The 115,343-nt window shown below is 39.7% G+C and carries 104 protein-coding genes and 3 tRNA genes (1 of these 107 running past the window's edge); 43 read left to right on the top strand and 64 right to left on the bottom strand.

Translation table 11 applies throughout. From position 1 onward, the window contains the following. From OWEHO_RS00530 to OWEHO_RS00495, 8 genes are all read right to left on the bottom strand, one after another. Positions 1–939: the 5' portion of an ABC transporter substrate-binding protein gene (locus tag OWEHO_RS00530; protein ID WP_014200490.1), read on the bottom strand. It extends 672 nt beyond the left edge of the window; the window shows 939 of its 1,611 coding nt (coding positions 1–939); it begins with the start codon at positions 937–939; the stop codon falls past the left edge of the window. Between the two features lie 31 nt (positions 940–970). Further along, the gene (locus tag OWEHO_RS00525; RefSeq protein ID WP_014200489.1) at positions 971–1,264 is read right to left on the bottom strand and encodes a GNAT family N-acetyltransferase; all 294 of its coding nucleotides are present in this window, start codon (positions 1,262–1,264) and stop codon (positions 971–973) included. After that, positions 1,264–2,238: a 2-hydroxyacid dehydrogenase gene (locus OWEHO_RS00520; protein ID WP_014200488.1), complete on the bottom strand. Its 975-nt coding sequence runs from the start codon at positions 2,236–2,238 to the stop codon at positions 1,264–1,266. Before OWEHO_RS00520 ends, OWEHO_RS00525 begins: the two co-directional genes overlap by 1 nt. A 31-nt stretch (positions 2,239–2,269) precedes the next feature. Further along, entirely contained in the window at positions 2,270–3,964 is a 1,695-nt protein-coding gene (locus OWEHO_RS00515) for a mechanosensitive ion channel family protein (protein WP_014200487.1), read from the bottom strand. 8 nt (positions 3,965–3,972) lie between these two features. Beyond that, the gene (locus tag OWEHO_RS00510) at positions 3,973–4,848 is read right to left on the bottom strand and encodes a transporter (protein WP_014200486.1); all 876 of its coding nucleotides are present in this window, start codon (positions 4,846–4,848) and stop codon (positions 3,973–3,975) included. Between the two features lie 48 nt (positions 4,849–4,896). Beyond that, on the bottom strand, positions 4,897–6,249 hold the full coding sequence (mgtE, locus tag OWEHO_RS00505) for a magnesium transporter (RefSeq protein WP_014200485.1): 1,353 nt from the start codon (positions 6,247–6,249) through the stop codon (positions 4,897–4,899). Further along, on the bottom strand, positions 6,246–7,010 hold the full coding sequence (rsmA, locus tag OWEHO_RS00500) for a 16S rRNA (adenine(1518)-N(6)/adenine(1519)-N(6))-dimethyltransferase RsmA (RefSeq protein ID WP_014200484.1): 765 nt from the start codon (positions 7,008–7,010) through the stop codon (positions 6,246–6,248). Before rsmA ends, mgtE begins: the two co-directional genes overlap by 4 nt. 90 nt (positions 7,011–7,100) lie before the next feature. Next, complete coding sequence (locus OWEHO_RS00495) at positions 7,101–9,143, bottom strand: M3 family metallopeptidase (protein WP_014200483.1); 2,043 nt, start codon at positions 9,141–9,143, stop codon at positions 7,101–7,103. Positions 9,144–9,327: 184 nt separating this feature from the next. Between OWEHO_RS00495 and OWEHO_RS00490 the strand changes: the two genes are divergently transcribed. Both OWEHO_RS00490 and OWEHO_RS00485 read left to right on the top strand, forming a co-directional pair. Beyond that, positions 9,328–9,891, top strand: a complete 564-nt coding sequence (locus OWEHO_RS00490) for a DinB family protein (RefSeq protein ID WP_014200482.1) — start codon at positions 9,328–9,330, stop codon at positions 9,889–9,891. 186 nt (positions 9,892–10,077) lie between these two features. Continuing rightward, the gene (locus tag OWEHO_RS00485) at positions 10,078–10,680 is read left to right on the top strand and encodes a hypothetical protein (RefSeq protein ID WP_014200481.1); all 603 of its coding nucleotides are present in this window, start codon (positions 10,078–10,080) and stop codon (positions 10,678–10,680) included. A gap of 93 nt (positions 10,681–10,773) precedes the next feature. Here the strand turns inward: OWEHO_RS00485 and OWEHO_RS00480 are convergent, their stop codons facing one another. Together OWEHO_RS00480 and OWEHO_RS00475 are read right to left on the bottom strand one after the other, a co-directional pair. Further along, a complete protein-coding gene (locus OWEHO_RS00480; protein ID WP_014200480.1) occupies positions 10,774–12,270 on the bottom strand; it encodes a PorP/SprF family type IX secretion system membrane protein in 1,497 nt (498 codons plus the stop codon). Positions 12,271–12,295: 25 nt separating this feature from the next. Beyond that, a complete protein-coding gene (locus OWEHO_RS00475; protein ID WP_014200479.1) occupies positions 12,296–15,187 on the bottom strand; it encodes a gliding motility-associated C-terminal domain-containing protein in 2,892 nt (963 codons plus the stop codon). 171 nt (positions 15,188–15,358) lie between these two features. Between OWEHO_RS00475 and OWEHO_RS00470 the strand changes: the two genes are divergently transcribed. Further along, the gene (locus OWEHO_RS00470) at positions 15,359–15,727 is read left to right on the top strand and encodes a diacylglycerol kinase family protein (protein WP_014200478.1); all 369 of its coding nucleotides are present in this window, start codon (positions 15,359–15,361) and stop codon (positions 15,725–15,727) included. Beyond that, the gene (locus tag OWEHO_RS00465) at positions 15,724–16,233 is read left to right on the top strand and encodes a GAF domain-containing protein (RefSeq protein ID WP_014200477.1); all 510 of its coding nucleotides are present in this window, start codon (positions 15,724–15,726) and stop codon (positions 16,231–16,233) included. Before OWEHO_RS00470 ends, OWEHO_RS00465 begins: the two co-directional genes overlap by 4 nt. 175 nt (positions 16,234–16,408) lie before the next feature. On the opposite strand, the gene OWEHO_RS00460 is transcribed toward OWEHO_RS00465, so the two are convergent. Then, positions 16,409–17,656, bottom strand: coding sequence for an ABC transporter permease (locus OWEHO_RS00460; RefSeq protein WP_014200476.1), 1,248 nt, complete (start codon positions 17,654–17,656; stop codon positions 16,409–16,411). A gap of 96 nt (positions 17,657–17,752) precedes the next feature. Here OWEHO_RS00460 and purH point away from each other — a divergent pair, with 96 nt between their 5' ends. Genes purH through rodA form a run of 6 tightly spaced genes read left to right on the top strand, consistent with a single transcriptional unit; the run spans position 17,753 to position 24,774 of the window. Further along, on the top strand, positions 17,753–19,270 hold the full coding sequence (gene purH / locus OWEHO_RS00455) for a bifunctional phosphoribosylaminoimidazolecarboxamide formyltransferase/IMP cyclohydrolase (protein ID WP_014200475.1): 1,518 nt from the start codon (positions 17,753–17,755) through the stop codon (positions 19,268–19,270). Positions 19,271–19,279: 9 nt separating this feature from the next. Beyond that, complete coding sequence (locus OWEHO_RS00450; protein ID WP_014200474.1) at positions 19,280–20,305, top strand: rod shape-determining protein; 1,026 nt, start codon at positions 19,280–19,282, stop codon at positions 20,303–20,305. A 13-nt stretch (positions 20,306–20,318) separates the two neighbouring features. Beyond that, a complete protein-coding gene (gene mreC, locus OWEHO_RS00445) occupies positions 20,319–21,149 on the top strand; it encodes a rod shape-determining protein MreC (protein WP_014200473.1) in 831 nt (276 codons plus the stop codon). After that, complete coding sequence (gene mreD, locus OWEHO_RS00440) at positions 21,146–21,655, top strand: rod shape-determining protein MreD (protein ID WP_014200472.1); 510 nt, start codon at positions 21,146–21,148, stop codon at positions 21,653–21,655. The genes mreC and mreD overlap by 4 nt, the downstream gene beginning before the upstream one ends. Positions 21,656–21,658: 3 nt before the next feature. Continuing rightward, complete coding sequence (mrdA, locus tag OWEHO_RS00435; protein WP_014200471.1) at positions 21,659–23,515, top strand: penicillin-binding protein 2; 1,857 nt, start codon at positions 21,659–21,661, stop codon at positions 23,513–23,515. Beyond that, positions 23,515–24,774 (top strand): rod shape-determining protein RodA, encoded by a 1,260-nt coding sequence (rodA, locus tag OWEHO_RS00430; RefSeq protein ID WP_014200470.1) that lies wholly within the window; start codon positions 23,515–23,517, stop codon positions 24,772–24,774. Before mrdA ends, rodA begins: the two co-directional genes overlap by 1 nt. 335 nt (positions 24,775–25,109) lie before the next feature. Here rodA and OWEHO_RS00425 read toward each other — a convergent pair whose 3' ends face one another. The 7 genes from OWEHO_RS00425 to OWEHO_RS00395 form a co-directional block, all read right to left on the bottom strand. Continuing rightward, a complete protein-coding gene (locus OWEHO_RS00425; RefSeq protein ID WP_014200469.1) occupies positions 25,110–27,263 on the bottom strand; it encodes a peptidylprolyl isomerase in 2,154 nt (717 codons plus the stop codon). Positions 27,264–27,385: 122 nt separating this feature from the next. After that, positions 27,386–28,642: a hemolysin family protein gene (locus OWEHO_RS00420; RefSeq protein WP_041627289.1), complete on the bottom strand. Its 1,257-nt coding sequence runs from the start codon at positions 28,640–28,642 to the stop codon at positions 27,386–27,388. A 32-nt stretch (positions 28,643–28,674) separates the two neighbouring features. Next, a complete protein-coding gene (locus OWEHO_RS00415; RefSeq protein ID WP_014200467.1) occupies positions 28,675–28,872 on the bottom strand; it encodes a hypothetical protein in 198 nt (65 codons plus the stop codon). Further along, positions 28,865–29,422 (bottom strand): LPS export ABC transporter periplasmic protein LptC, encoded by a 558-nt coding sequence (gene lptC / locus OWEHO_RS00410; protein WP_014200466.1) that lies wholly within the window; start codon positions 29,420–29,422, stop codon positions 28,865–28,867. Before lptC ends, OWEHO_RS00415 begins: the two co-directional genes overlap by 8 nt. Further along, the gene (locus OWEHO_RS00405) at positions 29,419–30,828 is read right to left on the bottom strand and encodes a hypothetical protein (protein WP_014200465.1); all 1,410 of its coding nucleotides are present in this window, start codon (positions 30,826–30,828) and stop codon (positions 29,419–29,421) included. Before OWEHO_RS00405 ends, lptC begins: the two co-directional genes overlap by 4 nt. A 16-nt stretch (positions 30,829–30,844) precedes the next feature. Next, complete coding sequence (locus OWEHO_RS00400; protein WP_014200464.1) at positions 30,845–32,164, bottom strand: PorV/PorQ family protein; 1,320 nt, start codon at positions 32,162–32,164, stop codon at positions 30,845–30,847. After that, positions 32,148–32,873, bottom strand: a complete 726-nt coding sequence (locus OWEHO_RS00395; RefSeq protein WP_014200463.1) for a type III pantothenate kinase — start codon at positions 32,871–32,873, stop codon at positions 32,148–32,150. The genes OWEHO_RS00400 and OWEHO_RS00395 overlap by 17 nt, the downstream gene beginning before the upstream one ends. A 128-nt stretch (positions 32,874–33,001) precedes the next feature. Between OWEHO_RS00395 and OWEHO_RS00390 the strand changes: the two genes are divergently transcribed. Continuing rightward, positions 33,002–33,074, top strand: a tRNA-Phe gene (locus OWEHO_RS00390). Positions 33,075–33,681: 607 nt separating this feature from the next. On the opposite strand, the gene OWEHO_RS00385 is transcribed toward OWEHO_RS00390, so the two are convergent. Together OWEHO_RS00385 and OWEHO_RS00380 are read right to left on the bottom strand one after the other, a co-directional pair. Beyond that, positions 33,682–34,104 (bottom strand): ASCH domain-containing protein, encoded by a 423-nt coding sequence (locus tag OWEHO_RS00385; protein ID WP_014200462.1) that lies wholly within the window; start codon positions 34,102–34,104, stop codon positions 33,682–33,684. Between the two features lie 3 nt (positions 34,105–34,107). Continuing rightward, the gene (locus OWEHO_RS00380; protein WP_014200461.1) at positions 34,108–36,171 is read right to left on the bottom strand and encodes a GNAT family N-acetyltransferase; all 2,064 of its coding nucleotides are present in this window, start codon (positions 36,169–36,171) and stop codon (positions 34,108–34,110) included. A gap of 513 nt (positions 36,172–36,684) precedes the next feature. Here OWEHO_RS00380 and OWEHO_RS18565 point away from each other — a divergent pair. The 8 genes from OWEHO_RS18565 to OWEHO_RS00350 all read left to right on the top strand — a co-directional run bounded on the left by OWEHO_RS18565 (position 36,685) and on the right by OWEHO_RS00350 (position 41,854). Further along, positions 36,685–37,110, top strand: coding sequence for a helix-turn-helix domain-containing protein (locus tag OWEHO_RS18565; protein WP_014201344.1), 426 nt, complete (start codon positions 36,685–36,687; stop codon positions 37,108–37,110). Positions 37,111–37,212: 102 nt separating this feature from the next. Next, positions 37,213–37,620, top strand: coding sequence for a hypothetical protein (locus OWEHO_RS18560; RefSeq protein ID WP_223252703.1), 408 nt, complete (start codon positions 37,213–37,215; stop codon positions 37,618–37,620). Beyond that, on the top strand, positions 37,565–37,702 hold the full coding sequence (locus OWEHO_RS18750) for a hypothetical protein (protein WP_407635935.1): 138 nt from the start codon (positions 37,565–37,567) through the stop codon (positions 37,700–37,702). Before OWEHO_RS18560 ends, OWEHO_RS18750 begins: the two co-directional genes overlap by 56 nt. After that, complete coding sequence (locus tag OWEHO_RS18555; protein WP_316928308.1) at positions 37,684–37,977, top strand: integrase core domain-containing protein; 294 nt, start codon at positions 37,684–37,686, stop codon at positions 37,975–37,977. The genes OWEHO_RS18750 and OWEHO_RS18555 overlap by 19 nt, the downstream gene beginning before the upstream one ends. Positions 37,978–38,128: 151 nt before the next feature. Continuing rightward, complete coding sequence (locus OWEHO_RS00365) at positions 38,129–38,641, top strand: hypothetical protein (RefSeq protein WP_014200460.1); 513 nt, start codon at positions 38,129–38,131, stop codon at positions 38,639–38,641. Positions 38,642–38,675: 34 nt separating this feature from the next. Beyond that, positions 38,676–39,188, top strand: a complete 513-nt coding sequence (locus OWEHO_RS00360) for a hypothetical protein (RefSeq protein WP_014200459.1) — start codon at positions 38,676–38,678, stop codon at positions 39,186–39,188. A 274-nt stretch (positions 39,189–39,462) separates the two neighbouring features. Next, positions 39,463–40,869 (top strand): DUF5723 family protein, encoded by a 1,407-nt coding sequence (locus tag OWEHO_RS00355; RefSeq protein ID WP_014200458.1) that lies wholly within the window; start codon positions 39,463–39,465, stop codon positions 40,867–40,869. Positions 40,870–41,122: 253 nt separating this feature from the next. Continuing rightward, positions 41,123–41,854 (top strand): SDR family oxidoreductase, encoded by a 732-nt coding sequence (locus tag OWEHO_RS00350; RefSeq protein WP_014200457.1) that lies wholly within the window; start codon positions 41,123–41,125, stop codon positions 41,852–41,854. 795 nt (positions 41,855–42,649) lie between these two features. Here the strand turns inward: OWEHO_RS00350 and OWEHO_RS00340 are convergent. After that, positions 42,650–42,982: a hypothetical protein gene (locus tag OWEHO_RS00340; protein WP_169312744.1), complete on the bottom strand. Its 333-nt coding sequence runs from the start codon at positions 42,980–42,982 to the stop codon at positions 42,650–42,652. A gap of 158 nt (positions 42,983–43,140) precedes the next feature. Further along, positions 43,141–44,340, bottom strand: coding sequence for a lipoprotein N-acyltransferase Lnb domain-containing protein (locus OWEHO_RS00335; protein ID WP_223252701.1), 1,200 nt, complete (start codon positions 44,338–44,340; stop codon positions 43,141–43,143). 180 nt (positions 44,341–44,520) lie between these two features. Here OWEHO_RS00335 and OWEHO_RS00330 point away from each other — a divergent pair, with 180 nt between their 5' ends. Beyond that, positions 44,521–46,728, top strand: a complete 2,208-nt coding sequence (locus tag OWEHO_RS00330; RefSeq protein ID WP_014200454.1) for a heavy metal translocating P-type ATPase — start codon at positions 44,521–44,523, stop codon at positions 46,726–46,728. A gap of 139 nt (positions 46,729–46,867) precedes the next feature. On the opposite strand, the gene OWEHO_RS00325 is transcribed toward OWEHO_RS00330, so the two are convergent. The 4 genes from OWEHO_RS00325 to OWEHO_RS00310 form a co-directional block, all read right to left on the bottom strand. Then, positions 46,868–48,412: a T9SS type A sorting domain-containing protein gene (locus tag OWEHO_RS00325; RefSeq protein WP_014200453.1), complete on the bottom strand. Its 1,545-nt coding sequence runs from the start codon at positions 48,410–48,412 to the stop codon at positions 46,868–46,870. A gap of 11 nt (positions 48,413–48,423) precedes the next feature. Next, complete coding sequence (locus OWEHO_RS00320) at positions 48,424–50,250, bottom strand: thiol-activated cytolysin family protein (RefSeq protein WP_014200452.1); 1,827 nt, start codon at positions 50,248–50,250, stop codon at positions 48,424–48,426. A 111-nt stretch (positions 50,251–50,361) separates the two neighbouring features. Continuing rightward, complete coding sequence (locus OWEHO_RS00315) at positions 50,362–52,224, bottom strand: tetratricopeptide repeat protein (protein ID WP_014200451.1); 1,863 nt, start codon at positions 52,222–52,224, stop codon at positions 50,362–50,364. 84 nt (positions 52,225–52,308) lie between these two features. Continuing rightward, positions 52,309–52,713: a hypothetical protein gene (locus OWEHO_RS00310; RefSeq protein WP_014200450.1), complete on the bottom strand. Its 405-nt coding sequence runs from the start codon at positions 52,711–52,713 to the stop codon at positions 52,309–52,311. Between the two features lie 191 nt (positions 52,714–52,904). Between OWEHO_RS00310 and OWEHO_RS00305 the strand changes: the two genes are divergently transcribed. Beyond that, on the top strand, positions 52,905–54,131 hold the full coding sequence (locus OWEHO_RS00305) for a BaiN/RdsA family NAD(P)/FAD-dependent oxidoreductase (protein WP_014200449.1): 1,227 nt from the start codon (positions 52,905–52,907) through the stop codon (positions 54,129–54,131). Here the strand turns inward: OWEHO_RS00305 and OWEHO_RS00300 are convergent. Genes OWEHO_RS00300 through OWEHO_RS00290 form a run of 3 tightly spaced genes read right to left on the bottom strand, consistent with a single transcriptional unit; the run spans position 54,114 to position 55,292 of the window. After that, the gene (locus OWEHO_RS00300; RefSeq protein ID WP_014200448.1) at positions 54,114–54,419 is read right to left on the bottom strand and encodes a hypothetical protein; all 306 of its coding nucleotides are present in this window, start codon (positions 54,417–54,419) and stop codon (positions 54,114–54,116) included. The two genes, OWEHO_RS00305 and OWEHO_RS00300, sit on opposite strands and share 18 nt — an antisense overlap. An 8-nt stretch (positions 54,420–54,427) precedes the next feature. Beyond that, positions 54,428–54,841 carry a hypothetical protein gene (locus OWEHO_RS00295; protein ID WP_014200447.1) on the bottom strand — a complete coding sequence of 138 codons (414 nt, stop codon included), beginning with the start codon at positions 54,839–54,841 and terminating at the stop codon, positions 54,428–54,430. A gap of 37 nt (positions 54,842–54,878) precedes the next feature. Next, a complete protein-coding gene (locus OWEHO_RS00290) occupies positions 54,879–55,292 on the bottom strand; it encodes a hypothetical protein (RefSeq protein ID WP_014200446.1) in 414 nt (137 codons plus the stop codon). Between the two features lie 121 nt (positions 55,293–55,413). Here OWEHO_RS00290 and OWEHO_RS00285 point away from each other — a divergent pair, with 121 nt between their 5' ends. The 4 genes from OWEHO_RS00285 to OWEHO_RS00270 all read left to right on the top strand — a co-directional run bounded on the left by OWEHO_RS00285 (position 55,414) and on the right by OWEHO_RS00270 (position 58,805). Then, positions 55,414–56,544: a M14 family metallopeptidase gene (locus OWEHO_RS00285; protein WP_014200445.1), complete on the top strand. Its 1,131-nt coding sequence runs from the start codon at positions 55,414–55,416 to the stop codon at positions 56,542–56,544. A gap of 152 nt (positions 56,545–56,696) precedes the next feature. Next, entirely contained in the window at positions 56,697–57,320 is a 624-nt protein-coding gene (locus tag OWEHO_RS00280; protein ID WP_014200444.1) for a DEAD/DEAH box helicase family protein, read from the top strand. A 165-nt stretch (positions 57,321–57,485) separates the two neighbouring features. Next, positions 57,486–58,052 carry an HD domain-containing protein gene (locus OWEHO_RS00275; RefSeq protein WP_169312743.1) on the top strand — a complete coding sequence of 189 codons (567 nt, stop codon included), beginning with the start codon at positions 57,486–57,488 and terminating at the stop codon, positions 58,050–58,052. 12 nt (positions 58,053–58,064) lie between these two features. Continuing rightward, positions 58,065–58,805, top strand: coding sequence for a porin family protein (locus tag OWEHO_RS00270; RefSeq protein ID WP_083827954.1), 741 nt, complete (start codon positions 58,065–58,067; stop codon positions 58,803–58,805). A gap of 7 nt (positions 58,806–58,812) precedes the next feature. Here the strand turns inward: OWEHO_RS00270 and OWEHO_RS00265 are convergent, their stop codons facing one another. Both OWEHO_RS00265 and OWEHO_RS00260 read right to left on the bottom strand, forming a co-directional pair. Next, positions 58,813–59,424, bottom strand: coding sequence for a DUF502 domain-containing protein (locus OWEHO_RS00265; RefSeq protein ID WP_014200441.1), 612 nt, complete (start codon positions 59,422–59,424; stop codon positions 58,813–58,815). A 12-nt stretch (positions 59,425–59,436) separates the two neighbouring features. Next, complete coding sequence (locus tag OWEHO_RS00260) at positions 59,437–60,252, bottom strand: universal stress protein (RefSeq protein WP_014200440.1); 816 nt, start codon at positions 60,250–60,252, stop codon at positions 59,437–59,439. A 225-nt stretch (positions 60,253–60,477) separates the two neighbouring features. On the opposite strand from OWEHO_RS00260, the gene OWEHO_RS00255 reads away from it, so the two are divergent. Then, positions 60,478–60,852 carry a hypothetical protein gene (locus OWEHO_RS00255; protein ID WP_014200439.1) on the top strand — a complete coding sequence of 125 codons (375 nt, stop codon included), beginning with the start codon at positions 60,478–60,480 and terminating at the stop codon, positions 60,850–60,852. A gap of 28 nt (positions 60,853–60,880) precedes the next feature. Here the strand turns inward: OWEHO_RS00255 and OWEHO_RS00250 are convergent, their stop codons facing one another. The 15 genes from OWEHO_RS00250 to OWEHO_RS00180 form a co-directional block, all read right to left on the bottom strand. Continuing rightward, positions 60,881–62,101, bottom strand: a complete 1,221-nt coding sequence (locus OWEHO_RS00250; RefSeq protein ID WP_014200438.1) for an OprO/OprP family phosphate-selective porin — start codon at positions 62,099–62,101, stop codon at positions 60,881–60,883. A 232-nt stretch (positions 62,102–62,333) separates the two neighbouring features. Then, positions 62,334–63,476, bottom strand: coding sequence for a BamA/TamA family outer membrane protein (locus OWEHO_RS00245; protein ID WP_014200437.1), 1,143 nt, complete (start codon positions 63,474–63,476; stop codon positions 62,334–62,336). A gap of 304 nt (positions 63,477–63,780) precedes the next feature. Next, positions 63,781–64,248 (bottom strand): hypothetical protein, encoded by a 468-nt coding sequence (locus OWEHO_RS00240; RefSeq protein ID WP_014200435.1) that lies wholly within the window; start codon positions 64,246–64,248, stop codon positions 63,781–63,783. A gap of 92 nt (positions 64,249–64,340) precedes the next feature. Next, a complete protein-coding gene (locus tag OWEHO_RS00235; RefSeq protein WP_014200434.1) occupies positions 64,341–65,687 on the bottom strand; it encodes a BatD family protein in 1,347 nt (448 codons plus the stop codon). Continuing rightward, positions 65,671–67,416 (bottom strand): VWA domain-containing protein, encoded by a 1,746-nt coding sequence (locus OWEHO_RS00230; RefSeq protein ID WP_014200433.1) that lies wholly within the window; start codon positions 67,414–67,416, stop codon positions 65,671–65,673. The genes OWEHO_RS00235 and OWEHO_RS00230 overlap by 17 nt, the downstream gene beginning before the upstream one ends. Beyond that, complete coding sequence (locus tag OWEHO_RS00225; RefSeq protein ID WP_014200432.1) at positions 67,413–68,411, bottom strand: VWA domain-containing protein; 999 nt, start codon at positions 68,409–68,411, stop codon at positions 67,413–67,415. Before OWEHO_RS00225 ends, OWEHO_RS00230 begins: the two co-directional genes overlap by 4 nt. Further along, a complete protein-coding gene (locus OWEHO_RS00220; RefSeq protein WP_014200431.1) occupies positions 68,398–68,895 on the bottom strand; it encodes a DUF4381 domain-containing protein in 498 nt (165 codons plus the stop codon). The genes OWEHO_RS00225 and OWEHO_RS00220 overlap by 14 nt, the downstream gene beginning before the upstream one ends. Continuing rightward, entirely contained in the window at positions 68,892–69,830 is a 939-nt protein-coding gene (locus tag OWEHO_RS00215; protein WP_014200430.1) for a DUF58 domain-containing protein, read from the bottom strand. The genes OWEHO_RS00220 and OWEHO_RS00215 overlap by 4 nt, the downstream gene beginning before the upstream one ends. Positions 69,831–69,835: 5 nt before the next feature. Continuing rightward, positions 69,836–70,801 (bottom strand): AAA family ATPase, encoded by a 966-nt coding sequence (locus tag OWEHO_RS00210; protein WP_041627729.1) that lies wholly within the window; start codon positions 70,799–70,801, stop codon positions 69,836–69,838. A gap of 125 nt (positions 70,802–70,926) precedes the next feature. Continuing rightward, a complete protein-coding gene (locus tag OWEHO_RS00205; protein WP_014200428.1) occupies positions 70,927–72,459 on the bottom strand; it encodes an arylsulfatase in 1,533 nt (510 codons plus the stop codon). Between the two features lie 130 nt (positions 72,460–72,589). Continuing rightward, the gene (locus OWEHO_RS00200; RefSeq protein ID WP_014200427.1) at positions 72,590–73,630 is read right to left on the bottom strand and encodes an HAD family hydrolase; all 1,041 of its coding nucleotides are present in this window, start codon (positions 73,628–73,630) and stop codon (positions 72,590–72,592) included. 107 nt (positions 73,631–73,737) lie between these two features. Further along, the gene (locus tag OWEHO_RS00195; RefSeq protein WP_014200426.1) at positions 73,738–75,246 is read right to left on the bottom strand and encodes an arylsulfatase; all 1,509 of its coding nucleotides are present in this window, start codon (positions 75,244–75,246) and stop codon (positions 73,738–73,740) included. 126 nt (positions 75,247–75,372) lie between these two features. After that, complete coding sequence (locus OWEHO_RS00190) at positions 75,373–75,927, bottom strand: hypothetical protein (protein WP_014200425.1); 555 nt, start codon at positions 75,925–75,927, stop codon at positions 75,373–75,375. An 89-nt stretch (positions 75,928–76,016) separates the two neighbouring features. Continuing rightward, on the bottom strand, positions 76,017–77,108 hold the full coding sequence (locus tag OWEHO_RS00185) for a formylglycine-generating enzyme family protein (protein WP_014200424.1): 1,092 nt from the start codon (positions 77,106–77,108) through the stop codon (positions 76,017–76,019). 441 nt (positions 77,109–77,549) lie between these two features. Next, positions 77,550–78,794 carry a BamA/TamA family outer membrane protein gene (locus tag OWEHO_RS00180; RefSeq protein WP_014200423.1) on the bottom strand — a complete coding sequence of 415 codons (1,245 nt, stop codon included), beginning with the start codon at positions 78,792–78,794 and terminating at the stop codon, positions 77,550–77,552. Between the two features lie 445 nt (positions 78,795–79,239). On the opposite strand from OWEHO_RS00180, the gene OWEHO_RS00175 reads away from it, so the two are divergent. Then, positions 79,240–80,001: a DUF2490 domain-containing protein gene (locus OWEHO_RS00175; protein WP_014200422.1), complete on the top strand. Its 762-nt coding sequence runs from the start codon at positions 79,240–79,242 to the stop codon at positions 79,999–80,001. 39 nt (positions 80,002–80,040) lie between these two features. On the opposite strand, the gene OWEHO_RS00170 is transcribed toward OWEHO_RS00175, so the two are convergent. Next, complete coding sequence (locus tag OWEHO_RS00170; protein ID WP_014200421.1) at positions 80,041–81,036, bottom strand: DUF6515 family protein; 996 nt, start codon at positions 81,034–81,036, stop codon at positions 80,041–80,043. Between the two features lie 3 nt (positions 81,037–81,039). Further along, positions 81,040–81,783 (bottom strand): DUF2092 domain-containing protein, encoded by a 744-nt coding sequence (locus OWEHO_RS00165; protein ID WP_014200420.1) that lies wholly within the window; start codon positions 81,781–81,783, stop codon positions 81,040–81,042. Positions 81,784–82,024: 241 nt separating this feature from the next. Between OWEHO_RS00165 and OWEHO_RS00160 the strand changes: the two genes are divergently transcribed. Further along, positions 82,025–84,244, top strand: coding sequence for a hypothetical protein (locus OWEHO_RS00160; RefSeq protein WP_014200419.1), 2,220 nt, complete (start codon positions 82,025–82,027; stop codon positions 84,242–84,244). 20 nt (positions 84,245–84,264) lie between these two features. Beyond that, positions 84,265–84,441: a hypothetical protein gene (locus OWEHO_RS18430; protein ID WP_014200418.1), complete on the top strand. Its 177-nt coding sequence runs from the start codon at positions 84,265–84,267 to the stop codon at positions 84,439–84,441. Between the two features lie 96 nt (positions 84,442–84,537). Here OWEHO_RS18430 and OWEHO_RS00155 read toward each other — a convergent pair whose 3' ends face one another. Continuing rightward, positions 84,538–85,602 carry a DUF481 domain-containing protein gene (locus OWEHO_RS00155; protein ID WP_014200417.1) on the bottom strand — a complete coding sequence of 355 codons (1,065 nt, stop codon included), beginning with the start codon at positions 85,600–85,602 and terminating at the stop codon, positions 84,538–84,540. Between the two features lie 205 nt (positions 85,603–85,807). Here OWEHO_RS00155 and OWEHO_RS00150 point away from each other — a divergent pair, with 205 nt between their 5' ends. The 4 genes from OWEHO_RS00150 to OWEHO_RS00135 are packed head-to-tail and all read left to right on the top strand — an operon-like array spanning position 85,808 to position 88,398. Next, a complete protein-coding gene (locus tag OWEHO_RS00150; RefSeq protein WP_014200416.1) occupies positions 85,808–86,476 on the top strand; it encodes a DUF4136 domain-containing protein in 669 nt (222 codons plus the stop codon). Positions 86,477–86,479: 3 nt separating this feature from the next. Further along, complete coding sequence (locus OWEHO_RS00145) at positions 86,480–87,097, top strand: outer membrane beta-barrel protein (RefSeq protein ID WP_014200415.1); 618 nt, start codon at positions 86,480–86,482, stop codon at positions 87,095–87,097. 47 nt (positions 87,098–87,144) lie between these two features. Beyond that, positions 87,145–87,765, top strand: coding sequence for a hypothetical protein (locus tag OWEHO_RS00140; protein ID WP_014200414.1), 621 nt, complete (start codon positions 87,145–87,147; stop codon positions 87,763–87,765). Between the two features lie 3 nt (positions 87,766–87,768). Beyond that, positions 87,769–88,398, top strand: a complete 630-nt coding sequence (locus OWEHO_RS00135) for a hypothetical protein (protein ID WP_014200413.1) — start codon at positions 87,769–87,771, stop codon at positions 88,396–88,398. Positions 88,399–88,465: 67 nt separating this feature from the next. Here the strand turns inward: OWEHO_RS00135 and OWEHO_RS00130 are convergent, their stop codons facing one another. From OWEHO_RS00130 to OWEHO_RS00120, 3 genes are all read right to left on the bottom strand, one after another. After that, positions 88,466–88,996: a DUF5655 domain-containing protein gene (locus OWEHO_RS00130; RefSeq protein ID WP_014200412.1), complete on the bottom strand. Its 531-nt coding sequence runs from the start codon at positions 88,994–88,996 to the stop codon at positions 88,466–88,468. Positions 88,997–89,116: 120 nt separating this feature from the next. After that, positions 89,117–90,118 (bottom strand): T9SS type A sorting domain-containing protein, encoded by a 1,002-nt coding sequence (locus OWEHO_RS00125; RefSeq protein ID WP_014200411.1) that lies wholly within the window; start codon positions 90,116–90,118, stop codon positions 89,117–89,119. Beyond that, positions 90,115–90,636, bottom strand: coding sequence for an ankyrin repeat domain-containing protein (locus OWEHO_RS00120; protein ID WP_014200410.1), 522 nt, complete (start codon positions 90,634–90,636; stop codon positions 90,115–90,117). Before OWEHO_RS00120 ends, OWEHO_RS00125 begins: the two co-directional genes overlap by 4 nt. Positions 90,637–90,869: 233 nt before the next feature. Here OWEHO_RS00120 and OWEHO_RS00115 point away from each other — a divergent pair, with 233 nt between their 5' ends. Continuing rightward, complete coding sequence (locus OWEHO_RS00115; RefSeq protein WP_169312742.1) at positions 90,870–91,160, top strand: T9SS type A sorting domain-containing protein; 291 nt, start codon at positions 90,870–90,872, stop codon at positions 91,158–91,160. Here OWEHO_RS00115 and OWEHO_RS00110 read toward each other — a convergent pair. The 3 genes from OWEHO_RS00110 to OWEHO_RS00100 all read right to left on the bottom strand — a co-directional run bounded on the left by OWEHO_RS00110 (position 91,157) and on the right by OWEHO_RS00100 (position 95,628). Then, entirely contained in the window at positions 91,157–93,136 is a 1,980-nt protein-coding gene (locus tag OWEHO_RS00110) for a monovalent cation:proton antiporter family protein (RefSeq protein ID WP_014200409.1), read from the bottom strand. The two genes, OWEHO_RS00115 and OWEHO_RS00110, sit on opposite strands and share 4 nt — an antisense overlap. An 81-nt stretch (positions 93,137–93,217) precedes the next feature. Further along, complete coding sequence (locus OWEHO_RS00105; RefSeq protein ID WP_014200408.1) at positions 93,218–93,811, bottom strand: hypothetical protein; 594 nt, start codon at positions 93,809–93,811, stop codon at positions 93,218–93,220. Positions 93,812–93,849: 38 nt separating this feature from the next. Continuing rightward, positions 93,850–95,628 carry a MutS-related protein gene (locus OWEHO_RS00100; RefSeq protein WP_014200407.1) on the bottom strand — a complete coding sequence of 593 codons (1,779 nt, stop codon included), beginning with the start codon at positions 95,626–95,628 and terminating at the stop codon, positions 93,850–93,852. Between the two features lie 120 nt (positions 95,629–95,748). Between OWEHO_RS00100 and OWEHO_RS00095 the strand changes: the two genes are divergently transcribed. The 4 genes from OWEHO_RS00095 to OWEHO_RS18130 all read left to right on the top strand — a co-directional run bounded on the left by OWEHO_RS00095 (position 95,749) and on the right by OWEHO_RS18130 (position 98,853). Next, positions 95,749–97,074, top strand: a complete 1,326-nt coding sequence (locus OWEHO_RS00095; protein ID WP_014200406.1) for a DUF2254 domain-containing protein — start codon at positions 95,749–95,751, stop codon at positions 97,072–97,074. A 166-nt stretch (positions 97,075–97,240) separates the two neighbouring features. Beyond that, a tRNA-Ser gene (locus OWEHO_RS00090) sits at positions 97,241–97,327 on the top strand. Positions 97,328–97,372: 45 nt separating this feature from the next. Next, positions 97,373–97,450 (top strand) — tRNA-Pro (locus OWEHO_RS00085). Between the two features lie 107 nt (positions 97,451–97,557). Further along, positions 97,558–98,853 carry a tyrosine-type recombinase/integrase gene (locus tag OWEHO_RS18130; RefSeq protein ID WP_014200405.1) on the top strand — a complete coding sequence of 432 codons (1,296 nt, stop codon included), beginning with the start codon at positions 97,558–97,560 and terminating at the stop codon, positions 98,851–98,853. A 107-nt stretch (positions 98,854–98,960) separates the two neighbouring features. Here the strand turns inward: OWEHO_RS18130 and OWEHO_RS00075 are convergent, their stop codons facing one another. Continuing rightward, positions 98,961–99,368, bottom strand: a complete 408-nt coding sequence (locus OWEHO_RS00075) for a helix-turn-helix domain-containing protein (protein ID WP_014200404.1) — start codon at positions 99,366–99,368, stop codon at positions 98,961–98,963. Between the two features lie 624 nt (positions 99,369–99,992). Here OWEHO_RS00075 and OWEHO_RS00065 point away from each other — a divergent pair. Beyond that, entirely contained in the window at positions 99,993–100,841 is an 849-nt protein-coding gene (locus OWEHO_RS00065; RefSeq protein WP_041627265.1) for a hypothetical protein, read from the top strand. 32 nt (positions 100,842–100,873) lie between these two features. After that, positions 100,874–101,611: a hypothetical protein gene (locus tag OWEHO_RS17625; protein ID WP_143764421.1), complete on the top strand. Its 738-nt coding sequence runs from the start codon at positions 100,874–100,876 to the stop codon at positions 101,609–101,611. A gap of 13 nt (positions 101,612–101,624) precedes the next feature. Here the strand turns inward: OWEHO_RS17625 and OWEHO_RS00055 are convergent, their stop codons facing one another. From OWEHO_RS00055 to dinB, 3 genes are all read right to left on the bottom strand, one after another. Beyond that, positions 101,625–102,410, bottom strand: coding sequence for an SOS response-associated peptidase family protein (locus tag OWEHO_RS00055; RefSeq protein ID WP_014200400.1), 786 nt, complete (start codon positions 102,408–102,410; stop codon positions 101,625–101,627). Between the two features lie 256 nt (positions 102,411–102,666). Beyond that, entirely contained in the window at positions 102,667–105,702 is a 3,036-nt protein-coding gene (locus OWEHO_RS00050; RefSeq protein ID WP_014200398.1) for a DNA polymerase III subunit alpha, read from the bottom strand. Further along, positions 105,703–106,863, bottom strand: coding sequence for a DNA polymerase IV (gene dinB / locus OWEHO_RS00045; RefSeq protein ID WP_014200397.1), 1,161 nt, complete (start codon positions 106,861–106,863; stop codon positions 105,703–105,705). A 68-nt stretch (positions 106,864–106,931) separates the two neighbouring features. Here dinB and OWEHO_RS00040 point away from each other — a divergent pair, with 68 nt between their 5' ends. Further along, the gene (locus OWEHO_RS00040; protein WP_014200396.1) at positions 106,932–107,690 is read left to right on the top strand and encodes a LexA family transcriptional regulator; all 759 of its coding nucleotides are present in this window, start codon (positions 106,932–106,934) and stop codon (positions 107,688–107,690) included. Between the two features lie 16 nt (positions 107,691–107,706). Here OWEHO_RS00040 and OWEHO_RS00035 read toward each other — a convergent pair whose 3' ends face one another. The 5 genes from OWEHO_RS00035 to OWEHO_RS00015 all read right to left on the bottom strand — a co-directional run bounded on the left by OWEHO_RS00035 (position 107,707) and on the right by OWEHO_RS00015 (position 112,232). Then, a complete protein-coding gene (locus OWEHO_RS00035) occupies positions 107,707–108,093 on the bottom strand; it encodes a hypothetical protein (protein WP_014200395.1) in 387 nt (128 codons plus the stop codon). Between the two features lie 3 nt (positions 108,094–108,096). Next, the gene (locus tag OWEHO_RS00030) at positions 108,097–108,738 is read right to left on the bottom strand and encodes a hypothetical protein (protein WP_014200394.1); all 642 of its coding nucleotides are present in this window, start codon (positions 108,736–108,738) and stop codon (positions 108,097–108,099) included. 6 nt (positions 108,739–108,744) lie between these two features. Continuing rightward, positions 108,745–110,484: a hypothetical protein gene (locus OWEHO_RS00025; protein WP_014200393.1), complete on the bottom strand. Its 1,740-nt coding sequence runs from the start codon at positions 110,482–110,484 to the stop codon at positions 108,745–108,747. Positions 110,485–110,574: 90 nt separating this feature from the next. After that, positions 110,575–111,882, bottom strand: a complete 1,308-nt coding sequence (locus OWEHO_RS00020) for a hypothetical protein (RefSeq protein WP_014200392.1) — start codon at positions 111,880–111,882, stop codon at positions 110,575–110,577. After that, the gene (locus OWEHO_RS00015; protein ID WP_014200391.1) at positions 111,879–112,232 is read right to left on the bottom strand and encodes a hypothetical protein; all 354 of its coding nucleotides are present in this window, start codon (positions 112,230–112,232) and stop codon (positions 111,879–111,881) included. The genes OWEHO_RS00020 and OWEHO_RS00015 overlap by 4 nt, the downstream gene beginning before the upstream one ends. Before the next feature lie 248 nt (positions 112,233–112,480). Here OWEHO_RS00015 and OWEHO_RS00010 point away from each other — a divergent pair, with 248 nt between their 5' ends. Then, entirely contained in the window at positions 112,481–114,052 is a 1,572-nt protein-coding gene (locus tag OWEHO_RS00010; protein ID WP_014200390.1) for a class I SAM-dependent DNA methyltransferase, read from the top strand. After that, positions 114,045–115,313, top strand: a complete 1,269-nt coding sequence (locus OWEHO_RS17620; RefSeq protein WP_014200389.1) for a restriction endonuclease subunit S — start codon at positions 114,045–114,047, stop codon at positions 115,311–115,313. The genes OWEHO_RS00010 and OWEHO_RS17620 overlap by 8 nt, the downstream gene beginning before the upstream one ends. The last annotated feature ends 30 nt before the right edge of the window (positions 115,314–115,343 follow it).

The raw sequence follows: 115,343 nt of genomic DNA, 5'->3' as shown, positions 1-115,343 counted from the left end.
TTGGCGAATACGCACGTCCAAAATGGGGGAACCTTCCATGATAGTTTGTGAACTATCCACCAAAAAGGCTAAATACTCGGTATTCAAATACGGCTGACGGTAAAGGTTGAAACTCTCTGCATATCGCTCTTGCAACTCTCCTGTATGGGTAAGCAGCTCGTCTTTGTAGCTGGCATCAATTCCTGAAATCAAATCCAGATTTCCTTTTATAAATTCCAAAAAGGCCGACTGCTTATCCGGAATAAAAGAAATAGCCACTGACTCCAGGTAAGGCAAGTTGTTTCCCTCCTCATCTTTTTCAAAATATTCCGCATTCTTGCGGAGAACCAATTTTTCATTTTCAGCCCAAATCTTAAAGTAAAATGGCCCCGTGCCCACTGGCTTTTCGCGAAAACTATTGCCATAATAATTCACCGCTTCTTCAGGCACTACCGAACAATATTTCATGGAGAGAATTCCCAAAAAAGGTGGAAATGGCTGCTTCATGTAAATGACAAAGGTGGAGTCATCAGGTGCGTCAAAAGTGAGAACATTGGCGAACACCCAACTACCGGGAGCAGCAAGGTAGGTGGACTGCACACGCTCAAAACTGTATTTAAAATCTTCGGCTACAACTCTGCGTTGCTCATCATTTTCAAAACATTCATTGGCATGAAAAAGCACATCATCACGCAAGTGAAAAGTATAGGCCATACCGCTATCGCTTATTTCCCAACTTTTGGCAATACATGGCTGCACTTTAAGGTCATCATCCATTTGTACCAATCCATTAAACAGCTGATTAACCGCCCAAATGTTAGCCTGATTACGGGAAAAAGCAGGGTCTAAAGAAGTGATACCTGCAGCTTCGTTGTAACGAAAAATAAGGGAGTCATCATATTGCTTTTGAGGGGAGCAAGCCAGCAAGAGGAATAGAATGGAAAACAGGGTGTATCGCATGGGGCAAACTTATAGAAAAGAAAGGTGCGCTTTAAGCCAGAACATCACCGAATTTGTCTCGATTTGTGGTCATATATTTTTTGGCAAAAGGACATAGGGGCACAATCTTCATCCCTTTTTTACGGGCATGTTCGGCCGCGGCATCTACCAATTTTGAAGCCGCTCCTTTGCCTTGCAACTCTTTCCCAACTTCTGTATGTTGAATCACCAGCCGCCCAGAACCAAAAAGAATATAATCAAGCTTGCCTACACGTTCCTCACCTTGGCCAGCAATAAAAAGCTCTCCGGCATTTGACTTTTGCTCGTGCTGTATTTCGATTTCCATTAGATAAGTTTTAGTGCCTTTACTTTATCGACAATAGTTTGCGCCATCTTCTCATTACTCTCTACTGTCCAGCCCGCAATGTGTGGACTTAAAATTACGTTTTCAGCTTCAATTAAATATTGGAAGGCGGCCGGCAAGTCCACCCCCACCCTTCGGGCACCCCCGCCAGCGGGGGACAGAAACATATCTTCAAAGGATGCTTTTTCGTATTCTAATACATCAAGGCAAGCACCAAGTACTTTTCCGCTTTTTAAGGCATCTACTAAATCTGCTGTTTTTACCGATTTACCACGGGCTGTGTTTATCAAGTAAAAGGGTTTTGCAAAAGCATTGATAAACTCAGAATCCACCATACCCAGCGTTTCCTCTGACTGTGGAATATGAAGGCTCACTATGTCCGCATGCTTTTGCAAATCGGTCAAGCTTGTTTCTTCCACATACACGTTGCCAAAACCTGATTTGTACTTATCATACGCCAATACTTTGCATCCAAAGCCCTGTAGCTTTTCCGCGAAAGCGGAGCCCATATAGCCATAGCCGATAATGCCTACCGTTTTTCCTTGAATCTCCAATCCTCGATTAGCCTCACGTCTCCATTGGCCGTTCCGCACTTCTGCATCAGCTCTTTTCAAATTATTAAAAAGCATGAGCAACATTCCTATCGCATGTTCGCCCAACGCATCTCGGTTTCCTTCGGGTGCCTTTATCAGGTGTATGTTTTTGCTTTCCGCTAAAGGAATATCAATATTTTCCATCCCCGCTCCCACTCTGGCAATAAACTTCAGCGAGGTTCCACATTCGATAAAGGTCTTGTCCACAGGAAAACGACTACGAATAACCATCCCTTGATAATTAGGAAGCTTGGCCATTATTTCCGCTTTTGAAGACTTATAATCTTCTTCCAGCTCAAAACCCAAATCGTGCAAACCATCTGTAAGAATGGGGTCTACTGTATCAATAATTAAAACTTTCATTTTCGTGGTTTAGAATAAAATGAGCTCATGATTACTCACTTTCAGTAGGTGCGCCATCATCTGGCTTCTGCTCATTAGTTTTTGCTGCCTCTGCTCGTTCTTTTGCAGCCTCTTCTTGCTGCTTTACGGCTTCCGTTTTTATACTCCCGTTTACCGGAGGAGTGGTGTCCGGCCCTTCGCGCATGGCTCGGTAATGAGGCGACATTATTTCAACACCATTCTTGGCAAATATGTCTTGAATAAGGGCGTGCAAATCCGAATAAATCATGGCCTGAGATGATGGGACATTTGTGTAGGCATTTATTTGGTAAGCCACGTAAAAATCATCCAGACTGGTTTGTAATACAAAGGGTGCTGGGGTCTGTTCTATATGTGGTGTTTTTGAAGCCGCTTCTATCAGCATTTCATGCACTTTTCGCCAAGGCACATCGTAGCCAATGGTAATACCCGTATGAATAATAAGACCCGCAGACTGCTCGCTAGATACACTATAATTGATAGTACTGCCCGTAAGTATGTTGCTATTGGGTACAGTGATAATTTCATTTTTGATGGTTCGTATCCTAGTTACCAGTAGGGTTTTCTCCATAATATCACCAGATACTTCACCAATACGAACCCTATCGCCCACCTTAAAAGGACGCATGTAGGTAATCACTAAACCAGACACAATATTAGAGATAGCAGAAGTAGAACCCATTGAAATTAAAAGCCCTAAAAACACCGATACTCCCTGAAAAATAGCACTATCAGATCCTGGTAGGTATGGCCAAACGAGTACCAGCATAAACACATATAAAATAAAGTTTATGAGTCGTGAAGTTGGCACAGCCCAGTCAGGATAAAAACCGCTTATCTTAAGTTTTCCCTGCTGCACCTCGTTGGCCATAAAACTTACTCCCTTGGTGATATACCTCATAATAACCACGATTACCAAAATGGTAAACAGGTTAGGGATATAATCAATAAACGCATGCATAATGGCGCGTACCGGATCCAATACAAACCCAAACAATTTATCCGCTAAGCCCTCCGTCCATGGGAATATTTTTAAGATAATGGGAAGGGTGAAGTAAAGAACAATAAGGAGGAGCAATATGCGCATTGCCTTTAGGGCAATCTGCAAGATGGACAAGGAGCGATTTTCGTCCATTATCTCGTAGTCCTTTATTTTAAAAGCTTTTACCTTTTTACCTTTTTGATCATGAAGTTTTACAGCCAACCAGCGAAAAAGACGGTTAACATATTTTACTATAAAGATGGCAATAACAAGCACCAAAAGTGAAAGGCCGATCTGTATCAGTAAGTCCTTTAATGATCTTTGTGAATTAACTTCACCACATTTTGAAACAAGTTTTTCATGATAATCAGCAGCTGTTTTGGAAGGAGGGGATCCATACCATTTGGCATCATTCACGGTAATATTTACCAGTAACTCGCGCTTGTAGGTGATTCGGGAATAATCCAATAAATCCTCCACCATGATGCTATCCGCCACAAATGTGGGAGACGCTATGATGTTTTGCAGACGCTGGTTTACAAGTGTGGCTCTCTCTCTGGCCGATATTCCATTAATCTTGTCATATAAATAGAAAAGGGTGTCTTTTGAAATAATTACAGCGCTCCGACTGCGATACTGAGTGGAATCAAACACAGTTTCATTCTCCTGACCCTTTGCAGCCAACACCGAAAAAAGCCCTATTAGGCCAATTAAAATTATTCGCATAAACACCATTATTTAGCAGTTAAAATACGCCAAGAAATACCAGCTGAAACAAAGTAACTTTCAATAGGTGTTCCTACCAAAGGCCTGTTATAGCCATAACCTCCGAGAATATCTAGCTGAACATTATTTGAAATCAAATACGAAAAACCCCCGTCAAAATACGTGCGAAAGTCCTCATACGATCCATTGTTCACATCTGATTCCAGAAAAATAGTTCCGTAGTTTTCAATAAAAACCCCGAGTTTATCAGTAATTGCATAACTGTAAGCAAGGGTATAGTTAATTTTTGATGATTCAAATCCGGCAATATCTATAATCGGAATAATGTTTACAGTAAGCCCATTTCTTTCAGTGAGCTGCCAGGCAAAAGCTCCTGTTATCTTCACATCTTTTACTTCAAATTCACCATTCTGAAAATACTGCCCCATACCTAATCTCGCTTGTACGGCAATATCCGGAACTCCCTTGTTCTGACCTACCAAATGCATACGTGCCCCAATATCAAAGGTGCTTAAATAGTTAGATTGAATGTCCTCATCCGGTAAATTTGAATAATATCTCCAGTTTTCCCATTTGTAATCAACAGCTGCGTTAATTTCTATATTTTCAGCAATACCATATCGGATGACATTCTCAAAAGTGCTGTTTTTAGCAATACCATCTCTGTCCAAAGAAAGTGTGTTTGGGTCTATATCAGCCTTTTCCTGATCATAAACATACCCTTGCTGAAACTGTAAAATTCCCTTTCCAGTTGTAAAAGGATTGATACTTTGCCCTGGGCGGCCAGTACGGATAGTTTCATTGTATTGTGCTTGGATAATTCCCGAAAAGGCAAACACAAATAGCAGGACAAGTCTCGAGCGGTTGAGAAACTTATTAATCATCTAGGAAAATTTGGTGTTGAATAAATATACACCATTTGGGCACATTTGCTAAGCTCCAAGCAAAAGACTACCTATGGTAAAGTATATAAACAAGCCTAATATATCATTGGTGGTGGTTATAAACGGCCCTGTTGCCAAGGCTGGATCTATTTTGTACTTATCCAATAATAAAGGTACAAAAGTACCGATAAGAGCTGCTACCACTACCACTGAAATAAGTGCTACCGCAACGGTAATAGCCAATTTGGTTTCATATCCTAAAAAGAGGCTGGCGCCAACAATAATAAGAGAACAAATCAATCCATTGAGCAATCCTACCCCAAGTTCTTTAAACAACCTTTTCAGTAAACTCCCCATAGGAGATTTACTAGCCAAAGCCTGCACTATAATTGCAGAAGACTGAACCCCTACATTACCACCCATTGCAGCTATAAGTGGAATGAAAAAGGCCATCTTTGGAACATGCGAAAGCTCTAGCTCAAAACGACCAATAACAGAGGCCGCTCCTAAACCTCCTACGAGGCCAATCAGCAACCACGGCAAACGTGCGCGAGTAGTAGTCCAAACGGAATCATCCGATTCTACATCCTCTACAAGTCCAGATGCAAAATTGTAGTCTTCTTTCGCTTCATCACGAATTACGTCTACAACGTCATCTATTGTAATTCGACCTATAAGGTGATTCAATGAATCTACCACGGGCATTACGATAAGGTCATATTTTTCCATCGCTCGAGCTACATCTTCCGCATCATCCATAGCTTCTACGCTTTGTGCGTTTTTTGTAAAAACCTCACCAATTGGTGTTTTGGTAGAAGTAGTCAAAAGCTTTTTTAGCGAAAGCGTACCCAGCAATTTATTGGCATCATCTACCACATATACGCTGTGTACGTGCTCAATATCTTCAGCCTGTCTGCGCATTTCCTTTACGCATTGCAGCACCCTCCAATTGTGATTTACCTTTACAAGCTCAGTACCCATCAAAGCTCCAGCAGTATTTTCTGGATAAATAAGTAGGTCAGCCAAACCTTTTGCCTGGATAGGGTCTTCAATACTATTTAATACCTCACGCTGTCTTTCTTCAGAAAGTTCATTGATAAGGTCAGCCGCATCATCAGAATCCAGATTATCAACAAGCTCCGTGGCGATTTCAAGACCAGAATAATCTTCAAGAATTTTTGCACGTAAATCTTCATCCAGCTCTATCAGTACATCTGCAGCCTTTTCATCTTCCAAGTCATGAAGTAGAAGTTTACCCGCCTCAAGAGACATCTGGTCCACCACCTCCGCAATATCGGCAGCGTGTGTATCATTAAGTTCCTCAAGGTGCAATTCAGCGTTTCCCGCAATTACATCTTCCTCAAGTTGGTTTATATATTCTGATGTTACCTCAAATTTCATGGCTGCTGCAAAGTCTTAGTTATGTAAATAAAGTCTTCCAGATGTAATTGTTCAGCACGCTTTGCCATTAGTTCACTTTGTTGAAGCTCTTCTGGCAAATTCAATTGTTTCAAGGCATTTCTCAAAGTCTTTCGTCTTTGATTGAAAGCCGTTTTCACTACAGTTTTAAACAGCGACTCATCGCAAGGCAAAGTATAGCCTTCTTTTCGCACCAAGCGGATTACTCCACTTTGCACTTTGGGCGGAGGATTAAACTCCTCCTTTTCTACAGTAAAAAGATACTCTGTATCGTAATAAGCAGCAGTAAGCACACTAATGATACCGTACGTTTTACTGCCTGGCCCGGCAGCAATTCGCTCAGCCACTTCCTTTTGAAACATGCCCGCCATTTGCGGTATCATGTGCCTGTTTTCTATAATCTTAAAAACTATCTGACTGGAAATATTATACGGGAAATTACCAATCACAGCGATGTTTCCATCAAAAACCTTATCGAGTTTAAGCTTCAAAAAATCACCTTCGATGATGTGGTCATAGCGCATATTAAAATGCCCTTTGAGGTATTCCACAGATTCATCATCCAGCTCCACCACATATAAATCCTTGTCACCTTTTACCAAAAACTGGGTAAGCACCCCCATCCCCGGACCAATTTCTACCACAGTATTGTAATCCCCCTCTACAAGCGAATTTGCAATATCAGCAGCTATAGCTTCATTTTTCAAAAAATGCTGGCCGAGATGTTTCTTAGGTCTTATCATGCGTGTAATTCAGACTTCAAAGTAATTCAAATTTGATGGAAGATTTCTTTCCATCACTAGAAAAGAAATTAGACGGCTATAAATTAAAAACTAAGCCTCAGCATTCTCGGATAAAAGACCTGCTCTTCTTAGCAAAGCTTTTGGGTCAGCATCTCTACCTCTAAACTCGCGATATAATTTTGCAGGGTGTACAGTTCCTCCCGCTGAAATCAACTTTTTAAATCGCGTAGCCACATTTTCGTTAAAAATACCTTCTTCTAAAAAGTACTCAAAAGCATCCGCATCAAGCACTTCTGCCCATTTATAGCTGTAATATCCTGCTGAATATCCACCCTGAAAAATATGGCTAAACGCTGTAGATGTGTTACTTCCTTCTACTCTAGGCAATAATTCCGTGTCTTTCAACACTTCATTTTCATAAGCATTCACATCCTTCACATTTTCCGGGTTGGTAGCATGCCAGGCCATATCCAGAGTGGCCAAACCTACTTGACGAACGGTTGCGTAACCTTCCATAAAACTTGCACTGGCCTTGAGGCGTTCCACCATCTCTGCTGGTATTTTCTCTCCAGTTTCATAGTGGCGGGCAAACAGGTCCAGACATTCTTTTTCATAACACCAGTTTTCCATTACTTGTGAAGGAAGCTCCACAAAATCCCAGAATACATTGGTACCACTCAAACTTGCATAAGTTCCACTGGCCATAATTCCGTGAAGGGCGTGACCAAACTCGTGAAACAAAGTAGTTACCTCCTGAAAAGTAAGTAGCGAAGGTTTTGTTTTAGTAGGCTTGGTAAAGTTGCAAACTATGCTAATGTGCGGGCGAATATCCACACCCGCCACATTCTTTTGGCTACGATAGCTCGTCATCCATGCACCATTGCGTTTTCCTTCTCGTGGAAAAAAGTCAGCATAAAACACGGCAAGGTGATTATCCTGAGCATCTTTCACCTCATAGGTGATTACATCTTTATGATATTTCTGAATGTCTTTGCGCTCATGAAAAGTAATTCCATAAAGAAGCTCAGCAACTTTAAATGAGCCATCAATCACATCCTCCAACTTGAAATATGGTTTCAGCATATCATCATCAATCTGAAACTTTTCTTGCTTCAGCTTTTCACTGTAAAAGGAAAAATCCCACTTTTTGATTTCTGATGGTCCTCCATTCTTTCTGGCATAAGCCGTAAGCTCCTCTACCTCCCTTATTCCTGCAGGTTTCCCGGCTTCTAAGATATCGCTCAAAAAGCTTTTCACCTTATCCGGATGCTCAGCCATGCGCTCTTGCAAAGTATACTCAGCATGATTTTCAAAACCTAAAAGCTGAGCACGCTGGTAGCGAAGCGTTGCAATCCGTTTTAAAATTTCTGTGTTGTTATAATCATTGACTTTGTTGGCGCGGCTACCAAAAGCCTTAGTCATTTTTTCACGCAGCTCACGCTTTTGCGAATAGGTAACAAAAGGAATGTAGCTTGGATATTGAAGGGTGAAAACCCACTTTCCTTCCTTGCCTTTTTCAGCAGCTGTTTCAGCAGCGGCTTCTATTATGCCTTCCGGCAATCCTTCAAGGTCTGCTTCATTGTCTATCACCAATTCAAAGTCATTGGTTTCGGCCAACACATTTTCACCAAAGTGCAAAGAAAGGCCAGATAGTTCATTGTCAATAGCCCGAAGCTTGTCTTTGTCTTCATCGCTAAGATTGGCACCATTGCGCATAAAGCCGCGATATGTTTTCTGAAGAAGCATTTTTTGCTCTTCATTCAAAGCTGACTGATCGGCTTCATACACAGCTTTTACCCTTTCAAAAAGAGCTGCATTTAGCATTATATCATTACCATACTCGGTAAGCTGAGGCGAAAAGTCACGTGCTATTTTCTGAATTTCATCATTAGTTTCAGCACTATTGAGGTTATAAAAAACCTCTGCCACGCGGGATACCATTTCACCACTTGCTTCCAGTGCTTCAATAGTATTTTCAAAAGTTGGCTCAGCCTGATTTGTGCTAATATCTTCCACTTCTTTCTTTCCCTGAGATATGGCCTCTTTAAGGGCGGGTAAAAAGTGTTCTTCCTTTATTTCTTCAAAAGGAGCAGTTTCAAAAACCGTGTTATATGCTTGTAAAAAGGGATTCATGATGTTGTATATGTTAAACCTGTATAAGTAAAACAGGCTAAGATTGTTTTCAATTTAGAACGGACAAAAATCATTATAAAGCTTTGCAATTACAACAAATCACAAGATCGTTTATTACTAAGTTTTAAATATTTTAGGTGTGTCAAGATTCTTAAGTAATTTTACACGGACTAAACAACAATGCATGATTCGTTCTGAGTATTTAAGCGACCTACGGCACACTGCGCGTGAAATAAGGAATGATGTTCAAAAAGAGTTTTACTTTTTAGAAAGTGAAGATCTTCGCAGGCGCCCTGCTCCTGACAAGTGGAGTATCATTGAGGTATTTGCTCACATTAATATTTTTCAAGCATTTTATATAAAAGAAATTTCTAAGGCATTGGAAGCAGCTCCTGATATGGATGCTGATGAAACTCATATCTCATGGCTAGGTAAGCAATTCATAAAATCAATGAAGCCAAGTGAGGAGGGAGTAATCGCTATGAAGATGCCCACTTTTGCGAAAGCCGACCCTATAAAACGTGCTAAAAAAGGGATTGTAATCAATGAAAAGGTCGTTTTTAGTGATTTTATAAGCGACATTGAAGAGATGGAAGATCTAATAATAAAGAGCTACGACAAAGACATCACGGCTGTAAAGGTTCCTACCTTTTTACCATTTGTAAAAATTACCATTGCAGATGCTTTGGGCTTTAATATGGCTCATGTAGAAAGGCACATATTGCAAGCCAAGAATATACTTGAGTAATCTCCTCTTTCTTAAATACATCCATTTATTTTAGACTCAAGTTCCTCTCTTTAAGGAAAAACCCTCTGGATATCAGACGTTTTTTCTTAAATCATTCAGGGAATCTCCTCTTACACACGCTACGCATAAGCTGCAATTTTGAGTAAAGATTTTAATAATCACATTTTAACTCAAAACCCAATTATTATGAAAACTTATGTAAAGATTCCAATGTTGGCAACTCTACTAGCTGTTGCCATATCTTCTTGCAACAAGGAAGATAAAAATGAAGTTATTCAACAACCACTTTCTCAAACCGTTGATGCTTCTGACCCAGATGCAATGAGTGCGGCTCTGGTAATAAGTGGTGCAATACGTCATCAAGGAGAACTGCCTACCCCTACATCCATGAGCACTCAGAATCCAAAAATCAAAAATGGAAAAGGTTTGCAATTCAGCCAAGAAGGTGGAATAGTGAAATTAAAGTTTGCATTTGAACCTGGTGCTGACAATCACGAGTATGGTGGCTGTTTCATTCAAGTAAGAGGTGCTGCTGATTATTTTAAAGTAAAAGCCACCAATCCCTCAAGCGCACAAGCTATTGCTATTGAGCTCCCTAAAAAATTGGTAGGTGCTAACTTTATTATTGACTTTAGAGCTTATGATGTAAATGATGTAATCAGCGAAGTTTCATCATCAAGTGTAGTGCTAGGAAGCATCCACTCATCTCCTTCAGTATTAATTCCAGAACCTCATCTACAGGAAGCGTACTTAGAAAAAAGAGACTCAAAAAAAATTCTCAACAACTAAACTCTTCAGCAGTACATTTTGAATAGATAAAATCAAAAAATCCTCTTTAAGTGTTATCACCTAAAGAGGATTTTTAAATTTTATGAAATGAAATTACTTGATAATCTTAATCCAAAGATCACCATTGTAACTTCCGTTCATATTGCCATTTTTGGCATTTTCCGCATCTTGATAAGTATCAAATTTAAGCAGATACACATAGTAATAAGAGTTTCCTGGATCTTGGAATGAACGAGCATCCTTCCCTTCATTTTCCAATTTACGCTGTAGCCTGTCTGCATTAGCCTTGTTGCTAAATACTCCTGCCACAACATAATATCCACTAGACCCTGGAGCTACGTTGCTGGCCGTATTTGCGGGATTATAGCCCCCATTGTTTCCAGCTTCACCATTATTTCCTGCATTGCCTTGTTGATTATTATTTCCGGCATTACCTTGGGCATTGTTGTTGCCAGCATTGCTTTGGGCATTCCTGTTGTCATTATTACCACTTGTAGATGTGCCACTTTTTGCAGCTTCAGCAGCAGCTTTTTCTGCGGCCTCACCAGCAGCTTGCTTCATTTCAGTTTCGAGTTCGCGCTTGTACTCATCTTTAAACTCTTCAAGCTTCTCATCTACAATTTCCTCTGTCTCTTCTTTCTGCTTACGCTGATTTTGCTTCAATTTCTTGATTTCGTTTTCCAAACGCTCGTTACGCTTGTTGCTACCAAAACGATAGGTAAGCATAAACTCATGAGAAGTGCCCAAGTCGGGACCGTAATCATTCAGAGAAAAATCATAGGCATAACCTACTGTAAGTTGCTCAGTAAGGTTCAAGCCAATATTAGCTGTAACTGCATAATCAGATCGAAACATGGCTCCTACATAACCATACTTTGTCATATTATACATAAGTCCGGCATCTATCTGAATTGGCACATTATCATCCGCAGCACGCAACATCACCATTGGTGAAAGTATATTTTTGTCTCCTGAAAATTTGAAGTCATACTGAGCATTAATAACATAGTGACGCAGCAATGTGTATGTAACATCATCACTCGCCACATCTCCTAAATACTTGATTGGCTGACCTATCAATTGTGGTACCGAGGCTCCTAATTGAAAATCTGCGATTTTAAGATTGAAACCAAAATTCAAATCGAACGTTCCACGATCACCATTTATCACGGTATATACATCGCCTTGATCTTGAGCACGAATTGCTGATAGGTCAATATTATTTGCCAAATAGCCAGCTCCCAGTCCAAGGGACAAAGTTGCACTCTCTGACATACGAATGTGATAGGCATAGTTTCCATACACACCAATTCGTCTAATGATGTCTGTTTGATCATTAAAGGCGTAACCACTCCAGCCCACTTTTTCTTCGTTAAGCGACCCATTTATTGCAAGTGCCGAAGTTTCTGGTGCTCCCTGAATACCCGACCATTGTCTACGGTGAAGTACGCTCAACTCAGTGTATCCCTCAGTTCCAGAACGAGCCGGATTGTACATAAAGGGGGTGAAAAAATAATTACTATAAAGCGGTATTTGCTGCGCTTGCGATGAAAGAAGCGTAATTAGAAACACAGCAAGGGTTAATCTCATCTTGTTAATTTTCATAGCGCAGTTATTATTGGTTACGGATTATGGTTACAGCATTCTTGAGGACTATCTCTCCATCACAACTAAGAATGTAATAATAGGTGCCATCCGGCATCGGATTTCCACCATTATTTGTTCCATCCCACACTCCATTAAAGCTTTCATCAACAAAAATAACAGAACCCCAACGATTCATTATATCTATTCTACATCCAGTGTAATCCTCGGTTATTCCAGAAATATCCCATACATCAGATTTTCCGTTTCCGTCAGGCGTAAATACATTCCAGGCTTGATCAATAAGTGCAGTTCCAGCACTTTCATCGCTTATCACAAACAAATTAAGAGTATCGTAAGCGAAACAGCCATTGCTACTTGATACTTTTACATAAACTTGAATTGTGTCTTCTTTCACACCTTCAGGTAAAGTATAACTTACTGAGGTATTTGCAGAAAGAATATTACCCCAAGCGATTGGCTTGCTGGCGCCCCATTGGTAATCTATACCACCTGTTGCAGCAAGCTGAGCTGTCCCGCCTGAGAAAATAGTAACATCCGGCCCAGCATTTGCCACGGTCACTAAGTCATATATTTTAATTTCTCTTGTAGAAGTACAGTTGTTAATACCTGTGCCAGTTACAGTATATGTTCCTGCTCCACTTAGCCAATTATCAGCAGTAACAGCTCCATCACTCCATACATACCTAAATGAATTTCCTTGAGCAATAACAAGAACGGAGTCTCCCGGACACACACCGATAGAGTCACTCGGGAAAAAATTAATGGTGGGAGGATCAAAGAAGTGAACGCTAAATCTTGCCGTAGTATCCGGGCATATTTCTAGGCCAAATTGATTTTCATAATAAGTAAGCAAACTAAACCAAACTGTATCAACACCTGATGGACGATAAGCTGTATCAATTACCAAGTGAGGCAAGGTATCATTCATCAATGGAGCCCAACCCGAACCAAAATCTGTAACCCATTGATACTTCCATCGACCGGACAAACCAAAGACCGAGTCTGTTGCCGACACCACCACTGAATCTGTTAAGCAAAGGTTTCTGTCAGATGTAGTAGGGACATTAACAATTGTGGTTGTAGGTATAGAGTCTACAAATACCGTGTAAGGTCTTACTGTGTCACCACAAATACCATCATCGATATATACATAATACTTACCGCTCTCATTAACTACCAGTGTCCTGGCAGTTTCTCCAATGATTGGCACTTTTACCATCACATTTAGTGCTGTATCAAGTGAGTCTCTCATCCATTGGTATGAATAGCTATAGCCGTTGTTCGACATAATATTTGGCACCAATGAAGCTATTAATGTTGCGGAATCTCTTGCACAGAAATTGATTTGCTCTTTCCCTACAGGAAATACCCATGGGTCTGGCTGATGCAGCAAGCTATCAACTGGCTTCCACCTCACTATTACACTATCTGTATAATAGTCACAAATAGCTGATTTAGTAAATGGACTAAGAGTTGTAATTCTTAGTCTAAAGAAACTCAAAGCACGTATTGGCTTCATCGCGGTATCAACCTTGAGTGTCCATCTATCTCCAAAACGATCATAGTTTGTCTTATTTATATCTGTCCAAACTGGAGGTGAATTAGAGGTATTCAGTCGTTGCCATTGGAAATCAAGCAAGGTATCGCCTGTTTGTGCATTTGGTATTAGGGGAAGATCTGGAACCGAAAGCAATACAGAATCTGTCATACATATCTCAAGAGACTGAATGTGCGGATCAAGAAGCCCATTCGTCCAAGTTTGATAATTAATCAATGGATCAGGAATAGTGTCTTCATAAGCGAAATATGGAGCAGACGTATCTGTACAAAAACCATCATACACTACTAAATAATACCTTCCAGTAGTATCAATGTTTTGAGTTTGGAGAGTGTCCCCAGCATTCAATTGATAAAAAACAGTATCACCAAACGAAGTGATCGAATCGGTGAGCCAAGAATATTTGTAAGTAAGACCTAAAGACGCTGCGGGTGCGGGGCCACGAATTACAGCTGTCTCGTTTTCACAAAATTGAATTGAATCAATTGGGTTGTTAAATAATGTTCTTGGGTTGTCAATTTGTCGACCAGGCGAGGTTGGAGAAAAAGTAATATTAGTTTGTGGTTTTGAAATCACAATGGTGGTATCCTTAGAATCTCTTTCACAAAATCCAAAGTCCATTCTAATAGCATAGTTACCAGCTACCTTTACTACTAAACTGTCATCAGTATATGGAAAGCCTGTATTGCTGTTAATATAAGGTTGCCCATTAAGCAACCAAGTAATATTAGGACCTCCTGTTTGAACTTTAGCATAAAGCGTTACGGAATCCTTAGCACAAAACGCCCAATTTTCACCCTGTGGAGGATAAATATTAGGGAAACCACCAGCAATAGAATCTATTTCTGGCTTGTTTGGCATTTGGTTAATATTGAAATATACAGTGTCACTAGGAGGAGCTCCCACTGTAGAGTTCACAATACGCAAAGCGGCTACTCCTACCGGGGCGTTACAAGGTATTACCAAGTGAGCCCATTTTGCTCCAATACCAAATGTATCTACCGGGTTGCTTTGGTTTGGGGCCGCAGGTGTTAATTCATACAGCTCCAAAGAATCGTCTGGTGCTGATGGTAAGCCAGTGTAATTGTAAATGACTTCATAATAAAAGTCAGAACTCGGGTTAAACGGAGCGTTACCTATAAAATATTTAAGCGGCTGACTTTTAGGAACACCCGAAACCAAATCCAAAGAAGTTCCTATAGTATCACACTGACAAACGCTTACCGGGTTGGACGTGGTATTATTAGGAAACGTAATATCAATTGTTGATTGTGCATGCACCTGGGACCACCCCAGTAATAGGACGAGTAAAAAGCTAAATAGGATAGAGCCTTTTTTCATATTAAGTTAGTTTAGGTAATTCTATTAATTTGCGCAATATATATATTATATCCGTGTCCAAAATCGTCAAATACTCTACTTATGAACATCAGTTAGTTAAAGGTATATACGAGCTTAACGAACAATTTAGGACAAGGGTTAGGTACTTTCGTAAAATTATTAGCTAATCGCATGAACTATTTAAAAAAACGAAAAAGCGCTTTTGGCTACGCTCTTAAGGGTTTAAAAGCTTTTTTCAGAGACGAAGACCACCCCAAATTCCACGCTATTGCTGGAATACTGGCAGTTATACTAGGTTTTTCATTTAACCTTAATTCAATAGAGTGGATAGCTGTTATTTTTTGCGTAGCTCTGGTGCTAAGTTTTGAAGCTATTAACTCTGCTTTGGAGCAACTTACAGATATTGCCTCCCCTAGCTACCTTGAGTCTGCGGGAAAAGTAAAAGATATTGCAGCAGGGGCAGTTTTAATTTCATCCGTTGCTGCCGGCATTATCGGACTGATTATTTTTGTGCCTAAATTTTTGGAAATCCTACCATGAAGCAACACGAGGAATCACTGGCCGCCATAAGGCAAATTTTAAATTCTGACGCCAACACAGAAAGTAAGCTTACGCAAATAGTAAGCATGGTGAATTCAAATTACCCAAAATGTATTTGGGTAGGGTTTTACTTTATGAATCATGAAACACAGATGCTACATCTTGGACCATACATAGGTACTACTACCGAGCACACCATTATACCTTTCGGTAAAGGCATTTGTGGACAAGTAGCCGTTTCTGGTGAAACGTATGTAGCGGACAACGTTCAAGAGGAAAGTAATTACATAGCCTGCAGCCTTGGCGTACAAGCAGAAATCGTGGTTCCTATATATGACAAAGAAGTTTTGGTGGCGCAACTGGATATTGACAGCAATACACTTAGTGCCTTTACAGATGTTGACCGTATGTTTTTGGAAGAAGTATGTCGCGAAATAGGAAACACTATTGGTAATGAAATGCACTTACCGAGCTTTGTAGCGCAGGAACGCTCTAACTCTGTTTAGTTTTCACGCAAAGCCGCGAAGTCGCAAATAAACTAAAAGCTTTAACGCTCACTCTATGAAACTCTGCATCCTCAGTGGTTAAAAATAGGAGCGCTGATGAAATTGCACATTTTGTTTTTCACTCAAAGCCGTGCTGCACCTTTATAACATTTAACCTTATAACCTTCAAACCAATCTACCCCCCACTCCGTATGGCTTCCACAGGATCTAACCTTGAAGCAATATAAGCCGGAATAAAGCCGGATATTACTCCAATAACTGCGGAAATCGACAATCCTTGAATCACATTTTTTGGCGAAAGCATAATATCGAAATCAATAGACGGCCCAAAAATTAAAAGGAGTAGATAAACTATCAGAATACCAAGACTTCCACCAATAAGGCATAGCACAATAGATTCTAGTAAAAACTGAAGGAGAATAAAGTAGTTTTTAGCTCCAAGGCTTTTTTGTATTCCAATTTGATTGGTACGCTCGCGTACACTTACAAACATAATATTGGCAATACCAAAACCTCCTACCAAAATACTGAAACCGCCAATTACAGCACCCGCTGCGCCTACTATTCCGAATAAAACATCCAAACCTCCGGAAATCAATGACATTTCATTCAGTGCAAAATTATCATCAGCTTTTGGTTTCAGCTTTCTGATGGAGCGCATAAGCCCGCGGAGTTCATCTTTCATAGCAACTAGCTCCACATTGTCTTTGGTCATAGCCATAATGAAAGCACCATTCTGGTCTTCCACATTCATAATGGCACGTGCAAAATTCATCGGAACTACCATAAATTCGTCAATATTCTGCCCCACCAAACTTTGACCTTGTTTTTCAAAAACACCAATTACCCGCATCTTACGTCCCATCATTTTCACATCCTTCCCAATAGGGTTTTGTGAACCAAATAGCCCTTCCGCAAGGGCTGAACCTATTACAGCAACAGGCGCTCCAGACTTAGACTCTTGAGGACTAAAATATCTACCCTCACCTAAATCATAATTCCAAATTTCATAGTAGTCGTGTGTAGTTGGCAGTACGGTTGCGTTTTCAATACTATTAAGGCCGTTCTTCAAAGTCTTGTTCATGGCAAACGCATAGCACAAAGCTTTGGTGGTAGTGGTTCTATTTTCTAGCTTTTCAAAATCAGAATAGGAAGGCTCAGGTCGCTGAAAGTATTGCCACCACTTGTATTCACCACCGCCACCGCCCCAGGGCATTTTTTGGATATATACCACATTGCTACCAAGCTCAGAAACACTGCTACGGATGCTTCGCTCCAAAGAATCAACAATGGTGAACACTGAAATGATGGTAAAAATACCAATGGTGACGCCCAGCAAACTGAGTATTGTCCGTAGTTTATTTACCGTAAGGGCATGGATTGCAAAATTGAAACTCTCCTTAAGGATTCTAAAAAATATCATATTTAAACAGAAAGTGTAAATATAGTTGAAAAAGCAGGCCGAAGGATAGGGATTCCGCGCTGATTTTGGCTAAATTCGCGGCTTCAATTTTTTTTCATGTCACATACATCAAATAATCCAACAGCCCTTATTTCAGTATTTTATAAGGACGGTTTAGAAGAATTAGTTAACTCATTGGTAAAGAGAGGTTATACTCTACTTTCAACTGGTGGAACACGCAAGTTTATTGAAGACTTGGGCCACCCTGTGCAAGCCGTGGAAGACCTTACCAGCTACCCATCTATTTTGGGAGGTCGTGTAAAAACTCTTCACCCAAAAGTTTTTGGAGGAATCCTTGGCCGTAGAGATTTAGAATCTGACCGTGAGGAAATGAGTCAATATGAAATTCCAAATATTGATGTAATCGTTGTTGACCTTTATCCATTTGAAGAAACCGTAAAGAGCGGGGCTTCTCATGAAGATATTATCGAAAAGATTGACATCGGTGGTATTTCGCTTCTACGCGCTGCCGCTAAAAATTATAAGCATACCCTTATTGTTCCTTCACGTGACCTGTACGCTGATGCGATTGAGGTATTTGAAAAAGGTGAGCCTACTTTAGAAGACCGCAAGCGTTTTGCAACAGCTGCTTTTGGAGTTTCATCACATTATGACACCGCTATTCATGGCTACCTTATGGGTAATGATGAAGATTCAAACACGCTTACTCTAGGTACCAAAAATCCACTTCGCTATGGCGAAAACCCTCATCAGGAAGGTGCTTTTTATGGTAACATGAATGAGGTATTTGAAAAACTTCACGGAAAGGATTTATCATACAACAACCTGCTTGACGCTGATGCAGCAGTAAGTTTGATAAAAGAATTTGACGACACTACTGTAGCTGTAATGAAGCACAATAATGCTTGTGGTATTGCTAGCCGCAGCAATGTGCTTGATGCCTGGACTGATGCCCTTGCCGGTGATTCTGTTTCAGCTTTTGGAGGCGTAATCATTTCAAATACTGAAATTGATAAAGCTACCGCTGAAGAAATTCACAAAATTTTCTTCGAAATCATTATCGCTCCTTCCTACACTGCCGAAGCGCTGGAAATCCTTCAGCAAAAGAAGAATCGAATTATCTTGATACTAAAAGATTTTGAGATGCCTAAAAAACAGTATCGCTCTCTTTTAAACGGTATCTTGGTACAGGATAAGGATAACATTACAGACACTCGTGAGATGATGGAGGCCAAAACAAAAGCCCAACCATCAGAAAACGAATATAATGACCTGGTTTTTGCGTCTAAAATTTGCAAGCATACTAAGAGCAATACCATTGTGTTAGCTAAAAACGGACAGCTTTTAGCAAGTGGCACAGGGCAAACTTCTAGAGTAGATGCACTAAAGCAGGCTATAACCAAAGCCAAAAATTTTAAATTTGACCTGCAAGGAGCTGTTATGGCATCTGATGCTTTCTTCCCTTTTCCTGACTGTGTGGAGATAGCCGACAATGCCGGAATAACAGCCGTAATACAACCAGGGGGTTCTGTAAAAGATCAGCTATCTATTGATTATTGCGATAACCACGGCATGTCCATGGTATTTACAGGTACTCGCCACTTTAAACACTAAAAACGCCCAATGGGATTATTTGATTTATTTAGGGAAGACATTGCCATTGACTTGGGAACAGCCAACACGCTGATTATTCACAATGACAAAGTGGTAGTGGATGCTCCGAGTATTGTGGCACGTGACCGCACTACCGGAAAAATTATTGCTGTAGGTCAGCAGGCCCGTCAGATGCATGGAAAAACACATGAAAACATCAAAACCATTCGCCCATTGAAAGATGGTGTGATTGCCGATTTTGAAGCTTCAGAAGCCATGATCAGGGAAATGATAAAAAGCATTCCTTCCTTAAAAAAGAGATTAATCCCCCCTGCCCTTCGCATGGTAATTTGTATTCCTTCCGGTATTACCGAAGTGGAAAAACGAGCTGTAAGAGATTCAGCTCAGCATGCTGGTGCCCGTGAAGTATATCTTATTCACGAACCTATGGCTGCGGCTATTGGTACTGGTGTAGATGTGCAAGAGCCAAAGGGAAACATGATAATTGATATAGGTGGTGGTACTACCGAAATTGCCGTTTTGGCTTTGGGTGGTATCGTTGCCGATAAATCTATAAAAGTAGCTGGTGACGTTTTTACTAATGACATCAGCTACTATATGCGCACCCAGCATAACCTTTATGTTGGTGAGCGTACTGCCGAAGAAATCAAAATTCAAATTGGTTCTGCCCTTGATGATTTGGAAAACGGACCGGAAGATATGGCTGTTCAAGGCCGTGACCTCCTTACCGGGAAGCCAAAGCAAATTATGGTAACCTACAAGGAAATTGCAAAGGCATTGGACAAATCCATCATGCGTATTGAAGATGCCATTATGGAAGCACTTTCCATGACTCCTCCAGAGCTTGCCGCTGATATTTACAACAGTGGAATATATATGGCCGGTGGTGGTTCTATGCTTCGTGGACTGGACAAGCGTGTTTCTATGAAAACAGATTTACCTGTTTACGTTGCCGAAGATCCGCTTAGAGCTGTAGTTCGTGGTACGGGTATCGCCTTGAAAAATATCGGCAAGTTTAACTTCCTGATGTCATAAACCTATTCTGTAAATGCGCAACTTACTGGCCTATCTTTATAGAATCCGGATACTCATACTTTTTGTGTTTCTGGAGGCCATCGCATTTACATGGATTAGTGCCAGCCGCAGTTATCAAAGATCTGTATTTATAAACTCTGCGAATTCCGTTACAGGTGGTATGCTACAGCGCACTAATGATGTAGAGGAATACCTTGACTTGGTAGATCAAAATGAAAAGCTGGCTGAGGAAAATGCAAAACTTCGCAACCAAAGTGAAGGTTCCTTCTTCCCTCTAAGCACCGACACCACTACCGTTATAGATAGCTCAAATGCTATTCGCTACACTTATATTGATGCTGAAATTGTAAGCGGCAGCTACCGCAAAGCCCGCAATTACATGACTATAAACAGAGGTAGCGTGCATGGTGTAGAAAAAGGTATGGGCGTAATTGGAAGCAAAGGAATTGTGGGGGTAGTAAAAGATGTCAGCAAACATTTCTCTACGGTTATTCCACTTATCAATCCTTCATTTTCAGTAAGCGGACGAATCAAAAACTCTGGCTATTTTGGCCCTGTTCTATGGAATAACAATAATTATCAATACGCCTACCTAACGGATATTCCCCGCTACGCAAAGATCACAAAAGGCGATACGATCGTTACTGATTCACGAAGCCTTTTATTCCCAATGGGACTTACCATCGGCTATATTGATTCTTATAACCTTCAGGAAGATCAAAACTTCTTTGCTGTAAAAATCAACTTGGCAACTGATTTCGCATCTATCCATCACGTATATGTGATTGAAGACAAAATGAAACTTGAGGTCCAAAACCTTCAAAGCCAACAGGACCCAAAATGATAACCGCACGCAACATATTGTCCTTTTTGGTGCTGGTACTATTTCAGGTTTTCATCTTGAATAATATTGATTATTCCGGCTATCTAAATCCTTACGTGTACATATTATTTGTAATGATGCTGCCCGTAAAAGTACCGCGGAGTACAGTGTTGATACTTGCATTCCTTATGGGCTTGTGCATTGACATGTTTGAAAACAGCGGTGGTGTACACATAGCTGCTACCGTATTTTTGGCATACATTAGAATTCCACTATTAAAAGTGGCTACGCAAAAGCGAGGTGAAGATTTTCTTAGCGTAAAACCAAACAAATTAGGACTGGGTAACCTCATTGTTTACGCTCTACTTTGTATCCTGATTCATCATTTCTTACTATTCCTAATAGAAAGTTATAGCTTCCGCGACATCGGCACAGTATTAGTGCGTACTATGATGAGCAGTATCTTTACCTTTGTATTTGTTCTTCTGGTGCAGCTCTGGAACTTTAGAAAGAAGGATCGAATTTAATTCATGGAACGTAAGTACTTATTCTATTTCTTTTTCATTGGCCTAGCCCTCATCTTTATCGCCCGCCTGTTTTACATTCAGGTTATTCGCACTGATTTTCGCCTTTCGGCAGAAAATAATGTGATTCGAAAAGAGATGGTGTATCCTGGTCGTGGGTTGATTTTTGATCGTCAAGGAAAACTCCTTGTAGGCAATCAATCTGCTTATGATATTATGGTGGTACCACTTCAAGTGGAAAGCCTTGACACGCTTGAGTTTTGCGGTCTACTGGGAATCACCAAAGAGCTTTTTATCAGTAAAATGGCCGAAGCCAAAGCTTACAGTTACCGCAAGCCATCGGTATTTGTAAAGCAAATGAGCAAGGAGCATTACATTTCCCTTCAGGAAAAACTATACAGCTTTAAGGGGTTCTTCCCGCAAAAGCGGATCCTTAGAGATTATGCATACAACTCTGCGGCCAACGTTACAGGGTTTATTGGCGAAGCTTCCGATAGATTTTTGGCCGACCATAGCACTTACAAAAAAGGTGACTTGGTGGGAATTACCGGAATCGAAAAATCGTATGAAGAAGTATTGCGTGGTCGTGCGGGTATTCAATACAAAATGGTGGACGTACACAACCGTGTAAAGGGCCGTTTTGAAGGTGGAAAATACGATACCCTTCCCGATCCTGGGGCCGACATTATTTGCTCTATAGACATTGACTTACAAAAGTATGGTGAGCAACTCATGAACGGAAAGCGCGGAAGCGTAGTCGCTATCGAACCTTCATCTGGAGAAATACTGGCTTTGGTAACCAGTCCAAGCTATAACCCCGAACTTATGGTGGGCCGTGAGCGCACAAAAAACTACGGACGCTTGTTTGTGGATAGCATCGAAAAACCTCTTTATGATCGTGGTCTATTGGCAGAATACCCTCCTGGCTCCCCTTTTAAAGTAGTTAACGCCCTTATTGGTTTGCAGGAAGGTACACTTACCCCAACCACCGCCTACACCTGTCATCATGGTTTTCATTATGGAAGGCTTCATGTGGCTTGCCACTGCGGTACAAGCTACCCACTTCCATTGCGCACTGGAATTAGTAAATCCTGCAACAACTACTTCTGTACAGCATTTAAAGGCATTATTGAAAACTATCCTGATGCCCACCAAGGTATGAATGCCTGGAGTGAGCATGTGAAAAGCTTTGGTTTGGGAAAATTCCTAAACAACGATTTACCTACAGGTAGAAAAGGTTTTGTTCCCGATGCTGATTATTATGATCGTGCTTTTGGATATACCGGTTGGAAAGCCGTGAGTGCTATTTCACTTGGAATAGGCCAGGGAGAGCTTTTGGTAACGCCTATTCAGCTCGCCAACATGACTGCGGCAATAGCCAATAGAGGTTACTACTACACCCCTCATATTCTTAAAAAGGTAAATGGGCAACCCGTAACTGACCCTAATTATACCGAGCCAAAACACACCACTGTTGATCCCAAACATTTTGACATTGTAATAGAAGGAATGTTTGATGCTTTTGAAAAAGGTACGGCTCGAGGCAGCCGATTAGAAGGCATTGAAATGTGTGGAAAAACTGGAACTGCCGAAAACCCTCATGGGCAAGATCACTCCATATTTGTGGCTTTTGCACCAAAAGATGATCCCAAAATTGCAATTGCCATTATTGTTGAAAATGGATATTGGGGAAGCCGATGGGCCGCACCAATTGCCAGCTTGATGATTGAAAAATACATCAATGGAGAAATCACCCGCGAAACTCTTGAAAAGCGTATGCTAGATGGAAGTCTAAAAGAAGAATACCAGAAGCAACTTGACGCAGTGTATGACAAAAAGAAACTGATAGCTGAAAACAAGTAATGCGCAGTAACGGAAGCCTTTTTCAAAATATAGATTGGATACTCGTATTTCTATACTTCGCCCTAGCGCTGCTGGGTTGGCTAAACATTTATGCAGCTGTTTATAATGAAGAGTTTAGCAGCATTTTTGACATGAGCCAAAAGTATGGCAAGCAGCTACTTTGGATAGGCACTTCCGTAGTCATCATCCTCGTCATTATGTTTGCCGATGCTACTCTCTTCCAAACCCTGGCCTTCCCCATTTACATCATTTCTATACTCTCGCTGCTCGGGCTTTTTGTGTTTGGTAAAGAAATAGCCGGAGCCCAATCATGGTACGCCTTTGGTAGTTTCAGTTTACAACCTTCTGAGTTTGCCAAGTTTGCTACAGCCCTTGCTACAGCTAAATACCTAAGTACCAAAGGAGTTTCCATGAATAGCTGGAAAGACCGTTTTGTGGCTTTAATTATTGTGTTTCTTCCTGCAGCCATTATTATCCCACAGCCTGACCCGGGTTCGGCATTGGTGTATTCTGCATTCTTCCTAGTTTTTTACCGTGAAGGCCTTTCCGGAAATTACATTTTTGCCGGCTTTGCACTTGTTATTCTATTTATCCTCAGCTTACTTATCAGTCCTCTTTATCTATTTCTTTTTATCGCGGCTATTGCCGGAATATTCATTTTCCTTTATCGAAGATCGAGAGGTGCTATTGTTCGCATTATAGCATTAACCTTATTAGCTATTGGGTTTATTCAAAGTGTGGATTACACCTTTAATAATGTGCTGGAAGATCGTCACAGAAACCGTATCAACATTTTGCTTGGCAAAGCACACGACCCAAAAGGAATTGGCTATAACACCGCCCAATCTATGATTGCCATTGGCTCTGGTGGACTTACTGGCAAAGGATATTTAGAAGGTACTCAAACCAAGTTTGATTTTGTGCCCGAGCAAAGCACCGACTTTATATTCTGTACTGTAGGCGAAGAATGGGGCTTTGTTGGGAGCTCTGTGGTTGTGATTCTATTTGTCCTTCTCTTCTTTAGAATCATCATTGTGGCTGAAAGGCAAAAATCTGCCTTTAGCCGCATTTATGGTTATTCGGTAGCCTCTATCCTCTTTTTTCACTTTGCAGTGAATATAGCCATGACAATAGGCCTTGCGCCCGTAGTTGGTATTCCCCTTCCCTTCTTCAGTTATGGAGGTTCTTCCCTTTGGGGTTTTACCCTCCTCCTATTTATCTTCATCAAGTTGGATAGTAATAGAATGGAAATTCTTTAGGGGCTAGATTTTATACATTAGATTACTTAGGGGAAATAGCAATAGGTTAGTGTTGTAAGGATTGTAAAATCCGTGATTCTAACCTCATATGCCACTGGCTAACGATTCTACTATGATATTATACCTAAAGTAAAATACTGCTTCCTTAGCGCCACCATTTTATCCTGGTTTTAAAGTATTCTTAAAATTGTTCCGGCAGAGGTGTCAAACTCTGTTTAACAATTACTGACAGTTGTTTTAACCATTGTCAAGGTTAGTCCTTAGCATAGAACAAAAAAATCCCCTTCTCAGCTAGGCCTAGAAGGGGATTCAATATTTTTAAAACTTAGGTTCTACTAGTAGAACTTAGCTCTTCTATCATCAAGCTTAGCATTCTCTTTAAGAGATAGGAAAACCTGACCTTGTACTCTACCTCTGGTAGCCTGTTGTTGTTGGTTTTGCTGCTCGCTATAATCAGGAAGCTCAGCTGCTGGAGTTTTGTTGGTAAGCTGAATTACAAATACGCCTCTGTTACCTTTGATAGGCTTAGAAGTTTCTCCATCATTCATACCGAAAATGGTTCCGATTACTTTTGGCTCACTACCAAAACGCCCCAAACTTGGTGCTCCAAAGTTTACGGCCTGAGTAGTAACAGGAGCGCCTGCAGCTGCACCAATGGCATCAATATCCCCGGTTGCTCCTTCAAACTTCTTCATTAGCATATCACCTTTCTTAGAGTTTATCACCATTGGGCGTATGTTCTCTTTTACAGCGTCAAGGCTTCTATATCCATCTTCCATGGCATCAGTAAGAAGTACTACTACGTATGAAGAGTTTCCATTGTTAAACAATTGAATGTCGCCAATTTCGGTATCCTCACTGTTGATTCCATTTGCCCAGCGAATAATCTCGCGGTTGTTACCCAATCCCGGGATACTTTCGTCAAAAGGCAAAAGACCAGTGGCAGGACGTGGTGTGTAACCTTTCTCTTCCGCCTTAGCGGTAAAATCTTCAGTACCTGAAACGCTTGAAGCAAATTCACTTGCTGCTGAGTAAATATCATCGATAGTCTGCTCTGTTGGTGCAATCTCACGACTGATAGACAAAAGCTTCACAGCTTCTGAACTACCTTTTTGATCTAAAATTTCGATAATGTGGTATCCAAACTGAGAAGGCACCATAGCTATTTCACCTTTTTCATTTCTAAAGCTGAAGTTGGAGAAAGAAGCCACCATTTGCTTGTCACCAAACCAACCTAGTTCGCCACCATTTGCACCAGAACCTGGGTCATCAGAAAGTTCTTTTGCGATAGCCGCAAACTTTGAAGTATCAGCTTTTACAACTTCCAACAAGCTATCAACAAGAGCCTTTGCTTGTGGCTGGTTGCGTGTTTCGTTACCTCCTTGCAATCCTTGGAATGAAATAAGAATATGGCGTGCTTCCACAGAATCAGGAAGATTTCTCTTATCTGTAACCTTGGTAATGGCATAGTATCCGTTTGCCTCATAAGGCTCGGTTACATAACCCACAGGCTGCTCCATGATAGTCGTATCCAATCCTTGTGGAAGGTTAGCCTCTCTATAGTAATCAGGCATTACTCTAATATCAGAACGGCTGCTTGCATAAAGTGAATCATCAGCTGCAAAAGCAAAGTTTTCAGCGCTATCTGCTGCACTGATGTATCCTTTCAACTCATCCTGCAATTCTTTTCTGTCAGCTTCAGAAGCCGCAATAGGAAAGTTTACATAAAGGATATCAGCTGATTTTTCTGCTTTAAAATCTTCCTTATTCTCGTTGTAATAATTTTTAAAATCTGCATCGGTCACTTCTACTTCCTCATCTTTAATAGATGAAAACTCAAGAGCCGCCATTTTGATATTAGCAGAAATGCTGCTTGACTGAAATGATGCCTTAGCAATTTGTTTAGGCACATAAAGTCCTTTTTCTACAGCTTTATTATACTTTGTTTGAAGAGCCATGTCCTTTTGCCCTCTTTCAAAATCTACCCATTGCTGGTAAGCTTCGGCAGCCTGAGGGTCAACATTCATGTTGTCTCTAAGGTTGGTGATGTATTGCTGAAACATACCTTCGCTAAATTGGCCAGTCACCTGATCCTTAAAAGCAGGGGCACTTTGAATAGAAGGGTTAGCTTTTAATCTTTGGTACAACTCTCGGCTAGACACCATAAATCCAAGATTATCGTACTGCTCGCCCATTACTTCTTCACGAACAATCTCATTCCATACACCATCAGCAATTTGCTTACGGGTAATAAATTGGGCTTGCTGTGGGTTTTGCTGACGGATTATTGCTTCGCGCTCATCCATGCGCATGGCAAATTCTCGTGACTCTACCGTTCTGCCATTCACCTTTCCTACCACATTAGCATCGGCTCTAAATAATGAATTGCCTGATCCCAAAAGGTCGGTAAGAATGAAAGCCAGCATGGCCACACCTATAATACCAATCAATAAACCTGAACGTTGACGTATGCGCTCTAAAGTCGCCATGTGTATTTACTCTTTAAAAATTAAGGTTGCGAATATACAATTGTACAATCAATAAATGAACGGAAAAATAGACTCGGGTGAATATACCCGACATCTGGCACTTTTTGAAGGAAAAATATTACCTACTCGTTGGTCACTTTTAGATGAACTATTTCAATTTTGCTGTTGGAAACATCTTCCATTTTCATGGTAAATGGTTCCAGATAAAGCACCTCTCCCTTTTCGGGAATGCTCTCCAAATGGTTCAAAATCAAACCTCCCAGTGTGTTGTAATTGTCTGATTCAGGAAGCTCCAAATTGTACTTCTCATTAATATAGTCAATTTCCTGTCTAGCAGAAAAGCGAAATTCTGTATCACTTATTTTGGTATCAATTAAATCTTCCACATCATGCTCATCATCTATCTCACCAAATAGTTCTTCTACCACATCTTCCACGGTAATTAGTCCAGAAGTTCCTCCAAATTCGTCAAGTACCACAGCAATGCTCCTTCTATCTTTTATCAATGAATTTAAAATCTCGTTGGCCGTCATACTTTCCGGAATAAAACTCACAGGACGAAGAATGGAGCGAATATCTTTTGGCTTTTTGAAAAGCTCAAAACTGTGAACGTAGCCAATAATATTGTCCACACTTTCTTTATAAATAAGGATTTTAGAAAGATTAGATTCGATGAAGTTTTCGGTAAGGGAAGCTAAATCTGCTTCCACATCCATGGCAATAATCTCCGTACGGGGAATCATAAATTCCCGTGCCTTTTGCTCGCTAAAGCCTAAGGCATTCCTAAAAATTTGAATTTCAGGATCCTCCTCATCTTCATGCTGTGATGAAGATTCAGTACGTTCCCTTACATAGTTGTCCAAATCTACTTTATCAAAAGCCTGTTTTCCTTGCTCCTCACCAGCGCGTAAGATGTACTTCATCACAAAGTTACTCACACCTATCATTAAGCTTACTATAAGGTAAAACAGCCAATAAAAGATGTAGCTCGGCAGTGCAAACACCTCTAGCAATCGGGTTGAAAAAGTATTAAAAATTGCTTTCGGTAAAAACTCAGCTATCACCAAAATAAGGATGGTAGAAATTAAGGTTTGAACCAAAAGCAATGCATACTCATTACTAAAAAATCCGCCTATGTATGGGTTTATAGCTTCCAGATAGGGATTGAGCAACTCCGGCATAAACATACCGTAGATTACCAAAGCAATATTATTACCTACCAGCATGGTAGCAATAAATCGCGAAGGTTTTTTAACCAACTGACTCAGTAGCTGATAAGCAAAGTTTCCCTTTTTGTTTTCAATCTCAATATGAAACTTGTTGGACGAAACAAAAGCAATTTCTACCCCCGAAAAGAAGGCGGAAAAAAGAAGGGACATTATAATTATGGCAACTATTGTCAAGGTCTTATCTAAATGTTTTTATTGCGTTCTTCAAACTTTTGGCGCTGCTTTTTCCTAAAGAAAAACATAAATACACCAAATACCATAAAGCCTACAAATACCCAAAATTTGGTATCAAAGGTGCCCCAAAGATCATACACCTCAAAAGCAGATGTTGCGGCCACTACTAACCATAATATTTCAACTAATCTAAAAGCCTTACTCATCTTCTATCGCTATTTGTCCGGTTACTTTACTGATTGTATAATTATCAAAACTTTGATCAGCTTCAAAGCCTTCTCCCATAATTATTTCTTTACCCGTGGTAATTTTTACAAATACCTCGGAGTAAATTTTCTCTCTTTTCTCGTCCCAGTACAGCTCTTCAGTATTTAGCTGCTCTCCTTTCTTGTTTACCACAACTACATCGCCTGTAGCATGCCAAAGGCGTCTATTTATAAAGTTTGTAGCCTGATTCGCCTTAAGACGCGTTTCCTGCACCCCTTGACTATCAAAAAAGAAAACCTCAATACCTTTTGGAAACTTACGCTGTGGATCCTCCAGCTGCGTATAGCTTTCCGCTAAAGGTGCCTCTAGTTGCAATCTTACAAAGCTACTGTCCGAATACTGAAGCACAAGATTCTCCTGAACATCCATGGGTAGGTTGTCCTCCTTGGTAATCTCTTGCACCTGCTTGATATCATTACTACATGAAAACAAAAAAAGCATTGCAACCGAAGCTGCAATGCCTTTTGTTAAAATGTGCTTCTTTATCATAAATTGTAATCCACCGTAATGGTTTCACCAATAAAACATCCAATGCTGTATTTATCACCTTCTTTTTTACCAAGCTGGAAGATAATACTCTTATCAGGAAGTTGACCTTTATATGCGGCAATAAGTTTATTGGCCTTATTTGCCATTGAAGGATCAATACTTTTAGCATACTTCAGCTTATCTATTGCAGCCCAGTAAACTGCTTTCTTTTCAAATACATTGCTACCACACTGTCCATCAGCCTGAGCGTAAATAGTTGCTAATATAATGTATGGAGTACCAGACTTCTTGTTATAAGATGCAGCTTTTAAAGCAGCAGCTTTAGCATTAGCTAAGCTTCCCATTTTTTGGTAGGTAGTAGCAATTCTCAAGTAATCACTAGATTGTTTTCTAGGGTCAGCTTCTCCATTGGCAGCTTCTTTTAAGTACTCAATACCTTTTGAGTAATCCTTATTTTTAAGTGCAATGGTTCCAACAGCTCTTGCGGAAGTAGGCGAAGGCTCCAGTTTATAAAGTGCTTCAGCAATCTTAAAGAAGATAGGATCATCTGTACAGTCTACAGTTTCTCCTTCATCATTTTCGCGCTCGCGGCTAAGCATTTTGGCAGCTCTACGCAACCAAGTTGCATCCGTCTTATTAGCTGCAAAGCTTTCCTCATTATAAATAAGAGTTAACTTCTCGCATGTAGCGATTGGCCCTAATACTTTCTCATTATTAGAAACTACATCGTCAAAACGACCTAGCTCACGCTCAGCTTTTTCCAGCTCCTTTGTTTCCTTGTCAGTAATAGTAGAGTCTTCCACTTTTGCCTGAAGTGAAGTTATCTCACGGTTCAAAACATCGGTATTGTACTCCAACCCTTCTTGCACCACACTATAGGCAAAGAAAACATCTTTTATTTCGAATATATCAGCGTTGAAAAGACGAGCTGCTGTGATAAAGTATGCATTATAAAATGCCGCACTGTGCTCATTGCTCAGCTCCAATGCTCTTTTAAAAATATCATACGTTTTTTCAAGGCTATCAGGACTATGCTGAACCATATCCAAACCTTTTCTTTCCAAAGCGTAAGCCTCATCATCCGGATAAAGCTCGATTCGTGTATCATACACATCATAAAGCATTGCTGTAAGCTTAGCTTTCTCTTCAGGAGTGGTAGCCGCTTTTAGTTTTGCTTCCACAATACGTGGTCCAAATATCACATTGTTTTTGCTCGAAGCTGGGCAGTTTTCAAATACATATGTCCAAGGCTCATAAGCCTCATCGTAGTTTTTGCTTTTTGCTAATTCATAATAGATGTAAAGGTTCTCACGACACTTTACGCTATCCTCTCCCCACTTGCTTTGCGCGCTAGCTACATTGTTCACCCCTACTAGGGCTATTACTACCCAAAGTAACTTTTTCATTTTTCTCTTTATTAATTTAACGATACTTGTACTTGATAAACCATTTATCATTAAGGTTGATTCCCAGATAAATGTTCAGATAATTTTCTTGGATCAGGCCGTTTTCAACTGTTCCTCTTCTTCCTAAAATAGCTCCGATATTAACGGTACTGGCCTTTACTTCTCCAGGTGCCAAGTTTTTATGACGCACCGGCAATCCCATACCAAATGATATGCCATACTCCTCTAGCTGGTGCCCACCCACGGAATAAGGTGTCTGTCCGTAAAACGCTCCAAGCCTATATTCTATACGGCTTAGGTAGTTATTTTTCTTACTCAAAGATTCTGACATAAGTGAAGGAACTACAAAACCTCCTACCTCAGCACGATAGCCATCTGCCAAGCCTCCAGTGCTTCCTGAAAAATTCTTGAACTCTGAACCTTGATAAAGTTCAAAGTCAGCAGCTACCAACCATGCGTGATTTAAGCTCTTATTTGTTTTTTTACCGTAGGAAAGCCCAAACTTAAACTCAGTTGGCAAAGTAATATTCCCACCTTCTACACCGTCAGAGTTGAGACTATCAATAGGAGTACCGCCATCACTTTGTACGTACCATTGCTGGTCCATAGTAGCGTTGAGCTTACTTTTTAGAGTGTAAGTTGCTCCAAACCCAAGTTCTTTATTATTGGCTAAATCCAAACTATACTGAGCCCCAAAATCAAAATTAAATCCTCTTGCTCCTAAGTTTTCACTTTGCCATGAATTGAAAATTGAACCTTCAAAACTAGTACTGTTTTCCTCTACCAATTTCCCGAAAAGGAAACTTGTGTTTACTCCTACAGAAAAGTTTTTGAAAAGGGTAAAAGCATTTCCCCAATATACTTGGCTCATACTACCACTACCTACAAAATTGTCAACAATTTCGATTCCATCAGCGGCAATTCTGGTATTAGTAATATTGTATCCCTTGTATGAATATGGCTGCACACCAAATGCACTTCCCCACCAATCTTTTATGGGCACTCCAATTGAGAAATATCGAATTCCGGCTTGACTATTTTTTACTGATACATCCGGGTTTTCCTGTTGCTGTTCAATAATTCTAAACTGAACACCAATATCAAAAGAGGTAAGCGCCAAATTAGCATAACTAGCGGGGTTGCTCATATCAATACTTTGAGCATCTTTCATTCCGATGGTTGCCCCACCCATGCCTAATCCTCGGGTATAATTTTTTCGCTGTAAATCTCCCACCCCAAGTCTACTGTATGGTGACACAGAGTTTTGCTGCGCAAATGTGGAAAGGGAAATAATAAAAAAAGGGATTAAGAAAATCCCATTAAAGCATTTCTGCATGGTAATCCAGAATATTATTGAGTCCTCGAAGTAAAAATTCAGGCGCTGCAAAGATGCTATTTTTTAGCAAGGCATCAAATAAACCTGCATCGCCACCAGTAATAATGGTTATCAACTGTGGAAAACGCTCTTCATAACGTTGTATTGTGCCCCGCACCTCTTCTTTTATTCCCGTTACCACACCAGATGCAATGGAGCTTGATGTACTGGCCCCAATAAGATCTTCGTAATCTTCTTCACTTACCAAAGGTAATTTTGCAGTAAAGTGATTCACTGCTTTAAAGCGCATTTGCAAACCTGGAGAAATAGCACCTCCCAGATAAACTGAATTTTCGGTGATTAAATCATAAGTAATACAAGTGCCCGCATCTATCACCAAGCAATTTTTACCTGAATGCAAAGAAGCGGCTGCAGCGGCAAGAGCAATCCTGTCCAAGCCTAAAGTGTCTGGAGTTGTGTAACCTATCTTATACGGTAGCCGTAAATTATGGCTAAGCTGAAATACAGGAAATGAAGCCATCGCTTTTAATGCTTTATATAAGTCGTCACCGACCACCGAGGAAACAATAGCTCGCTGAACGGGAAATTTACTGAGCAGCTTTTCCAGCTCATTATACTCTGCATTTAAAACTCGACTTTCTACTAGCTTACCAGAGTCAAACCACGCCACTTTGGTGCGTGTGTTGCCTTCATCAAAAATTATATTCACTGTGTTTCAATAAGATGGCAACAAATGTAAAATCCATCTGCAATTTATTTGATGGTAATTGAAAAAACTTTTTACATTTGCGCCCCGCAAACGAGATAAGAAGCATTTGTTTCAACGTTTGCACCAACGGTGCCTTAGCTCAGTTGGTAGAGCAAAGGACTGAAAATCCTTGTGTCCCTGGTTCGATTCCTGGAGGCACCACCGAAATTAAGCCTTCAACAGCTTGATTACAAAGGAGTTAACAAACGTTAGCTCCTTTTTTTTTACTCAAAATCCACCTCAAAATCCTGATTTAGAACCATTTACATCCATGGTGTCCCGGTTTCGTTTACTAAAAAATTAACACCCTGACTGACAGATTAATATTTTAAAAAACTCTAGTTACGTACTGACAATCAAAATACAATAAACCACTGATTATCTAACACTTACCATGGTCACCACCGTTGACTTTTACCTTATATCACCTAAAAATGGGTCGAGAATGGGTCGAACAAAAAGTTGCTCGCGGTCGGAAAAATATTGATGCATTCAAGTTTCAAATTCGAACTAAACCTTAATATTTTGTAAGTGTGTCCGTGGTTCGATTCCTTTTAAAAAATGAACTGTTGCTGTAGCACTGAGGGTAATTCAGCTTAAGCATCACCTAATAATAAGGTAATGGAAAATAGTGAATTCACACATAAATCTAAATATTGAAACCACTACTAAGAGAGTCATTTGAGCCATAGATAAATAATAAATAGCTCATGATTTGCAAATTATCGAGGTCGAAATCACCAGGAAGACCACGAAAACTCTACCCAACTTACGCTTGAGTTAAAGAATTTGAAACCCATTCTCTACTAAAATATTTAAATGTTTGTGGGGGAGTGAACTTTGGAAACTGTTCTCTAATTTTTCCTAAGGGAATATTAGATCTAAGTCTTCTTGAATTTTCAATAACAATGCCAACCGCAAAATTTGACCTAGAATAATAATCATTAAACCTAACCTCATCAATTCCAAGAACGTCAGAATGCTTTTCCCAAATTTCCTTTGGAGAGGACTTAATAACCTCTTGAATTTTACAAACACCAATGATAGCCATTACTGGAGAAGTACTGTACACAATCATCAAATCCCCAGGATTAACGGTTGGAGATGCCTTTCTAAGTTCTATTCTTTTAGAACCGTCAAAGATTTTATTTGCAAATTCTGGTTTTATTGAAACAACAATAACCTTGTTCATACTTTATAGAATTCCTCCTAATTTATAGATTTCCAAAAAAACATCGTTAGATACTTCCAAGGGACTTGCGAAAGTATTTCTTTTTCTGTTGTTTGCTTTAAGTACGTGATTTACATTTTCAAATGACACTGCTGTTTTAAACACTTCAGTATCCCTAAACCTTAAAGCTTTCACCAAACCATCATCATTACCCTGAGCTAGGTGAAAAATATTTTTCCATTCGTAAATTCCAAAATGTTTCAATTTGTGGAATAACTCCTTTGCTTTACCCACATAAACTTCATCCAGATAGGAACATGCAACCACTGAATTAACCCTTGTGGCCCCTCTATCTCTTGTACTACTTGCATACCACAGCAAACGTGCCGGAACTTTTTCGGAAACTGGATTAACACTTCTATAATATACATTTTCTCGGCTCCAAGCCAAAAAGGCATCAGCTCCAAACATTAACTCGTTAGCAGCGTAATGATCAAATAGTTGACTAGCCCAATGTGGCTTAATTGGAATGATATAGGTTGGTAAGTCAACGTTATTAAATTTTAGCGGCCACAATTTTCTCTCAAGGCTGATTCTGAATTCATTAAACTGAGGTTCCTGTAACTTGATTTTAAGAGTTTCTTCATCAAAAACATTCTTAACTCCAGAAATTTTTAATAATTCAGAACTATTAATAATACCTCGAGCTGTTACTTTCATCCATAAATCGTCTTTAAGCGTGAATCCCATAGACTCCAGCGTTTCTTGATCCACAGAGTCAATATACTTATCACAAATAGTAACAAGATCCTTCTGGTTAGAAACTGCAAAATCAATAGTTTCAAAAACCAATTGAGAAAAAAGAGTTTTAGCCAATTTACTTTTTGTAGTTCGAATTAAAGGAACAGTCACTTCTTGAGGTTTTGATTCACATATCAAAACTCCATGAATCGCCTTATTTTTATCCCTTATGACTCTCGCAGAACAGTTTTTAACATTAGAAGCGGATCTTGTAAAAATTTCTCGAAGCTCATGTTTTCTTTCACACTGGTCTTTTGCTAGTATTTTTTCCAGTAATTCATCGACCTCTCCAGATTTGAGGCTGCTATAATCATAATTAACACCTGCGATTCTGGTCGCTACATAATCAGCCTTATTACTACTTTCATCTACCAGCAGAATTATATCAATTGGTCTTAAAATATGAGTGCCAAATAATTCCAAAATTCTGTCACTTGCATTGAGGATTCCCTTGTCCTCCGTAATAAAATACTGTATTCCACTTGCTATGCATTCAGAAAGCTGCTTCTTATCTGAAATATCGTTTGGTGAAGTTCCAAACAAAATATTATTAATCTGATCAAAAACTTCATCACGATAATCTGGATTAAATTTTGCCTCATTGAAATTGGTAAGAAAAGACCTCGTTTTCTTAGCCCTTTCATCGCCCTTATCCCTTTTTATTTCATTATAGATTTCAGGAGAATAATAATAGTCAACTACGTCCACCAACCAATCCTCCAACAAAAATAGAGCCCCTGAAACTTGGTTTACAGAATTACTTCTAAGCTTAATTATAATATTTGCATCCAAGATAACTTTATGCTTTGAGGAACTAATTTGGGTAAAAGAAAACAAATCATGGTTACCAAAGTCATACCACCACTTATACAACCAATACTCCTTTTTACTTCTGCTTCTGACTTTATCCATAGCCTTAAAACCATAGCTTTCCCAAAGTGCAGAAGCCTGTTTGTAATCTGTACGACAACTAAGAGCAATACCCTTTAAAGACCCTCTAAATTTAGATTTCAAAAAATCCAACAGTTTTTTTGAAACACCTTGCCCTCGTGCTTCCTCTGATATACATAATTGAATTATCCTTATCGACCTTTTACTTTTTGTAACAGAGAATAGAAGGTAACCTAACAAGTTGCCTTCCACATGAGAACATATAAGATACTCTTTATGAGCATGTTCAAAATATGCTCCCTCTGGAAAATGACCAAGGGTTTTACTGTTTTTTGTTCCCAGATTTACCACCTGTTTTATTAGGTGATTATTGTTTCTCACAAACTCTGTTTCCATAATTTCCTACTATAAATTTAGCCAGAAGTCAAACGAATATAACATAGTGTTTGGAACTAGAGTGTTAAAGCAATCCATCCTTAGGGTTGATTGAGACATTTTTAGTATCAAAACTACCATCAATGTACATTGTCAAATCCTTCTAAAGGTGTATTTACCTCGCTTTCCAAACATGACTTAAAAACTGTGATTTTTTAAATTCTTCACGATTTATTGTCGTTATCGAAAGTAATTCATCCAAAAAAAAGAATGAATTTAGCTTATTAGGAACCGCTGCCATAGTCCTACCCCCTATTGAACTAAACTTTTGGTCGAAATTAGGTCGAGAAAGGGTCGAGAGAATAATTTACCACTGAACTAGAGCTTGTTTACCGATTAATAATCATGCATCTAGTGGAACCTAAAGGTGTGCTGGAGGCACCACCGTAAAAACCCTCATACGAAAGTGTGAGGGTTTTTTGTTTTCTGTTAGCTGTCACGTCCTGAAATAGCGTTACACAAATTTGTAACCTTATGAAAGACAATGGCTACGTAAAGCGTACACAAAAAGATTACAGCTTAAACTTCAAGCTGCAAGTTGTCCAAGAAATAGAACGGGGCGAGTTAAGTCAGCATGGAGCAGTCCGAAAATATGGCATTCAGGCTCGCAGTACTGTGCTGAGTTGGTTAAGAAAGTATGGTAACTTTGATTGGGAAAATCAAACTCCAATACAAATGCCCAAAACTCCAGAACAAAAACTGATGGAACTAGAGCAAAAAGTTCGGCTATTAGAAAAGCAGAAAAAGCAGCTGGAACATCAAATAGAACGAGCCGACAAAAAGGCGATCATCTTTGATATGATGATAGATATAGCCGAGAAAGAGTACAATATTCCAATCAGAAAAAACTCCTTACCCGAACAGTCAACCAATACAAAGAACACTACCAAGAAAGCCTAACGGCTACCTGTAGATTGTTCGGGTATAGCCGTCAAGTTTATTATCGCGCCATTAAAGCCGAAGAAGCCAAAAAAGCAACGTGCGCAAAAAGTAGTATCACTCGTGCAGGAAAAGCGCATGTCCATGCCTCGGCTAGGCACACGTAAACTTTACCACTTGCTACAGCCAGAGCTGCAAGCACTGGGCGTGGGTCGCGATAAATTGTTCCACATTCTAAAAGCAAATCACATGTTAATACAACCCAAGAAATCATACCATATTACCACCAACTCACACCATAGGTTCCGCAAACACAAAAACGTGATTGCAGACTTACCCATTACCCGGCCAGAGCAGCTTTGGGTGGCCGATATAACTTATGTGGGTACCCGAGAAAACCCCATGTACCTGGCTCTAGTTACCGATGCCTACTCAAAAAAAGATAGTAGGCTACAATGTATCAAACAGTTTGAGTGTGGATGGTGCGCTATCTGCCTTAAAGCAAGCTATCAAAAATCGAAAATACCCTAGCCAACCTCTGATCCATCACTCAGACAGAGGCCTACAATATTGTAGCACCGATTACCAAAACAACTGGCTAAAGCCAAAATAACCTGTAGCATGACAGAGTCTTATGACCCATATGCCAACGCCATAGCGGAACGTATAAACGGTATTTTAAAGCAAGAATTTATTGAAGTAGTAAAGGCCGATAAACTAGACATCATGAAGCCTTTGGTGGAAGACAGTGTAAGCATTTATAATAAACAAAGGCCACACCTCTCCTGCCAAATGAACACTCCAGAACAAATGCATAAACAAGATCAGGTCAAAATAAAATCCTATAAAAAACAAAACCTTGGTGAAGCTAGCTTCACCAAGGTTTAATTACTATGTTTAATCTATATAAAAACCTGTATCGGTTATTTAGGACGGGACAAGCCTTTGAATGCATATCCCAAAATTGTGTTAAACTCTATCACCAATGCAACAGCTATCACGTCCTGAATATATATTTGAACTCAACTAAAACACAATTATGAATAAACTAACGTTAGCGCTAGCCGCATTGGCTCTGCTCTCTGCTTGCCGTGAGAAAGAGTACATTCCCACAGACACATTTCTTGACCTGGAACTAAGCGCAATTAATTCCAAAAATGCGCCCAGCAAAAAGGCTATTGTAACAGTGGAGCAGGTTATTTTGCAACGAAACCTAAGCGATAGTATCGCTTATGACAGTATCCCCAGATCGAGTAAAGAGGTTCTACTAAATTTAGAAAGCTCAGAAAAAGAATGGCTCGGTACCTGTTACATAGAGCAATCAGGTTTTGTTAATCACCTTGAACTTAATGTCTCGAGCATTGCTCTTCAAACTGATTCAGAGTTTATCAATTACAAAGTGCCTACCAACTGGTGGACAGGTATTCAAAACTTTAATACAAACCTCAACCCCGCAAATTCAGATCCAATACTTATTCAGCTTGACCTAACACAATCGCAGGTTTTGGACTCCAACAATCAGAAATGGATAAATCCTGTTTTCATCAAATAATGCTTCTTCTTAAATAACCTCTAACAAACACATTATGAAAAAACTAATGCTTGCAACCTGCCTTCTGGCTATTCTTGTTTCATGCACTAAAGAAGACCCGAACACCTATTTAGACCTTGACTTTCGTTGCTCTCAGAGTAGTCAATCCGCTTATAAGAATATCAACTTTAAAGTAGAAAAGGTGATGCTCCACAAAAAAAACGGTGATACCGTGCAATATCAAAATCTTCCAAACTCAAGCAAAGACTTCTTTTTTAGTTTTGAAAACCCTGAACCAATATGGTTGGATTCGTGGAAACTAAAGCCGCTTTACATAAAACATATTGAGTTGGACATTTCTGAAATGACCTTAAAAAAAGACTCTACCTACATCACATGTAAAATACCTGAATACTGGAAATGTATTTATAAAGACGTGAATTCCAATTTAGAAAAATCAAGCGGCCACTGGATATCTATTGGCCTTGACTTGCGCAAAACGGTTATTCTGGATTCAGCAAATGAGTATTGGATAAAACCTGTTTTTTCACCTGGTTTCGGAGTCTAACAAAAAATCACACCATCAAAAACAAAAATGCCCTATCTTTTTTTGACGGGGCATTTGTGTTTATAGCCTAAGCACTGGGCCTACAAGTAAGCTGCTACGCATGAGTAAAGCTACTGCTCCGCAGAATATTTGGATCCAACTCGAATGACAAATCAATACTAGCTTAAAATTATTCAATGAAGCCGAACGTTATCTAATTAGCTGTTCATCTTCTAACATTCTCTAAATACATTTATATGAAGTAAGATTTACTTACAAATCAAACATCCACAAATTGCTCAGGCTAAGAATCTATATTCTAATTCAATCCTTTCTTGTAGCTGCTTACGCTCAAAATCAACAAGGGCTTCAAGTAAGTAACTATAGCGGAACAACAGGCCTGGGCTACAACCCTTCCTCTTTTCAAGCCAGTCCATTAAAATGGGATTTCACCATCCTCTCAGGTGGTGTATTTGTTGAAACCGATTACATCTTTATTAAGAATACGAGTATTAATGAGTTATTCAATACAGATAAAGCTTTTGTAAACTTCAATGAAGAAGGAACTAACCGCTCTTCGGATTTTATTTACTATCAATTTAGAGACGCTAAAGTGTGGATGAATAATTCTATCAGTGCCTTTGCTGGAACTCCGGCTTTTGCAACACGTATCAACAAACACTTTTCCATTGGCTTTTACGCTAAAATGAGACAAGCTTTTAGCGCCAATCATTTAGATCATCAATTAAGCGAACCCAGTATAGCGGCTTGGATGGTAAACGAGACCCGAGACATAAAGCCTACCCGCCTGACGGCAATGCTTTGGAGTGAATATGCTTTAAATCTCGCCTATGGATATGTTAAAGGTGATAAAGTGTTCAGCTATGGCATCAACGCCAAATTCCTGATTGGCAATCAAGCCCTATTTGTAAATTCGCCAAATACTCTAGACTTAACCAAGCTGAGTGATGATATGGAAGTACCTTCTGCCGAATTGCAATATGGCTTTACCTACTTTGACGAAGATTTTAATCTAAACAACAACGGCCAAGGGCTTGGAATAGATTTCGGTTTTACAATTCAGGACAAAAAATATTTTGAAGAAACCGGCACCTGGAAAGTAGCTGCTGCTATAGCCGACCTGGGTTTTGTAAGCTTTAAAAACAACAGTGAGCAACATAGAGTTAGCACGAATCAGGTATCTACCATCCCCAATGCCACATTTGAACAAGCCAATAGCCTGAGGGAGTTTTCTCGTGAACTGAGCAATGCCTTAACCGGAGATCCAAACACTACTTTTCAAGGTTCAAGGTTTACCATATTCACACCGGCAGCGCTCAATGTTTCTGTGGATTACCACTTGTCAAAGTTTCTATTTACCAACCTAAATATATCGCGCAGATTTGTCCTCCATCCTCAGCAACTCCAAAAGGAAAACATAGCCGTAAGCTCTATTCGCTATGAAACCCGCTTTTTCGAAGTTGGCCTACCAATAACACTTTACAACGACAGAGACTTACGAGCAGGAGCCTGGATAAGATTAGGCCCACTCGTGGTTGGATCAGACAATCTTGCTCCCTGGTTTATAAAGCAAGACCAACTCTCTGGAGCCGATGTTTACTTTGCTTTGAGAATAAACAACTGGAATAGCAGCCTGAAAAACATGTTTAAAAACGACCAGGTGGAGAACTGTTATTGGTAAATAATGTGAAGACCCATCCATACTATACGCCCCTTCATACAGTAATTCGAAATTTCACACATAATATTCCCTACCAAGATTCAAAGGGAGACTCCATACATTGAGAAATTCACTTAATGGAAATCCTTAGTGCTGTGGCTTATTAAAACAAAAGAGTAGCTCCCCATATCTTCCATTTCAATTAAACATTTCCTAAAATGCCGTGTATATTTCTGTGTAAAGAATTTCTAATCATCTTATTAAAATTTAAGACATGGACTTAAAAAACAAGGTTGCAATAATAACAGGGGCTAATGGGGGCATTGGTAGCGCTATTGCTAAGAAACTAGATGAGAATGGCTGTAGATTAATTCTTACGGCACGTGATACTGCCGATCTAAAACATCTTCAAAAACAACTGAATAATACTGTCCAAATAATAGAAATGGACGTATCAAGCAATACGAGTGTAGAGAATGCATTTAAGCAAATACTTGAGAAAAATCCGACCGTAGATATATTGATAAACGTGGCGGGAGTTATGCCTCTTACTTACCTAAAAAACCTGCATCTTGAGGAATGGCTCAATACCATAGAAGTGAATGTAAAAGGTATACTGCGAACACTTCATGGTGCATTACCGTCTATGAAATCTCAAAAATCCGGGCATATTGTAAATATTGCATCGGTAGATGGAAAGGAGCTATATGAAGGTGGAGCTATATATGGTGCTTCAAAAGCTGCAATTATTGCTCTTTCTAAAGCCATGCGTATGGAACTCTCTCCTGAGTTTAATATAAAAGTTACATCCATTGAGCCTGGCACAGTTAATACCGACTTGCGAGAAGATATTACAGATAAAGAGTTACTGGATGATAAAGATTATGGCGGTGATGAACCTATGCTTAACCCAGAAGATATTGCACGCGCAGTAATATTTGCTCTCTCTGAACCCGATCACGTTAACATTAATGAAATTCTGATTAAACCAACTGGAAAGTCTTAGACACTTACAACCTTTCTCTTTTAATAAGCTCCATAAATTTAGCTTGTCTATCACTATTGCGTTTACAGAAAACGCAGAATTACTTCCACACATTATGAGGGAAGCAAGGTTGAGGGCAAAAAGAAATTGGCCTTGAATGTTTGGGTTGAGAGAGATTTCGAATTGGTACTGAGGCTTGGGATGGGCACGGATTATAACCGAGCTTGCGAGCTCAGCAAAGGTAAATCTGTGCTAACGAGGGCAGAGACTTGCGAGCTGGTGCCTGGATAAGAGTAGGTCCACTGGTGGTAGGCTCTAATAATATTACGCCTTGGTTTATTGAGCAAAACCAGCTCTCGGGAGCTGATATTTACTTTGCTCTGAGAATAAACAACTGGAATACCTGCTTGAAAGGTCTTTTTAAAAACGACAAAGTAGAGCAGTGTTATTGGTAATTCTAACTACCCCACCCCTACGGAGCACCCCTTCAAACATTGAAGGGGAACGTGTTGCGTGAAATTCCCCTTCGAGCACGAAGGGGTGGATTCCGCGCGTAGCAAGCGGAAGACGGGGTAGTTGAAATATATGCTCTCCTGTTCGTAGATTCTATAACTTGTCCGACATCTTTTAAAAATGAAGCTTTTAGCTGTAAACGAAATCGGAAGTTGCTCTTGATGGGGAAAAGGTTTAGGCTTTGTACTGAGGCTTCGGGCTGGCACGGATTACAACCGAGCTTGCGAGCTCACCAAAGGTAAATCCGCGCTAACGAAGGTCTACTTTTACTGTGTTTCACCTATTCATATTTTTCTCTAGTCCCTAAAATAAGAACCAACGTCCACCATCGCTAGTGTCAAAATTTAGACTATAAATAATTTTCTGACTATTTCCGTTATCTCCTGTAATATAGACTACTGAATCATTTGCTGACTTTTCAAACGAAGACCCAATCCCTACAATTGAATGTAAATATTTATCCTCATTTATATCCTTTAGTTCATCAGGAATAGAGTATACCGTATCATTTCCAAGCAACAGTAACATGCCATGATCTTTCCAAACTTCCTCAACCGTAAACGAGTACGCAGTATCATAAAACACCTGAGAGACTGGGTAGTCCATCCATGGCTCACAGCCAACAACCACTGTCAAAAAAACACATGACGAAATAAGTTTTAAGTTATTAAACATCTGTTAGGACTTTAACTTTTACACACATGATTTATAAGTGATAATAAATCCAACACTGATTGTAGCACCAATGTCCGATTAGTAAATTCATATTCGATGATTTCACAAGATTGGTTATCCTACTCATAAAACCTCTTCAACGACCACCTGATATAAACCGCCCTCACCATAATTAACAGCACAAAAGGAATAAGCGAATTATTCAAATCTTGAGGCCACCAAGGCCAGGCAATAAGAGTGATAAATGCCAGAAGTGCCGTAAGGGTAAAATAAGGTTTCAGCCAGTTGGGCTTTTTCTTTTTCAATAATATAAGCGCCACCGGAAAGTGTAGCGGAATAGCCCACAGAAGGTTCATGTTTTGGGCAGCAGCGCGATGATCGGTAGCAAGCCAAAGCACAAAAAGAAACCAACCAATAAGTCCAATAATGGAGAAAATAACCGCATCAAACCAATACAGCCCGCGCTTAGCATTGTAGCCTTGGTAGGTTATTAACAAACCCAAAACCAGCAAAGCCGTGAAATACAGAAAAGGCGTGTTCCAGTTGGTTTCTGCTTTTTCAGGCAGCGCTTCAAAAGTGTTCACCGTTTCCTTCACCAAAGGCTTCTCCCCCCTTTGCCCTTTTATGTAGGCATGGTCAAAACCCTGTTCCACATAGTCCGGCAAAAACATATACATCCATGGCGTGGCATTTTTGTCCATCGGCAAACCAAGGCAGAGGTCTATGCCCAAATCTCCCCACGGCTGCTCCTGCAGGTATATGTCGCACAAATCGCGGATGGTGTAATTGGTGGTGATATGCGAATCATCAAAACGCACGCTATCGCCCAAAGCTTTTTTCATCACATCGCGCACACGCGTGGCGCAATTGTCATAAAAGTAATCGTAGTAATAATGCATGTTTTCCTCCTGCGCATTCCATTGCAAAAAGTCAAACACCTTTTGATTTTGCGCTGGCGTAAGGTTCAAAATCTGTTCATGCACAAAACGATTTTCATCAATATAGCTATCCACAAAAGGCTGGTAACGTGAAACCGCAAGCCTGTACTTCAAATGCCCTTTGGCAAAATTGAGGTAGAAATTAGGTTGATTAAAATTGAAAACCCCATAATTATAAATCAGATCAATGGCTTGAGAAGGGTCATACACCCTGATAGCACTATGCCCAAAAGCAGAATATAACTCGCCCTGATACGGGCCACACGTCACGATTCGTATTTCGGCTTTGTCCGTCAGCTGAACTTGCGCAAAAGCAAATGTGTTGACAAACAAAAGAAGGAAAAGCAAGCATTTTTTCATGGGCGTGAAGATAAGTTTCATCTAGCATCCTACATTATGAAAATGTCAAAATGCTATAAATCTTCTCCATAGATGTGTAATTAATTACCAGGAGCTTTTTAGAACTTTGAATCGTTGAAAAGCTACAAGCCAAAAGGTTTTAGCCTTAAGTTTTCACTCTTCTATTTCAAAAGGAGAAGCACTTAATAAAAAGACAAGAAAATGTTAGTTAAAGAAACTTTCCCCGTAACCGGAATGAGCTGCGCCTCCTGCGCGGTGAGCGTAGAAACCATGCTCAAATCTACAGATGGTGTAAAAGATGCCGGGGTAAACTTTGCTAATTCTACCGCTTTCGCGGAATATGATTCGGACAAAGTATCCACTTCTGAGCTTCAGAGTGCAATCCAAAGCATAGGTTACAACCTCATCATCGAAAGTGAGGATCCTTACGCTGAGCAAGAAAAAATGCAGCAGGAGGAATACAAAAAAGTAAAGCGAAGATTTATCGGTTCCAGCATTTTTGCCCTTCCCGTTTTTGTGATTGGAATGTTTTTCCCTGACATGCCTTACGCACCTTGGATTTCAATGGTACTCACCATTCCTGTGCTATTTTACTTTGGGGCGCACTTCTTTAAAAACAGTTGGAAGCTTGCGCTAAAAGGCAGCACCAACATGGACACACTGGTTGCCTTGAGCACCGGAATTGCCTTTGCCTTCAGTGCTTTCAACACTATTTATCCTGAGTTTTTTGAAAGCCGTGGCTTTGCTGCGCACGTATATTATGAAGCCGCTGCCGTGATTATCGCCTTTATTTCTTTAGGAAAATGGATGGAGGAAAAAGCCAAGAGCAATACCACCACCGCACTTAAAAAATTGATGGGGCTACAACCCAAAATGGTGAAAGTGATAGTGGATGAAAAGGAAATAGAAATGCCGGTAGGTGATGTTCAAAAAGGACAAATCGTAATGGTTCGCCCTGGTGAGAAAATCCCACTTGACGGAAAAGTTACCGTTGGTAATTCTTTTGTAGATGAAAGTATGATAAGTGGTGAGCCACTTGCCGTAAAAAAGAAATCCGGTGATGAAGTATTTGCCGGAACGATAAACCAAAAAGGTGCCTTTAGATTTGAAGCCACCAAAGTGGGCAACGACACCCTGCTGGCACAAATCATAAAAACTGTTCGTGAAGCTCAGGGAAGTAAAGCCCCCGTGCAAAAGTTGGCCGATAAAATTGCCGGGATATTTGTTCCAACAGTAATTCTTATTGCCATCGCCACTTTTACGGTGTGGATGATTTGGGGTGGCGATGATGCTTTTACGCATGCACTGCTTACTACCGTTTCGGTTTTAGTAATTGCCTGCCCCTGTGCTTTAGGACTGGCCACTCCTACCGCTATTATGGTGGGTGTGGGCAAAGGAGCCGAAAACAATATTCTGATAAAGGATGCTCGTGGACTTGAGCTTGCTCATAAAGTTGACGCCATCCTTTTGGATAAAACCGGAACTATCACCGAAGGAAAACCCGAAGTAGTAGAGCAAATTTGGAAGGATGAAAACCTGCAAAATCAGGAAATACTTTTCGCCATAGAATCACAGTCTGAGCATCCTTTGGCTCAAGCCGTTACCAATTCTTTGAAAGAAAAAGTTGAAAAAAATCCCGCCATTTCAAGTTTTGAAAGCCTTACTGGACAAGGTGTAAAAGCTAGTGCTAATGACGAAACTTACTTTTTGGGAAACCGAAAGCTGATGGATGAGCATGGAATTTCCCTTTCCGGAGATTTTGCCACTAAGGCCGAAGAATGGCAACAAAAAGCCTACACGGTAATTTACTTTGCTAAGGGAAATGAACTACTCTCTGTTTTGGCAATAGCCGATAAAATCAAACCTACCTCAGCGGAAGCCATTCGTAAACTTCAGGATCAAAATGTGGAAGTTTATATGCTCACCGGAGATAATGAGCATACTGCCAAAGCCGTTGCCCAACAGGTAGGAATTAAAAATTATAAAGCCGAAACATTACCTGCTGACAAAGCCAACCTCCTGAAAAAGCTACAAGCCGAAGGCAAAACCGTGGCCATGGTAGGCGATGGCATCAATGACAGCCACGCATTGGCCGAAGCTGATGTCAGCATAGCAATGGGGAAGGGCTCAGATATTGCAATGGACGTGGCTACTATTACCCTCATCACTTCCGATCTGAACTCAATCCCTAAAGCTTTAAAGCTTTCATCTAACACGGTGAAAGGTATCCGCCAGAACCTATTTTGGGCCTTTATTTATAACCTCATCGGCATTCCTATCGCAGCTGGTATTCTGTACCCATTCACTGGATTCTTGCTAAACCCTATGATTGCCGGAGCCGCAATGGCGTTTAGCTCCGTGAGTGTGGTGCTGAATAGTTTGAGGTTGAAACGATTGTCTATTGAATAGTTACTAGTATCAATTTCTTTCTTTGAAAGTCCACCTCCGCTTCGTTCCTCAGCACCTCCGCCAGCGGAGGACATGCTCAACGTATCTCCCGCTGGCGGGAGTGCCCGAAGGGTGAGGGTGGACTTTTTTCCTAAAACAACTATTCCACCATCACCTTCCTACTTCCTCTCGGAATACCATTCTTATAAACCCTCAGTATGTAAAGCCCTGAATTTAAAGTGCTCACCTCCATCGTTCCGGAGCCTATTAAAGACATTTGATTGCAGATTTTTCCGGTTACATCAACTAGTTCAAGTTCGTAATCCCCAAATTGGTCTTCCATTTCAATATTCAGGACGCTACTTGCCGGATTAGGGTAAACTGAAATTTCTGTCAAGTCATTTTCAAATTCTGAAAAAGTATTTTCTCCAGCAAGAAACCGAGCTGCTGCAAAATCATAACTAGAACTACTGCTACCACTATTATAAGTATTATAGCTTGAGCCAACTACTACCAACCTGCCGTTGGGTTGTAATACTGCGTTATGCACATAATCATTACCGGTGCCCATATTTTTTGTGGAATAGCCATCCAGGCTAAATGACTTATCGAGTTTTCCTGTAGAGCTAAACCGAGCTACCGCAAAGTCACGATTCCAAATCCCATCTACGGTGCCGGCTACAATTATTTTTCCATCACCCAAAATAGCTACAGCGCTGGCATCAGCATCATCATTAAGCAAAGCAGCAGATGTCTTACCATTTACGCCAAAATTCTGATCAAGGGTGCCATCGGGAAATACCCGAGCCAAAGCGAAATTGTCGTGGCTATTTCCATCTTCCACGTAGCCAACCGCTACTATCTTACCATCAGCTTGCACCGCCACTCCTCTTGCAGAGGCCTTTTCGGTAAAGTTTATAATCAACACGCCATTACTACCAAAACTAACATCGGGTTGGCCATTGGTAGTAAATTGTACCAGAGCAAAAGTCTGCTGGCTGTTGACATACGTTTCTCCAACCCCAACAATCTCACCTGTGGGTTTCATCACATATTTGTATGCATAAATGGTGCTCGTTGGATTGATAATTACTGCCACTGCCGAGTCTCCGAAATTATAGTCAGGCATGCCATTACTTTGAAACCTCAATAAAACCGGCCTATTTCCACCATCTGAATAACGACCACCAACAATTATTTTTCCATTAGCCTGAACTCCCACATAATTGAAATTATGTGAAAATCCATCCATGGGAAAGAACACTATACTACTGTCACCAAAACTATAATCAGGCGTCCCGTCAGTCATAAGCCGCTGTAAACCCACACCATTATCATCACCTTCTTCAGCATATCCGGCAATAAGAATTTTCCCGTCTCCCTGAGCAGCAACAGCCGCTCCATAGGTATAGTCTGTTCCAAAATCCGTTATTACCTGGCCTTGACTTCCAAACTTTGGATCTGGGTTACCATTATTATCCAACCGGAAAATGTAGGTTTCACTCTTTCCTGAATTTCCTGATGGTCCTACTATCAGGATCTTTCCATCACCTTGCAGCGCTACTCCAAAAATCTGTTCATCCGAGCTCTTATCTTCATGTATAAATTTTCCATTTCCATTAAATGAAATATCAAGCTCCCCTTCCTGTGAAAGGAGGCTAAAGTGCATAATAACAAGACAAAATACTATGGTAATCTTTTTCATGATTTCAAATTTTAAAGGTCATACGCTGGTGAAAATCCATCCACTTTCTCCCACAGGCTATACTGCGTTCCTTGTTTATTAAAGAAAACCGTGTAGTCAATCGTGCCTATTCGCATATAGCAAGCTGCACCAAAAGCAGTAAATGGTGCCTTATTTCCATTTACCTCCAGCCCCGAACCTGCAATGGTATGGGCTGCCTGCCATTGTTTGCTTTGGGTATTATAAATAGAATACTCATCTCCTTCTTTATTAATTACCACAACCCCATGCGAATTATAAGACACCACATTAATGGAGGCCATCCCTGAGATTCCCTGCGCATTGAATGGACATCCTCCTCCGTGAAATGAACCTATATTTTTTACTGAAGTGTTACTAAAACTTGTAGCCCCGGCCATTTCCTGAAAAGCGTTTCCATTAAGATTGAAAAAATAAACCCCTCCAGTAACGGTAGGTGTTCTATGTACACCACCAGCTCCTACTGAGGTTAAATCAATCTGCCCGTCTCCTAAATCGCTCAACTCATAAGGACCTGTTAGTGTGTTATTATCTTCACTCACCAAATAGCGGTTTCCGGCTTTGTTAAAAAGGGCAATCCTATTGTAGCGCATGTTTACAGCTGCCCCTATGGCTCCAAAATCTTCCACAATACCTTCCCAATGTGAAGTGGCTGCTGGTGGCGTGTTTCCGCTGCCTATAGGCACACAGTTGGTCACATCATATTGATTGGCAAGCTGCACAGCTACAACTCTGTTATCATGAACACTTCGCACCACATAGCTCACTGGCTTTCCACTGCGGATATCTCCCGCACTGGCCAGTTTATTCACCAAACTGTCCAAAGTACTCGCGTCAACCACTGTTCTTAAAGTAGCCGAAGCTTCACCACCGTAGGCAAATACCTGTATTTTTAAGTTGCTGAGAGTACTCAGATAGCTGGCATCTACACTTCCGCCACCACTACTGGCTATGGCACTGAATGAACCTCTGATACCCGCCTCCAAATCAAAAGATGAAGCGGTAGATTCAATCAACATATAATAGGTGCGTCCGTAGGTAACATCCGAAACATAAGTTGCCGGATTTCCTGGACCTACATATTTCGCTAAATCTTCAGGAGTTACATTTTCAGCAAAAAGCTGATCCTTGCTCGTGGGGATGTCAAAGCTCATGGTGTAGTAGCTTTGATTAAGTTGAACTAGGTAGGAAGAATACGATTTATCAGTATTGAGATTTAGGTAGCCTTCCAGCTCCAAAAAGGCATTTTCATAATCAGCCTGCACAGCTAAAGCAAACTGCTGACGACTTTGAATATTCTTATAAGTAAAATTGAAGTTAGCAGGAATAACACCTGATGATTGCCCAATAATCGCGTTCATCGCATCGGTAATGGAACTCTTTTTCACCTCATCTACGGTAAAGGAAGATTGGTCATTTCCATCAATAATGTCGTACGAAATTGTTCCACCTGCTCTATCGACAGCTATTACATCTGGTGTGGCTTTGCGCAAAGAACTTCCCTGCAAAAGGCTACCAGGATAAATCACGTTGGCATTGGGATTAAACATCGGAAAACCGCCATCACCACCAGCGCCATCTTTGGCATCATAGGTTGTGGTAGTGCATCTCCAGCGCTGGCCATCCTCTGTTTTTTCACTACTGGATGAATCTACTACTATTGTAGATTTTTGAACTGGCGTAAATGTTCCTCCTTCTTCTATTACACTTTCAAAAGTTTCAGAAGCCGAATTTTGCTTCATGGGGTCGTCTTTGTCCTTTTTACAGCTCATCACAATGAGCAGAGCACAAAATGTGGCTACTAATAATCTTTTTAGCATGGCAAACGGGTATTTTGGTTTATAGCATAAAGGTTGCCCCATATCGCTTCAACACCAAAAAAACAGGGTGGACAAAAGGTGGACAGCCCCAATAATACCTGAATTCAGGTATTACAGCTTTACAATGTATTCTTGTAGGTTTTCATCTGACGGAAGCCCCAGCTTTTTACGCAATCTGTATCGCGCCTTTTTCAAGCCATCAGCAGAAATGTGAAGGATATTGGCCATCTCTTTACTCGAAAAATTCATTCGCATCAAAGCAGAAAGTCGGATATCATTTGCCGTAAGGTTTCCAAACTTGGTTTGCATAATTTTGATAAATGCAGGGTGTACATCTTCAAATATATGCATAAACTTATCCCAATCCTCAGTCTTAGTTTCTGCTCGCTGTATTTTACGAACCAGTCCATTCATGGCCGTATTTTCTTCTGCCTTTTCAGAAATTTCTTCTAGTTGCTCTTTAAATGAACGCAGCATTTCATTTTTCTCAGCTATCAGCAAAGCCTGATTGGTAAGCTCCCGCTTTTTGTTTTCCAGCTTTATCAGCAGCTGCTCCTGCTGTGCTGATTGCCTGTCCATTTCTACTTTATGTAGTTCCTCCTTTTTTTCAGCAATACTTCGATGGTGCTCTATTTTTGTGTTTTGACTTTTAAGGATCATAATAGCAATAATCAAAACCAAAAATATACCCACCCCAAGGGCAATGGTTCGTATACGCTGATTTGCCGACTTAGTTTTCAATAAGTCAATATCCGCCTGCTGAGCATTAAGTCGCTCTTCCTTTAGCTCGGTTTCATATTTTACCTTGAGCTCATTCAGTTGATTAGCACTAGCCATACCAAAAAGGCTGTCTTTTACTGCATGGTACAACTCCAAATACTTAATCGCAGAATCAGGTTGCTCGTCTCTTTTGTAAACCTCATACAATGCCATCAAAGAATGACCATACTCCTCATTGTAGCCTATCTGCTGATTGTATTCATAAGATTTTCGGGCATATTCAATAGCCTTATTATAGTTTTTTAACTCGCTATAGCACGTAGAAAGAAACTCCGCATTGTAGGCCTGTTGTGCCAGAAAAGATCCCTCCATTGCTCTACTATTTGACCTTTCAAAAAGCGTAATGGCCGAATCGTATTGCCCTTGATGATATTTCACCCGACCTAATTGCGCCTCAGCGTTCATCAGTAAATTATTGTCCTGTTCTTCATCAAAAATTGAAATTGCTGTCTTCAACAATGCTTCAGCAGTATCTTCCCTCAAAGTATAAATCAAGTCATTAGCCAGATTGGTAAGGATATAGGCATAGGTATGTTGATCCTCATTGTCATTGTAAAAGTCCGCTGCCTTTTTGTTGTAGCTAATGGCCTTATCTACTTCCCCGGTCATAGCCGAAAGTGAGGCCAGTTCGCTATAAACCCTTGCCTCATATCCTTCCTCACCTAAAGTTTGATACAGCTTCAATGCCTTGGTGTAGCTGTCAAAAGCCTCCGGGTATATACCAAGCTCTTTGAATGACAGACCAACATTAATATACCCGAATCCTATTCTTATGGAATCTTGAAGCAGCGTATACCACTCCAATGATTTTTGGTGATAAAAAAGCGAAGAGTCCAACTCTCCAGAATACAAATGATAAGCACCTAACCTCAAAAGTGCTTTTCCAATTTTAGCACTATCCTGTCCTTTCTGAAACTCCCTATACCTCTGGTGGGCCAGTATTTTTGCTGGTACAAACATTCCCTTGTTTGCTAGATTTTGCGCGTTTTTGCCAATCCAGGATAAGTAAGCACTATCGCTCATTTCAGACTTCGCTACTCTCATGGCCTCATTCAAGACCGATTTACAATCTGTTTGCTTTTCTACATAGCAGGTGGTGGCTTTCGCCAAAATATCATCTGCCTGAGCAAAAGCAGTAGACATTCCCGAGAATAAAAAGATGAAAATAATACGGTGGTTAAGTTTGAAATACACAGCGGTTGGTTTTTGGCTGTTTTAAAAATACAGATTTTAAAATGACTTAAATATTATTTCGCTGAGGTGTTAGCTGAGTGTATTTTATCTCTTCTTTACATGATTTTTCCATACCCAGAGCTCAGTCCATCGAGGGTCTGCCACTGTTGGGTTTGAATTTTGTCTGCCTATTAGAACTAAAAGACTGTCACTTGTCCAGTCAATGGCATACAGCTTTTGATTAATAGGAATCGTCTCGCTACTGAATTTTAATGCTTTCGGATAATTGGTGTCCTTTTCAAATTTTATGTACTCATCAACAAGAGTTGTGTCCTTTATTCCATGAATGCGCGGTCTATCTGGATTGTAATAATCTTGTAATTCAACTAACTCAGCATTCTCTATTCTTTCGCTTTGGTACTCACTCCCAAAGTATCCAACTACTCCCCCTGTCAAGGCTAGGGCTAACCATACTATCCAAAACCATTTTTTCTTAAATAACCCAAACATTGTCAATCTTTAAACCATCACAAATTCTATCTATAACCATCTGCCTGTTTGTAAACCCACATAGGCGAAAGGCCATTTCTCAATCCTCCAACAATTTACCTTATAATCGGTGAACTTAGAAATTTAAGACGTCTTACAATACCTGCTCAATTATCCAATTAACAATCACCCCCAAGCCTTACCTTCGCGGCATGTTGCAAACAGATTATGACATTGTGGTGATTGGAGGCGGTGCGGCTGGTTTTTTTGCCGCCATACACGCTGCCAAGGGTACTAAGCAAAAAGTAGTATTGCTTGAAAAAACCAATAAACTACTAAGTAAAGTAAAAGTGAGTGGTGGGGGCCGTTGCAACGTAACGCATGATTGTGACTATGCAGCACAGCTCATAAATCACTACCCGCGCGGAGGAAGAAGCCTTCGCAAGCCCTTTGAAATATTTGGTACCCAGCAAACTCGCGAATGGTTTGAAAAGCGAGGAGTAAAACTTAAAGTGGAAGAAGATGGACGCATATTCCCAACAACCGATGATTCGCAAACCATCATAAACTGTCTTTTTGCGGAAGCCAAAAGAAACGATGTAACTATTGAGCTGAAAAGCGAGGTTACAAAAATCATCAAGAAGGAGGAAGGTTTTAGCTTAAAGCTAAAAAGTGGTGCACATATAAACTGCAAAAAAGTAATTGTAACAACGGGGGGTCAAAATAAAGCCAGCGGCTATGATTGGCTAAAACAGCTTGGACTAAAAATCGAGCGTCCCATTCCTTCACTATTTACTTTCAACGTACCCGATAGCGACCTGAAAGATTTGCTGGGCCTATCGGTAAACAAGGGCTACGTGCAAATCCCAGGGACAAAGTGGAAACAAGATGGCCCAATTTTGATCACGCATTGGGGCTTTAGTGCTCCGGCCGTCATCAAGCTTTCCGCCTGGGCAGCTATTGATCTTTTTGACAAAAGCTACCAATTCCCCATTTTAATAAACTGGATAGGATTGGACGAAGAAGCTACTCGCACCGTCCTGAATGATTATAAGAAGCAACATCCTAGAAAGGTGGTGAGCACCAATCAGTTGCTGGAAATACCTTCACGGCTGTGGCAACGCATTTGCCATAAGGCCGAAATTGAGGAGGACAAACGATATGTAGACCTTTCTAAAAAACAGTTTAACAAGCTTATAGAAATGCTCGTTCGCTGTCCTTTTGAGGTAAATGGCAAAACGACTTTTAAAGAGGAGTTTGTAACCTGCGGTGGTGTAAATTTAAAAGAAGTTGACCTCAAAAATTTTGAAGCAAAAAAAATCCCCGGCCTTTATCTGGCGGGGGAAGTACTAAATGTGGACGGTGTAACCGGTGGCTTTAACTTTCAACATGCCTGGACCAGCGGCTACCTTAGCGGAACATCAGCCTCGCAAGGCTAAAAAGAAAAATATTGTAGCCATTACCCCGACTGGAATTCCTATGATGATTGAAGTAAGAACGGCTTTTGAACGCTCCATAAATCTTTCGGCAACAGCCAAACTAATACTCTGTGCCAGCATCATTCCCATAAAGTAAAAGGACAAGGCCACGATATTACCCGGGTGGGTGATGTTTTCAAAACTGTAATTGCCTTCATCGATGAAGAAAAGAAGCAGTGTGATAAGAAAAGCTGCCGCAGCAAGCGGAACAATGGGGTGTGCGCCTGATTTTTGAAGTGTGAGATTCATAGTTAAATTTATTGATATTTATAAAGTCTTTTTGCCTCCTGTAATTTTAAATCTGCTCTTAACAATTGCCATACTGCAACCCCTATATTGGCTACTCCAAAAGCAACTCCCGTATAATAAAATGAGTTGTCAGTACCATAATAACCATCAGAGCTACCAGATGATAAGATCACTGCATTTGACAGTATGAAGGCTGTACCAACAAAGGTTGCTAAAACGCCCATACTATGGCTAACTTGTGACTGTTTAGCTAATTCCCATACTGGAGTGCCTTTTTCTTGCGTAAGCAAAAAACGCCTTATCTCTACCTCTGTGTAATCCTTTGCAATTGTACTATCCGGGGTGGCTGGTTCATATTGACCGAAGCAACTACTGAAACCTGAAATTAGAAATATTAATAATGGCGCTATAGTTTTCATCATATTAATGTCTTCAGGATTAAATTTGACTCCTTATGTATTATTTATGCTTATAAAGCTTTTTTGATTGTTCGAGCTTACGATGAGATCTTACAAGTTGCCAAGTGCCTATAGTGGTGCTTACTGCTCCTATCCCGATGGTTGCATAAGATACGACCTCCAAAATACCAAAGCTATCGTTTTCAGGTGTTGCGCTCGCCAAGCCAATACCTCCAGCTACTAATAATGTAGCTCCCAATACAGCGGTAGAAATCCCTACTGTATTACTGGTTCTGGATTGTCTTGCCAATTTCCATACGGGACTTCCTTTTTCCTGGGTCAACAAAAAGCGTCTTATTTCTCCCTCTGTATAATATCCTTCAATTGTATCCTTTGAAGGAGCAGGTTCATATTGGCCATGGCAAGCCATAAAGGATGCAAACAAAAAAGAAAGCAGTAGGGTTAGTCTTTTCATTGAGTTAGCTGTTTAGTTCCTTTAAAAGTAATAATTATTTAACTCCAGCGTACAGACATTATTTTGGCCTCACCCTCTTCCCTTCTTATAGCTCTATTATCTTCGCGTAAAATTTATCACCATGAGAATTTCTTCCAACTTTGACAGTGGAAATATAGAAGTAGCCAGCATCGAAAATGGCCACGCCAAACTGAATCTTCGCAAAGACACCAACTCTGATTTTTTACAGTGGTTTCACTTTAGAGCAATTGATGTGCTTGGAGAGGCTTGCAAGTTTGAAATATTAAATGCCGGGGCAAGTACTTTTCCTGATGGTTGGGAGAATTATGAAGCTTGTGCTTCTTATGACCGCCAGGAGTGGTTTCGTGTTCCAACAAAATATGAAAATGGTGTTTTGACCATTGACTATACGCCTATTCACAACAGTATTTACTTCGCGTATTTCACACCATACTCTTACGAACAGCATCAAAATTTGGTGCATGAAGCGCAGCTTTCACCACTTTGCTCTTTAGAAGTTATCGGACTATCTGTGGAAGGTAGAGATATGGATATGCTTATAGTTGGCGATCCACATGTAGGCAAGAAAGCCATTTGGGTAATTGGCCGCCAGCACCCAGGCGAAAGCATGGCTGAGTGGTTTATCGAAGGCTTACTTATCAAGCTTTTGGATGAAGATGACTCTGTCTCTAGAAAGTTACTTGAAGACTGCTGTTTTTACATTATTCCAAATATGAACCCAGATGGATCTATTGGCGGAAACCTTAGAGCAAATGCTGCTGGTGAAAACCTAAACAGAGCTTGGTTAGAGCCAGATGCACAAAAAAGTCCTGAAGTATTTCACACCATTGCCAAAATGGATGAAGTGGGTGTAGATTTTATGCTGGATGTACACGGTGATGAAGCCATTCCTTACAATTTTGTAACTACTTCAGAAGGTGTTCCTGGTTATACTCAGCAACTGCATGATTTTGAAGAAAATTTTAAAAATGTGTGGATGCAGCTGTGCCCCGATTTTCAGGATACGCATCACTATGATAAAGATAAGCCTGGTGAGGCTAACCTCACGGTTTGCTCCAACAATATCAATCACCGCTATAAGTGTCCTTCATTTACTTTAGAAATGCCTTTTAAAGACAATGATGATTTGCCAAACCCAGTTTATGGCTGGTCGGCTGAAAGGTCCATTCTTTTTGGTGAGTCATTCTTGAATGTGCTTCTTAGCGTGATTGAAAAGGTTCACAAATTTTAGAATAATCGTTAATTTATCATTTTGCCCGCTGCTGCTAAAATTCGTTTTTACAACAGCGGGCATTTCATTTCCAAATCAGTTTTTGGATAAACTTGGATTCTCTTTTTGTTTATACCCTCACCCGCTACCTTTGCGCAAAATAGCATAGCATCATGTTTCTAAAAAAAATGTACCCTCCCGTTCAGCAAGCAGTTGAAGAAATGCAGCTTGAAAAAGCCAATCCATTTCAAAAAAAGCTAATTGGACAAATAAAAAGTGGTGGCGATGTAGTGGCGTACGCGGATGAGGAAGGCGGAAAAAGTACAGCTTTGGCAATTGCCCTTGCACAGCTTTTGGAAGAAGAAAAAGATGATGTTCCCCGCTCAGTTTATTTGGTGCCAACCAACGAAAAAGTAGAAGCAATGGAGGAGCTATTTTCTAAAATTTGCAGGCACACTAGTCTGCGTATTGTTCCTATCAATACCAAAAAGAATATTCTCGATCAAAAAGATGAAATCTATTTTGGCTCTGATATAGTCTTAGCTGTTCCAGAAAGGCTATCCGAACTTATGTCTATTGAAGGCCTCAATGCAATTGATATAAAACATGTGATAATTGATGATGCCACATCACTCATGCGTCATAGTACACTTACTAATATTCATAGACTTCTAGAGAGTTTCCCAAAGGCACAATTGGTGTTTTGCGGTACAGAACCAACGGATGGTATTGAGCGATATGCGGCCAACTTTATGACCTTTCCAACACACATAAATACTTCTACTTCAAAAAAATAATATCAGATTGATACAATAAGGTTTTCATTACCAACATATTTTATCCTATTTTTAGCTTTGAATGTGATGCCAATTTCTTCTTAAAAACAGACTTGAAATAACTGCACACACCCAAAAAACCGATTTTAACCAATCAGGTAATTGAACATGGAACACCAATCTGCTATGGATTTCATTATTAATGAGATGAGAGGAAATATCCCTCCTCGCCTTAAATACCATAGCTTGGAACATACACTTTCTGTGATAAAATGTGTGGAGCGCACTGCCACACGAACCGGGGTTACTGGTGATGACCTCAAGCTTTTGCTTACAGCTGCAGCCTATCACGATTCTGGTTTTTTAAATTCTTATACCAATCATGAGGAAGAAGGCTGTAAAAATGCCAAACGGTTACTTCCAAAATTTGATTTTAATGAAGAGCAAGTTGAGATTGTTTGTAACATGATAATGGCCACAAAAGTACCTCAGTCACCAAAAACAGAACTTGAAAAATTACTTTGCGATGCTGATTTAGATTATTTGGGAGGTGATGATTATTACACCATTTCAAATAAACTTTACGAAGAACTAGTTTTAAATGGACAAGATATAGACAAGGATAAGTGGCTAAGTATTCAAATCAAATTTTTAGAATCACACCACTATTGGACGGATTGGGCCAAGGAAAACTTAGCACCAAATAAGGACAAGGTTTTGAAAAGTCTTCAACGAACAGCTCGGGCTAGCTAATTATTTTTCAATATGAGTAAGCTTCATATGAAGGTCGCTTTGACACTCTTTTTGTCAATGAGCTTCTTTTTCAAAATGGGAGCCCAAGCGGCTCTAATACTTTTATTTTTTGGTAATAAGCTTGCTCGTCCTGACTTGCATTTAAGCCTTGATGCTGGTTTAAATTTCAGTAACATAAGCCAAGTGGATGGCGATATGCGAATTGGCCCAAATTTCGGCCTAGGCTTGCATGTTGGCCTTACCGATCAACTATTTTTAGTTCCTGAATTTAAAGCTCTTTCTACAAGAGGACTAAAAAGTGTAAAAAACCCTGTTTTCGACCTACCTGCTGATATTCAAAACCTGTCTGTTGCAAGTGTCGAAAGTTTTGTTCGCCTAAACTATCTTGACTTTCCCGTGCTACTTCAATACCGAACAAAGAAGCACTTTTATTTCTCAGGAGGTATTGAGGCCTGCTTTTTAAACAAGGCCAATTACCAAACGGATATAGTACTTGATAATGGTAATGAACTTGAACTTAGACAAGATGTAAAAAGCAAGCTAAAGAAGTTTGACCTGGGAATTCCTATTGAAGTAGGATACGTCATTTTTCCAGCGGTAGATGGAAAAGGTATGGACGTTAGACTACGCTATACTTTTGGGCTTTTTGATGTGCTTGATGGTGCTACCAGCTCACCTGCCAAAAATTCAAATTTTCAGCTTATAGCCACTTTTCCTATTGTGTATCCGGAAGACAAGGAGAAGAAAAAGTAAGCATAAGTTATTTCTTATCCTTTGCAATAATTCTTTCTATCTCCTCTGTCAGCGCCTGATTTCTCCCAAAATGACTTAGTGCTTTCATTGCCATTTTCATAGAAATAGGATGAAAAGTACATGCTGAATGTTTAACATAACGCACCTCGCCTGCATCAATCCTTGGTGCATCCGGTATATAAAGAGATAGCACGCTACCATAGCTTTCATCAGTTATAAAGGCTATGGTAAAGGAGCCGTCTTCCTCCAGTAAAATAGCATCCCACTTCTTATCCAAAAATGCCGCTGTATCATCCATCATCTGATATTTCAGCATTTGCACGTTCGGAAAAAGGAGAAAGAGCTTCTCCTCAATAGCGTTATTCCATCTTCTAAAAAAGCCTTTGCTTAAAAGTAAACCGCTCAAATAGGCAATAATAAGCAGCAACACTAAGCTAACAACGGTGATGGTGGCCGCCCCAAAAAGGCTATGAATGTTTAAGACATCTACTAACTTATTACCGACTGGCAATAAAATCTTAATCCCTCTGGTGACCAACACTAGGATGGCCAGCACGGGTAACAGAAAAAATATTCCACCAATAATTATGGCGCCAACGGGTTTTTTAGAAATAGACATAACGCTAATAAACTAAATACCAATAAATGAGTACTGAGCTCGCACGCCTGTTATTTCGCTAGCATTTACAATCAAAACCGGTACTTCTTTGGGATTGGTGATCATTGCTTGCGAAAAGGAATCAAACTGGGGTAAAATACCTTTTGGGTAGTGGGCAATGGCAAAAAGATCTGTACCAATCTCGTACCCATAATCCATTACTTCATCCTGAAGTGATTTTTTCCCCTCCAGCAAATGTACTTCATGAGAAACCCCCTCTTTACTTAAAAAAGATTTGGCCTGCTGAATATTGTTGTTGAGCTTATTCAATAAAAATTCATCCGTTTCTGCTTTACAAACCAAGTGCACCCTTGCATTAAACTTAGCTGCAGCCAAAGTTGCAAAACGAAGTATTTGCATCCTTTCCTTGGTCAAGTCTACCGGAATTACAATGTTTTTAATATCATCAGCTGCTTTACTTTGAGTAATTACAAAAGGTGTTTTTGAATTAGTAATTATCCTAATGGCATTTGAGCCAAGTAGTTTTTGTAAACCATGTGAACCATGAGTTCCCATGACTAGCAATTGAGCATGCCCCTCATTTGCTTCCATATTTATATCCTCGAGAATGTTGCCTACCCTTACTTTTTGAGTAAAAACAGTACCTGAATTCACTTTTAAATTAGTGATAATCTGTTCTAATTTGTCCTCAGCAGCTTTCCGCTGATCTTCACTTTCAATTATATGCAGCACTTCTATTTCGCCAGGAAAGCTTTTTGAAAGCATTATGGAATAATCTAAGGCCGCTTTGGTTACAGCACTAAAGTCGTAAGGGACAAGAAATTTCATTATGATTGGTTTTGGTTAAACAAACTTCATATTGCGAAAATGATTCATCATGAATAATGCTTCACAATATCAAAATTAAATTTTACAACAACTTACAAGAAGGATATAATTATGTAGGATAATGAACACATTTAATTATAAATACTCATGAATATTTAACACAATGATGTACAAGTAAAGCAAGTATTTATAACTTTAGCAGCATCAACCTAAAAACGAAAATACATGAGGGGTTTTGCTCTTGGACTAATTATTCTTTCGGATATTATAATGTGGTTTACCCATGGTGTAGATATCAATCCCACCAGCCTCAGCTTTTTACTCACACTAATTTTAGTAATAGTAGTTGCCTTTGCCTCCTCTGCGCTTCTTCGAAATATGCAAAGCCTAAAAATGACTCGCAACTATACGATTAGTGGGGTTATTGGAATTGTACTGGGAATCATCTTTTTCTTTTGGATAAGAGATAATACAGCAGCAGTAATTGCCTGGTTCAATCAATATGGCCTTATTATTCTATTGGGAATTAACCTTCTTGCCGCTTTATATATCTTCTTTGCCAAAAAGCCAAAAAAAGAAGTAGAAGCAGCGACTGAGTAAATCAAAAAAAGGTAATGATGCAGGGGTTTTAGATGGATATATCCCACTGAATTCTAAAGCGCCATTGCTCTTGATAATCGAAGTTTAAGTCCTCCGCGTCAAATCGACTTATTTCCATAGTGAGCTTATTTTTGTGGCCTGCAAAAAACCAATTGGCTGCTAAAGATGTTTCATGTTGTATTCTATCACTTGCCCCCCTGTCGGGAAAATAACCAGCATGACGTGCTGCGAGCTCAAGTGGTTTGGGCCACCACCCAATCAATTGATTAAAAAAGTACCCGGCCTGTCCATAATACCCATGCAATATCTCAGGTGAAGCGTTGCTCAACCGGTCGGTAATTTCTTTTTGATGGAGTTCGGATTGCCAGCTGAATCCTTTGTAAACAAAAGCTGTTTCAATATTTAGTTGATTTACTCTGTACTGTCCGTCATCACCGTTCTCAAAGCCTGGTAAGCTTCCACCCCCACCAGAGGAAAAACGAGTATAAGGACTTCTATTGCTAACGGTAGCTACCGCTATTATACCTCCTGGCTTTTCACTAATATCTACATCACTACCTTCAAACTTTACTTCTCTTCCCAAAAAATTCCATTGCCCTCTAGCGAAATACATTAAATGAGAGTCATCATTGGAACCATTTCCCAGACCTGTTCCTGTGAAGGTTCCTATCCAATAATTGAAGTCAGCAATTCCATCACCTTTCAGACGGCCATATACTTCTATACCTTGCTGCCTATCTACGGTAAAGACTCGATTTAAAATAGATCGATCTACCATCTGCTGCTTGCCACTGCTGATAAAACGCTCTCTGGTAAACTCTACTTTCCATTGACCTACTTTAAAATTCAGCCACTCCCACTTTTCGATCATTAATCTAAAGTCAAGTAAATTAGACTGACTAACATCATACTCCCAGTAGTACTTTAACCACGGTTGAAAAGCATGCCCTCCAATTTTAAAACGTGCTCTATTTATCTTAAAAACACTTTCATAGTCTTCGCTATAATCATCAAAAGTCTGTGGATCCTGATCACTGGGAGTCGCAAACCTAAACTGCAACCTACTTTGAATTTGAAGTTTAAACCTATTATCATTTGTGGTGAATTCGAAACCCTTACTACCGTACTTAGCCTGTACTGCGTTGGGATTCTTAACAACCGTACTATCATCACCCTGACCAAAAAGATTGCTGGTGACTAAACAAATAATTGAAAAAATAAGTGTGCTCTTAGCCTTCAAAATCTGCATTTTGTGTGTTTTCAAAAAGAGCCGCAAGTTACAAAGCGGTATTCTGAAAACTAGATTTTAGAGTACTTTGTTTTGATTTCACATCACCCTTATATTATCAAAAGGTTAAAAAACATTTCAATAAAAAACTTGTAAGAAAGGATTGACGGAAACTTCTTTCAGTCCAGAAAGAAATAAGACTTCATTTTTTAATCATAAGGCTTAGAGCTCTTTTACAAATACTAAAAACCGTTTAGCTACGATTATTCCAAGCAGAGCCGAACACAATGTAATAACCAAAGTCATTGTTGGACCACCCTACATCAATGCCCATCCTGAGATTAAACTTGCGCGCCAGTAAATACCTTAAACCAACTCCATAATTATAAATCAGCTCCGCAGTTTTGAAAGATTCCTTGTCGGCAATTGCCTTTGCCATACCAGTAAAGGCAACTCCACTCCACCGCATGGTAAAATCATACCTCTGTTCGGTTTCTGCCAAATATGTAGAAGTTCCTTGATACCGAACAGCAGGTACTCCACGCAAGCTGATTCCCGGTTCTACATAAAATGGTGCTTTACCAAATTGCTGCTGTGTTTCTAGCCTAAAACCGCTCACCAACTTTGCCGTAGTCTGAAAATACTGTAAAATCCAAGCGCTAAAATTTTGATATTCAAAATCACTACCTGTCCAATCAGCGTTTACCCTAAAGTTGGTTGTAATTAGAGTTCCCTTGTTGGGAGTAAAAATGTTATCCCTCACATCATACTCAATGATAAACCCAGGACTACTTTGCACATTTTTGAACTCCTTCTCAGTGACAAAATCTGGTAATGCGGTGAAAGCAAATTCTGGTGAAATATTATTTTTCAAAAATAAATACTCCAGTCCCGCGTAGATATTGGTGTTCGCAATCTCTTTCGTCAAGGATCCAAAGAAACCAAAGGTTTCAAAATTAAATGGAAATTCAACATCCTTATTAGAACCTATATCTCTGTAAAAATCAAGGTTCACCGAGGCATATGCCCCTCCTACTCTATATTTAAGTCCATACTTCGGTAGAGAGGCTATTCTCATACCTCCAAAAAACCAACTATCATTTGCAGTATACCCGGCAAATCCTGCTGTAATATTAGGGGCTACATACTTTCCCTCTTCCTGATATTTATTTGGATGTATAAATATTGGTGTTAAAAGGCCGCCTATTCCTCCCAATGCTGGCTCCGTGATTAATTGAACCACAGGTATAAAACCATTTGCCTCAATCAGGAAATTACTAACATCTAGTTTGCCATCGATACTGTCTCTAAACAATGATTTTGTTTTTTCCTGTTGTGCTAAGCCCACAGTACTTACCAAAAAGAAAAAAAGAATGGCTCCTCTCTTAAAAATCATAGCTGTTTTTTTTTTGAAAACTAAGGAATGTATAACTATCAAAACTCAGCAGAAAGAAACAGGTTAAAGCCACTAAAGACAAACAAAGCTTTTTCATTAAAATCCTCACTCAATGCTCCTCATATCTGGTTTAAAATCCACTCGTCTGTTGACTTTAATTTCCTAGAAAAGAAATTACGGGAGAAACACGGATGCGAAAAAATATCTATTCTAAGCCTATACACTTAAGTAATCTTAAGCTGTACTCTCAAAGCCAAATAATAAATAAAAAAAAGAGGCTCTATTTAAGAGCCTCTTTCAAATTTTACTTCTTTATCTTTTCCATCATTGGTATATTTCCAAAAATTGCGACTCTTATTTCACTCACCAGGTAAGATTCTATGTGATAAAACTGAGATGCTGCCAATACTCCAGCCTCTTTTTCCAACCTCTTATAGTAAGCCCCAATAAGTTTATCTGTTTTCACAGACAAACTCATAGACTCCTTCATGATCGAATTTAGTTCCTCGGCAGACATAGACTCATATCCGTTGGCATATTTTTCCAAAAGTATGATTCTGTCTTTTCCAAGTTCCTTCCTGCTCGTTTCATACTCATCATAAATTTTCCAAAAAGAATCCTTTGTTTCGGCATCCAAAGAAATTAACTCAGCTACCACTTCTTTTTTACCCATTCCGAAAATGGATTGATAATAATCTACTTCTTCTTTACTTGACTGAGAATAGCCAGAAAACATTGACATCACTAAACTTAGCACTAATAACTTTTTCATTTTAAATAAATATAGTTGGTTAACAATTCTTTAAAAGTACTCCAATCAATATTTCTCTCCCAAATAATTTTACACTTTTTCGCTCTAAAAATTTAAGGGTTTATCCATCCATTAGTGATTATAGTATATCTACCTGATTCAACAAACTTTTTTCTTCCTTTACTTAATTCCTTAACATCGAGTTTATAAGTAAGATCTCCTTCCGCAATCCTACTTTCAAAAAGTTGTGCTTGATTGTAAAAATTCTCAGTTCCATATACTTCGGCAAAGTAAGTTAATGTAGGCTCTTTTAAGTGTAATCTATCAATCCATATATACAAGTTTTTTACTTGCTCTTTGTTATTATTACGTCTTATAGCTTTCTTCAGTTTTCTGAAGTAATAAAGTTCGGAACTATGATACTTTAGTAAGTAATTTCTTCGATAGTTGAGAGCCCATTTCAACATTAACATCAAAGCCACTAACAACAGAATAATAGACGCTAAAACAGTGACAAACTTTTTCACGCTCATGCCCAATATGGTGAAGGGTGCCTCAGCCTGTTCTTCAGCTGCTTCAGTTTTCGCAATTTGTGCTTGTAAACTATCACGCACACTGGCCAGCATCCCTAAATCCGGATTGGGCTGCACGTCAATTTTTACTTCTTTTAAAGTACGCTTATACAACTTCTTATGGTAAGGATTCCACCAGGTAAACTCCATTTCCGGTAAAATCACTTCTCCTTCTTTTTCAAAAAGATAACGCATAGTTTCTGTACGCTTGGCGCTGATTGCAGTTTTACTCCTATGACTTTCTACATTGCTTCGATAAGGATACTCGCTGATGCCAGCTACACTATCCCAAATTACCGGGGGCAAAAGCTGACTAACCGTATTGGCCGCATTTCTAGATATAGTTCGCGTAAGCACATCACCCACTTTCACGTTTTTTATATCCGCATCCCACTGCTGGCTTACAGAGAGACTAGTGGTTACCAACCATTGCTCAGCTTCAAAACCTGGAGGAATAGGACGAACTTTTATTTGGTGCGGTTTTGTCTTTACCACATGAGCAATACCTTTATACCCACCTTCCTTTGGAGTTTCCACCTCTATTTCCAGCTCTGGAAAAGTGATATTCTTAGCCGAGTTTGGAAATACATTAAAAATCATTTGAACACCTGAAACTGTTTTTCCTGCTACCGTTTTACTAGTGCTTACGTTTCTAAAAAAAACAGTGTAGGCGTCTTTTACTTTTACATTTCCAGGATCTACACCAGCCGTAAACCAAGTGGAAGTATATACTGAAACGGTAACCTCCACGGGTTCTCCCAAATAAACGCTTTGTTTATTTAAGCTCACCTCTGACCATAGCTTTTGTGCTTGCGCTGAATGAGATAAAAATACCAATAGCACCCCTAATACCCAGGTCAGAAAAACGATTTTACCAAGGCTTCTCATCAGGATTTGGTTTTAGGTTTTTCCGTTTGGCTTCAAACTCAAATTTCTTCATTAAAAAACGAGCAGGGTCATCATCCAATTTTTGCATCATTACCATTTGCTGATTGTTGTTTTCTCCAGATTTAAAATCAACTGGCACTTCATCTTGTTCCTTTGCCTTTCGGATATCCGTATTCACAGTTTCTTCCAAACGCTCTTTTTCCATGTCCTTTTTGGTAGCTTTCTGCCCTCCTCCGCTTAAGTCTTCGGGGCTTTTGTTTTGCTCATTTTTGGCTTTTCCTTTTTCAGCTCCAGCTTCCTGTGCATCTGCCATGCTTGCTTCAGACTCACCTTCTAATACATGGCCCAACTTATTATAATTGTTACGCGCTGTTTCGTTTTCTGGATCAAGTTTTATCGCTTCTCCAAATGCCAATTGTGCCGCAGCCAAATCGCCATTTTGCACATAAGCTAACCCCAAATTGTAAGCTCCCATAGCCGAAGTATCTCTACTAAAAGCACGAATAGCTTCATCATATTCTCCAGCTTTAAAATATGCCACCCCCTGTCGCAATGGATCTTTATACAAGTTTGCAGCTTCTACAAAGTGCCCTGCCTTACTTTCCTTTTGTCCTTGATAATCTCGGGTAAACCATAAGTCATTAAAATCTTCCACTTTATTTGAGCTATTACAGCTACTTAAGCTCACCATCATCAATAATGAAAAAACCACCCACCCTTTGCGGAACCACATCAAAATCAACAAGGCCGAAGGTGCTGCCAACAGCAATCCTACATCTCGCCATTCGTCCTCTTTTTCGGTAGGTGCTTCGGTAAATTTTAAATGATCGCTTACATTTTTAGCAATCAATTCTACATCACTATTATCTAAAGTGAGTTGATGGATTGTTACATTTTCCAAACCACCAATCTGTGAAAGCACCGCACTATTTAGTGAAGAATGAAGCGCCTTACCATCGTTTTTCAAAAACCCACGACCACTATAGGCCGGTACATCGGCACCACTAGGTGTATTCATGGGCATTATTTCAATCTTGTTTCGGCTAGGCGTAGTGGATTTTAATGGTTCAATAAAATTTTGAATCACATCAAAGTCTTGGTTATCAAAATCATCCGAAAAAACCAACACAGTGCCAGGCGCTGTGGTTATGCTCATCAATGTGTCAGCCAGATCTAACGCCTTTTTCAAATCGCTTCCAAGAAAAGGCATCACCTTAGGTGACAAGGTTTCAACATGATTTTTAATGATTTTATAGTCACGCGTAAGCGGAACAATGGTATGTGCAGTGCCTGCAAACCCTACCAAAGAAACCCTGGCACCTGGTTTGGAATCCAGGAAATCATTGATTTTAAATTTAGCTCGCTCCAGCCTTGTCGGCTGAATATCATCGGCCATCATGCTTTGCGAAAGGTCAAGCAGAATAACCATAGGCGTTTCCAAAATTTGCCCGGGTAATTGCACTTTTTTCCAAGTTGGCCCGGCCAGTGCCAGCACAGCGCAGCTCAAGGCAATAGCTTGAACAAACTGCATCACAATTTTTATTGAAGCACTTCCCTTGCTAATTACAAATGGCCTTAGGTGTGCTGCAATATGTTTTTTCCAACCCGCATTTTCACGGGCATTCAATAATCCCAATATTAAAATGACAGCAACACCTGCAAAACCCCACAAAAAATGAGGTCGCAAAAAGTGAAAATCACTCCATATTATGGGGAAAATATCTGTCATCTTTTATTGATCAACTGCATAAGTAAACTTACAAGAACACTCAAAAAGCTTGCTGCCAAAGCCAAGCCCAATGCTGCTCCCAGCGGGTACATATATAGCAACGTTACTGGTCGGTTTTCTTCTTCCTCAAATTCTATAGGTTCCAGCTTGTTTACTTCTTCATAAACCTGCTTTAGCGCATCAGCATCTTTTGCACGAAAGTATTTTCCTCCTGTAATCTCAGCTATCTCCTGAAGTGTTTTCTCATCCAAATCAGAACCACTTGTGCCGGGCTCGCCAATGCCAATGGTGTAAATAATAACCGAATCTTTTTTTGCCATCTCGGCTCCGTCAAGAGGAAGAATATCTGCACCCCCGTCCACACCATCTGTGAGCAACAGCATTACTTTGGTTTTTATAGTATCTTCTTTAAAGAGACTTATACCCATACTAATCGCCTTTCCAATATGTGTCATTTGCCCTGCCATCCCCACATCGGCTTCATCTAGCAGTTGATCCACGGTTTGTAAATCAGGAGTAAAAGGGGCTTGAACGTACGAATTGGTGGCAAAAAAAACTAAACCCATTCGATCACCTTTTCGCTCTTTTATAAAATCATGCATCAGGCTTTTTACGGCATCCCACCTGCGCACTTTCTTGTCTTCAAGCTTCCAGTCCTTTTGCGCCATGCTAAAAGAAATATCAGCTGTAATCAAAAAGTTTCGTGCGGTTTTTACTTTCATTTCGGGCTCACCCACCAATTGTGGAGATGAAAGTGCACCTATCATTAATACCCAAATTATCATCAAAATCAACCAACTGAAAAAGTTCCTGCGCTTTACCATGGCTGATTTTCGAGGCTTATCACCTGTGTATCCTGCAGCCTTTTTAAAACCTGGAAAATAGAGCGCCTCGCTTTTCATCCGCAACGGTGGCAGGATAAAATACACGAGGATGGGCAGTGGCAAAAGCCACAGCATCCAAGGAAAGGCGAGTTCAAAATTATCGGGCAACATGAGTGGATATCCAGTTTTTGGCGTTGACTATTATTTTTTCTTGGGTTGTTTTTTCGGGAATTTCACTTTTATAAATAAGAGCTTCTATTTCTGTAAGCACAGATAAAAAACTAACATTCTTTGCGTTTTCGTCCAGAAAAGTGAACCATTCCTTTCCCGCTAGTTTACCTGCTTTTTCGCGACCAAAGGCCTGAATTGCCGTACGCTTAACTAGCACCATGCTGTAGGCAAAATCTAACTCGCCAGAAGCTACTTTTTTCAATTCTGCAAGGGCTTCTCTGCGGTATTGATTGCGTTTGTATTTTCTCATTTGAAAAAATGAAAAGACAATAATCAATATCAACATAAGTATGGCTAGAATTGGCCACCCTATAGTTTCAAAAGTAAAAGCCACATCAGCTGGCTCCTGCAATGGTCCTAGGTTCAAGTCAGCAACTACTGTTGTCAATGAATCAGACGGAGCTATTTGCAAAAGCAAACTCATTTACTTGATTTTTTAAAATATTCCTTAATCTGATCTTCCAAAGAATCTATGGTACTTACGCTAAATGAGGGAATCCTATGTTTTTTCAATTCAGTTTTAAAATCCTCAAAATCATTATCAAAACCCTCCTCAAATTTTTTACGAAGTTGTTTCTTTTTACCATCTACACTTACCTGATGTTGCGCGTTTCCCGCAATAAACTTTTCGTTGGGGATGTTGCGCTCCATAGGGTCAAAAACTTTGGCCAACATCACATCATTGTGCTGCGCCAATTGCTTGATGTATTTGGTCACCTCAGGTGAATAGCGATGAAAATCACTGATGATGACCACCAAAAAATCGTGGGTAACGATGTTGCGCGTTTTGGCCATTACATCTTTCAGTGAAGCTGCAAAATCAATAGGTTTCGAATGATTCAACTCATGATTTCGTACTACGATTCTCTCCAGAAAGCGTAGAATATTTTTACGGTCACGCTTTGGGAAAATAATATCTGTGCCTTCATCGGCCATTACAATTCCGCCTACGCGGTCTCCTTGTTTTAAAACTTGAAAGGCCAAGGTTACTGCCAGCTCTGCCGCCACCACAGATTTGGTGCGCTTTTGCGACCCAAAAAACATGCTTTTGCTTTGGTCTACAATAATGAGTGCGGGTTTTTCTTTTTCTTCCGAAAAAACACGTGTGTGTGTTTGCTGGGTGCGAGCCGTTACTTTCCAGTCTATGTTGCGAATGTCATCGCCTTTGCTGTACAGGCGCACTTCTTCAAAATCGAGACCGCGGCCGCGCAATTTAGAGGCATGCTTTCCACCCAAAATACTGCTCACTTTTTGGCGGTTGGCCCGCAGACTAAAATGCCGCGAAACACCTTCCATGCGGAGAAGTTCTTGGAGAGACGTAAAAACGTCTTTTGGGTATGTTGCCTGTTTTGAACTCATTTTAACTATGCCACAACAGCTACTTTCTCCAATATTTCATCCAGCACTTTATCTGGGGTAATGCCTTCGGCATTGGCTTCGTAACTCAGCATAATTCTGTGGCGTAGACAATCGTGCACCACAGCACGAATATTATCTGGCGAAACAAAGTCATTGCCCATCATCCAGGCATGGGTGCGGCAAGCGCGATCAATCGCAATGCTGCCACGTGGGCTGGCGCCAAAATCTAACCAAGCGTCTAATTCTTCGCTGTATTTATCTGGGTAGCGTGTGGCCGAAATAATGTCGACAATGTATTTTTCCATGGGCTCCGAAATCTTCACTTTGGCAATTTCTTCGCGCGCAGCAAAAACTACTTCTGGTGCCAATCTTTCTTTTTCAGCTTTTTCTCCACTATGCTGTTCCTCTCGGTTGAGGCGCATGATTTTCAGCTCTGAACCATCATCGGGATAACTGATAATAACGTGCATAAGGAAGCGGTCCATTTGTGCTTCCGGTAGCGGGTAAGTTCCCTCTTGCTCCACCGGGTTTTGAGTAGCCATTACCATAAATAACGTATCCATTATATAGGTTTTTCCGGCTACCGAAACTTGGCGTTCCTCCATCGCTTCAAGCAAAGCTGCTTGCACTTTGGCTGGCGAGCGATTTATCTCATCGGCCAAAATTAAATTACTAAAAATCGGTCCTTTTTGAAAGATGAATTTTTCTTCCGTTTCAGGTTGGTAGATCTCTGTTCCTGTAACATCACTTGGCAGCAAATCTGGCGTAAACTGTATTCGGCTTAATCCACAATTCAGCTCTTTGGCTAGCGATTTAATAGCACGGGTTTTTGCCAATCCGGGTAAGCCTTCAAGAAGCATATTTCCATTGGCCAGCAATACTAAAATGATTCGATCTACCAAATCATCTTGCCCAATGATGGAGGCCTGCATTCGTTTTTTTAGCTCAAGTATGGATTCATATGGCGTCATGTGATGTAATATTGATTGGTTCAATTCTATGCCTAAAATAACAAAAGCAATTGTGGTTTTTATTAAAAATAAAAAAGCTCGAAAAACCAATGTTCTTCGAGCTTTCAAAATCAATTAAAAAAAGATTAATTATTAGTCGGGGTTGAAAGTTGATCTAAAACTTTATCCAAACTAAAACTAGCCGCTTTCATACGTGGTGGATATTCTTTGAAAGTTCCTAAGAAATCCGCAACAATATCCTGTGCAGGAACCAATAAAAATGCGTGATCTAACCACCAGTCATAATATGTGTTAGATGTAACAGTAGCAAATTCATAAGGATCTCTTCTCAAGTTAAAAATCAAAGGAGCTCTTAAAGGAGTAAATGGATTTGCCCATACAGCAAGAGTACCAGGACTGCGTTGCTCCATAAAAATCAACTTCCAATCATCATAACGCATTGCAGTTAAATCACCATCATCAGAGAAATAGAAAATTTCTTTACGCGGCCCTTTTTCTTCATTTCCTGTCAAATAAGGCAAGAAATTATAGCCATCCAAATGAACTTTAAAACTCTTTCCATTAGCATTGTAACCTTTCAATAGTTTTTCTGGAACGTCTTTTTGTCCAGCTGCCGCAAGGAATGTAGGCATCCAATCCATTCCACTCATCACTTCGTTGGAAACAGAACCGGCTTCAATTTTATTTGGCCAACGCACCATAGCTGGCACTCTCCAACCACCTTCCCAGTTGGTGTTTTTCTCACCTCTAAATGGGTTTACACCAGCATCCGGCCATGTGTTTTTATGTGGACCATTATCGGTAGAATACATTACAATGGTATTTTCAGCTATTCCTAATTCATCTAATAAATCCAGGAACATACCGATGTGCATATCGTGCTCTACCATTCCATCACCATATTCATTTTGGCCAGAAAGTCCACGATGCTCTTCTTTTACGTGAGTTCTAAAGTGCATGCGTGTTCCATTCCACCAACAAAACCAAGGCTTGCCTGCTTCATGCTGTTTTCTAATCCAATCCATGGCAGCCTTTGATGACTCATCATCAATAGTTTCCATACGCTTTTTGGTTAAGGGTCCCGTATCTTCCACTTTCCCATCAGCCGTTGAATGAATTACACCTCGAGGACCATAATTTTTTCTAAAATCAGGATACTCTTCTGGATTCGGGTAATCAGGCAATTCTGGCTCTTCTTCAGCATTTAAGTGATACAGGTTTCCAAAAAATTCATCGAAACCGTGGTTTGTTGGCAAATGCTCATCACGATCACCCAGGTGGTTTTTACCAAACTGACCCGTTGCATAACCCGCAGGCTTTAACAGTTCTGCTATAGTTGGATCTTTTTCAGAAATACCTTCTTTGGCTCCAGGCATACCCACTTTGCTCAACCCTGTACGAAATACACTTTGACCAAGGATAAAAGAAGAACGACCCGCAGTACAACTTTGCTCTGCGTAGTAATCAGTAAAGATCATCCCCTCTTTAGCTATTTTATCAATATTAGGAGTTCTGTAACCCACCATTCCCATGGTATAGGCACTAATGTTTGATTGACCTATATCATCACCCCAAAGGACAAGGATATTTGGCTTTTTTTGTGCTGTGGCTGAAAGCATTAAAAATGCGCCAGCTAGCGACAATACCGTTTTTTTCATAAGGTTTTTATTTGATTAGAAGTTGTTAAAATAATAGAATTTTTTGTGCTACTCTACATTTTCCTTCAAGAATAACATGATAAAAAATACAGATTTAAATAATCCTCAAATAACTAGAATAATGGTTATTCTACTTTTCAAAATGGTAGACCTTTTTCCAGTCTTTCTTCATGTCAATTACAGTCCACCCCATTTTTTCAGCATCATCAAGACCTTTATTGAGCTGCCCAATGTGCGACTCACGGTCATAGGCAAATTCACGAATAGAATCGGTATGGTGTAATAATAGTCCGAAACGAGGACCATTTCCCGCCATGGTATACTCCAGCATTTGATAATCACCATCCGAATTACCCGAAGCAAAAACAGGTCGCATACCTATGTATTGATGAATACCCACAGGCTTACCTTCTTTATCATCAATAAAGTTTAACTCCGCTTGCTTTATCAATGTAGGTGTTCCATCTTCACTAACTTCATATTTCACTTTATTAGAACTGCCTATAACTTGATGTGGAGGTATGCCATATGCTTCTTCAACCCAAGCGCGCATAAAATCTACACCTCCCCCAGAAACAATAAATGTTTTGTAGTCATTAGCTCGCAAGTAATCGAGCAACTCTACCATAGGTTGGTAAATCATTTCGTTGAAAGGCTTTCCCGTTTTTGGGTGTTTTGCAGTTGCTAGCCAATCGTTCACCTCTTGATTAAATTCATCCGTTGTCATTCCTGCATGGCTGGCCATAACTAGTGCCAAAATTGATTTCGTTCCTCCAGCAAGAGCCTTTTCTACATTACCTTCCAAAATAGATTTATAAGGCTCCTCGTTTTTCCATTCTGGATGCCCTTCCGCCATGCCTTTTATTCTATCCATCGCGAAAATTAACTGAAAATAAAGTGGCTGCTCACTCCATAGATTACCATCATTATCGAAGGTTGCGATTCGGTTTTTCACCTCCACAAAATCTGTAGAACCTTCGGTGGTGGTCTTTTCTACAAAATCGATTATTGCCTTTTTGGTGGCACCTTCATTCCAAGATGATAATGGATCAGCCGCCTGTTCTTGTTTTAACGGAGTATCTGGTTGTGCATGGGTATTATCTTCTTTCGATGGCGTGCAATTCGTTAATAGAGCAAATACCAATGCGCAGGAAAGTATATTTTTTTTCATAAACTGTTTTTAAATGGATTTAGATGCTAAAACTGTTCTAAAAAAAAGGAGCACTTGAAAAAACAAGCACTCCTTTAGAATTCGGCATTACAATTATTTAATGTCGATTAGTTTCGTGGGCCTGTCTTCATACTCTCAACCACTTCGTCAACAGAAAGTGACGAACCCTTTACTGGTGGGTATTTTTCGAAAGACTGTAAGAAGTTAGCTGCCAATTGCTGTGCAGGAACAAACATCCACATGTTATCTGCATACCATTTTATGTACAGAGCAGATTCTTGTGAAACTTCAAATGGATCAGCCCTTAGGTTGATTACAACCGGCCAGCTTGGTGACTTACGGTAGGCTTCTGCGATAGATCCCTCCATAATAGTAAAGTGCAGCTTAAAGTTATTGTAACGAATTGCATTCATATTACCAGATGCGTCAAAATAGAAGATTTCCTTTCTTGGAGATTCTTCAACATCACCTTTCAAAAATGGCAGCATATTGTACCCATCTAAATGTGCATTAAAGGTTTTGCCATTAGCACTGTAGCCTTTTAGCATTTTTTCTACCAACTTAGGCTCGCCAGCTGCTGCTGCAAGAGTTGGCATCATATCCTCATGTGAGAAAATATCATTAAAAACTGTTCCTGGTTCAATCACCCCAGGCCAACGGATAGCACATGGCACACGAAATCCACCTTCCCAGGTTGTTCCTTTTTCGCCAGCAAATGGAGTGGTACCTCCATCAGGCCATGTGAATTTCTCGGCACCATTATCTGTAGAATACATAATAATAGTGTTGTCAATAATACCGAGCTCCTCAAGCTTGGCCAATACGCGCCCCACAGCTTTATCATGCTCCACCATTCCGTCAGGGTAAAGGCCAATACCTGTTACACCTTCGCTCTCATCGTCAAGGTGAGTCCACACGTGCATACGAGTAGAGTTCAACCAAACAAAGAATGGCTTACCATCCGCGTGAGCTTTCTCTATGAATTTAATAGCAGCTTCTTCAAACTCTCTATCAACCGTCTCCATACGTTTTTTGGTCAATGGCCCCGTATCCTCTAATCTACCATCTGCATAGGAATGAATTACACCACGAGGACCATACTTTTTGCGGAATTCTGGATCTTTTGGATAGTAATAACTTTCTGGCTCTTCTTCAGCATTCAGGTGATAAAGGTTTCCGAAAAACTCATCAAAACCATGTTTGGTAGGCAAATGCTCATCGCGGTCTCCTAGATGGTTTTTACCAAACTGACCCGATACGTATCCATGAGGCTTTAGCACCTCAGCTATCGTAGGTTGATTGTCCTGAATACCCTGTTTAGCTCCAGGCATACCAATTGTAAGCAAGCCTGTTCTAAATGGGTGTTGACCCAAAATAAAAGCGGCTCTACCTGCGGTACAGGATTGCTGGGCATACCAGTCCGTAAATAATGCACCTTCATCAGCGATGCGATCAATGTTAGGGGTTTGGTACCCCATCATACCGTTATTGTTTGCGCTAATGTTAAACCACCCGATATCATCTCCCCATATCACAAGGATATTCGGTTTTTTCTGAGCATATACCCCAAAAGACATACACACGGTGGTTAGTAAAAGAATCGACTTTTTAATCATAATTCAAGTGTTTGTGGTTAAATTTTATGAAGAAAATTTTATTTCAAATTATGTAAAACTAAATACTGAGGACTTTATAAGTGAAAGTTAAAAGTTAATGTTACTTAAAATTTAAGCACATCCTTTTTAAAACTTATACTCCACACCTAAGCTTAAGCCGAAGCTATCATACCCCTCTATTTTAAAATCATAGGTAAGCCCTAATACTAAACTGAACCTTTCGCTAATTTCCCATGCTGGCTCTGCACCCAATCTCAAAAGCACAAAACTTTCTTCCTTAGCTACTTCTGCACCAGCCCCCATAAACACCATTACTTCACGCCAAGGATAATACCCTAAAACAGCAATTGATGAAAAAGGCTTGCTACGAGAAATAACCCTTTCATTATCGAAAGTTTCTACCTCAAAATCTGATAATATGATTTCATTTTGAATACCTACACCCCATTTCGGATTTATGCGATAGTTGTAGTCCAAAGCCCAGCTTGGAAGTGCCAACCACTTTTTATCCCCCGCCTCTATACCTTTGGCTACCATAGTATGCCCAATACCTACTGTAAAACTATGGAAAAAAGACTCTGTTTCCTCTGCTGTTTGACCAGATAAGTCTAAAGAAAAAACACTAATTAAAGCTGCCAACAGCAGCTTCAATATCAATTTTGAAGAGTAGAAATTCTTCATTGAATGGCAGGATTGGTGGTTTTCATCTTTTTGTTTTGAAACACTTCGGTATCGGGTATCAATTTCTTTGTTAAAAGATCAGAATAATTCTAGTTCTTCACGCATCTAAACCCTAAATGCTCTTGCCCTGAATCATAGGCGGTAGCCATACGTGCACTTGGTCTGTAATTGCTGCAATATTCTTCGCTGCATAAAAAAGACCCTCCCTTCGTTACCCGCTTTGGTACCAATGGTTCCTGAGGGTCATAGCTTGTTGATGGACCATTGGGGTTTATGCACCCTTTCAATCCTGCTTGCTTGTTTTGTACATGCGTATCGGGGCGATACCAATCGCTTGTCCATTCCCACACATTACCAATCATATCATATAATCCATATCCGTTTGGCGCATAGCTTTTTACAGGAGCGGAGTTACCGTAGCCATCCAAGGCTGTATTACCATCCGGAAAAGTGCCTTGAAAAAAGTTAGCCAAATACTCACCCATTGGGGTAAGCTTGTCTCCCCAAGCAAATGGTTTTGCAGGCTCTCCTCCACGCGCTGCTATTTCCCATTCAGCCTCCGTAGGAAGGCGTTTTCCTGCCCACTTAGCATAGGCTTGTGCATCCTCAAAAGCTATATGAACAACAGGGTAATCACCCTTCTTTTTTATATCCGAATTAGGGCCATGAGGATGCTGCCAATCTGCACCTATTTTCCACGCCCACCATTGAGAAATATCATAAAGATTAGAGGTAGGGCCTGGCTGAAAAATCATAGAACCGGGCTGCAAGATTGAATCATGTGGCTTAGGTGTTCCGGGCGGTAGTTGTTGCTTAATTTCTTCCCAATCTACAGGTCGTTCGGCAACCGTGAGATAACCAGTCGCATCAACAAACTCTCTAAACTCATCATTCGTAACCTCCGTTTCATCCATATAAAAGCCAGAAACCTTTACTTCATGAGAAGGTCCTTCGGATTTATTGGCATGTTTATCTTCACTCCCTACACGATAAACCCCGCTAGGAATCCAAACCATACCTTCTACCTTCTCTAGTGACTTTTCTTCCAAACCAACACTGGCTTCATCATCCGAGCGCTCCTCAACAGGTTGACTTTCCACTTGTTGACATTGCCAACAAGCCACAGAAATCAAAAGAACAATAAGGAAATTTTTAAATGGGACCAGTAAATTATGCTGCATAAAAACGATATAATTCTGTACTAAAAATATTACAGTTTAAATATATAAAAGTTGTTGAACAGTCCTAATAGCGGTAGAGAAATATTTACGTGGATCCAATTAATGTCTTCTCAATAAAACGAAAGTTTGCTACGCTTTAATCTTTGGGCATTAATCATTAACGCACCCCAGTAAGGTTGCTCTTCTTAAGATTAAAATAACATTTATTTTACATCAGTATAGATTCCCATTAATCAGTAATTCTCTGACAATAGCAAAATAACAATGAACATTATTAGAACCTAACTGAACGATACACACCGCAATGCTGATGATAGAATCTAGATGCAAATGAAATCTTGTAGGCCTAATGAATCTTACTTGGTTGACTCAAACACTTGTACGTAAACAAAAGCCAATAAAACCACAACAGCCATTTAAAGCTGTACAATTTTTCTAAAACTAAAAAGTCTCATTTACATTGAGGTAGAAGCCATGCGAGCCATAAGCTCCCCACGAATAATCTATTGTGAGATTAGTTCTGGCTTTTTTGTTCAGCATAATTCGCCAACCAACACCTACACCTGGTTCCACATATTCAAATAGGTCAATATTGGCATCCTTATTATTGGCAGTTGTAGCATTCGCAAAAAGCACCCCTCCAAAAGTATCGCTGTTTTTCTGTAAAGGAAAACGATACTCCAGCTCTCCATACATTACGCCTCCTCCTCTAAAGCGCCCTTGAGGATAAGCTCGTCCTGATCTTCCAAACTGATCCCACCCTACAGCTGGCAAATCTAAATATGGCACATTACCGCTGGTAACAAAGCTTCCATAAGCCCACAGTGCAAGTAAGTGTCTTGGCCTTTTTTTGCTTAAGCCAAAATAATCACGATACTCTGCCCACAACATGGTAGAGCTTTGATCACTTCCTAAAAACTCGGGATTAATGCGCAGAGACACAAAAGCATAGCGCCCTGAATAGGGATTAATAGTGTTATCCCGAGAATCATAAAGTCCGTTTAGCGAAATTCCAGAAAGTGTATACCCCTCAGGATCAAATCCACGATCATCAGAATAAGCATAATGCGAGGTAATGGAAGGTGGAATGGTATCCAAATTTAATAGCTGATCATTTATTTTAGAATGTAAATCCAAATGATAGCCTACCCCTGCAAAAAAGCGCGAATCGCCAAACCGCTTTAAAGCTGTTTCGTGAAGTCTTAAGTAGTTAAACTCCATCATCTGTGCTTCCAAAATTCCGGTTGAAAAGTCTCCATCATCATACTCAATTCCATTCGACACTAACCTAGCCGACTGAGGCCCCGTTCCCAAACCATAGGTTGGTTGTGAAGTGATAAAATAACGCCAATCTCCCATCAGATTCCAACCATCATCTTTTAAGAACACATTGGTCTTAAATGTTAGAATCAGCTGCTTCTTGGTAGTATATATTATGGTAGATACCAATGAAGATCTACTTGTAGTAGCCTCACTTCCCATGAGCCAACTTGCCGAGGGTGCTAAGCCATACATAAAGCCATTTGCGGGATTGGCCGCAATTACGGGCAAAGGCACAAAACTCATTTCGCGAATGAGTTTACCATCCTCATCAGTACGTTTGGTTGTATCCGTTTGGGCAAATACACTCTGTGTAAAGACAAGTCCCAAAACAAAGACGGATAATCGGGTAAAATTTCTTTTCATGTTGAGAGTGGTTTGTTGTTATTTTCACTTCGAATCGATGAACTTATATTTAGAATTCCCAAAAGATTCATCCAACATTATAAATAATATTATCAAATTGACGTGACATCTTATTTCTTCAAAGCATCTTAAAAATCATTAAATCTACCCTTAAAAGTATTAATAAAATAGACAACACTTTTTAATAAACATGAGTTAACCATACCATAACCGGTAAGCATCTAAAACCCTAATCAAAGCAAATAAGATACAGGGCTTTTGCTTTGTAAAGCCTAAGAATAAACATAGCATTATCATTGACTAGAACCATTCATCAAAAAAATTCAGCTATTACCTTAGTGACTTATCGATATAGTCTCAGTTACGTCATACTCACTTTTATAATTTCATTTAAGCCATAATTCCTTAATTTCACTCACTAACAAGAATCTCCAGCCATACATCAATGATATTCGGAAAACACTCCGTTTTATTTTCTTACTTAGCCTTGGCACTGTTTCTACTTTTAGCCAAATCCTCTGTTGCTCAAGATAAAATCTCTCTTATTACATGGGCAGATTTCAACTATACCTACAATAAATTTAATAAACTGGGAATAGGTGGGGATATGGGTATGAGAGGTATTATTTCCAAACCCAATTGGGGGTTGGTATATGTACGACCCACCCTAAAGTATCACTTTACACCTTTCATCCAGGTAAGTGGGGCTTTAGGTTTGTTTCAAACGTTTCAAAGTGACCCTTCAGATATGTTTGAAATGAGACTTGCGCAAGAAGGGAAGGCCGAGTGGCCCTCTTTCAATAATTTCTATTTCATTCATAGACTTCGGTTTGAAGAGCGCTTTCTCTTTTACAACCAGGCAGACGTTGTGGATAACTTTGACAATCAACAACAAAACTTCCGCTTTAGATATATGCTGAGTGTGCGCAGCAATTACTTTAAGATAACTAATAGAGCCGAGTATTTATATCTTATTGCTGGAGCCGAATATTTTTTCCCTCTGGGCAGCAATGTTGACGAACGTTTCTTTAACGCATCGCGACTTAGTGCTGGTTTTGGGCAAGAGTTAAAACTTGACTGGAACTATCAGGTTGATCTCATTTGGCAGCGCTCCCGAAATACTTTGGAAGGTAATTTTACCACTGACGAGTTTATAATTAGGCTAAGAGTTTACTTTGAGCAGTACAAAAAAGAAAAGGATGAATAAATCTCACCCATTTCCATTTTAAATGCTAATAAACCATGTCTACTCTTCATCCTTCACTTCCACTACTTCATATACATTTTTGCCATCTACTTGGGTAGGCTGATAATAAGTTTCACCATACTTTACATAGGTTTGATCTCCTACTTTTACTTCTTCAGCGCCCTCCGGTAAGTTATCCACAATCGTTCCTGCCGTAGGTGGCACTACTATATAGCCGTCATCATCTTTTTCATAATAAGTGCCTCCGTAGTAATAATTATTGGTGGTTTCATTCACAACAACCGTTTGCGAATTATCGGGTATAGTAGCAACAGTAGCACCCACCGGAGCTTGAACCACAGTATACCCTCCGTCAGATGAAACATAATATACACCCTGATCATAGTAATACTGCTGACTTTCAATGCTTACAATAATAGCCGTAGTAGCCATGGTTGCCACGAAAAATCCCCATGGATGCCAAACTGGCCCCCAATAGTAGGGACGATAAGGATGATAATGATATGGATGATAGCAGTAAAAACTAAAACCACCATAGCGATACGGGGGTCTTACATAAGGCCTAGGCGCAGGACGTACCACCGTATTTCTATTATTAATATTCACATGCTTACTATTATCAATATTCACATTCACATCACCACGATCTCCTCTGCTATTTGGAGTATTCCCGCCTCTATTGGGCTTGTTAGCTGCTGTGGCCCTATCATTAGAAGGTTTTGTTCTGTTTCCGCCTGCATTAAGATTTCTGGAACTTCCTGTATTTGCACTAGGCCTGCTTTGCGGAACTTGCCTGTTTGGTGATCGTTGTGCTCCTCCATTTATAGTTCGATTGGGTGTTTGAGCCGGGCGAGTTTGTCTACTTGGGCGTGATGCTGGCCTTTGTGCTGCCCTCGAAGGAGCTTGACCGCTCATACCACCACGAGCTCCACCTCCGTGTGGCATGCGTTGGGATAAACCTACATCCGGCACCGCTGTAAAAATCAATAAAAAGACAATTAAAGAATACCTGTATATATCGTTCAATTTTATCATCATTTACTTTTTTGAGGTGGTTGTACTTTTTACAGCAATGGCTATTTGTCGAGCCCCCGGAGGCGCTGCAAATTCAAAAATCGCTTCAGGCAATACCGGGTTAATCTTCCAGTCCTTAAAAGTTGCCTCATATCTCGGGTTTCCCTCCTGATTCAAATACACAATTGAAAACCGCATTGGTAGATTGAAAGCATCATCAGCAATCCAAAACTGAACTACCATATCCTTATTTGAAGCTTTGATATGAAAACACTCCTTATCATTTAGCTTTTTTTCACCGATATATTGCACTTCATCAAAATGTACCAATATATCATCTGTAAAAGTTGGATAGAAGAAATCAGCGGCAGGGAAATCAATTCCGTATGTATGATGAACAGAATCAATAGCCGAAAGTATATTACCCGGTGCATCCATCACAGCATAGTTATTTTCGGCATAGGAGTAGTACACAATTTTATCACCATTGTACCAAAACCCCTTATGATGATCATCACCTCTTGAGTGAATCAACATTTTATCAGGTCCTAGCATCTGCACTTCACTTTCGGTAAAGTGAGTTGTCATCCCATATGGATAATCATTTATATCATTGGACGCAGTTAACGAAAAACTGCATGAGTGTAAATTGCCAATTACGGATGCCATCCTGTCCATTATACTTACAGCCACAGGATCAACTTGACGCTCCTGAGCTATTGCCATGGTAGCACTTAACCAAAGTGCCATGAATAAATAATATCTCATAGAAATGAAATGTTAGATTAGTTGAAAATTTTTACTTCTAAAGTAAACTTTTTACAAAATAACATGCAGACCTGCTGCTCTAAATCCAAAAACCGAGAAGCATCGTATATCCAATATTGACGAACATTTCTAAAATGCAACGTTTAGTATGAGTGAAGTCGAAAACGTTTCAAAACATTTCTTATGCACTTCTGTTGTTTTTCAATAAATTGGCTCCCTAATTTGCTAATCCCCAAATATTATGATTAAAAGATTATTCTATTCTACTTTAGTTGTGCTAACCTCATTACAAGTTGGTCTCAGCCAAAACTATTATCTTCAGGATCAGTCTCCCAGCGTAACTGATATGAGCAATATCTCTAACTGGAACACTCAGCAAGATGGAAGCGGATCGGCTGCTCCAAATTTTAACGGTGGGACATGGGATTTAAATGGAGTTCCTATTGCAAATGTTATTAGCGCCTCCCTTATTATAAATGGAAATGTGCTTAACTCAGGAACTTCATGTACTATTGATGTAAATAGTAAAATATTAGATTTTAACGGCAATGTTGCGTCTGCTAACATAACTATTGAAGATCTAATTGGTGGCGGATCAGTTCTATATACAGGAAATCTTGCCACTGATGTAATTCCAGGAACATACAATAAAATTCAACTTTCAGGTTCTGGGACAAAAACAGCCGCTGGAGACATTATTGCTAAAGAACTACAGCTAGCCGGCACTGTGGACTTTACATTGGATTTGAATACTCACGTATTATCGGATAGTGGTTCGGCCTTTGTTGTGAATAAATCAGGAACTGGGAATTACACCATTACTACAGAGTGTGATTCTTCCGCCCCAATCCCCGTTGCCTATTGGCCCTCAGGAACCAAGGTTGTTTTCAATGATGCGGCTTCGTTTATACCACAGCATATTCCTAGTGGTAGTTATGATATACTTTACTTATCAGAAAATATAAAGGAAATTGCTGCTGGAGACACAGTTGCAATTCGAACTGAATTTCAAAATCACACAGATTTAATTTTACAAGCCGATACAAATAGCTATGCCCAGCTAAAAACTTTGGTAGAAATGGATACCATCAATGGCTCTACTGTTCAGAAACAGTATTACTTGGACGTGACCACGGAAAAGTATTTCCACAGAGGTACAGCACTTGACGGTGCCGATTTGCAGGATCTCAATAATGGTCAAATCATGAATTTTGCAAATAACGGTAATGGTTCAGTATGGAAATGGGATGCCTCAACCTCTAACTGGGCTGAGCCCGCTAGTACTAATAATGATGCAACCGAAGGATACACTGTATACGCAGGCACCAATGCTTTTGGAACATTCCTTCTTCCTGGATCAAGCGGTACCGTGGATGTAGAAAGTAACTCAGTACATTTTAATGACGTAAACGCTACCTTATTCTATCATGATGGAACAGGTAGTTCGGCAACTTTTAAAGATGCAGTAATTGACGGATGGAACTTTGTTGCCAATCCTTTTTTATCAAATTATGATTTTGAAGGACATGGACTTTCTGGCTCTACATCAGGAAATATGGCCAATTATTATTATGTATTAAATGGAAGTAATTACAGTTTTTACCAAAAGGGAGGCCTTACAAATGGCACCGGAGGAACAGCTCCTAATGGAGCGTCTGCACCAAGATATATAGCACCTGGCCAAGGTGTATGGTTTAGAACAGATGCTACCTGGTCTGGCACTACCACATTTGAAGCTGCAAATCAAAAAATGAGCGGGGCTTCTCAAATGTTTAAGACTACCGCTACTCCTGATCTTTTGAAAATTGAAGTAAAGGAAGTGAATGGATCAAACTCTGATCAAGTATTAATCAGACTTGACCAAAATGCTTCAGATGCAGAAGATTTTAGTATGGATGTTCCGAAGAAAAGTAACATAGGGGATGTGCCTAATACATATGTAAAGCTGGGAAATGGAACATGGGCTCTTTGTGCTGCTAACCCATCACGTAAATCTTTCCCGCTGCACTTTAGCGATATTGATCACGGCCAACAAATGGAATATAGCATTACTGAAAACAGCTTAACCTCTTACGGAAGAGTTTTTATTGAAGACAAAAAGAACAGCAGCTTTACTGAGATTACCAGTGCCAACTATGCGTTTGTTAATGACACTGCCTATAGCGAAGATCGTTTTGTAATTCACTTTGAAAAAAGCGTAGGTCTACCAGAAGGAATGATTCCAGGTGCTGCCAATTATGACGCATATTATGGCAATGGAAACATCAGTTTTATCTTTCAGGAAGAAAGCTTTGAACCAACTACGGGTGGACTTTATAGCCTTCAAGGAAAACTTATCAGAAAGTTTGAGGTAAATGAACCGAATACTAAAATTAGTGTTCCTAATATACCCACTGGTATTTATCTAATTTCATTGGATAATGACCTTGCTGGAGCAAGAAAACTATACATCAATAAGTAATCGCATAAATAGACAACATTATGAATACCAAAACACTTTTTACAGTTTGCCTTTCAGTTGTAGCTATGGGCGTACTTATGGCTCAGCCTGGTAACCCTTCAGCTCCTGCCCCTTTTGGCTTTGTGGAGTTACTCATTGGAGCTGGTGCTGCTTATGGCGGCTACAAAGCCTATAAAAATAAGAAAGCTCAGGAATAGTCCTCTATTCTGAATTTAAAATACAATCATAAAACAGCCCGATAAGTAGTTACTTATCGGGCTGTTTTATGAAATTTTGAAACTATTGCTTTTACATTACAAAGACCACCCGATAGACGTTTGTAACACATAATCGCTCTCCGAAGCTCCCTCAATGGGTTGATTATCATAGTTAATTGTAAAACCTAACCTCACATAAAAATCTAAAGGGAGGTCATATTTTACATCAAATTTAAAATCCGAACGAAAACGCCCACTTTCAGTAAGACTGGGATAACCTACTAAACTGGATGCCAGACTCAGGTCACCTGTATTAAACAAGTCAGCGGTCACACCGACAAATGCTTCAGCAGAATTTCTATCCGGCTCCGTGTTTTCCGTATACTGTTCATTGTTCCATGCTCCACCCGCGGCAAGTGCCAGATACATCCTATTATTTCTTACCAAAAATTTACCCAGTCCCATCCTTGTGGTTGCGCGCAATGCTAGTAGTTGTTCGTCATTTTGAAGAAAGTTAGCCGATGCCAGTAAAAAGTAATTATGTTTAAGATAGTATTCAAAATTAATCACCCCATTAGTTCTTCGAATAGGTTCAACTGAATCCTGCATGCTACGAACCATATCAAACGAAACATTACCTGACCATCTATTCCCCAAATATCCAAGAACACTTCGTGTAGATAGTTGCTGAAGGTTATTGGCTTTGGTATATGTATATCCAAAATCTATAGAGGCATCCAGCCTACTTAAAAATGTACTTTCAAAAGGCTGCATATCAACAATTTCACTGAGCTTTATATTCTTTTCTCCACTCTCTATGGTTTTTAGATTTACAGAATTATCACCTGTATCAAAACTCGAAATGGAGGCATGAAGTACCTGACCGTTAGATAATGTTAGCATAAAAACACGTTTACTTTTTACCTCCTTTACCTCCAGCCATTTAATCTTAAAATCACTATCACTATAGTCAGTTTCGAAGGTTACCACATTTTTACTCACGCTCTTTATCTCACCTACCAAGACTGCATCATTTTTCAATCTCAATGTATCTGTATTATCAGCTAAAGCCGGGAGTGTTACTATTAAAAATCCACAGGTCAATATAGCTTTATACAAAACTTTTGTAATGCTAGTGTTAGTTGTATTCTTGGGTTTCATTTCTTATTGATTTGGTAATATTTGGTTTATCTAAAAATCCTACTAATTCCTCTTCCTAAGGTGGTAATGATTAATATCAATTTCGAAAATAAAAAAACCAATGTCTCTTAGGCTATTATTTACATAGATTTAAATAACAGCGAGGAATATTGTACATATTTTCGCTGATCTTATTACATTGGATAAAATTTATAATACCAACCAAATGAACTGGAAAAAACCACCTTTTTTTCTTGCCTTTGCAATTGTCTCCGTTTTTACGAGTTGCAATCCACAAGGCGCAGAGTATGTTGATGAACTTGATCTTGTGATCAGTGTTCGCCCTAATGACGCAAACTTTACCAATTACACTAAATACTCCATTGCAGATACAGTAATGTATCTTACCAACACTCCAAACTCAGATATCACGGATCAAGAATCTGACTTCATTATTAATGAAGTGGATATGCACATGAAAGAATTTGGATGGACCGAAGTCGATACCACAGTAGAAGCTCCGGATGTATTAATTCTTGTTTCGGTACTCGAAGATGTTAGCGTAAGCTACTTCACCAACTGGTGGGACTACTGGTATGGCTGGGGAGGCTGGGGCTACTACCCAGGTTATCCCGGTGGTTATTACCCTTACTATCCTGGCTACGGTCCTTCTTATACTACTATTTACACTTATCGTGAAGGTACCCTTCTTATTGAAATGGTAGATCCCAACAATCCTATTCCTAGCCCAAGTGGTGCAGATGCATCATTGCCTATACTTTGGGCAGGTGGTATAAATGGTTTGCTTGAAGGCTCAAAAAGCAGCATAAACAACCGCGTATCCACTGCTTTAGATCAAATGTTTAAAGACTCTCCTTACCTAGATAAAAAATAAGCAATGAAAACTTTTAAAATATCTATACTGGTAGCCATTATATCATTTTGCCTACCAACCGCTTCTAGCGCTCAAGCCGATTACTATTTTTCTTTAACATACAGCCCAAGTCTTCCTGTAGGTGATGTAGCCAATTTTACTGGCGATTTTAGCTGGCGTGGAGTTGGCATTGATGCCCGCTTTCTTTTAAACGATAATGTAAGCGTTGGTTTCAATACTGGGTGGAACGTGTTGAGAGAAGAAAGTGATGGCGTGGTAAGCGAAGTAATTGTTGGCGAAAACAACACCGCTACTATTTCTGGCAAACGTTTTCGTTTCACCAATTCTATTCCTGTTCTTATTACTACTCATTATCACTGGGGGGATAGTGATGATATAAGACCATATATTGGTGCCGGAGCTGGTCTATATTACATAAACCAACGCGTGGAAATGGGCCTATACGCTGCTGAAGAAGAAAGTACCCGTTTTGGAATTTCTCCCAGCGCAGGGGTTATGTTTCCCGCTTTCTACAACTCATCTCTTAATGTGGGTATCCAATATCATCAGGCATTTGCTGCTAATGATTATAACTCGGTTGGCTATTTAGCCTTTAACATAGGACTTACGTGGGGACCATAGTTACAAAACCTCCATTTATGGTAAAACAATCTTTTATTTTATAAAAAATGAAATCAATATTATCCAAAGTACTTTTTGCGATAAGCATAATTACTACTCTGGCAAGCTGTGGCGGCTCCACTTATATGGTGGACTCCTGGAAAGCTCCGGGTGAGACCATTGAGAAACAAGATCTTCAAAAAGTAATGGTTTCTGTACTTACCAAAAATGAAACTTCACGAAGAATTGCTGAAGATCAAATTGCTGGTTACAGTCCGGTTTTCACACCATCGTATAAGATATTGCCCACTCAAAAAATAGCACTTGACACTACCGTGAGTAAGCAAATCCTGCAAAAAGAAAGCTTTGACGCGGTGCTAGTATTTGCATTAAAAGACAAGAACACAACACAAACCTATGTACCGGGTACTAGCTATAACTACTGGGGTTACCATGGGTATTACTATGGCTCATATTATGATCCAGGATACATTCAGCAGGATGTAAATTATAGTGTAGAAACCAACCTTTATTCATTGAAAGAAAATAAGCTCTTGTGGTCAGGAATGACAACTACGGTAAACCCCGTTTCACTAGAGCAAACTATTTCTGAAATTGTAAAAGAGGTATACCAACGTATGCAAAAGGATGGTTTATTTCCAGACACAACTGACCAACAAAACCCATAAATCATGAAAAAAGCAAAAAATATAATACTCGCTACCTTCCTACTTTTTGGTGTGGCAATGAATGCTCAGAAAATTGAGCTAACACCGTTTGCCGGCTATACTTTTCAAAATAAGTTTAATATTTCGGGAGGGAAAGCAATACTTCGCGATGGTGCTACTTACGGTATTACTGCAGCATTTCCGGTAGGTCAAAATAACGCAGTAGAACTGATGTATTCTAGACAAGAAACCAGATTGGAGGCAAGTTCATACTTGTTTCAGGACCAGGAAGATTTTATACGTGATGTATCGGTTAACTACCTTATGATAGGGGGAAATAAGATATTACCCAGCGTAACAGATGACCTTCAATTTACCGGAGGGATGAAGATAGGGATGGCTATTTTTGACTCCCCTTCAAATGATTTTAATACCATAACCAAACTTGCAGCAGGCTTAAATCTTGGTTTCAAATACTTCTTTAGCGATGCAATCGGTCTTCGTGGGGGTATGAACCTCAACTTCCCAATTACCGATATTGGTGCAGGAATTGGCTGGAGCTCAAATGGAGGTGCGTCTGTAGGTGTAAGCGGATGGTCTCCTATTGTACAGTTTGCCTTTACAGGTGGAATTGCTGTAAGATTGGGTAACTAATATTCCAAATCATACTTTATGCTAAAACGACCTTTTCCATTTTGGTAAAGGTCGTTTTGCTTTTAGCCTATCCCGCCATTTCATAGGCCTCCTTTATCCAATCAAGCACCTCAGCATCCACCTCATCTACTGAAGTAAGCTGTACGCGATGAGTACACATAGTTCCAAAAGGCCCGGAACTACCCAAGCGCCCCTCCTCCTCTTTTCCTTTTAGCTTTAAGCCTAAGTCAATTCTAGTTTTTGTAGCTGGTTTTATCAAAGCAAATTGCCTTTTTCTGATCATACTCAAGCTATCCTTTTTAGGAGTTTTGGTTATGTCATTACCAAATGATGAAATCCCTTCTATCAACTTTTCATAGATAGGTTTTAAACTTTCTTTACCCTTATATTGATTTTCCAACAAAGTACTATCATCCATAGAGCCTGTATCAGATTTCAGAGTTTTCAATGCTACAAAATTGGCATAGCCATGAGTAAATCCATGCTCCTTTTTCAAGTAATCGATAATAGCTTTATGCTTATCAAGCTCCGTCTTCTTCACTACTTCTATCCAATCCTTTAGCGACTTTCCTGTTTTTTCTAATAATCCCTCTTCCATATTTCTCCTACTTTAGGTATATTCCTGTTTTGATGTTTTTCTATTCAATTTATGATTGTAAAACAAAAAAGGCCACAACAGTGAGTCGTGACCTTTGGAGTTAGCTTTTAAAACCTTTGGTTATTGAACCAATATTTTCTTTGAGATTGACTCACCAGTATTACTCTGAATCTCTAAAATGTAGATTCCAGTGCTTTCGTTCAAATCAAATTCAATGCTTTTGGAGGCATCAAAACTTTTTGACCTAAGCATACGGCCACTGAGATCTTTCAAAAACATATTACCACCTTCCATTACAACTGGAAACTCTACTGTAATCTTATCTGTGGCCGGGTTTGGATAAATCACTGTCATTTCGGCTAATGAGTTTTCATCCAGGCCCACTGTAGAAACAATAATACAAGCCGAGGTATCTACACAAGAACCCGAAGTAACTTCCACTGCATAGCTTCCATTGCTGGTAGCGGTAAAGGACTGACTAGTTTCACCAGAGATTGGCGCAAATGAGTTTCCACAATCCAACCAACGGTAAGTGGCTCCAGTCTGATTTGAAGACAATTCGTTTCCCGTTCTGCTGGTTGTAACATCCACAGCATTCAAGCAATTTGGATTAAACGTTACCAAGGAAGCACCACGGTTTGAATGTGAACCAAAATTTGGCCCTGAGCCATATGCCCATATTACACTCACTGCATTTCCGTTACCGGGAAAAGTAAAGTGATTGGCTGTAGTACCTGTAAGAGGTCTTTTGATGAGGGTAGTTCTGGTTCCTGAGGCAACATTAGTATTACTAAAACTAACTGAAGACATCAGTTGCGTGCCACCATTATGATTTCCTAACTTTCGTTCGGTTACATTTCCATTTCCATCCACTACTATACAATACGTGCCATTCATAGAGTTGCCTCCAAAGCCCACAGCATGCCACGCAGTAGCAGGCCCGGTGATTATAATGTTTACAGAATCACCTACCGAATAGGTACTTATGTCAACTGACAAATTATTGCTAGCTCTAAGCACCTTACTCCCCACAAAAGATTGTGCAGAAAGTGCGCTACTAAAAATAGCTAAGGCTCCAAAGAGCATTGTTTTCTTAAAGTTTACGAGTATTTGTTTATTCATTCTTTTTGCGATTTAAAGGTGTTTAATAATATTTCGTTATTTAATGATTCAGCATAATTAATGGCTGAACTTCCGGTGGCATCTGAATAATTAGGGTTGGCTCCATTTACATATAAATACTTGGCCAGCTCAGTATGACCAAAAAGCGTAGCGTAAATCAAAGGCGTAGTTTTGTTTTGGTCGGGCTCATCAATATCAGCTCCGTTTTTCACCAGTAGTTTTACAATATCCAAATGCCCTTTAAAAGCTGCGCCATGTATAGCTGAACCTTGCGAAAAAGTATAGTTTACATCCGCTCCACTTTGGATGAGTTTATCAGCCATCTCAACTTGATTGTTGTAAGCAGCTAAAATCAAAGGTGTATGCCCGCTTGCATTTTTACTATGTACCGTATCTGGATTTAATTTTATCATTTTACCCAGTGATGCCAAATCATTCGTGCGAGCCACATCAAAAATATTTTGGCCGTGAGCCATTGCTTGTAAAAGCAAGGCCACCGCAATAAAGCATCCCCTCATTATTTTGTTTGATTTTTGAAGATAGAAACAGATTTAGTTTTAGCTGTGAAAATTATGTTGAGTTAATAAAACCTTAAGTGGCCTTGAAAAGAGATACGTGCCCAAGTGCTTTATGGTTGGGCCAATGTGTAAATTCTTTAACTAATTTCCCCCTTATTTCTTTTTAGGAAGGTAATGATGGCAACCGCTTGCTTGATGATTGTAGTTATGAAATGGAAGGCAACACTAGAATAATGATTCAAGTTTCAAATTGCCCAGTAGCAGGCTTTGATGATTTTGATAATAAAAATCACTTTTCGGTTTACCCAAATCCAGCTCGAAGCAGTATTACCATAGATGGAACAACTAAAGTTTCAGCTATCACCATTTATAACCTTACTGGCCAAAAGGTGTTTGAAACCAATTTTAAACATTCAGCATCTGAAATACAGCTGACATTGAAAGACAAGTGGAATGGATTGTATTATTTAGAAATACAAGATTCAGATGGCCGTGTGTTTACCAAGAAGTTGATAGTGGATTAACCTTTTACAGCCTGCCCAAACTTCCCTATCGACTCTGGGCTTCCAAACACATACACTAGATCACCTTTTTCTAAATGGGCACTTGGATCTACCACTTTTTGTACCTCATCATTACGGTAAATGGCCATTACACTAATGCCATACTTGTTTCGCAGTTTGGCTTCACTTAAAGGCACTCCAACAATTTCTTCATTTGAGGTTTCCACTCGAATAGATATCACTTTCAAATCTTGCCAATCAGGCAAACCGAGATTTGCGTTTCCATTAAAAAATGGACGTAACATTTCATAGTTTTCCTTTCGAACACCTTGCACATAGTTGGTAATATCTGCTTCCGGAACTAAGTACTGATGAAGTACACGAGTAAATATTTCTACTGACGTTTCAAATTCTTCGGAGATCACCTCGCTGGCACCGAGCTTCAAATATTCATTGGTTTCGCCAAAAAAGCGAGTACGTGCTATAACGTGGACGGTATTGCAAATGCTTCGAATTGATGACACCACTTTGCGAGTGGCCGGAGGATCTGATATGGCCACTACCGCCACACGCGCCTTGTACACATGCAAATGCTCTAGCATGTAAGGGTTAGATGCATCTCCAAAAAATATAGGTTCGCCCTTTGATTTTCCCAGTTCCACATTATCGGTGTTGATGTCAATAATGGCATACGGTATTTCGGCATTTCTGGCTATTTCGGCAAGGTGTCTACCATTGAGGCCATAGCCAATTATAATAAGATGATCCTTAAGTTCTTCGCTCACCTCTTCCATTCCTGCATTGGCACCATTCATTTTTACATGCTTAAAACGACTTTTATTTACAAGCGCAGTGGATAGCTTATCGGAAGCCTGCATTACAAAAGGTGTAAGTGCCATCGTTAAAACAGAAACCGCAAGAAAATATTGATATGGTTCATCTGTAAGTAAATCATAACTAACACCCACAGCGGCAAGAATAAACGCAAACTCACCAACCTGAAACAGTGTAAAACCACTTAACAAACTAGTACGCGCAGGAAACCCCAGAATAGCGCTAGAGAAGACGATAATTGTAAACTTGAGCACAAATACTGCAAGGGTAATCAGAAGAACAAAACCTATATGCTCTACAAAAAAACTAATGTCCAAAAGCATACCGATAGACACGAAAAAGAAACTGGCAAAAATCTCCCGAAAGGGAATAATAAGGCCTGTCGCCTGATGACTATACTCTGATTCAGATATGGTAAGCCCCGCCATAAAAGCTCCCAGAGCCAACGAAAGTCCTATGCTACTTGTAATCCAGGCTACCGCAAAACATATTACTACAATGGAGATGATAAAAAGCTCTCTACTACGTGTTTTTACAATTGCTTGCAAAAGTTTGGGAACTAGATATCGGGCAGAAATTAGTACCGCTACAATTACGGCTGCAGCTTTGGCAATAAGCAATCCTAATTCTACCCAAATATTCCCGCCTTCTCCAGCCAACATTGGCGTAAGCAGCATCATAGGCACTACTATTATATCCTGAAAGATGAGAATTCCTAAAGCTATTTTACCGTGAGGACTGTTCATCATACCGGAAGATTGCAGCAAGCTGAGCACAATAGCAGTACTACTCAAAGACACCAAGAAACCTATAAATAGAGATTCATTGAGACCAAAACCCAGAGCCATAGTAGCCGCAACCACCGCTCCAATGGTAAGCAGCACCTGGCTAGCCCCTCCAATAAAAACCACTTTTTTGATTTTGGCTAAACTAGCCAGCGAAAATTCCAGACCAATGATAAAGAGCAAAAGAATTACTCCTATTTCAGAAAGAATTTCAATATCGTGGGAAGCCTGAATAAGGCCAAAGCCATAAGGACCAAAGGCGATACCAGTGGCCAAAAAGCCAAGTATAGTTGGTAATTTTAGTTTTTGAAACAGAAATATAACCACCACTGATAGGCCTAGTAAAATGACAATATCCTGGAGAAGTGGTATTTCCATGCTGTGTGTGAGTTTAGGTATTTACGAAAGTGGAAAAGTAGTAAAACTCTCACCCATTAAATTGTTCTAGCAATACAAGTTTTAAGTTTTCATGTGGTAAGTGAAACCAAACTGAAACCTTGTAATCTTTTCGCTATCATCATTCATATCAAAGTTTAACTTACCGAGACTAAAGCCTGTATAAACCCCAAAAAAAGAGTTGTTCTTTCCTTTAAAATTTACGCCAATATTACCACCACCCATAAACTCGTTGGCCTTACTTTCTTCAAGGTTCTTACTCACGCCCGTTTGAAAAGCTTTTCCTCCAGTTCCGATAAGTTCACCATAGAAATGGCTTTTAGCCGGGTTCGTGCTGGCTCGAAGTAAAAACCCTCCCCTCACACCTTGTGGGCTGTATAGAACCTTATTTCCCAAATAATCCTTTCTACTGGCAGGTTTGGGTGTACTGTAAAGACTCAACAGCACACCAAATGAAAAATATCTACTCACGGGGGCTGCAATATTAAACTGTAAGGATGGTGCCAATACATTGAAATAGCTATAACTCACCAAGCCCAAATTCACTTCAAATAAACTTGAAGGCTCATCTATTGATTTTACTTGTGGCTTTTGTTGCTGCCCGAATGAAGCAGAGGTAACAAATAGGAGGAGGAATGTTAGCTTTAGTTTGTTCATAAATGCAAGAAACAAAAAGATACCGTACTTAGTAGACTTTAAATTATCCCTTGTGCCCTCATTAAATCCGTAGCATTAGGTGTTTTACACACTCCATTGCGAAGGATGTAATCAAAGGTAAGCTCTCCACTTTTTACTTTAGATTCAAAATACTTAGCGTTAAAAACTGTAGCGTTTTGTGCCGCCAATTCTGCAATATCAATATCATGTGTAGCTATTACGCCCAAAGCATTATAGTTGCCAATTTTCTCCATAAAAAGGCGTGTTCCATTTCGCTTATCATCGCTATTGGTTCCCCGTAGTATTTCATCCAAGAGTACCAGGCAAGGCTCCGCTGTTTCCAGCACATCTTTTATTCGCTTTAGGCGAATTACCTCAGCTTGAAAATAAGATTCATCCTTATCTAATGAATCTACCAACTTCATGGAGGTTAAAAGGCGGAAGGGGTAAGCCGAAAACTCCTTAGCACAAACTGGCATTCCCAGTTTCATTAAAACCATATTTACACCAATAGTGCGCAAAAAAGTACTCTTGCCAGACATATTACTTCCGGTGAGAATCACATACTTGATTCCGTCAAAATTCAAATCATTACTCACACGCTTATGAGAACTTAAGAGCGGGTGGCCCATCTCCAATGCCTCTAAGCCTTTTTCGTGCTTTAGCTTTGGATAAACGTACTCCTGATGGTTAAAGGTAAAATTGGCCTTGCTATTCAGTTGATCAAATTCGGCCACCACATCCAGCCATTCATATATAGCCGAACCGTGATTCTTCTTCCAATGATAAAGTCCACGCAATACGTGCAGATGATAGTGATAAAGCCCATTGGTAAAAAGCAAGGCCACCACATTGTTGAGCTGATCAAAACCATCCAAAAGCTTGGACAGTTTTTTTAAGGCAGTGCTACTGGACACCTCATTTGTTTCAAGCCTTTTTTTAAGTTTTACAAGTACAGTACTCTCAAATTCTCTTTCTTCAATATGCTTTAACAGTCTACTATACAAAGTGAGCGATTGCGAAATTTTATTCAGCTGCTCGTACTCCTTTTTAATGTTTTTAAACTGTAAAAATACCACCGCCAAATTTGCCATAAAGGCATACGAAAGCCAGGTGAAAGATTGCAGCGAAGTATTAACCAACCAATAAACCAGCAGCCCAAAGGTGATTCCCGCTAAGGGATACAATAGAAAAGATGAAGTGAAAATAGATTTTGAGCTTTCGGTTTTCAACCATCTGTCTAAAGCACTTTTCAGTGCTGGATTTTCTTCCACATCCATTCCTGCCACAGCAAACCCTTGACGCCAATCCACCTCTTTCGCCAGCTCTTTTACTCCATCTTGCTTGGCCTCTATTTCCAATTGTGAATCTGAAAGAAACTCGTCTGCCAGTTTCATTTTCCCGCTAAGGGTAACGGTACGATTTACGTGTTGAAAAAGTGAATGGTGCCCAAATAAATCCAAGTCATTGGCAAAAAGGTGCTCGCCATTAATTAGTTCTTTAGCACCATCAAAAGGATTAAGGTTTCCACCCAAATAAGCTGCCTCATCATTATTCAGTCGGATATAATTTTTTAAATCGGTAATGTGTTTTCTAAGCTTAAGGTGACGAAACAAGGCAACAACAAAGGCCACCAGCAAAAACAGTGCTCCATAGAGAAACAATGAATTGGACTGCGCCAAATATCCATATCCAGAAGCTGCAGCCAAAAGGATAAGAGTAAAACGTAGCGCAGAAAACCAGCGATCCACTTTTTTCTGTTGCTTTAAAATAGCTTTGTAGCCCGTCTCTTTCTTTTTATAAAAATCCTGTGTCATTTGCCGCTTAAAATTGAGCCGCCAAAGGTGAGAAACAATTCGCTAAGTATACTTTTGAACCGTGTAGAATGAACCAAATTGCTGTACATTGTTAATTAGAACAAACAGCCCATTCGACACATGAAAAAATACTTAGGCTTCTTTCGCGAGCTTTATTTCAAAATCATCAATAGCATTGCTTTTTACCCATCCCTTATAGCCTCGGTTTTTTTGGCTTTTGCTATTGCTATGATGTGGGCTGAATATACCAAGCCCCTAATGGACCTGAAGGACAAAATTGACTTTCTATTGGTGGCTGATAAGGAAACAGCTAAATCTGTACTCACCACTCTGGTGGCTAGTCTTATATCGCTCACAGTTTTTAGTTTTTCTATGGTAATGGTGGTGCTCAATACGGCTTCTGCCAACCTTTCGCCACGAGTATTGCCAGGGCTCGTTAGCAAAAAGGCGCATCAAGTTGTTCTTGGCTTCTATTTAGGAAGCATTATTTATTGCCTCGTTCTTATCATCAACGTTCAGAAAAACGAAGAAACCTACCGCACGCCTACCCTTGGCGTGTTACTCGCCATGATTTTTGGGATAATGTGCCTCGCACTGTTTGTCTATTTTATAGAATCAATATCGCGTACTATACAAACCGACAATGTCCTCAATCAGATTTTTAAACAAACCTTAAGACATCTGGAAAAATGGAAACTCAACAACCAAAACGACAACACTTCCCTTCCTGACAGAAAAGATTGGACGTACATATACTCTACCAAAAACGGCTATTATAAAAGTATGGCCGAAAACAGGCTCAGTAAACTTTTGCAAAAGCATGACTTGCAACTCTATGTCCGAGTAACAAAGGGAACCTTTACGGTAAAAGGCTTTCCACTACTTTCCGTAAGTAGAGATATTTCCAATGATGAAGAGTTGATTGAAGAAATATTGAGCCATTTTACTTTTTATGTAGAAGAATACACAACTGACCACTACAGCTACGGCTTCCGCCAAATATCTCAAGTGGCCATTAAAGCTCTCAGCCCAGGGATAAATGATCCAGGTACAGCAATTCGCGCCATTGATATGCTGAGCATTCTTTTTATTGAGAAAACCAATATTCCCGACTTTGGATTTTACAATAATGAAGAAGAAAACATCACCAACATTTTTTATAAAGAATACAGTTTTGAAGACCTCCTGTATGAAATGTTGGCTCCTATTAGAACTTATGGCCACTCCGATGCATTGGTAATGCTAAATTTAATTGAAGCTTGCAAAAACATGATGTATGCAGACAAGTTAAATGAAAACTGTAAACATGTAATTGGAGCGTTTGTAAAGGCTATTATACAAGATGCTGAAGAGTATATCTCTAACGCTTCTGATAAAGAACAGATTAATCAATCGCTACAAAATTTAGTGGAAGACACCGGATTAGAGGTTCCTTCTTCTATTTAGCCCTTACAAGCTTGTTTATGATTTAGGATAAAATTAAACTACCTGTAAATCAAGGCTTCAAAAAATAATTTAAAATTAGTGTTCAAAGGTGTTGCAGGATTGTATTGAATCTTTAAATTTGCACCCCTCTTACAACAAGAGACGATCTTTATTAAGATAAACACCCGGTGAGATGGGTGAGTGGCTTAAACCAGTAGTTTGCTAAACTGCCGTACGGGCAACCGTACCGCGGGTTCGAATCCCGCTCTCACCGCATAGGATATTTAATCCTGTGGATGAAAACCACACTAAAAAATTTCGGGGCGTAGCGTAGCCCGGTTATCGCGCCTGCTTTGGGAGCAGGAGGTCGCAGGTTCGAATCCTGCCGCCCCGACCAATCAATCCGGTGCAGAGAGACTTGAGCAATCAAGTCTCTCTTTCCGCACCAATTCTAGCAAAATAGCTTACTTTAGTCAATCAATTGAAACTGTAATTACAGACGTATTGACTCAACGATTAAAAAAAGTGGGGACAAAGTGGGGAACTTCCGAAAATGGAAAAACTTACTTGAAGCCTGTTCTTGTTGATCACAATGGTGATCTATCCAAGCAATGGCATGTCTATTACAAATATTGGGATGACGACAAGCAAAGACTTATAAAAGCTCGTAAATCATCTATTCCTGGACACCTATCTCCTAATCGATCACAAGATCCTAAGGTGAGATACGAGGAACTTTCCATTCTAAGGGATGTTTTAGAACGCTTACTTAAATTAGATTGGGTTCCAAATAAAAAGTTCCCAATCACCAAACTTCAAGATAAACTTCCAACTAAAGTACCAGAGGAAGTTTCTGTAAACATAATTGATGCAATAGGACAAGCTTTGGAATTAAAAAAATCCGAAGCCTCCCCGAAGTACTTCAAAATGCTGAGCTGGCGTATGGAAAACTTTAAGGAGTTCTTGATCAATAACAATCTTGACCACCTGATCGCAGACAAGCTCTCACGAAAACACATACTTGCTTATCTTAAATACGTGCAGGAAAGCCGTGGACTGAATGGTCAAATAGCAAGTAACAAAACACGAAACGGATACTTGGGTGACCTATCATCTATTTTCAATACAATGGTCGCCCATGAACTGATTCTAATCAATCCATGCACCAAGATAAAAAAGCTTCAGGAAAAAACAGGGCGGCATGTGCCCTACTCTTCTGAGGATATTATTCTATTCAGTAAATGGAGTAAAGAACATAGTCCTTACCTATATAAGTATACACAGTTAATTGCGTACGCTTTTCTAAGGCCTAAAGAGATACTTGACCTGCAACTAAAAGATATCGACCTTCAAAATCGTGTGATAAAATTAAGACGTGAAAGCGCTAAAGTGGATGCTGTGACAATCCCCATCATAGAACCACTATTTATTACCCTCTCTGAAATGTTTACCGAAAACACTCCTAAGCACTACTACCTGTTTACACTTGATGAAAAACCCGGGCCAAAAAGAATTGCTCAGACAAGATACTTCTCAAGAAGATTTAATAGGTGGAAAGAGGAGATGACAGAAAAAAATAATAGAAGTTTCACCCAAGATCATACGCTGTATGGAATAAGACACACTTTCATCCAAAACATTTTTCAAGAACTTAGAAAAATGATGACAAAGAATGAAGCTGAATTTAAACTTATGACCATCACTCGCCATCGAACAATTGACGCCCTGAGAAAGTACACACGGGATTATAGTATGGAACTTGCCGAGGACTGGTCTAACAAATTTACTCTGAGGTTCTAAATACAAACATTGATCATCCTGTAGATCAATTACAGAATTTCTAAAACTAAATCACCCGTGAACTTTGATAAGTTGACGGGTGATTTAGTTTTAAATAGTATTACACTTTAGATTCCTAATTGCTTTTCATACAATCTGATAATTTTATCCTTGTCCTTAACCTGCTCTTTACAACTCTCGAAAAGCTCCTTATAATTCAAAGTCTGTCCATCACTTTTCCCAGCAGTAATTTCTACATGATCAGGCTTAACAGCCTGAAGCAAAGCCTTTTCCTTGTCTAAAAACAACTTCCCTCTTCCCGTAACTAAGTAGTCAATATTAACTAAAGGGTACCACAAGTTAATAGTCATCAAAAAATCAATCCGTGGAAGATTTGCACCACGCAAATAACCCGCGACCTTACTTGTATTCTGTCCCATTACTGCTGCCAATTGATTCCCACTTAAGTGCAAATTCTCCCTTAGTTCATTTAACCGCTCGGGAAACCCTGATTTACCTAATTCATTATCAGACATATATATTCGATTTAGCTTTTCTCGGCATAAAATTATACAACTTTTTATACACTATGTAACTTTTTACATATCTTTGACAAAACAAATGTATAAATAAATATTAACAAACAAATAACAAACATGAATTACAAAACACTAACATCATGACACCTGACAACATTAATTGATTCAACTCAACAAACTATTTCACTAAAAAATCTAAGTAATATATTATACAGCAACCAATAGAATATTACTCTACAACAAAGAGATCTGTGAAAATTTTGATGTAAACCTAAAAAGCAAATAGCTCCAACCCAAAGGTCAAATTAACTGAATGCAATCATTAGTTGTAAATAATAATCATGGTACTGTTGAGGCTATCAAACTGCTTCTAAAGCAGCTTGACCCAATTCAACAGAACGAGATTTTTGCAACTATTAATAACCAGAACCTGCAGGACTCATCAACTAGCATCATTCGGAAACCGAAACGGGTTTCTCGAATTGAAAGAGTCAATGAGCTCACTAAGATATTGGTGGAACAACAAAATATGTCCCTATAATTCCGGCCTAGAATTTTTAACAAATCAAATAGAAACAAAAATTAAGATAGAAAAATTAATAATCCTCTAATTCAAAAAACATGATGACAAATGGATGGCTTAAATTCTATAGAAGCCTATTACAATGGGAATGGTATAGTGACACAAATGTAGTTAGGCTCTATTTACACTTACTCCTAACTGCAAACTACGAAGACAAACCATGGAAAGGTATAACCATAAAAGCAGGATCCACTATTATAAGTTGGAACAAACTGTCCCTCCAGTTAGGATTAAGCACACAACAACTTAGAACTGCCATGAATAAACTTGAGAGAAGCAAAACGATTTCTAGATCCCCCACTAATAAATACCAAGTTATTACAATCAACAATTGGCATGAAATGCAGGGTTCTGAAAATATCCGGAACAGTTTCTCCTCCAATTGCAATGAGCCAAATCCACCTGAGAATTCACCGATTCTTAAACAGATAACTAATGATAAGCCAACAAGTAAAATAAACTTTCCAAAACAAACTGAAAGGCAGTATCCATCAAGGGCATCGGCTCTTAAAAGCAATTCACTAACTAACACACCAACAAGCGCTGTAACATCTCAGCAACCAGAAGTAAACAATCAATCAACAACAATTAAAGAAATAAAGAAACAACAATTAAAAGAATTTAAGAAGGAGGAAGAGCACCCCTCCCTCGAAGATTTTGAAAAATTTGGTTTTGATCAAGCGACAAAAATGAAAATGACAGTTGACCCAACTGCTCTTCGAGCTAAATATTATTCATGGACTGAAAACCATTGGAAAACGGGCAAAAACAAAAAAATCACCAATTGGAAGGCTACGCTCATCAACACACTGCCCTTTATCCAAAAAGAAAAAAGTTCCGAAAAAAAAGAAAAGATAGATTTTAATCAAAACCAATATACATTATGAACCCTATTGAACACCTTTCAAAGTTAGCTAACATGAAGCATATCCAATCACCACACTGGGAAAGGAATCCCTTAAAGATAAAATCCAACCCAGTAGTATCACTTCCACCAGGTTACCTTGATAAAATAAATGACAAAAAACCTCCAGCGAAAGAGATATCCCAAAAAGAAGCTGGACAACTTTTTAGCAGAATAGCTCGAAAAATCTGCCCTGAAAAATGGGATAAGTTCGGATTTGAGTTTACCCGAAATACCAAAAGTGTTGCAAATTTTTGCATGAAGCAGGTAAGCCAAAAAAATAACCGTGGGATATTTCTCCTCGGAAAACCAGGATCGGGAAAATCAACCATGTTCAAAATTCTACGCCTATGGATAATGCAGTTTTCAGACTTAGAATCACAACGGTTTAATATTGTTTCCACTCAAGATATGGTATCAGCATATGAAAAGGACGGTGATGAGGGATTAAAAAAGTATATGAGTGGCAACTGGCTTTTCGATGATATTGACACCGAAGAAAACGCTGTTCATTACGGAAAGAAAGAAGATATCCTAAGGAGGATTCTTGAAAGAAGATACGCTAAGATGGACGAACAACAAATCATCACTCATCTGTGCACAAATCTTACTAAAGAACAATTCGTTGAACGATATGGTCAACGAGTTGGTAGTCGTATGAACGAAATGTTTGACTTAGCCATTCTATCAGAAAAAGACTATAGGCATGTAAATCGCGACAAGCGACTTAATGCTACGAAATACAACAACTAAGTAAGAATTAAAGCTACTCCAACTCTCCAACAAACACAGCTCTTCCACCTTCAATCGGCTGGGTCGCGTGTTCCGTTCTTTTAGTAACACTTGACTTTTCAACTTCATCAATCACATACTCTCCATCAGCTGTTTCAGCTATAAGTGAAAACTTATCATAGATATTAAGTGCAGGATCCATCCAATCCATAAAGTATTCATGGGGTAGAACTCCAGGGGAGCGAGGGTGACCGGTTTCGGCAACCAGAGGATATGGATCTCGTGTGATAATAGTGAAGGAAGGTAAAGCTGTACCTCCCTCTGGATCTGATTCAATGTGATAAAACGCAGCTAAGGGTATCATCTTATCATCTTTTCTGTGGATATTAAACCAGCGGGGGTTGGTTTTATTCCCATTACTTTCAAAAAATGAATTCACCCAAAAAACACAGGTTCGCTGTTGCAAGTCATCTCTTACCCTCATAGGAAATTCGCCTCGTTTGTCCTCCTCAAAATATCCAACAAGAGTTTCTACTTTAGCATTGTAATATGGCATCTTCTTGCCACCAGGCCACATACTTACAGTTGGGGCAAATTGTGCCCAATCCCACCAGTATTGATCACCTTTTTTGTACTGAATAGTCGCCCAGTTTCCAATTCCAATAACGGGTGACCGATCTTTGAATTGAGGTCTATCTACTTCCATGAATTCAGGACTTTCTATCCATGTTGTGACTGGTTGAATACTTCGAGTTACCAAATCCTTCCAATTGGAATACTTGTTTGTAAAGTCTGCCTCCTGAGTTGTATAAACACACATAATTCTCAATTTTATTACATTATGAATTTAGTAATAAATTCTATCTTGCTATAAGATAGACACCAGAGCAAATGACCATCGTAGGGAACATACTTCTTATAATAAAGATATTTTGTGTTGTTATAGTAGCTAATAGAGATGTAATCGAAACATCTATTATCGCATTTAGCGGATGGTTTGGGGGCCTTTGGTTGTTTGGGGCAACGTTTGATAAACTAAAGGAAGATTTTGGTATGAAATAACCAAATCAAGGATTTCAAGAATTATTGAAAGATCTATCTCGATCATCCTTCGATGGATAAGGTGCTCTCTGAGGTATCCAAGGGTTAATGTCATTATTTACAGATTTCCTTTCCTTAGACTGCCCCTCCTCTCCATATCGTGGATCTGGTTTATATGGCAATTTGGCCATTTGCAGAATTTCAATGGTGGGAAAGTGAAAGTCAACGGCTACTTTGCCTCTAAGAAGATAACATCCACCACCACTAAATGGATACCTCTGAAGATTATCTGGGAAATGGGTAGTATCGAAATATTCACCTTGATGATCTATCCAAGTACCAAAGTACATTAAGCCTCTTGACGTTGGTACTGGCTTTTGAGATATTAAGTACCCCAGCATTCTCACAACTTGGCCTTGATACTTTAGTAAATCCTTAACGAAGACATCACCACGAAAATTGGTTTTTAATAGATCAAATGGCTGAATACTTATTGGAAATCCAAGTATCTCAACTTCATCAAATGCATCCTCAATTGGGGTTCGCTCCAATTCTGGTAAAGTAAAATCCCTTGTTGGAGACTGAAATAACTGTTGCAACGGTTGTGGTTTGGTTGCAACAAACTTCATTCTCACCTGAATAATCAATTCACTCTTTGAGCATCCTGTAAATCTGAAAGCACCAGTATAGACAAGTGTTTGTAAGTGTTCTAAACCTACATTCGCTCTACTCATAAAATCATCCAAAGAAAGAAACAGATCTTGTTGCTGCCGTTGCAGTAGTATTGTTTTAATTGTTTCCTCGTTTAGGCCCTCGACATGAATAAAGCCTAAGTAAATTTCATTTCCGACCACCTTAGTATTGTAATCACTGGTATTTATGCACGGTGCATGTACCGTTGCTCCTGCTCTAATTGCTTCATGTACATAAACTTCGGTTCGGTAAAAGCCGCCAAAATTGTTAATTACAGCTACCATAAACTCAATGGGGTAATATGTCTTTAGATACAGGCTTTGGTAGCTTTCAACGGCATAGCTGGCCGAGTGTGCCTTACAAAAGGAGTACCCCGCAAAACTCTCTATCTGCCTATAAACTTCCTGAGCGAGATTATCATCGTAGCCAAGTTCTTTACAATTAGCAAAAAACTTCCCTTTAATAGCATCCAGTTCTTTAATTGATCTGGTTTTTCCGCTCATGGCTCTTCTTAGAATATCACCATCTGTTGGATCCAGTTTGGCAAAACCTTCTGCTATCTTAATTACATCTTCCTGATATACCATTATACCATAGGTATCTGCCAACTGTTCTTCAAAAACAGGATGAAAATATTCAAAGTTCTCGGGATCATTATGGCGCTGAATATATTCCCGCATCATTCCGGACTTGGCTACCCCCGGCCTTATTATGCTGCTTGCTGCTACAAGTACTGGATAGTTGTCACATTTTAACCTTCTAAGCAAACCGCGCATGGCTGGCGATTCGATATAAAAACAACCTAAGGTTTCGCCTTTTGCTAATTTCTCATTGAGCAACGGGTCGTCTTTAAAGCTATCAACGGCATGTATATCTATTTCTACGCCTCGATTCTCTTTTAGGATCTCTACACATTCATTGATGTGCCCAATACCTCGCTGACTGAGTATATCAAACTTTTCAAAGCCTATATCCTCACCTATATACATATCGAATTGTACAGTTGGAAAACCTTTTGGAGGTAAGTCTAAAGCTGTATAATACGTCAATGGCTCCTCTGAAATAATTACACCACAAGAATGTACGCTCCGTTGATTCGGGAACCCCTCCAGCCGTTGCCCTATATCTACTACTTGACTAACTATTGGATCAGAAAGATCAATAGCCGTTGCTCGCGCTTTTGAAAGTATGTCCAATTCTTCCTTTGGTAGCCCCAATGCCTTACCTACTTCTCTAATGGTAGAACGATATTTAAACTTAGCAACGGTACCAGTAAAAGCAGTGCAACGGCTATCAAATCGTTTAAATATGTAATCCAAAATATCATCACGATCCTTCCAGCTCCAGTCAATGTCAAAGTCAGGAGGTGTTTTGCGGCTGGAATTCAAAAACCTCTCAAAGTAAAGATTGAGCTCTATGGGGCAAATGTTGGTTATGCCCAAACAATAACTCACCACACTGTTTGCCCCACTTCCCCTACCCACATGAAAAAAGCCTCTTGATTGACTATATCTAATAATATCCCAGGTAATTAAAAAATACCCCGCGAAGTCAAGTTTATCAATCACATCAATTTCCTTCGCTACCCTCTTCATAGCTTCGAGATTTCCCTTGCCATATCTCCTTACAATACCTTCCTTCGCTAAACTTTCCAGTAATTGTCTATCACTGTGCTTGCTGCCTGTGTAATACTTCTTATTTTTTGGAGTGCTGAAGTCAAATTCAAAATTGCAATCTTCAATTATCCTTTCTGCATTTTTAAAGACTTCTGGGTAAACCGAAAACCGTTGCTGCAACCGTTGAAACGGAAAGAAGGTATCATGAGGAGCTGCTAAAGTCGTTTTATCCACCTTAGAAACCAGAGTATTATTATCAATTGACCTCAATACTTGGTGAAAGGTGAAATCCGATGTTGCTGCCATAGTAACCGGCTGCAACGGTACACAACGGCTGATATTTGGATACTGCAAAAGCTTATTTACTTGATCCGGCCGTACTCCTATGAATTCATTTTCCTGTAGGTTCTTTGGCTCCTTTCCAAAAGGATAAATTAAGAAAACATTGTCTGCCATTGGACGGTCAGGCAACGGTTCCTTTTTAAGGTTTCGCTGAGTTAGAATTTCATTCAACTCCTTGAACCCTTCCCTGTTTTTTGCTAACCCTATGTATTTGCAACTTTCTTCCCAAAACTCTAAACCTACTATTGGTTTTATGCTGGCCCCATTGCAAGCTTTTATAAAATCAAATACTCCAGTTGTTGCGTTAATATCGGTAAGGGCAAGTGCCGTTGCCCCCGTTGCAACACCATTGCTAACCAGTTCTTCCACTGACATTGTACCATAGCGCAATGAATAATATGAATGGCAGTTCAGAAACATCTATCGTGGTTTTGGTGTGTAGTTAGCGGCTCGAGTAACAGCTTCTTTTCCATATCTCATACGCATACTGTCCATTGCTTGATACAGGGCTATTTTATGGGGAGTATCCTCAAATAGGTCTATTTGATAACTACCTCTTACCAACCCTGAAAAACTTATTCCTATGAGTCTCAATCGCATTCTCCGCTCGTAGAGTTTATCAAATAATTCAGATATTACCTCCAATATTTTTTGATCATCCGAAGTATAAGCCACCCGTTTTTGGCGTGTATGTGTATCAAAATTGCTGTACCTAATTTTTAAGGTAATGGTTGAAGTCAGCCAGTTTTCTTTTCTCAGGTCAAAGCCTAAATTCTCAACCATTGAAACCAGTAGCCGCCTAAGCATATCCACATCAAAAGTATCTTGATTAAATGTCCTTTCCGTGGAAATAGACTTTCGCTCATGGTAAGGTTCAACGGGTGTATTATCTATACCGTTGGCCTTCTTCCAAAGGCTTATTCCATTTTTCCCCAATATCCGTTGCAAGACTTCAACGGGCATATCTGCCAATGTATGCACCTTCCTTATACCAATACGTGCCAATATTTGAAATGTAGCATTGCCCAGCATAGGAATCTTTTTTATGGATAAGGGGTTCATAAATGGCCTAACAGCTGTTGCTGGTACTTCTATCCTTCCCAACGGCTTTCCTTCCCCCGTTGCAATCTTGGCAACGGTCTTATTTACAGACAATCCAAAACTGATTGGTAGTCCTGCTTCTCGTTTTATTTTATCTGAAAGTTCTGTCGTCCATTGTAGACATCCAAAAAATCGATCCATACCGGATATGTCGATATAAAACTCATCAATACTGGACTTCTCCAACATTGGCGCGTGCTCATTCGCTATTTCTGTTACCAAATTGGAATATTTGGAATACAACTCCATGTCTCCCTTTATGACTTTGGCATCGGGACACAAGCGCAAAGCTTGCTTCATTGGCATCCCTGACCGAACTCCAAAGTATCTGGTTTCATAAGAGCATGAACTCACTACTCCACGCGCAGAATGGCCGCCAATTATCAATGGAACAGCATTTAGACGACTATCCTGAAGTCGTTCACAGGACACAAAAAAGGTGTCCATATCCATATGTACAATTGATCTATCGCCTAACATTTCGTCTTGATTGTTTTGCAAATTTGGTCTACATTTGACCAATAAAGCAATCTTTAAACGGTCGTATTATGACCAGTACTATTTTATCCAACAACCTCAAGGAATTACGTTCACGCAAAAGCTGGACGCAAGCTCAAGTTGCCGATCAATTGGCCGTTTCGCGTGAAATGTATTCTAAGTATGAAACAGGAAGAGCTGAACCTCCAATACCTGCTCTAAAGCGTATTGCCAGTCTTTACTCGCTTAGTCTGGATATTCTGATTAACGTGGATTTATCCAAGGTGGATCTTGACCAACTGGTCGAACTTGAGGGTAATCGGGTATTACTACCGATCAAAGTGAGTCCAGACAACGAAAATGCCATTGAAATTGTTACCCACAAAGCAACTGCTGGTTACTTATCAGGTTATGCCGATCCTGAGTTTATCGAACAACTGGACACACTTAGAATTCCGTTTTTGGGTAAAGACAAGCTCAGGGCATTTCCTATCAGTGGTGATTCCATGCAACCTCTCCAGAATGGCTCTTATGTAGTTGGTAAATACCTCGAAGACATTCGAAACTACAAGGATGGTCACACTTACATTGTGGTTACACAGGATGAAGGAATCGTATTCAAACGGGTTTTTCAGGATAAAGAAAACTCAAAGCAAGTAATCCTTTACTCTGACAATGAAGAGTATGCACCTTATCCTATTGCTCTATCTGATATTGTGGAAATGTGGGGGTTTGCTTGCAGCATTACGCTTGATGAGCCGAAGCAAGAAACACCTACGATAAATAAAATTATTAATATGCTTAAAGTTATTGATAATGGATCAAGATAAGTTAATATAAACGATTCTATTCTTTGAAGAAATACTTTCTTTCAATGTCAATAAGCAAACGTGAACTCCCTAACTCCTCAAAGTCTTCAACAAGTGATAACTCAAATGTATGAATCTCTCCAGCACTGTCCAGATAACTGCAATTTCTCTTTCTTCCCTCACCCGTACAAGTCAGTGATAATGCTATTTTTTTAACTGAATTCAGTTCAGTTCTACCTGAAAATTTAAACAACGGCTCTATTGCAACTTTAAAATAAAAGCGTGTATCCTCCGTACACATACTCTGAACTTTTTCCAGGTCTAAATTGTGTACACTTTCTTCGAAAATCTGTACCGTCTCATCTTCTCTTGAAGTACAACTTGCCATAAGTAGTATGAAAAATGAAATAACTAGAAGTTTCATAGCTTAATACTTTATTATTATACGATTCATTTCAGAGCTAATCAAATTAGCTTCAGTAATAATCTGCATGACTTGCTCATTTGGTTTAGACCAATTAATTTCACGAAGTATTTTAAGTTCATTTAAATATATCTCAGCTTTCAGTTGATAGTCTGTGAGTTCATTGTATACTTTTGTTATTCCACCACTTTCAGAAATAATAGTTCCTGATTTTCTTTGTACATAAAGAGATAGTATTCCTGCACTCAAGGTAAAAAAACCTACAATCATGGAAACAATTTTTTCATGATCTTCTTTAAAATATGCTAAGATGGTAGTCCCACTTAACAGAACAAGAATTTGACTAATAAACTGAACCCCATTTAATTTCTTTAGTCTGCCTTTGAGTAGTGGAAGCAGGTTTCCTGCCTTTTCAAAAACTAAATTTAAGCCCGCCTCACAAACGGTGGCTCTCATTTCTAACTCTTTTTCTGTGTCTAATTGGTTTTCATTATCCCCCATAGGTAGGCCAGGCTTAAGAATCTCCAAAAAGCCAGGGTACCTTTGCCTTAATAAATCTAATTCTGATTCGTTGTGCGTTTGCAAGAGCCCAACAATTTCATTCACAGGGGCTCTCTGGCTTAGTTGAATATTATTATTTCCCATTGCTTATTACTCTTTATGGTTTGAATAAGCCTCGTCTTGAAAAATAAGAAGCCCTGCCACCCCCGCTGTAGCAAGAACAACCACCCCATCCTGAATCATGACTTTTTCAACTTTTGCCCTTAAATATCCTCTTTCCTGAAAAGGTACTTCATCAATTATTACCTTCATATCCTCACCAGACAATTCACGTAAAAAACCCATCATATTCCTATTGTTATTAATGGCAGGTTCTAGACGGTTCAGTGCATCAACCGAATTAAAAACATTTCCGATGCCAGAACCAAAATCTCCAGTATTACACCCCATAGGAAAAATATTAATGTCAAACTCATCTCCCAACCGCTTCAAGTCACTTATGCTAATGGAAAATTCACGACCATCTCTCATTTTGCTAAAAAATGTCCCATTCTCTACATGTCCCAGAACAATCACGGACTTACGTTTCCTGCTTTTTAACTGTTTAAGAAAATCAGCCATCTCAGAAGTGCCAAAAGTTAAATGGTTATGGGGAAATCTTTTTTCCAAAATATTTATTGTTGCCTGATCCTGCACCAGCGAAATTATTTCAAATTCATCCGGTATATAATTTCTCTCCGATAATATCTTTTCAATTTTATCAACTGAATGTCTTGAGGAAAAGCTTAAGTAAACATTATCACCAAGTTCAAACATTCTTTCTTCTCCTGCACTTCTTTTAAGTATTTTGGTATTATAAACTTTCCCGTTTTGACTTACATAAATGCCCCTATTATAATCTTTAGCTAACCTGCTTCTAAGAGATTTTGAAAAAGCTCCTGTTTCACTGTAGCCACAATGTTTTTGATAAGCTCTAACCGCTGATTGAAAATCACCATCAAAACCAATGGAAGAAAGAGTATTACTTAATCTACTTTTCTCAGATTTCACCCACTTCTCCATGGCCTCAGAAAATACTCCTACCTCAGATGATGTGACTGTTAAATTATGACTCTGTTGAATCTCTGAATATATACCATGTATATAAGAATAATCATTCGATGCAATTGTTGTTTTACCATCGTAAACTCCAATCTCTTTTAGACTCTTAAGATTTTGTGACTCTCGGTTTCTCCACACTATTTCCTTCTGAATCTTATCCTGCAAATTAGGATCCCTCGATAAATTATAACTATCAACCCCGGTCAAGGGATTTGCCTCAGACCTAGAGCCTAATTGGAGGTTGTCTATCAGGTCTATTTCAATGTCTAGGTCAGTTTTATTTACAAATTTTAATGCAGAGTGATTACCTTCTTCTGTAAGTTGAAGAATTTGGGTTAATTCTCGCTCTAACTGCATTTTTTCCACCTCTGAAAAATTATCCCAATTTTGTAAAAGCTCCTTTAGCTCAATAGATTCCTTACCTGACTGTGATGAAGTGGATATTAATTCTTCCAACACCTCTTTGCCTCGCCCTTCTAAAGCCTCCATTCCTTCTATTCCAATGTACCCACGCTTGACCGCGTCATCTAAAGTCAGTCTTGTTACAACCCCAGCATCCGAAGTTACTCTAACTACCGCCTGTGCACCACCGCTAAGAATATTTCCATACTGCATGCCTCCTCGTGGAGCCTTTCTGGTAAAATCCAAACAATAAGCTGTTACCTTACTACTTGATCCAGCAGAAAGTTTATATGTCCCTTTGGCAATAGCCATTCTTTGAAAGGACTGTGCTTCCAAAAAATTAAATATTCCAAGTGTCAGAATAATCCCTAAACAAATCCTTTTCATAGCAATAAAATTAAATTCAAGAATAGGAGAGAGTTTCTTAGATGCTTTTCGCTTCCAAATGCTTAAATCAATTACCTACAGATTACCTAACTAATTCTTAATCAAATCAAGATCTTTTTCAGTTGGCGCACCAAACCCAAAATTCAGAGTTAGTAAAGACACTAAAGTATCATCAGGGTAGATTATACCAACAAACTTGTTCCCTAAAGAATAGCTCAAAACCAATTGATCAGTCAAGTTATAGTTAAATGTTCCAAGGATTTGATTATCTGACTGCTGATCCATACGGTAAAGTTGATTACCCTCCGAATCCATTCCAGCCAATATTTCAGAACTACTACTTCTTCCAACAAACTCGATATTGATTGAGAATCTTTCAAATTCAGTATTAATCGAAAATCCGTAGTCAAAGTTTTTTTCATAAATGTCCTTTGAAGGAAAGTATCTTTTGTAGTAACCTTGATTGTACCACTCATACCTTAGAACACCAACTAACTTCAAAAAACTCCACTTATTGGAAAAATCATATGTCGGAGATAACCAAAAAGCTTGTTTTGGAACATATGAAAAACCCATATCATTTGAAGGAAAATTTAACACTCCTGCATAGGCAAAATCAACTGACCACCCTTTCCTATTCAAAATATCCTCTTTAACTGCCTCAAATACTTCCTCACTTTTTAAATGCTTATCAAGAACTATCAAAAACTCCTTTTCAAAGTCATCTGGATTATTTTGATCATAAACAACCTCACTCTTCTTCATTTCAGCAACTATTTCAACAACCACTTTTGAAGGGTTCTCATAAGCTCCAACTTCATTGATCTTAATAAGCATAATAGGTTCAATTGCATTAAGAAGCTTAATTCTATCAGCATACTTTGGATATAAAAGGATCAATTCCGAAAAAATACCAGCGACAACCGCCTGACTTGCATTCAATGCTTTAACCTTTCCAACTACAGACTCTTTCCAATTCTTTGTTCCAAAATAAAATGTGGTTCGGTATCCAAATGACAGTCCATTGGATTTGGTACTATCCTCAAGCAAGAAATTTTGACTTGAAGCGATCGAAAATGAAGATCCACGCCAAAGCTGATCCCCAAATGATTCGGGAAAAAGATACTCATCCAAACTTAGGCTATGATCCTTTGCCCAATAAGGTGTGAATTCAACAGATAAATCATTTGGAATTATCACTGAACCTTCCTCAACAAAGTTCGTAAAGAGGGCCGTTTCCAATGCTTCATAAGATTTTGGGGCAAGTACAACGGACGGTTGAAGTCCTAAAACACTTGCCGCTGGAGAGGTTGGCGCCTTAAGTTTACTTAACTTCTCCTGAGAAAATAGTAAGAAAGGAAACACCAAAAAGCTAAGCACTATGATATTTCTTTTCATGACTCTACAAATTTGATCATCAAAATAATCATCGGCTGATCAGAGACAGATTTTGCATTAGTATGCTCTAACAATAAATCCTCGTTAATGAAGTAGCGAACAGTGATTGTATCTTCTTCTGGAATAGGATTAGCTACATCTGTCACGCAGGCTGTTAACTCGCTATACAGGTCTTTACCTTTCCCAATATTGGCAGAGCCTTCATTCAGAATAGTTGGATCATTTGGCCCGGGAATGTTCACTGCGGTTACACCTGTATTCCCGTCCGTGACGAATTCAACAGTAAGGGTTACATGTTCTTCCTTTTGTACAACCTTTGTTAAGTCTTTGTACCTATAAATTTTTCTCATGGTTTGGTTGGTTTGATTAAAGTCAGACCTTAGTTAACTGACCTCTAAGGTAATATGATTTCAAAAGCGATAAAATCCCAGATTTCAGGGATTTTTCTATCATCCAATTGCTTTAACTTTATAAGTTTTACCTCACAAACTCCCTTACTCGCAAGGTTCTGACACTAAAAAATGTAGGTATTTAACCTACATTATCTCCGAATAAAACAAATACCTTCTTTACCTTCACCTCTCTTTAAAATCACTCGATGCCCAAAACAAAAACTAAAAACACCAAGACTATGGAAGAGCAGCTATGGGATGCTGCCAACAAACTCCGTGGTAACGTTGAAAGCTCTGAGTACAAACACGTTGTACTGGGACTCATATTCCTAAAGTTTGCCAGCGATACCTTTGAAGAGCGCAGGCAAGAACTCATAACAGAAGGCAAGGAGAAATACCTTGAGATGAAAGAGTTTTACAACATGAAGAACGTTTTCTTCCTTGCGCCCGAAAGCCGCTGGAGTTTTGTGATGGAAAATTCTAAGCAAGACAACATTGCGCTGATTGTAGATACCGCCCTTCACACCATTGAAAAAAATAACACCTCCCTGAAAGGAGCTTTGCCCGACAATTACTTCTCGCGCTTAAACCTCGACCCAAGTAAACTCGCTGCCCTGCTGGACACTATCAACAATATTGACACTACGGGCGATGCCGAAGAAGATGTGGTAGGCCGTATTTATGAATACTTCCTGGGGCGCTTTGCTGCCGCTGAAGGTAAAGGTGGTGGTGAATTTTACACCCCAAAGTGTATTGTAAACCTCATTGCCGAAATGCTGGAACCCTACAAAGGGAAGATTTACGACCCCGCTTGTGGCTCCGGTGGAATGTTTGTGCAGAGTATCGACTTTGTAAAAAGCCACCAGGGAAACACCAAGGATATTTCCATTTACGGGCAGGAATACACAGCGGTAACCTATAAGCTGGCCAAGATGAACCTCGCTATTCGTGGTATTTCGGCCAACCTGGGCGATGTGCCGGCCAACACCTTTTTTAAAGACCAGCACCCCGACCTGAAGGCCGATTACATTATGGCCAACCCGCCCTTTAACCAAAGCCAGTGGCGCGAAAAAAATGAACTGGAAGACGATAGCCGTTGGGCGGGCTACACCACTCCTCCGGCCGGAAACGCAAACTATGCCTGGATCCTACACATGCTGAGCAAGCTGAGCGAAACCGGTACCGCGGGTTTTGTATTGGCCAATGGATCTATGAGTACTAATACCTCCGGTGAAGGCGACATACGCAAGCAACTGATAGAAAACGATATGGTAGATTGCATGATAGCACTGCCCGGCCAGTTGTTTTACACAACCCAAATACCCGTTTGCCTGTGGTTTATTACCAAGAATAAGAAGGAAGACGAAGCACACGGCTACCGCAAGCGCACTGGTGAAACCCTCTTTATTGATGCCCGAAATATGGGCAGCATGATAGACCGTACTCAAAAGGAACTCACCAAAGATGATATTGAACACATCGCCTCTACCTACCATAACTGGCGTAATTGTCCCCCTCTGGAGGGGGTGCCGGAGGCGGGGGAGGACTACAACGATATTGCGGGTTATTGCCGATCTGCCACTTTACAAGACATCCAAAAAAACGACTACGTACTTACCCCCGGCCGCTATGTAGGTGTAGCCGAAGAGGAAGACGATGGAGTGCCCTTTGAGGAAAAAATGACCGACCTCACCGCAACCCTGAAAAGCCAAATGGCCGAAGCTGCCGAACTGGACAAGGCTATTGCTGAAAACTTAAAGCTGTTGGGGTATGAGTGAGTGGCGCGAAACTACTTTAGGTGAAATTGTAAATTTCAGAAGGGGGCATGACTTACCAAAGACTAAAATGGTAGATGAAGGTGTTCCTGTCGTTGGTTCCAATGGGATTATTGGATTTCATAATGAGATTACCACTAAGGCACCATGTGTATCTATCGGAAGGAGTGGGAATGTTGGAAATCCTTTCTTAACAAACCAAGATTGTTGGTCTCATAATACAACACTTTATATTGATGATTTTAAAGGGAATGATGCATACTTTATATACTACTTTCTCATCACTTTAAATTTGAAGAATTACAGAGGTGGAAGTGCTGTACCTACTTTAAATAGAAATCATATTCACCCAATAATAACTCAAATACCTCCCGTCCCCGAACAAAAAGCCATTGCCCACATTTTAGGCACGCTGGATGACAAAATAGAGCTCAACCGCAAGATGAACCAAACGCTGGAGGCCATGGCCCAGGCACTTTTCAAAAGCTGGTTTGTAGACTTTGACCCCGTGGTGGATAATGCCCTTGCAGCCGGTAAAGAGATTCCCGAGGCACTAAAAACCAAAGCCGAGAAACGCAAAGCCATTTTAGACCGTCATTCCGCACTTGATGCGGAATCTGCCACTACCGAAAACGGTGCTCCTTTAATCTATGCAAACCCCGAACTCGCCAAGCTTTTCCCAAGCAGTTTTGAATACAATGAGACTTTGGAGAAGTGGGTGCCTGAGGGATGGGAGGTGAAGAATATTGGGGATTTTGCTCAATTGAAATATGGAACCATGCCCAAGAAAGAAAAGCTTGGAACCGGAAATTACATGACTTTTTCAGGATACAAATACATCAACAAATATCCACAGAAGAACTGCTCTGAAGGGACTTTAATAGTTGTTGCACGAGGAGTGGGAGGCACTGGTGATGTCAAAATCGCAGAAAAGGATTGTTACCTAACCAATTTGTCAATTATGATTGATACAGTAGTTTACGGGAAATACTTGTATTACCTGTTAGCTCCTAAAGGGCTTAGGCACTTGGACAGTGGTTCAGCTCAATCACAAATTACCATAAAGGACTTGTCAGCATTAACTGTTGAAATTGCTCCTTCTTCATTGATAGATCAGTTACTTAAGATAGAATCATCTCTTTTTAAGAAGAGACTTATGAATAAAGATCGAATTGAAACCCTCACCCAACTTCGAGACACCTTATTACCGCAATTGATAAGCGGGAAAGTGAGGGTGTCATCGACCATAGCTTCATTTTTTTAAATAACAAAACATCCGAAACACTTCTAACTA

Origin of the sequence: Owenweeksia hongkongensis DSM 17368, assembly GCF_000236705.1 — a bacterium.
Taxonomy (GTDB): Bacteria; Bacteroidota; Bacteroidia; order Flavobacteriales; family Schleiferiaceae; genus Owenweeksia; species Owenweeksia hongkongensis.
The sequence above is the reverse complement of the archived record's forward strand: the minus strand, read 5'-3'. Positions and strand labels throughout refer to the sequence as shown.

What these genes read in the sequence shown, in the direction of transcription:
- rodA (WP_014200470.1), top strand. Translation starts at nt 23,515, where the DNA reads ATGCGCAGTAACGGAAGCCTTTTTCAAAATATAGATTGGATACTCGTA.
- OWEHO_RS00450 (WP_014200474.1), top strand. Translation starts at nt 19,280, where the DNA reads ATGGGATTATTTGATTTATTTAGGGAAGACATTGCCATTGACTTGGGA.
- OWEHO_RS00515 (WP_014200487.1), bottom strand. Translation starts at nt 3,964, where the DNA reads ATGCGAATAATTTTAATTGGCCTAATAGGGCTTTTTTCGGTGTTGGCT.
- OWEHO_RS18565 (WP_014201344.1), top strand. Translation starts at nt 36,685, where the DNA reads ATGAAAGACAATGGCTACGTAAAGCGTACACAAAAAGATTACAGCTTA.
- OWEHO_RS00245 (WP_014200437.1), bottom strand. Translation starts at nt 63,476, where the DNA reads ATGATTTTTAAGAGAGGAGCCATTCTTTTTTTCTTTTTGGTAAGTACT.
- OWEHO_RS00180 (WP_014200423.1), bottom strand. Translation starts at nt 78,794, where the DNA reads ATGAAAAGAAATTTTACCCGATTATCCGTCTTTGTTTTGGGACTTGTC.
- OWEHO_RS00465 (WP_014200477.1), top strand. Translation starts at nt 15,724, where the DNA reads ATGAAGCAACACGAGGAATCACTGGCCGCCATAAGGCAAATTTTAAAT.
- OWEHO_RS00480 (WP_014200480.1), bottom strand. Translation starts at nt 12,270, where the DNA reads ATGAGATTAACCCTTGCTGTGTTTCTAATTACGCTTCTTTCATCGCAA.
- OWEHO_RS00150 (WP_014200416.1), top strand. Translation starts at nt 85,808, where the DNA reads ATGAACTGGAAAAAACCACCTTTTTTTCTTGCCTTTGCAATTGTCTCC.
- purH (WP_014200475.1), top strand. Translation starts at nt 17,753, where the DNA reads ATGTCACATACATCAAATAATCCAACAGCCCTTATTTCAGTATTTTAT.
- OWEHO_RS00145 (WP_014200415.1), top strand. Translation starts at nt 86,480, where the DNA reads ATGAAAACTTTTAAAATATCTATACTGGTAGCCATTATATCATTTTGC.
- OWEHO_RS00270 (WP_083827954.1), top strand. Translation starts at nt 58,065, where the DNA reads ATGAGTAAGCTTCATATGAAGGTCGCTTTGACACTCTTTTTGTCAATG.
- OWEHO_RS00130 (WP_014200412.1), bottom strand. Translation starts at nt 88,996, where the DNA reads ATGGAAGAGGGATTATTAGAAAAAACAGGAAAGTCGCTAAAGGATTGG.
- OWEHO_RS00225 (WP_014200432.1), bottom strand. Translation starts at nt 68,411, where the DNA reads ATGTTGCCCGATAATTTTGAACTCGCCTTTCCTTGGATGCTGTGGCTT.
- OWEHO_RS00120 (WP_014200410.1), bottom strand. Translation starts at nt 90,636, where the DNA reads ATGAGGGGATGCTTTATTGCGGTGGCCTTGCTTTTACAAGCAATGGCT.
- OWEHO_RS00495 (WP_014200483.1), bottom strand. Translation starts at nt 9,143, where the DNA reads ATGAATCCCTTTTTACAAGCATATAACACGGTTTTTGAAACTGCTCCT.
- OWEHO_RS00235 (WP_014200434.1), bottom strand. Translation starts at nt 65,687, where the DNA reads ATGAGAAGCCTTGGTAAAATCGTTTTTCTGACCTGGGTATTAGGGGTG.
- OWEHO_RS00405 (WP_014200465.1), bottom strand. Translation starts at nt 30,828, where the DNA reads ATGAAAAAGTTACTTTGGGTAGTAATAGCCCTAGTAGGGGTGAACAAT.
- OWEHO_RS00260 (WP_014200440.1), bottom strand. Translation starts at nt 60,252, where the DNA reads ATGAAATTTCTTGTCCCTTACGACTTTAGTGCTGTAACCAAAGCGGCC.
- OWEHO_RS17620 (WP_014200389.1), top strand. Translation starts at nt 114,045, where the DNA reads ATGAGTGAGTGGCGCGAAACTACTTTAGGTGAAATTGTAAATTTCAGA.
- OWEHO_RS00310 (WP_014200450.1), bottom strand. Translation starts at nt 52,713, where the DNA reads ATGTTTGGGTTATTTAAGAAAAAATGGTTTTGGATAGTATGGTTAGCC.
- OWEHO_RS00295 (WP_014200447.1), bottom strand. Translation starts at nt 54,841, where the DNA reads ATGATGAAAACTATAGCGCCATTATTAATATTTCTAATTTCAGGTTTC.
- OWEHO_RS00290 (WP_014200446.1), bottom strand. Translation starts at nt 55,292, where the DNA reads ATGAAAAGACTAACCCTACTGCTTTCTTTTTTGTTTGCATCCTTTATG.
- OWEHO_RS00265 (WP_014200441.1), bottom strand. Translation starts at nt 59,424, where the DNA reads ATGTCTATTTCTAAAAAACCCGTTGGCGCCATAATTATTGGTGGAATA.
- mrdA (WP_014200471.1), top strand. Translation starts at nt 21,659, where the DNA reads ATGGAACGTAAGTACTTATTCTATTTCTTTTTCATTGGCCTAGCCCTC.
- OWEHO_RS00200 (WP_014200427.1), bottom strand. Translation starts at nt 73,630, where the DNA reads ATGAAAAAAAATATACTTTCCTGCGCATTGGTATTTGCTCTATTAACG.
- OWEHO_RS00215 (WP_014200430.1), bottom strand. Translation starts at nt 69,830, where the DNA reads ATGAGTTCAAAACAGGCAACATACCCAAAAGACGTTTTTACGTCTCTC.
- OWEHO_RS00040 (WP_014200396.1), top strand. Translation starts at nt 106,932, where the DNA reads ATGACCAGTACTATTTTATCCAACAACCTCAAGGAATTACGTTCACGC.
- OWEHO_RS00030 (WP_014200394.1), bottom strand. Translation starts at nt 108,738, where the DNA reads ATGGGAAATAATAATATTCAACTAAGCCAGAGAGCCCCTGTGAATGAA.
- OWEHO_RS00025 (WP_014200393.1), bottom strand. Translation starts at nt 110,484, where the DNA reads ATGAAAAGGATTTGTTTAGGGATTATTCTGACACTTGGAATATTTAAT.
- OWEHO_RS00075 (WP_014200404.1), bottom strand. Translation starts at nt 99,368, where the DNA reads ATGTCTGATAATGAATTAGGTAAATCAGGGTTTCCCGAGCGGTTAAAT.
- OWEHO_RS00485 (WP_014200481.1), top strand. Translation starts at nt 10,078, where the DNA reads ATGAAAACTTATGTAAAGATTCCAATGTTGGCAACTCTACTAGCTGTT.
- OWEHO_RS00020 (WP_014200392.1), bottom strand. Translation starts at nt 111,882, where the DNA reads ATGAAAAGAAATATCATAGTGCTTAGCTTTTTGGTGTTTCCTTTCTTA.
- OWEHO_RS00285 (WP_014200445.1), top strand. Translation starts at nt 55,414, where the DNA reads ATGAGAATTTCTTCCAACTTTGACAGTGGAAATATAGAAGTAGCCAGC.
- OWEHO_RS00100 (WP_014200407.1), bottom strand. Translation starts at nt 95,628, where the DNA reads ATGACACAGGATTTTTATAAAAAGAAAGAGACGGGCTACAAAGCTATT.
- OWEHO_RS00490 (WP_014200482.1), top strand. Translation starts at nt 9,328, where the DNA reads ATGATTCGTTCTGAGTATTTAAGCGACCTACGGCACACTGCGCGTGAA.
- OWEHO_RS00230 (WP_014200433.1), bottom strand. Translation starts at nt 67,416, where the DNA reads ATGACAGATATTTTCCCCATAATATGGAGTGATTTTCACTTTTTGCGA.
- OWEHO_RS00155 (WP_014200417.1), bottom strand. Translation starts at nt 85,602, where the DNA reads ATGAAACCCAAGAATACAACTAACACTAGCATTACAAAAGTTTTGTAT.
- OWEHO_RS00255 (WP_014200439.1), top strand. Translation starts at nt 60,478, where the DNA reads ATGAGGGGTTTTGCTCTTGGACTAATTATTCTTTCGGATATTATAATG.
- OWEHO_RS00035 (WP_014200395.1), bottom strand. Translation starts at nt 108,093, where the DNA reads ATGAAACTTCTAGTTATTTCATTTTTCATACTACTTATGGCAAGTTGT.
- lptC (WP_014200466.1), bottom strand. Translation starts at nt 29,422, where the DNA reads ATGATAAAGAAGCACATTTTAACAAAAGGCATTGCAGCTTCGGTTGCA.
- OWEHO_RS00210 (WP_041627729.1), bottom strand. Translation starts at nt 70,801, where the DNA reads ATGACGCCATATGAATCCATACTTGAGCTAAAAAAACGAATGCAGGCC.
- OWEHO_RS00160 (WP_014200419.1), top strand. Translation starts at nt 82,025, where the DNA reads ATGATTAAAAGATTATTCTATTCTACTTTAGTTGTGCTAACCTCATTA.
- mgtE (WP_014200485.1), bottom strand. Translation starts at nt 6,249, where the DNA reads ATGAAATTTGAGGTAACATCAGAATATATAAACCAACTTGAGGAAGAT.
- mreC (WP_014200473.1), top strand. Translation starts at nt 20,319, where the DNA reads ATGCGCAACTTACTGGCCTATCTTTATAGAATCCGGATACTCATACTT.
- OWEHO_RS00010 (WP_014200390.1), top strand. Translation starts at nt 112,481, where the DNA reads ATGCCCAAAACAAAAACTAAAAACACCAAGACTATGGAAGAGCAGCTA.
- OWEHO_RS00135 (WP_014200413.1), top strand. Translation starts at nt 87,769, where the DNA reads ATGAAAAAAGCAAAAAATATAATACTCGCTACCTTCCTACTTTTTGGT.
- OWEHO_RS00350 (WP_014200457.1), top strand. Translation starts at nt 41,123, where the DNA reads ATGGACTTAAAAAACAAGGTTGCAATAATAACAGGGGCTAATGGGGGC.
- mreD (WP_014200472.1), top strand. Translation starts at nt 21,146, where the DNA reads ATGATAACCGCACGCAACATATTGTCCTTTTTGGTGCTGGTACTATTT.
- OWEHO_RS00065 (WP_041627265.1), top strand. Translation starts at nt 99,993, where the DNA reads ATGATGACAAATGGATGGCTTAAATTCTATAGAAGCCTATTACAATGG.
- OWEHO_RS00110 (WP_014200409.1), bottom strand. Translation starts at nt 93,136, where the DNA reads ATGGAAATACCACTTCTCCAGGATATTGTCATTTTACTAGGCCTATCA.
- OWEHO_RS00380 (WP_014200461.1), bottom strand. Translation starts at nt 36,171, where the DNA reads ATGGAAACAGAGTTTGTGAGAAACAATAATCACCTAATAAAACAGGTG.
- OWEHO_RS18430 (WP_014200418.1), top strand. Translation starts at nt 84,265, where the DNA reads ATGAATACCAAAACACTTTTTACAGTTTGCCTTTCAGTTGTAGCTATG.
- OWEHO_RS00425 (WP_014200469.1), bottom strand. Translation starts at nt 27,263, where the DNA reads ATGGCGACTTTAGAGCGCATACGTCAACGTTCAGGTTTATTGATTGGT.
- OWEHO_RS00205 (WP_014200428.1), bottom strand. Translation starts at nt 72,459, where the DNA reads ATGAAAAAAACGGTATTGTCGCTAGCTGGCGCATTTTTAATGCTTTCA.
- rsmA (WP_014200484.1), bottom strand. Translation starts at nt 7,010, where the DNA reads ATGATAAGACCTAAGAAACATCTCGGCCAGCATTTTTTGAAAAATGAA.
- OWEHO_RS00185 (WP_014200424.1), bottom strand. Translation starts at nt 77,108, where the DNA reads ATGCAGCATAATTTACTGGTCCCATTTAAAAATTTCCTTATTGTTCTT.
- OWEHO_RS00050 (WP_014200398.1), bottom strand. Translation starts at nt 105,702, where the DNA reads ATGTTTCTGAACTGCCATTCATATTATTCATTGCGCTATGGTACAATG.
- OWEHO_RS00335 (WP_223252701.1), bottom strand. Translation starts at nt 44,340, where the DNA reads ATGAAACTTATCTTCACGCCCATGAAAAAATGCTTGCTTTTCCTTCTT.
- OWEHO_RS00365 (WP_014200460.1), top strand. Translation starts at nt 38,129, where the DNA reads ATGAATAAACTAACGTTAGCGCTAGCCGCATTGGCTCTGCTCTCTGCT.
- OWEHO_RS00095 (WP_014200406.1), top strand. Translation starts at nt 95,749, where the DNA reads ATGAAAAAATACTTAGGCTTCTTTCGCGAGCTTTATTTCAAAATCATC.
- OWEHO_RS00055 (WP_014200400.1), bottom strand. Translation starts at nt 102,410, where the DNA reads ATGTGTGTTTATACAACTCAGGAGGCAGACTTTACAAACAAGTATTCC.
- OWEHO_RS00510 (WP_014200486.1), bottom strand. Translation starts at nt 4,848, where the DNA reads ATGATTAATAAGTTTCTCAACCGCTCGAGACTTGTCCTGCTATTTGTG.
- OWEHO_RS00250 (WP_014200438.1), bottom strand. Translation starts at nt 62,101, where the DNA reads ATGCAGATTTTGAAGGCTAAGAGCACACTTATTTTTTCAATTATTTGT.
- OWEHO_RS00305 (WP_014200449.1), top strand. Translation starts at nt 52,905, where the DNA reads ATGTTGCAAACAGATTATGACATTGTGGTGATTGGAGGCGGTGCGGCT.
- OWEHO_RS00360 (WP_014200459.1), top strand. Translation starts at nt 38,676, where the DNA reads ATGAAAAAACTAATGCTTGCAACCTGCCTTCTGGCTATTCTTGTTTCA.
- OWEHO_RS00520 (WP_014200488.1), bottom strand. Translation starts at nt 2,238, where the DNA reads ATGAAAGTTTTAATTATTGATACAGTAGACCCCATTCTTACAGATGGT.
- OWEHO_RS00105 (WP_014200408.1), bottom strand. Translation starts at nt 93,811, where the DNA reads ATGAACAAACTAAAGCTAACATTCCTCCTCCTATTTGTTACCTCTGCT.
- OWEHO_RS00140 (WP_014200414.1), top strand. Translation starts at nt 87,145, where the DNA reads ATGAAATCAATATTATCCAAAGTACTTTTTGCGATAAGCATAATTACT.
- OWEHO_RS00415 (WP_014200467.1), bottom strand. Translation starts at nt 28,872, where the DNA reads ATGAGTAAGGCTTTTAGATTAGTTGAAATATTATGGTTAGTAGTGGCC.
- OWEHO_RS00220 (WP_014200431.1), bottom strand. Translation starts at nt 68,895, where the DNA reads ATGAGTTTGCTTTTGCAAATAGCTCCGTCTGATTCATTGACAACAGTA.
- OWEHO_RS00300 (WP_014200448.1), bottom strand. Translation starts at nt 54,419, where the DNA reads ATGAATCTCACACTTCAAAAATCAGGCGCACACCCCATTGTTCCGCTT.
- OWEHO_RS00460 (WP_014200476.1), bottom strand. Translation starts at nt 17,656, where the DNA reads ATGATATTTTTTAGAATCCTTAAGGAGAGTTTCAATTTTGCAATCCAT.
- OWEHO_RS00525 (WP_014200489.1), bottom strand. Translation starts at nt 1,264, where the DNA reads ATGGAAATCGAAATACAGCACGAGCAAAAGTCAAATGCCGGAGAGCTT.
- OWEHO_RS00165 (WP_014200420.1), bottom strand. Translation starts at nt 81,783, where the DNA reads ATGAGATATTATTTATTCATGGCACTTTGGTTAAGTGCTACCATGGCA.
- OWEHO_RS00420 (WP_041627289.1), bottom strand. Translation starts at nt 28,642, where the DNA reads ATGTCCCTTCTTTTTTCCGCCTTCTTTTCGGGGGTAGAAATTGCTTTT.
- OWEHO_RS00475 (WP_014200479.1), bottom strand. Translation starts at nt 15,187, where the DNA reads ATGAAAAAAGGCTCTATCCTATTTAGCTTTTTACTCGTCCTATTACTG.
- OWEHO_RS00280 (WP_014200444.1), top strand. Translation starts at nt 56,697, where the DNA reads ATGTTTCTAAAAAAAATGTACCCTCCCGTTCAGCAAGCAGTTGAAGAA.
- OWEHO_RS00400 (WP_014200464.1), bottom strand. Translation starts at nt 32,164, where the DNA reads ATGCAGAAATGCTTTAATGGGATTTTCTTAATCCCTTTTTTTATTATT.
- dinB (WP_014200397.1), bottom strand. Translation starts at nt 106,863, where the DNA reads ATGTTAGGCGATAGATCAATTGTACATATGGATATGGACACCTTTTTT.
- OWEHO_RS00470 (WP_014200478.1), top strand. Translation starts at nt 15,359, where the DNA reads ATGAACTATTTAAAAAAACGAAAAAGCGCTTTTGGCTACGCTCTTAAG.
- OWEHO_RS00175 (WP_014200422.1), top strand. Translation starts at nt 79,240, where the DNA reads ATGATATTCGGAAAACACTCCGTTTTATTTTCTTACTTAGCCTTGGCA.
- OWEHO_RS00320 (WP_014200452.1), bottom strand. Translation starts at nt 50,250, where the DNA reads ATGCTAAAAAGATTATTAGTAGCCACATTTTGTGCTCTGCTCATTGTG.
- OWEHO_RS00275 (WP_169312743.1), top strand. Translation starts at nt 57,486, where the DNA reads ATGGATTTCATTATTAATGAGATGAGAGGAAATATCCCTCCTCGCCTT.
- OWEHO_RS00125 (WP_014200411.1), bottom strand. Translation starts at nt 90,118, where the DNA reads ATGAATAAACAAATACTCGTAAACTTTAAGAAAACAATGCTCTTTGGA.
- OWEHO_RS00330 (WP_014200454.1), top strand. Translation starts at nt 44,521, where the DNA reads ATGTTAGTTAAAGAAACTTTCCCCGTAACCGGAATGAGCTGCGCCTCC.
- OWEHO_RS00190 (WP_014200425.1), bottom strand. Translation starts at nt 75,927, where the DNA reads ATGAAGAATTTCTACTCTTCAAAATTGATATTGAAGCTGCTGTTGGCA.
- OWEHO_RS00115 (WP_169312742.1), top strand. Translation starts at nt 90,870, where the DNA reads ATGATTCAAGTTTCAAATTGCCCAGTAGCAGGCTTTGATGATTTTGAT.
- OWEHO_RS00170 (WP_014200421.1), bottom strand. Translation starts at nt 81,036, where the DNA reads ATGATAAAATTGAACGATATATACAGGTATTCTTTAATTGTCTTTTTA.
- OWEHO_RS00195 (WP_014200426.1), bottom strand. Translation starts at nt 75,246, where the DNA reads ATGATTAAAAAGTCGATTCTTTTACTAACCACCGTGTGTATGTCTTTT.
- OWEHO_RS00015 (WP_014200391.1), bottom strand. Translation starts at nt 112,232, where the DNA reads ATGAGAAAAATTTATAGGTACAAAGACTTAACAAAGGTTGTACAAAAG.
- OWEHO_RS00240 (WP_014200435.1), bottom strand. Translation starts at nt 64,248, where the DNA reads ATGAAAAAGTTATTAGTGCTAAGTTTAGTGATGTCAATGTTTTCTGGC.
- OWEHO_RS17625 (WP_143764421.1), top strand. Translation starts at nt 100,874, where the DNA reads ATGAAGCATATCCAATCACCACACTGGGAAAGGAATCCCTTAAAGATA.
- OWEHO_RS00385 (WP_014200462.1), bottom strand. Translation starts at nt 34,104, where the DNA reads ATGAACAAGGTTATTGTTGTTTCAATAAAACCAGAATTTGCAAATAAA.
- OWEHO_RS00325 (WP_014200453.1), bottom strand. Translation starts at nt 48,412, where the DNA reads ATGAAAAAGATTACCATAGTATTTTGTCTTGTTATTATGCACTTTAGC.